110 protein-coding genes and 1 tRNA gene (2 of these 111 only partly in view) are annotated in these 111,455 nt (G+C 71.9%); 66 read left to right on the forward strand and 45 right to left on the reverse strand.

Annotated features, from left to right (window positions below):
• Positions 1-1,751: the 5' end (the start) of a multifunctional oxoglutarate decarboxylase/oxoglutarate dehydrogenase thiamine pyrophosphate-binding subunit/dihydrolipoyllysine-residue succinyltransferase subunit gene (locus H563_RS0105560; protein WP_027479141.1), read on the reverse strand. The gene continues 1,996 nt to the left of window position 1, outside the view; only the first 1,751 of its 3,747 coding nucleotides appear in the window; the start codon lies at positions 1,749-1,751; its stop codon lies beyond the left edge, outside the window.
• A 158-nt stretch (positions 1,752-1,909) separates the two neighbouring features.
• Between H563_RS0105560 and guaB1 the strand changes: the two genes are divergently transcribed.
• Entirely contained in the window at positions 1,910-3,349 is a 1,440-nt protein-coding gene (gene guaB1 / locus H563_RS0105565) for a GMP reductase (protein ID WP_022881616.1), read from the forward strand.
• Between the two features lie 71 nt (positions 3,350-3,420).
• Here the strand turns inward: guaB1 and H563_RS15235 are convergent, their stop codons facing one another.
• Positions 3,421-4,395, reverse strand: a complete 975-nt coding sequence (locus tag H563_RS15235; protein WP_022881617.1) for a type IV toxin-antitoxin system AbiEi family antitoxin domain-containing protein — start codon at positions 4,393-4,395, stop codon at positions 3,421-3,423.
• A 305-nt stretch (positions 4,396-4,700) separates the two neighbouring features.
• On the opposite strand from H563_RS15235, the gene H563_RS15240 reads away from it, so the two are divergent.
• A complete protein-coding gene (locus tag H563_RS15240; protein WP_022881618.1) occupies positions 4,701-6,065 on the forward strand; it encodes a hemolysin family protein in 1,365 nt (454 codons plus the stop codon).
• On the forward strand, positions 6,058-7,107 hold the full coding sequence (locus H563_RS0105580) for a hemolysin family protein (protein WP_027479142.1): 1,050 nt from the start codon (positions 6,058-6,060) through the stop codon (positions 7,105-7,107). Before H563_RS15240 ends, H563_RS0105580 begins: the two co-directional genes overlap by 8 nt.
• A 213-nt stretch (positions 7,108-7,320) precedes the next feature.
• On the opposite strand, the gene H563_RS0105585 is transcribed toward H563_RS0105580, so the two are convergent.
• Both H563_RS0105585 and H563_RS0105590 read right to left on the reverse strand, forming a co-directional pair.
• On the reverse strand, positions 7,321-8,406 hold the full coding sequence (locus H563_RS0105585) for an NADH:flavin oxidoreductase/NADH oxidase (protein WP_022881620.1): 1,086 nt from the start codon (positions 8,404-8,406) through the stop codon (positions 7,321-7,323).
• Between the two features lie 51 nt (positions 8,407-8,457).
• Positions 8,458-9,084, reverse strand: coding sequence for an HAD family hydrolase (locus H563_RS0105590; protein ID WP_022881621.1), 627 nt, complete (start codon positions 9,082-9,084; stop codon positions 8,458-8,460).
• Positions 9,085-9,107: 23 nt separating this feature from the next.
• Between H563_RS0105590 and H563_RS0105595 the strand changes: the two genes are divergently transcribed.
• The 4 genes from H563_RS0105595 (at position 9,108) to H563_RS0105610 (ending at position 12,961) form a co-directional block, all read left to right on the forward strand.
• On the forward strand, positions 9,108-9,956 hold the full coding sequence (locus H563_RS0105595; RefSeq protein WP_022881622.1) for an ADP-dependent NAD(P)H-hydrate dehydratase: 849 nt from the start codon (positions 9,108-9,110) through the stop codon (positions 9,954-9,956).
• 146 nt (positions 9,957-10,102) lie between these two features.
• The gene (locus tag H563_RS0105600; protein WP_022881623.1) at positions 10,103-11,308 is read left to right on the forward strand and encodes a glycosyltransferase 87 family protein; all 1,206 of its coding nucleotides are present in this window, start codon (positions 10,103-10,105) and stop codon (positions 11,306-11,308) included.
• Between the two features lie 2 nt (positions 11,309-11,310).
• Complete coding sequence (locus tag H563_RS0105605) at positions 11,311-11,646, forward strand: thiamine-binding protein (RefSeq protein ID WP_022881624.1); 336 nt, start codon at positions 11,311-11,313, stop codon at positions 11,644-11,646.
• A 52-nt stretch (positions 11,647-11,698) separates the two neighbouring features.
• The gene (locus tag H563_RS0105610) at positions 11,699-12,961 is read left to right on the forward strand and encodes an MFS transporter (protein WP_022881625.1); all 1,263 of its coding nucleotides are present in this window, start codon (positions 11,699-11,701) and stop codon (positions 12,959-12,961) included.
• Between the two features lie 340 nt (positions 12,962-13,301).
• Here H563_RS0105610 and H563_RS0105615 read toward each other — a convergent pair whose 3' ends face one another.
• The 6 genes from H563_RS0105615 to H563_RS0105640 all read right to left on the reverse strand — a co-directional run bounded on the left by H563_RS0105615 (position 13,302) and on the right by H563_RS0105640 (position 20,320).
• Complete coding sequence (locus tag H563_RS0105615) at positions 13,302-13,922, reverse strand: response regulator (protein WP_281169775.1); 621 nt, start codon at positions 13,920-13,922, stop codon at positions 13,302-13,304.
• Between the two features lie 112 nt (positions 13,923-14,034).
• Entirely contained in the window at positions 14,035-15,225 is a 1,191-nt protein-coding gene (locus H563_RS15245; protein ID WP_051142650.1) for a hypothetical protein, read from the reverse strand.
• The gene (locus H563_RS0105625; protein WP_022881628.1) at positions 15,222-16,388 is read right to left on the reverse strand and encodes a sensor histidine kinase; all 1,167 of its coding nucleotides are present in this window, start codon (positions 16,386-16,388) and stop codon (positions 15,222-15,224) included. The genes H563_RS15245 and H563_RS0105625 overlap by 4 nt, the downstream gene beginning before the upstream one ends.
• 45 nt (positions 16,389-16,433) lie before the next feature.
• Positions 16,434-17,639, reverse strand: a complete 1,206-nt coding sequence (gene metX, locus H563_RS0105630) for a homoserine O-acetyltransferase MetX (RefSeq protein WP_022881629.1) — start codon at positions 17,637-17,639, stop codon at positions 16,434-16,436.
• Between the two features lie 72 nt (positions 17,640-17,711).
• Complete coding sequence (locus tag H563_RS0105635) at positions 17,712-19,040, reverse strand: bifunctional o-acetylhomoserine/o-acetylserine sulfhydrylase (protein ID WP_022881630.1); 1,329 nt, start codon at positions 19,038-19,040, stop codon at positions 17,712-17,714.
• Between the two features lie 182 nt (positions 19,041-19,222).
• Positions 19,223-20,320 carry an acyltransferase family protein gene (locus H563_RS0105640; RefSeq protein ID WP_022881631.1) on the reverse strand — a complete coding sequence of 366 codons (1,098 nt, stop codon included), beginning with the start codon at positions 20,318-20,320 and terminating at the stop codon, positions 19,223-19,225.
• A gap of 24 nt (positions 20,321-20,344) precedes the next feature.
• On the opposite strand from H563_RS0105640, the gene H563_RS0105645 reads away from it, so the two are divergent.
• Positions 20,345-21,130: an SDR family oxidoreductase gene (locus tag H563_RS0105645; RefSeq protein ID WP_027479144.1), complete on the forward strand. Its 786-nt coding sequence runs from the start codon at positions 20,345-20,347 to the stop codon at positions 21,128-21,130.
• On the opposite strand, the gene trxA is transcribed toward H563_RS0105645, so the two are convergent.
• From trxA to H563_RS0105670, 5 genes are all read right to left on the reverse strand, one after another.
• Positions 21,127-21,564: a thioredoxin gene (gene trxA / locus H563_RS0105650; RefSeq protein ID WP_022881633.1), complete on the reverse strand. Its 438-nt coding sequence runs from the start codon at positions 21,562-21,564 to the stop codon at positions 21,127-21,129. The two genes, H563_RS0105645 and trxA, sit on opposite strands and share 4 nt — an antisense overlap.
• The gene (locus tag H563_RS0105655; protein ID WP_022881634.1) at positions 21,558-21,866 is read right to left on the reverse strand and encodes a glutaredoxin family protein; all 309 of its coding nucleotides are present in this window, start codon (positions 21,864-21,866) and stop codon (positions 21,558-21,560) included. The genes trxA and H563_RS0105655 overlap by 7 nt, the downstream gene beginning before the upstream one ends.
• On the reverse strand, positions 21,863-22,495 hold the full coding sequence (locus H563_RS15250; protein ID WP_211212369.1) for a redoxin domain-containing protein: 633 nt from the start codon (positions 22,493-22,495) through the stop codon (positions 21,863-21,865). The genes H563_RS0105655 and H563_RS15250 overlap by 4 nt, the downstream gene beginning before the upstream one ends.
• A 91-nt stretch (positions 22,496-22,586) precedes the next feature.
• Entirely contained in the window at positions 22,587-23,111 is a 525-nt protein-coding gene (locus tag H563_RS15255) for an Hsp20/alpha crystallin family protein (RefSeq protein ID WP_022881636.1), read from the reverse strand.
• Between the two features lie 100 nt (positions 23,112-23,211).
• On the reverse strand, positions 23,212-24,714 hold the full coding sequence (locus H563_RS0105670) for an MFS transporter (RefSeq protein WP_022881637.1): 1,503 nt from the start codon (positions 24,712-24,714) through the stop codon (positions 23,212-23,214).
• Positions 24,715-24,786: 72 nt separating this feature from the next.
• Here H563_RS0105670 and H563_RS0105675 point away from each other — a divergent pair, with 72 nt between their 5' ends.
• The 3 genes from H563_RS0105675 (at position 24,787) to H563_RS0105685 (ending at position 26,733) form a co-directional block, all read left to right on the forward strand.
• Entirely contained in the window at positions 24,787-25,323 is a 537-nt protein-coding gene (locus H563_RS0105675; RefSeq protein ID WP_022881638.1) for a phosphoribosyltransferase, read from the forward strand.
• 45 nt (positions 25,324-25,368) lie between these two features.
• Complete coding sequence (locus tag H563_RS0105680; protein WP_051142664.1) at positions 25,369-26,016, forward strand: uracil-DNA glycosylase; 648 nt, start codon at positions 25,369-25,371, stop codon at positions 26,014-26,016.
• Positions 26,017-26,145: 129 nt separating this feature from the next.
• Positions 26,146-26,733: a GNAT family N-acetyltransferase gene (locus H563_RS0105685; protein ID WP_027479147.1), complete on the forward strand. Its 588-nt coding sequence runs from the start codon at positions 26,146-26,148 to the stop codon at positions 26,731-26,733.
• 9 nt (positions 26,734-26,742) lie between these two features.
• Here H563_RS0105685 and H563_RS0105690 read toward each other — a convergent pair whose 3' ends face one another.
• Positions 26,743-27,549 (reverse strand): replication initiation protein, encoded by an 807-nt coding sequence (locus H563_RS0105690; protein WP_022881641.1) that lies wholly within the window; start codon positions 27,547-27,549, stop codon positions 26,743-26,745.
• Between the two features lie 289 nt (positions 27,550-27,838).
• On the opposite strand from H563_RS0105690, the gene H563_RS0105695 reads away from it, so the two are divergent.
• A complete protein-coding gene (locus tag H563_RS0105695) occupies positions 27,839-29,305 on the forward strand; it encodes an amidase (protein WP_022881642.1) in 1,467 nt (488 codons plus the stop codon).
• Here the strand turns inward: H563_RS0105695 and H563_RS15260 are convergent.
• The 6 genes from H563_RS15260 to H563_RS0105725 form a co-directional block, all read right to left on the reverse strand.
• Positions 29,247-30,164 carry an SDR family NAD(P)-dependent oxidoreductase gene (locus H563_RS15260; RefSeq protein WP_155865029.1) on the reverse strand — a complete coding sequence of 306 codons (918 nt, stop codon included), beginning with the start codon at positions 30,162-30,164 and terminating at the stop codon, positions 29,247-29,249. The genes H563_RS0105695 and H563_RS15260 overlap by 59 nt on opposite strands.
• Positions 30,161-30,499 (reverse strand): hypothetical protein, encoded by a 339-nt coding sequence (locus H563_RS0105705; RefSeq protein WP_022881644.1) that lies wholly within the window; start codon positions 30,497-30,499, stop codon positions 30,161-30,163. Before H563_RS0105705 ends, H563_RS15260 begins: the two co-directional genes overlap by 4 nt.
• Entirely contained in the window at positions 30,496-31,980 is a 1,485-nt protein-coding gene (locus H563_RS15265) for a dihydrolipoyl dehydrogenase family protein (protein WP_022881645.1), read from the reverse strand. Before H563_RS15265 ends, H563_RS0105705 begins: the two co-directional genes overlap by 4 nt.
• An 82-nt stretch (positions 31,981-32,062) precedes the next feature.
• Positions 32,063-32,959: an arginase family protein gene (locus H563_RS0105715; protein WP_022881646.1), complete on the reverse strand. Its 897-nt coding sequence runs from the start codon at positions 32,957-32,959 to the stop codon at positions 32,063-32,065.
• A 126-nt stretch (positions 32,960-33,085) separates the two neighbouring features.
• Positions 33,086-34,087: an SDR family oxidoreductase gene (locus H563_RS0105720; protein ID WP_027479148.1), complete on the reverse strand. Its 1,002-nt coding sequence runs from the start codon at positions 34,085-34,087 to the stop codon at positions 33,086-33,088.
• A gap of 10 nt (positions 34,088-34,097) precedes the next feature.
• A complete protein-coding gene (locus H563_RS0105725; RefSeq protein ID WP_022881648.1) occupies positions 34,098-34,727 on the reverse strand; it encodes a MerR family transcriptional regulator in 630 nt (209 codons plus the stop codon).
• A gap of 48 nt (positions 34,728-34,775) precedes the next feature.
• On the opposite strand from H563_RS0105725, the gene H563_RS0105730 reads away from it, so the two are divergent.
• From H563_RS0105730 to H563_RS0105755, 6 genes are all read left to right on the forward strand, one after another.
• Positions 34,776-35,198 carry a hypothetical protein gene (locus H563_RS0105730; RefSeq protein ID WP_245556821.1) on the forward strand — a complete coding sequence of 141 codons (423 nt, stop codon included), beginning with the start codon at positions 34,776-34,778 and terminating at the stop codon, positions 35,196-35,198.
• A 10-nt stretch (positions 35,199-35,208) separates the two neighbouring features.
• Positions 35,209-36,075, forward strand: a complete 867-nt coding sequence (locus H563_RS0105735) for a DUF3097 domain-containing protein (RefSeq protein ID WP_022881650.1) — start codon at positions 35,209-35,211, stop codon at positions 36,073-36,075.
• 164 nt (positions 36,076-36,239) lie between these two features.
• Positions 36,240-37,352, forward strand: coding sequence for an ROK family transcriptional regulator (locus H563_RS0105740; protein ID WP_245556822.1), 1,113 nt, complete (start codon positions 36,240-36,242; stop codon positions 37,350-37,352).
• 106 nt (positions 37,353-37,458) lie between these two features.
• Positions 37,459-38,583 carry a sugar ABC transporter substrate-binding protein gene (locus tag H563_RS0105745; protein WP_022881651.1) on the forward strand — a complete coding sequence of 375 codons (1,125 nt, stop codon included), beginning with the start codon at positions 37,459-37,461 and terminating at the stop codon, positions 38,581-38,583.
• Between the two features lie 94 nt (positions 38,584-38,677).
• Positions 38,678-39,493 carry an ATP-binding cassette domain-containing protein gene (locus H563_RS15270; protein ID WP_051142665.1) on the forward strand — a complete coding sequence of 272 codons (816 nt, stop codon included), beginning with the start codon at positions 38,678-38,680 and terminating at the stop codon, positions 39,491-39,493.
• Between the two features lie 3 nt (positions 39,494-39,496).
• Entirely contained in the window at positions 39,497-40,795 is a 1,299-nt protein-coding gene (locus H563_RS0105755; RefSeq protein ID WP_022881653.1) for a sugar ABC transporter permease, read from the forward strand.
• Between the two features lie 36 nt (positions 40,796-40,831).
• Here H563_RS0105755 and H563_RS15275 read toward each other — a convergent pair whose 3' ends face one another.
• Entirely contained in the window at positions 40,832-41,332 is a 501-nt protein-coding gene (locus H563_RS15275; protein WP_022881654.1) for a MarR family winged helix-turn-helix transcriptional regulator, read from the reverse strand.
• A gap of 150 nt (positions 41,333-41,482) precedes the next feature.
• On the opposite strand from H563_RS15275, the gene H563_RS0105765 reads away from it, so the two are divergent.
• The gene (locus tag H563_RS0105765; protein WP_022881655.1) at positions 41,483-42,142 is read left to right on the forward strand and encodes an FMN-dependent NADH-azoreductase; all 660 of its coding nucleotides are present in this window, start codon (positions 41,483-41,485) and stop codon (positions 42,140-42,142) included.
• A 128-nt stretch (positions 42,143-42,270) separates the two neighbouring features.
• On the opposite strand, the gene H563_RS0105770 is transcribed toward H563_RS0105765, so the two are convergent.
• Positions 42,271-42,849, reverse strand: coding sequence for an NADPH-dependent FMN reductase (locus H563_RS0105770; RefSeq protein ID WP_022881656.1), 579 nt, complete (start codon positions 42,847-42,849; stop codon positions 42,271-42,273).
• Positions 42,850-43,095: 246 nt separating this feature from the next.
• Here H563_RS0105770 and H563_RS0105775 point away from each other — a divergent pair.
• The 5 genes from H563_RS0105775 to H563_RS17860 all read left to right on the forward strand — a co-directional run bounded on the left by H563_RS0105775 (position 43,096) and on the right by H563_RS17860 (position 46,274).
• Positions 43,096-43,168: transfer RNA gene (locus H563_RS0105775), tRNA-Arg, on the forward strand.
• Between the two features lie 170 nt (positions 43,169-43,338).
• Positions 43,339-44,151, forward strand: a complete 813-nt coding sequence (locus tag H563_RS15280; protein WP_033209728.1) for an LLM class flavin-dependent oxidoreductase — start codon at positions 43,339-43,341, stop codon at positions 44,149-44,151.
• Between the two features lie 62 nt (positions 44,152-44,213).
• The gene (locus H563_RS18090) at positions 44,214-44,621 is read left to right on the forward strand and encodes a hypothetical protein (RefSeq protein ID WP_022881659.1); all 408 of its coding nucleotides are present in this window, start codon (positions 44,214-44,216) and stop codon (positions 44,619-44,621) included.
• 5 nt (positions 44,622-44,626) lie between these two features.
• Positions 44,627-45,832, forward strand: coding sequence for an amidohydrolase family protein (locus H563_RS0105795; RefSeq protein WP_162138923.1), 1,206 nt, complete (start codon positions 44,627-44,629; stop codon positions 45,830-45,832).
• A gap of 247 nt (positions 45,833-46,079) precedes the next feature.
• Positions 46,080-46,274 carry a hypothetical protein gene (locus H563_RS17860; protein WP_155865031.1) on the forward strand — a complete coding sequence of 65 codons (195 nt, stop codon included), beginning with the start codon at positions 46,080-46,082 and terminating at the stop codon, positions 46,272-46,274.
• A 65-nt stretch (positions 46,275-46,339) separates the two neighbouring features.
• Here H563_RS17860 and H563_RS0105805 read toward each other — a convergent pair whose 3' ends face one another.
• The 5 genes from H563_RS0105805 to H563_RS0105825 all read right to left on the reverse strand — a co-directional run bounded on the left by H563_RS0105805 (position 46,340) and on the right by H563_RS0105825 (position 50,402).
• The gene (locus H563_RS0105805; RefSeq protein WP_022881662.1) at positions 46,340-46,798 is read right to left on the reverse strand and encodes a Clp protease N-terminal domain-containing protein; all 459 of its coding nucleotides are present in this window, start codon (positions 46,796-46,798) and stop codon (positions 46,340-46,342) included.
• Positions 46,791-47,024, reverse strand: a complete 234-nt coding sequence (locus tag H563_RS0105810; protein ID WP_033209731.1) for a hypothetical protein — start codon at positions 47,022-47,024, stop codon at positions 46,791-46,793. The genes H563_RS0105805 and H563_RS0105810 overlap by 8 nt, the downstream gene beginning before the upstream one ends.
• A gap of 36 nt (positions 47,025-47,060) precedes the next feature.
• Positions 47,061-48,434 (reverse strand): LLM class flavin-dependent oxidoreductase, encoded by a 1,374-nt coding sequence (locus tag H563_RS0105815; RefSeq protein WP_022881664.1) that lies wholly within the window; start codon positions 48,432-48,434, stop codon positions 47,061-47,063.
• Positions 48,435-48,541: 107 nt separating this feature from the next.
• Entirely contained in the window at positions 48,542-49,111 is a 570-nt protein-coding gene (locus H563_RS0105820) for a CoA-binding protein (RefSeq protein ID WP_022881665.1), read from the reverse strand.
• A 1-nt stretch (position 49,112) separates the two neighbouring features.
• Entirely contained in the window at positions 49,113-50,402 is a 1,290-nt protein-coding gene (locus H563_RS0105825) for an O-acetylhomoserine aminocarboxypropyltransferase/cysteine synthase family protein (RefSeq protein WP_022881666.1), read from the reverse strand.
• Between the two features lie 115 nt (positions 50,403-50,517).
• Between H563_RS0105825 and H563_RS0105830 the strand changes: the two genes are divergently transcribed.
• The 3 genes from H563_RS0105830 (at position 50,518) to H563_RS0105840 (ending at position 52,809) form a co-directional block, all read left to right on the forward strand.
• Positions 50,518-50,904 (forward strand): hypothetical protein, encoded by a 387-nt coding sequence (locus tag H563_RS0105830; protein ID WP_022881667.1) that lies wholly within the window; start codon positions 50,518-50,520, stop codon positions 50,902-50,904.
• 63 nt (positions 50,905-50,967) lie between these two features.
• Positions 50,968-51,813: an NAD(P)-dependent oxidoreductase gene (locus tag H563_RS0105835; RefSeq protein WP_022881668.1), complete on the forward strand. Its 846-nt coding sequence runs from the start codon at positions 50,968-50,970 to the stop codon at positions 51,811-51,813.
• 99 nt (positions 51,814-51,912) lie between these two features.
• Positions 51,913-52,809, forward strand: coding sequence for a TIGR01777 family oxidoreductase (locus H563_RS0105840; protein ID WP_022881669.1), 897 nt, complete (start codon positions 51,913-51,915; stop codon positions 52,807-52,809).
• Between the two features lie 132 nt (positions 52,810-52,941).
• Here the strand turns inward: H563_RS0105840 and H563_RS0105845 are convergent, their stop codons facing one another.
• Positions 52,942-53,811 (reverse strand): T3SS effector HopA1 family protein, encoded by an 870-nt coding sequence (locus H563_RS0105845; protein ID WP_022881670.1) that lies wholly within the window; start codon positions 53,809-53,811, stop codon positions 52,942-52,944.
• Complete coding sequence (locus H563_RS0105850) at positions 53,808-54,893, reverse strand: phosphotransferase family protein (protein WP_022881671.1); 1,086 nt, start codon at positions 54,891-54,893, stop codon at positions 53,808-53,810. Before H563_RS0105850 ends, H563_RS0105845 begins: the two co-directional genes overlap by 4 nt.
• A 121-nt stretch (positions 54,894-55,014) precedes the next feature.
• On the opposite strand from H563_RS0105850, the gene H563_RS0105855 reads away from it, so the two are divergent.
• The 3 genes from H563_RS0105855 to H563_RS0105865 are packed head-to-tail and all read left to right on the forward strand — an operon-like array spanning position 55,015 to position 59,462.
• On the forward strand, positions 55,015-57,909 hold the full coding sequence (locus tag H563_RS0105855) for a helix-turn-helix transcriptional regulator (RefSeq protein WP_162138924.1): 2,895 nt from the start codon (positions 55,015-55,017) through the stop codon (positions 57,907-57,909).
• A gap of 10 nt (positions 57,910-57,919) precedes the next feature.
• A complete protein-coding gene (locus H563_RS0105860) occupies positions 57,920-58,216 on the forward strand; it encodes a hypothetical protein (RefSeq protein WP_022881673.1) in 297 nt (98 codons plus the stop codon).
• Between the two features lie 46 nt (positions 58,217-58,262).
• On the forward strand, positions 58,263-59,462 hold the full coding sequence (locus tag H563_RS0105865) for an acyl-CoA dehydrogenase family protein (protein ID WP_022881674.1): 1,200 nt from the start codon (positions 58,263-58,265) through the stop codon (positions 59,460-59,462).
• 324 nt (positions 59,463-59,786) lie between these two features.
• Here the strand turns inward: H563_RS0105865 and H563_RS15285 are convergent, their stop codons facing one another.
• Positions 59,787-60,365 carry a PadR family transcriptional regulator gene (locus H563_RS15285; protein ID WP_081416174.1) on the reverse strand — a complete coding sequence of 193 codons (579 nt, stop codon included), beginning with the start codon at positions 60,363-60,365 and terminating at the stop codon, positions 59,787-59,789.
• A gap of 141 nt (positions 60,366-60,506) precedes the next feature.
• Here H563_RS15285 and H563_RS0105875 point away from each other — a divergent pair, with 141 nt between their 5' ends.
• Entirely contained in the window at positions 60,507-61,286 is a 780-nt protein-coding gene (locus tag H563_RS0105875; RefSeq protein ID WP_022881676.1) for an SDR family NAD(P)-dependent oxidoreductase, read from the forward strand.
• A gap of 70 nt (positions 61,287-61,356) precedes the next feature.
• Here H563_RS0105875 and H563_RS0105880 read toward each other — a convergent pair whose 3' ends face one another.
• A complete protein-coding gene (locus tag H563_RS0105880; RefSeq protein ID WP_022881677.1) occupies positions 61,357-62,019 on the reverse strand; it encodes a hypothetical protein in 663 nt (220 codons plus the stop codon).
• A gap of 71 nt (positions 62,020-62,090) precedes the next feature.
• Between H563_RS0105880 and argS the strand changes: the two genes are divergently transcribed.
• The 8 genes from argS (at position 62,091) to prfA (ending at position 72,975) form a co-directional block, all read left to right on the forward strand.
• Positions 62,091-63,776, forward strand: coding sequence for an arginine--tRNA ligase (argS, locus tag H563_RS0105885; RefSeq protein WP_022881678.1), 1,686 nt, complete (start codon positions 62,091-62,093; stop codon positions 63,774-63,776).
• An 8-nt stretch (positions 63,777-63,784) separates the two neighbouring features.
• Positions 63,785-64,549 carry an LmeA family phospholipid-binding protein gene (locus H563_RS0105890; RefSeq protein WP_022881679.1) on the forward strand — a complete coding sequence of 255 codons (765 nt, stop codon included), beginning with the start codon at positions 63,785-63,787 and terminating at the stop codon, positions 64,547-64,549.
• Between the two features lie 203 nt (positions 64,550-64,752).
• On the forward strand, positions 64,753-66,159 hold the full coding sequence (gene lysA, locus H563_RS0105895; RefSeq protein ID WP_022881680.1) for a diaminopimelate decarboxylase: 1,407 nt from the start codon (positions 64,753-64,755) through the stop codon (positions 66,157-66,159).
• Positions 66,156-67,469: a homoserine dehydrogenase gene (locus H563_RS0105900; RefSeq protein ID WP_022881681.1), complete on the forward strand. Its 1,314-nt coding sequence runs from the start codon at positions 66,156-66,158 to the stop codon at positions 67,467-67,469. The genes lysA and H563_RS0105900 overlap by 4 nt, the downstream gene beginning before the upstream one ends.
• 32 nt (positions 67,470-67,501) lie before the next feature.
• Complete coding sequence (thrC, locus tag H563_RS0105905; protein WP_022881682.1) at positions 67,502-68,596, forward strand: threonine synthase; 1,095 nt, start codon at positions 67,502-67,504, stop codon at positions 68,594-68,596.
• Positions 68,593-69,567, forward strand: a complete 975-nt coding sequence (gene thrB, locus H563_RS0105910; protein ID WP_022881683.1) for a homoserine kinase — start codon at positions 68,593-68,595, stop codon at positions 69,565-69,567. The genes thrC and thrB overlap by 4 nt, the downstream gene beginning before the upstream one ends.
• 220 nt (positions 69,568-69,787) lie before the next feature.
• Positions 69,788-71,890 carry a transcription termination factor Rho gene (rho, locus tag H563_RS0105915; RefSeq protein ID WP_027479153.1) on the forward strand — a complete coding sequence of 701 codons (2,103 nt, stop codon included), beginning with the start codon at positions 69,788-69,790 and terminating at the stop codon, positions 71,888-71,890.
• Positions 71,890-72,975, forward strand: a complete 1,086-nt coding sequence (gene prfA, locus H563_RS0105920; protein WP_022881685.1) for a peptide chain release factor 1 — start codon at positions 71,890-71,892, stop codon at positions 72,973-72,975. Before rho ends, prfA begins: the two co-directional genes overlap by 1 nt.
• 340 nt (positions 72,976-73,315) lie before the next feature.
• Here prfA and cysE read toward each other — a convergent pair whose 3' ends face one another.
• Positions 73,316-73,852: a serine O-acetyltransferase gene (gene cysE, locus H563_RS15290; RefSeq protein ID WP_022881686.1), complete on the reverse strand. Its 537-nt coding sequence runs from the start codon at positions 73,850-73,852 to the stop codon at positions 73,316-73,318.
• Position 73,853: 1 nt separating this feature from the next.
• Positions 73,854-74,798 (reverse strand): cysteine synthase A, encoded by a 945-nt coding sequence (gene cysK / locus H563_RS0105930; RefSeq protein WP_022881687.1) that lies wholly within the window; start codon positions 74,796-74,798, stop codon positions 73,854-73,856.
• 25 nt (positions 74,799-74,823) lie between these two features.
• On the opposite strand from cysK, the gene prmC reads away from it, so the two are divergent.
• From prmC to H563_RS0105995, 13 genes are all read left to right on the forward strand, one after another.
• Complete coding sequence (prmC, locus tag H563_RS0105935) at positions 74,824-75,702, forward strand: peptide chain release factor N(5)-glutamine methyltransferase (protein WP_022881688.1); 879 nt, start codon at positions 74,824-74,826, stop codon at positions 75,700-75,702.
• 140 nt (positions 75,703-75,842) lie between these two features.
• The gene (locus H563_RS0105940) at positions 75,843-76,556 is read left to right on the forward strand and encodes an L-threonylcarbamoyladenylate synthase (RefSeq protein WP_027479154.1); all 714 of its coding nucleotides are present in this window, start codon (positions 75,843-75,845) and stop codon (positions 76,554-76,556) included.
• Complete coding sequence (locus tag H563_RS15295; protein ID WP_022881689.1) at positions 76,553-77,773, forward strand: MraY family glycosyltransferase; 1,221 nt, start codon at positions 76,553-76,555, stop codon at positions 77,771-77,773. Before H563_RS0105940 ends, H563_RS15295 begins: the two co-directional genes overlap by 4 nt.
• On the forward strand, positions 77,770-78,204 hold the full coding sequence (locus H563_RS0105950) for a hypothetical protein (RefSeq protein ID WP_027479155.1): 435 nt from the start codon (positions 77,770-77,772) through the stop codon (positions 78,202-78,204). The genes H563_RS15295 and H563_RS0105950 overlap by 4 nt, the downstream gene beginning before the upstream one ends.
• A gap of 209 nt (positions 78,205-78,413) precedes the next feature.
• Positions 78,414-79,214: a F0F1 ATP synthase subunit A gene (atpB, locus tag H563_RS0105955; protein WP_022881690.1), complete on the forward strand. Its 801-nt coding sequence runs from the start codon at positions 78,414-78,416 to the stop codon at positions 79,212-79,214.
• 48 nt (positions 79,215-79,262) lie between these two features.
• The gene (gene atpE / locus H563_RS0105960; RefSeq protein WP_022881691.1) at positions 79,263-79,487 is read left to right on the forward strand and encodes an ATP synthase F0 subunit C; all 225 of its coding nucleotides are present in this window, start codon (positions 79,263-79,265) and stop codon (positions 79,485-79,487) included.
• 28 nt (positions 79,488-79,515) lie between these two features.
• Positions 79,516-80,070 (forward strand): F0F1 ATP synthase subunit B, encoded by a 555-nt coding sequence (locus H563_RS0105965; RefSeq protein WP_022881692.1) that lies wholly within the window; start codon positions 79,516-79,518, stop codon positions 80,068-80,070.
• On the forward strand, positions 80,070-80,864 hold the full coding sequence (locus H563_RS0105970) for a F0F1 ATP synthase subunit delta (RefSeq protein ID WP_022881693.1): 795 nt from the start codon (positions 80,070-80,072) through the stop codon (positions 80,862-80,864). The genes H563_RS0105965 and H563_RS0105970 overlap by 1 nt, the downstream gene beginning before the upstream one ends.
• Before the next feature lie 51 nt (positions 80,865-80,915).
• Complete coding sequence (atpA, locus tag H563_RS0105975; RefSeq protein ID WP_022881694.1) at positions 80,916-82,550, forward strand: F0F1 ATP synthase subunit alpha; 1,635 nt, start codon at positions 80,916-80,918, stop codon at positions 82,548-82,550.
• Entirely contained in the window at positions 82,550-83,455 is a 906-nt protein-coding gene (locus H563_RS0105980; protein WP_022881695.1) for a F0F1 ATP synthase subunit gamma, read from the forward strand. Before atpA ends, H563_RS0105980 begins: the two co-directional genes overlap by 1 nt.
• A gap of 38 nt (positions 83,456-83,493) precedes the next feature.
• Positions 83,494-84,954 (forward strand): F0F1 ATP synthase subunit beta, encoded by a 1,461-nt coding sequence (gene atpD / locus H563_RS0105985; RefSeq protein ID WP_022881696.1) that lies wholly within the window; start codon positions 83,494-83,496, stop codon positions 84,952-84,954.
• A gap of 2 nt (positions 84,955-84,956) precedes the next feature.
• Entirely contained in the window at positions 84,957-85,220 is a 264-nt protein-coding gene (locus H563_RS0105990) for a F0F1 ATP synthase subunit epsilon (protein ID WP_022881697.1), read from the forward strand.
• Positions 85,221-85,313: 93 nt separating this feature from the next.
• The gene (locus H563_RS0105995; protein ID WP_022881698.1) at positions 85,314-86,090 is read left to right on the forward strand and encodes a YaaA family protein; all 777 of its coding nucleotides are present in this window, start codon (positions 85,314-85,316) and stop codon (positions 86,088-86,090) included.
• 192 nt (positions 86,091-86,282) lie between these two features.
• On the opposite strand, the gene H563_RS0106000 is transcribed toward H563_RS0105995, so the two are convergent.
• Complete coding sequence (locus tag H563_RS0106000; RefSeq protein WP_027479157.1) at positions 86,283-86,864, reverse strand: DNA-3-methyladenine glycosylase I; 582 nt, start codon at positions 86,862-86,864, stop codon at positions 86,283-86,285.
• Complete coding sequence (locus H563_RS0106005) at positions 86,861-87,361, reverse strand: methylated-DNA--[protein]-cysteine S-methyltransferase (RefSeq protein ID WP_027479158.1); 501 nt, start codon at positions 87,359-87,361, stop codon at positions 86,861-86,863. Before H563_RS0106005 ends, H563_RS0106000 begins: the two co-directional genes overlap by 4 nt.
• Before the next feature lie 140 nt (positions 87,362-87,501).
• Here H563_RS0106005 and H563_RS0106010 point away from each other — a divergent pair, with 140 nt between their 5' ends.
• From H563_RS0106010 to H563_RS0106035, 6 genes are all read left to right on the forward strand, one after another.
• Positions 87,502-88,557 (forward strand): dipeptidase, encoded by a 1,056-nt coding sequence (locus H563_RS0106010; protein ID WP_022881700.1) that lies wholly within the window; start codon positions 87,502-87,504, stop codon positions 88,555-88,557.
• Between the two features lie 34 nt (positions 88,558-88,591).
• Positions 88,592-89,563, forward strand: coding sequence for an aldo/keto reductase (locus H563_RS0106015; RefSeq protein ID WP_022881701.1), 972 nt, complete (start codon positions 88,592-88,594; stop codon positions 89,561-89,563).
• Between the two features lie 61 nt (positions 89,564-89,624).
• Complete coding sequence (locus tag H563_RS15300; protein ID WP_022881702.1) at positions 89,625-90,224, forward strand: TetR/AcrR family transcriptional regulator; 600 nt, start codon at positions 89,625-89,627, stop codon at positions 90,222-90,224.
• A complete protein-coding gene (locus H563_RS0106025; RefSeq protein ID WP_022881703.1) occupies positions 90,224-91,954 on the forward strand; it encodes an ABC transporter ATP-binding protein in 1,731 nt (576 codons plus the stop codon). Before H563_RS15300 ends, H563_RS0106025 begins: the two co-directional genes overlap by 1 nt.
• Positions 91,951-93,918 (forward strand): ABC transporter ATP-binding protein, encoded by a 1,968-nt coding sequence (locus H563_RS0106030; RefSeq protein ID WP_027479160.1) that lies wholly within the window; start codon positions 91,951-91,953, stop codon positions 93,916-93,918. Before H563_RS0106025 ends, H563_RS0106030 begins: the two co-directional genes overlap by 4 nt.
• Positions 93,919-94,016: 98 nt before the next feature.
• Positions 94,017-95,099 (forward strand): DUF4192 family protein, encoded by a 1,083-nt coding sequence (locus tag H563_RS0106035; protein ID WP_162138925.1) that lies wholly within the window; start codon positions 94,017-94,019, stop codon positions 95,097-95,099.
• On the opposite strand, the gene H563_RS0106040 is transcribed toward H563_RS0106035, so the two are convergent.
• A complete protein-coding gene (locus H563_RS0106040; RefSeq protein ID WP_022881706.1) occupies positions 95,096-95,698 on the reverse strand; it encodes a hypothetical protein in 603 nt (200 codons plus the stop codon). The two genes, H563_RS0106035 and H563_RS0106040, sit on opposite strands and share 4 nt — an antisense overlap.
• 112 nt (positions 95,699-95,810) lie before the next feature.
• Between H563_RS0106040 and H563_RS0106045 the strand changes: the two genes are divergently transcribed.
• Positions 95,811-96,566 (forward strand): HAD-IIB family hydrolase, encoded by a 756-nt coding sequence (locus tag H563_RS0106045; RefSeq protein WP_022881707.1) that lies wholly within the window; start codon positions 95,811-95,813, stop codon positions 96,564-96,566.
• A gap of 103 nt (positions 96,567-96,669) precedes the next feature.
• Here H563_RS0106045 and H563_RS0106050 read toward each other — a convergent pair whose 3' ends face one another.
• Both H563_RS0106050 and H563_RS0106055 read right to left on the reverse strand, forming a co-directional pair.
• Entirely contained in the window at positions 96,670-98,082 is a 1,413-nt protein-coding gene (locus tag H563_RS0106050) for an aspartate aminotransferase family protein (protein WP_022881708.1), read from the reverse strand.
• Positions 98,083-98,108: 26 nt separating this feature from the next.
• Positions 98,109-98,591: an Lrp/AsnC family transcriptional regulator gene (locus tag H563_RS0106055; RefSeq protein ID WP_022881709.1), complete on the reverse strand. Its 483-nt coding sequence runs from the start codon at positions 98,589-98,591 to the stop codon at positions 98,109-98,111.
• Between the two features lie 89 nt (positions 98,592-98,680).
• On the opposite strand from H563_RS0106055, the gene H563_RS0106060 reads away from it, so the two are divergent.
• The 4 genes from H563_RS0106060 to H563_RS0106075 all read left to right on the forward strand — a co-directional run bounded on the left by H563_RS0106060 (position 98,681) and on the right by H563_RS0106075 (position 104,547).
• Positions 98,681-100,120, forward strand: a complete 1,440-nt coding sequence (locus tag H563_RS0106060; RefSeq protein ID WP_022881710.1) for an aminobutyraldehyde dehydrogenase — start codon at positions 98,681-98,683, stop codon at positions 100,118-100,120.
• Positions 100,121-100,214: 94 nt separating this feature from the next.
• A complete protein-coding gene (locus H563_RS0106065; protein ID WP_022881711.1) occupies positions 100,215-101,066 on the forward strand; it encodes a PP2C family protein-serine/threonine phosphatase in 852 nt (283 codons plus the stop codon).
• 78 nt (positions 101,067-101,144) lie between these two features.
• The gene (locus H563_RS0106070) at positions 101,145-101,702 is read left to right on the forward strand and encodes an FHA domain-containing protein (protein ID WP_022881712.1); all 558 of its coding nucleotides are present in this window, start codon (positions 101,145-101,147) and stop codon (positions 101,700-101,702) included.
• A 61-nt stretch (positions 101,703-101,763) separates the two neighbouring features.
• Complete coding sequence (locus H563_RS0106075) at positions 101,764-104,547, forward strand: FtsK/SpoIIIE domain-containing protein (RefSeq protein WP_022881713.1); 2,784 nt, start codon at positions 101,764-101,766, stop codon at positions 104,545-104,547.
• 37 nt (positions 104,548-104,584) lie between these two features.
• Here the strand turns inward: H563_RS0106075 and ald are convergent, their stop codons facing one another.
• Positions 104,585-105,709 (reverse strand): alanine dehydrogenase, encoded by a 1,125-nt coding sequence (ald, locus tag H563_RS0106080; protein WP_022881714.1) that lies wholly within the window; start codon positions 105,707-105,709, stop codon positions 104,585-104,587.
• Positions 105,710-105,740: 31 nt separating this feature from the next.
• Entirely contained in the window at positions 105,741-106,760 is a 1,020-nt protein-coding gene (locus H563_RS0106085) for an asparaginase (RefSeq protein ID WP_081416176.1), read from the reverse strand.
• A 142-nt stretch (positions 106,761-106,902) separates the two neighbouring features.
• Between H563_RS0106085 and H563_RS0106090 the strand changes: the two genes are divergently transcribed.
• On the forward strand, positions 106,903-107,409 hold the full coding sequence (locus tag H563_RS0106090; protein ID WP_022881716.1) for an OsmC family protein: 507 nt from the start codon (positions 106,903-106,905) through the stop codon (positions 107,407-107,409).
• Here H563_RS0106090 and H563_RS0106095 read toward each other — a convergent pair.
• Together H563_RS0106095 and H563_RS15305 are read right to left on the reverse strand one after the other, a co-directional pair.
• The gene (locus H563_RS0106095; protein ID WP_022881717.1) at positions 107,378-108,181 is read right to left on the reverse strand and encodes a lysophospholipid acyltransferase family protein; all 804 of its coding nucleotides are present in this window, start codon (positions 108,179-108,181) and stop codon (positions 107,378-107,380) included. The genes H563_RS0106090 and H563_RS0106095 overlap by 32 nt on opposite strands.
• Positions 108,182-108,201: 20 nt before the next feature.
• Positions 108,202-109,110 carry a hypothetical protein gene (locus tag H563_RS15305; protein ID WP_022881718.1) on the reverse strand — a complete coding sequence of 303 codons (909 nt, stop codon included), beginning with the start codon at positions 109,108-109,110 and terminating at the stop codon, positions 108,202-108,204.
• A gap of 82 nt (positions 109,111-109,192) precedes the next feature.
• Between H563_RS15305 and H563_RS0106105 the strand changes: the two genes are divergently transcribed.
• Positions 109,193-110,221, forward strand: a complete 1,029-nt coding sequence (locus H563_RS0106105) for an FKBP-type peptidyl-prolyl cis-trans isomerase (protein ID WP_033209738.1) — start codon at positions 109,193-109,195, stop codon at positions 110,219-110,221.
• 10 nt (positions 110,222-110,231) lie between these two features.
• Positions 110,232-111,317 (forward strand): 1-deoxy-D-xylulose-5-phosphate reductoisomerase, encoded by a 1,086-nt coding sequence (gene dxr / locus H563_RS0106110; RefSeq protein ID WP_022881720.1) that lies wholly within the window; start codon positions 110,232-110,234, stop codon positions 111,315-111,317.
• A gap of 1 nt (position 111,318) precedes the next feature.
• Here the strand turns inward: dxr and H563_RS0106115 are convergent, their stop codons facing one another.
• Positions 111,319-111,455, reverse strand: the 3' end of a protein-coding gene (locus H563_RS0106115; protein WP_022881721.1) for an NAD-dependent epimerase/dehydratase family protein. It continues 802 nt past the right edge of the window; only the last 137 of its 939 coding nucleotides appear in the window; its start codon lies beyond the right edge, outside the window; its stop codon occupies positions 111,319-111,321.

Raw genomic sequence — 111,455 nt, forward strand, 5'->3', positions numbered from 1 at the left:
TTGAGGCGGCCGCGGTGCGCCATGCCGATCGCGACGCCGTCGAGACCCTCGTCGGCCGCGCCCTGCAGCAGCGTGTCGATGAGCGGGATGGTGGACTCGCCGCCCTCGAGGCTGAACCGCTTCTGCCCGACGTACTTGGTCTGCAGGAAGGTCTCGAACGCCTCGGCCTCGTTCAGCTTCGACAGGATGTGCAGCTGCTCGTCGTGCCCCGGCTTGACGTAGGGGCGCTCGAGCTTGCTCTGCATCCACGCCCGCTGCTCCGGGTCCTGGATGTGCATGTACTCGACGCCGACGGTGCGGCAGTACGAGTCGCGCAGCACGCCGAGGATGTCGCGCAGCTTCATCTCGCCGTAGTTGCCCGCGAAGCCGCCGGCGACGAAGGTGCGGTCCAGATCCCAGAAGGTCAGGCCGTGGCTCTTGATCTCCAGGTCAGGGTGGGTGCGCTGCTTGTACTCGAGCGGGTCGATGTCGGCCATCAGGTGGCCGCGCACCCGGTACGAGTTGATCAGCTCGTGCACGCGTGCCGTCTTGTTGACCTGGTGGGCGAGGTCGACGTTGATGTCCTGCGCCCACACGATCGGCTCGTAGGGGATGCGCAGCGCGGAGAAGATCTCGTGGTAGAAGTCCTGCTCGCCGATCAGCAGCTGGTGCACGATCTTGAGGAACTCGCCGCTGCCCGCGCCCTGGATGACCCGGTGGTCGTAGGTGCTGGTCAGGGTGATCGTCTTCGAGATGCCGAGGTCGACGAGCGTGTCGGGGCTCGCGCCCTGGAACTCGGCCGGGTACTCCAGCGCGCCGGCGCCGATGATGCAGCCCTGCCCCTTCATCAGGCGCGGCACCGAGTGGACGGTGCCGATGCCGCCGGGGTTGGTGAGCGAGACGGATGCCCCGGAGAAGTCGTCCGCGGTGAGCTTGTTGTTCCGCGCCCGCTTCACCAGGTCCTCGTAGGCGGCCAGGTAGTCGCTGAAGCTCAGCGTCTCCGCCCGCTTGATCGCGGGGACGAGCAGCGAGCGGCTGCCGTCGGGCTTCGGCAGGTCGATCGCGATGCCGAGGCCGATGTGCGCGGGCTTCACGACCGACGGCTTGCCGTCGACGACGTCGTAGTAGACGTTCTGGCTCGGGAACTGCTTCAGCGCCTTGATCAGCGCCCATCCGATGAGGTGGGTGAAGCTGACCTTGCCGCCGCGGGTGCGGGCCATGTGGTTGTTGATGACGATGCGGTTGTCGATCATCAGCTTGGCCGGGATCGTGCGCACGCTCGTCGCGGTCGGCACCGTGAGGCTCGTGTCCATGTTGGCGGCCAGCGACTTGGCCATGCCGCGCAGCGGGGTGACCTGTGCGGCCTCGGGCGCCTCGTCCTTCTTCGGGGCCGCCGCCGGCGCGTCCGCCGGGACCGGGGTCGGCCGGGGCGCGACCGACGTGGTGCGCGCGACCGGCTGGCCGGCCGGGCGGGGCGCGGATGCCGGGGCCTGGGGCTGCTCAGCAGCCTGGGTCTGCGCGGGGGTCTGTGCCGGGGCCGGGGACTGCGTCGTCTGCGCGGGCGCCGGAGCCGCCGCTGCGGGCTGCGGGGGTGCGGCCGGTGATGCCGAGGAGGCGCCGCCCGAGGCATCCGCCTTCTTCTGCTCCAGAATCGGCCACCACGACTGGTCGACCGAGTTCTTGTCGACGAGGTACTGCTCGTAGAGCTCTTCGACGAGCCAATCATTGGCGCCGAACTTGCCCTCTTCCGTTCCCGTCAACTGGCTTGCCACAGCCGATCGCCCACCTTCTCCATTGACGTGCAAATGATTCGACACCGGGCGCACGCCCGTGTGCATCAACGGGTCTCAAGCCTAGTCCTCCGCGGTACACCCTTGGCGACGAGGCCCCCGGGGTGGCGCAGCCCGCGGCACGGCATAGCCTCGTAACCATGAGGTTCTACGGCGAGGCGCCCCACCACGACCTGACGTACTCCGACGTGTTCCTGGTACCCAGCCGCTCGGGCGTCACGAGCCGGCTCGACGTGGATCTCGCGCCCGGCGACGGCACCGGCGCGACCATCCCGATCGTCGCGGCGAACATGAACTCGGTCACCGGACCGCGCCTCGCCGCCGCCCTCGCCCGCCGCGGCGGCATCGGGGTGCTGCCGCAGGACATGCACCCGGACGAGCTGGACGCGGCGATCCGCTGGGTGAAGGAGCAGCCGACCGCGTTCGACTCGCCGCTCGTGCTCTCGCCCGACGACACCGCCGCCGACGCCCTGCTGCGCATCCCGCCCGCCCCCGGCCACGGCATCGTGCTCGAGGACGCGGGCGGCGAGTACCTCGGCACCGTGCCGGCGCCGCGGCTCGCGCACGTGCCGCCGGACGCCCGCCTCGGCGACCTCGTGCACGGCGACCTGACGGCGCTCGAGGCGGCGCAGATCCCCGACGGGCGCGCCGCCTTCGAGCTGCTCGAGGCCTCGGGCCTCGACTTCGCCCCGGTGGTCTCCGGCGGCCGCGTCGTTGGCACCCTGTCGAAGACCTCGGCGCTGCGCTCCACCATCTATCGGCCCGCCGTCGACGACCAGGGGCGGCTGCGGCTGGCCGCGGCCATCGGCATCAACGGCGACGTGGTCGGCAAGGCCCGCGCGCTGAAGGAGGCCGGCGTCGACGTGCTCGTGCTCGACACGGCGCACGGCGATCAGGACGGCATGCGCCGCGCACTCTCCGCCGTCGCCGGGCTCGACCTCGGGCTGCCGCTGGCCGCCGGCAACATCGTCACCGCGGCCGCCGTGCAGGATCTCGTCGCCGAGGGCGCCGACATCCTCAAGGTCGGCGTCGGGCCCGGCGCGATGTGCACCACGCGCATGATGACGGCGGTGGGGCGGCCGCAGTTCTCCGCGGTGCTCGAGACCGCGGAGGCGGCGCGCGAGCTCGGCAAGCACGTGTGGGCCGACGGCGGGGTCAGGTACCCGAGGGACGTCGCGCTCGCGCTGGCCGCAGGTGCGGCATCCGTCATGATCGGGTCGTGGTTCGCGGGCACGATCGAGGCACCCGGCACGCTGCACACGGATGAGTCGGGCCGGCTGTACAAGGAGAGCTGGGGCATGGCCTCGACCAAGGCCGTGAAGGAGCGCTTCGAGCGGCTGTCGGCCTACGAGCGGGCGCGCAAGGAGCTGTTCGCCGAGGGCATCTCGTCGTCGAAGATCTACCTCGACCCGCTGCGCCCGTCGGTCGAGGACCTGCTCGACATGATCACGACGGGGGTGCGCTCGTCGTTCACCTACGCGGGGGCGCGCACGGTGGCGGAGTTCCACGAGCGCGCGCTCGTCGGGGTGCAGTCGGCCGCCGGCTACGAGGAGGGCAAGCCGCTGCCGGTGAGCTGGTAGGGCGGCTCCTGTCCTGTTTGCGCTACTCATACCGACACGCGCCACTTGCACGACAGGCGCGCCAGTCCGGGTCAGTAGCGCGAGCGGGGGCGCTGCGGCAGACCCGCGTCGCGCAGAAGCCGCGCGAAGCCGGGACGGTGGGCGAGCAACGCCGGCTCCCAGCGGGCGAAGTCGGCGCCGAGCGCACGGATGCGATCCTCGCGGCGCTTCTCGGCGATCACCGCCTGCGCCGTCGTCCTTCTGTGCAGCAGCTCGGGTTTGAGGTACTTCCCCAGACCGTCGCACTCGCCGGCGAGGCCGTGTTCCGGCCACCAGAAATCGGTGTCGCCGACGTGGCCCGATCGGTCGAACCACGGCTGCTGCAGCACCGGCTGCGGAAAACCCAATTCGTGGATGAGCACCCGGCTCTCCGACTCGCGCACCGAGTCCGAGAGCGTCGTCGAGAACTCCGCGACGCGGCGCATCTTGCCGAACGCGTAACGGCCTCGCTGCTCGTCAAGTTCGGCGGCGAGGTCCGCCATCGTGAGCAAGGGCGCGGGCTTCCGCTTGCGATGCAGCGCGGCGTCGGCCAGTGCAACCGCCGGGGCGAAGGGGGCCATGCGGGCGACGTCCATCACCGTGCGCGCGGGCGAGGTCACGAGGAATCCCGCGACCTCGACCACCTCGTCGTCACGTAACGCCGCGCCGTAGCGTTGCACGTTTCCGGTCGACCGGCCACCGCTAGCGGGCGGGATCGTCACCTGCACCCGGCGAGGCCACGCGTGCAGACTAGGGAGACCGAGAAGGGCCGCCGCTGAGAAGTGGGAGAACACGACGTCGGGCTCCATGGTCGTGGCCATGCCGACGACGAATGCGCGGAAGCGGTCGTCCGGGCCGAGACCCTCCCACCGCCCGCGGTCGAGGAACACGGATGGCGCCACCCTGACGTACTTGCCCTTGCCGGCGTCGCGACGGATCGCGGTCGACTCCGTCGCCCGGCCCCGCGCGTCGCTCGTCAGTTCCAGGCCGAGTTCCTGAGCGGCGGCGAATGCGTGTGAGCGGTCCATGGCGCACGATGATGCGGGATGCGGGTCTCCTCCGGGCGCGAGGGGTGCGGCATCCGTGAAGAACCCGTTGGTGGTCTCAGCTGTGCAGGGGAAGTCGCGCCTCTCGAGCGCGAGCGGTTGCGCTACTCCGGCAGACACCCGCTACTTCCACACCAGGCGCGCCAGTCGGTGCGAGTAGCGCAAGCGGTGCCGCGGCGGACGGCGCGAGCGGGGGTGCGGCGGATACACTGAGGCGACCATGGACGAACCCCCGTCTGAGCCGATCGGCCATAGTACGAAGCCCGTGACCTCGGGATCGGCGCCGCGTGTCTGAGTGGATCCTCCTCGCCATCGGCGTCGTGCTCACCGTGGGAACGGGCTTCTTCGTCGCCAGCGAGTTCGCGCTGGTCAACCTCGACCGCGCCGACCTCGAGGCGCGGCGCGATCGCGGCGAGACCCGCCTGTCGATGACGATCGCCGCGCTGCGGCACACCTCGACGCACCTCTCCAGCGCGCAGCTCGGCATCACGCTCACCACGCTGCTCACCGGCTTCACCCTCGAACCGTCGATCGGGGCCCTGCTCGCGCCGCTCTTCACGGCTGTGGGGCTCGCGGATGCCGCATCCGTCGGCATCTCGTCCGTGATCGCCGTCGTGATCGCGACCCTCGCCTCGATGATCATCGGCGAGCTGGTGCCCAAGAGCTTCGCGCTCGCCCTGCCGATCGCGACCGCCAAGCTCGTGATCCCGTTCCAGTCGGCGTTCACGACCGTGTTCCGGCCCGCGGTCGCGCTGCTGAACGGCTCGGCGTCGGCGGTGCTGCGGCTGTTCGGCGTCGAGGCCAAGGAGGAGCTCTCGGGCGCCCGCAGCGCCGAGGAGCTGAGCGCCCTGGTGCGCCGCTCTGCCGAGCAGGGCATGCTCGAGAAGGACACGGCGAGCCTGCTCGACCGCACGCTGATGTTCTCGGCCCGGGTCGCCAGCGACGTGATGACCCCGCGCCCCCGGCTCGAGACGGTGCGCCGCGACGACCACGCGGATCACGTCATCGAGCTGGCCCGCCAGACCGGGTTCTCCCGGTTCCCGGTCGTCGACGACGGCATCGACGACATCGCCGGCATCGTGCACGTCAAGCAGGCGGTGGCCGTGCCGCGCGAGCGCCGCGCCCGGGTGCCGGTGAGCGCGCTGCAGGCCGAGGCGCTGCGCGTGCCCGAGACGATGCGGCTCGACGCGCTGCTGTCCGAGTTGCGTGCCCGCAGCCTGCAGATGGCCGTCGTCGTCGACGAGTACGGCGGCACGGCGGGCGTCGCGACCCTCGAAGACCTCGTCGAGGAGCTCGTCGGCGAGGTGAGCGACGAGCACGACACCGGCCCGATCGACATCGTGCGCGGCACCGGCGACGCGGCCGGCGTGGTGCAGTTCAGCGGCATGCTGCGCCCCGACGAGCTGCTCGACCGCGCCGGCGTCGAGGTTCCGGAGGACGACCGGTACGAGACGGTGGCGGGCTTCGTGATGGCGACGCTCGGGCGGCTTCCCGAGCCGGGGGACGAAGTCGCGGTCGCCGGGGGGATGCTGCGCGTCGAGAGCCTGGACGGGCGCCGGATCGACCGGCTCTCGTTCACGCCGGGGCGAGCGGATGACGCATCCGTCGCCCCTGCCGACGCGGGCGGCCGGGGCGGTGATCGTCGTGCCTGACTGGGCCGGGATCGTCTGCCTGGTCGTGCTGCTTGCGGCCAACGCGTTCTTCGTCGGCGCCGAGTTCGCCGTCATCTCCGCCCGCCGCTCGCAGATCGAGCCCGCCGCCGAGCGCGGCAAGCGCAGCGCGGTCACCGCCCTGTGGGCGATGGAGCACGCCACCCTGATGCTCGCGACCACGCAGCTGGGCATCACGGTGTGCTCGCTGCTGATCCTGAACGTGTCGGAACCGGCGATCCACCACCTGCTGGAGGGCCCGCTCGCGCTGACCGGGCTGTCGGAGGACGGCATCGGCGTCGCCGCGTTCGTGATCACCCTGGTGCTCGTGTCGTTCCTGCACGTCGTGCTCGGCGAGATGGTGCCGAAGAACCTGTCCTTCTCCTTCCCGGACCGCGCCGTGGTGCTGCTCGCGCCGCCGCTCGTCGCGGTCGGACGCGTCGTGCGGCCGATCACCCGGGCGCTGAACGCCACCTCGAACGGAGTGGTGCGGCTGTTCGGGGTGACGCCGCGCGACGAGGCGGTCTCGGCGTTCACGCTCGAGGAGGTCGAGACGATCGTCGAGCAGTCGACCCGCGAGGGCGTGCTGCAGGATTCCACCGGCACGCTTTCGAACGCGTTCGAGTTCAGCATGAAGCGCGCCAGCGAGGTCAGCGTGCCGCTCGACAAGCTGGTGCGGCTGCCGGCGACCGCGACGCCCGCCGACGTCGAGCGGGCGGTCGCGAAGAACGGGTTCTCGCGCTACGTCATCGAGGACGACCAGGGGCAGCCGTCGGGCTACGTGCACCTGAAGGACGTGCTCGAACTCGAGGGGGAGGCGTTCGACCGGCCGATCCCCGCGGCGGCGATCCGGCCGCTCGTGGTGGTCGCCGACGACGCCGAGATCGAGGACGTGCTGGCCGTGCTGCGGCGCCGGGCGACGCACCTGGCCCGGGTCGTCGATGCGGCCGGTGCGACGGTCGGCGTGGTGTTCCTCGAGGACATCCTCGAGGAGCTCGTGGGCGAGGTGCACGACGCGACAGTTCGTTCTTCGCGCCGGTCCTAGCCCGGCGCGAGTCGCTGCGCTCAGCGGCGAGCAAGTCGCCGCTTCGCTATGGCGGGTTCGGTGCACACGTCGCGAGTGCAGGTTGGTCGCGCCGGTCCTAGCCCGGCGCGCGCGGTGTTGCGCTACTGAGATCCGCAGTGCGCTACTCGGATACGAGTCGCGGGGCGCGGATCCGAGTAGCGCAAGGCGGGGCGCCGTGCGGCGCGACGGATGCTAGAGCTTCGCGCGCTCGTATTGCGGCTGCCAGGCGGCGGCCGGCCCGTCGACGCCGAGGGTGCGCGCCCAGCGCAGCGGCGTGTGCGGGTCGCGCAGCGCCTCCCGGGCGATCAGCACCGCGTCGGCCTGGCCGCTCGCGACGATCTGCTCGGCCTGCTCGGCGGCGTTGATGATGCCGACCGCGCCGGTCGGCACCCCGGCCAGCGACTTCACGTAGTGGGCGAAGCGCACCTGGTAGCCCGCCCCGACCGGGATCTGCGCGGGAGCGTTCCCGCCGCTCGAGACGTCGAAGAAGACCGCCCCGGCGTCGCGCGCCCAGCCGGCGACGGTGGCGGTGTCGGACTCGGTCCAGCCGCCGGGCGTCCAGTCGGTGGCCGAGAAGCGGACGAAGACGGCGGCGCGGCCGGCCACGGCATCCGTCACCGCGTCGACGACGCGCACGAGCAGCCGCGCGCGGTTCTCGAGCGCCCCGCCGTACTCGTCGTCGCGCGCGTTCGACAGCGGGGAGAGGAACTGGTGCAGCAGGTAGCCGTGGGCGGCGTGCACCTCGAGCACGTCGAAGCCGGCACGGATGCTGCGCTCCGCCGCCGCCCGGAAGTCGGAGACGACCTTCTCGATGCCCGCGGCATCCAGCGCCTCGGGCGTGTCGTAGCCGGGGTAGGGCGCCGCCGAGGGCGCGACGGGCCGCCAGCCGCCCTCGTCGGCCGGCACCGTGCCGTGCCTGCCCTCCTGGCCCCACGGAGCGTACGTCGAGGCCTTGCGGCCGGCGTGCGCCAGCTGGATGCCGGCCTTCGCGCCGCGCTCGTGCAGGAACGCGACGATGTGCGCCCACGCGGCCTCCTGCTCGTCGTTCCACAGCCCCGTGTCCTGCGGGGAGATGCGACCCTCGGGGCTGACCGCCGTCGCCTCCGTGATGACGAGCGAGGCGCCGCCCGAGGCGAGCGAACCGAGGTGCACGAGGTGCCAGTCGGTCGGCACCCCGTCGCGCTCGTGCACCGAGTACTGGCACATCGGGGCGATGAAGACGCGGTTGCGGAACTCGACCGGGCCGAGGGTGAGCGGGGTGAACAGCTGGGAGGGCATCGGGTCCTTCGCGTGAGGTCGGAGGTCGGATGGTCGACGCGCGCGGTCGGGCTACGCGGCCAGAGACGCGAGGAACGCGCGCAGCGACTCGGGGTCGGTGAACACGTGGCCGGTGATGCCGAGCGCCTCGGCGCCCTGCACGTTGTCGGCCCTGTTGTCGGTGAACACGGCCTCGGCGGCGGTGATTCCGAGGTCGTCGAGCACGTGCCGGTAGATCGCCGCCTCGGGCTTGAGCAGCTTCAGCTCGCCGGAGACGTAGAACGCGTCGAAGAAGTCGGAGAGCGGGCCGTGCCGGAAGTAGCTGCCGAAGTCGGGGCCGGCGTTCGACAGCAGCGCCATGCGGGTGCCGCCCGCCCTGAGGTCGGCGAGCACCTCGATCGTGCCTGGGTTCACGGTCAGCCAGCTGCGGAAGTCGGCGGCCCACAGCTCGTGGATGCGCGCGTCGTCCCACCGGGCGCCGCAGTCGGCGGCGATCGCCTCCCAGTAGGCGCGCACCCCGGCGGTGCCCTGGTCGAGGCCGTCGCGGTGCGCGAAGTAGGCGGGCCAGAACACGTCGCTGTCGACGCCGGCGAGCGCGCGGATCGCCTCGCGGTCCTCCGGGCTCGGGGTGAGCGAGATGACCTCCCCGTAGTCGAACACGACGGTGCGGCCGGGCAGGGACAGGGGAGTGCGGGTCACGCATCCGAACCTATCGTGGAGGCATGACGGCCGAGCGCGAGTGGACCGAGGACGACCTGGCGCGGATCCTGCGCGCCCCCGGCCCCGACGACGACAAGTACACCCGGGGCGTGCTGGGGGTCGCGACCGGGTCGCAGCGCTACCCGGGGGCGGCGGTGCTCGGCGTCGAGGCCGCTGTGCGCACGGGCGTCGGCATGGTGCGCTACCTCGGGCCGGAGGCGCCGTCGCGGCTCGTGCTGCAGCGCCGACCCGAGATCGTCACCGGCGCCGGCCGGGTGCAGGCGTGGCTGGTCGGCTCCGGCATGCCCGCCGCGAGCGAGCGGGACCACGACGACGAGCTGCGCGTGCTCACCGCGATGCGCGCCGGCGTGCCGGTGGTCGCCGACGCCGGGGCCCTCGACCGGGTCGCCGACGCGAAGGGCCCCGTGGTCGTCACCCCGCACTACCGGGAGCTGGAGCGGGCGCTGGCCGACTCGCGCGCGCCGCTCTCGCTCGACGAGATCCGATCGGATGCGGCATCCGCCGCCGCCCGCGCCGCGGACGCGCTCGGCGTGACCGTGCTGCTCAAAGGCTCGCGCACCCACATCGCCTCCCCGGGCGGGGAGCCGATCGTCGTCTCGCTCGGCACCCCGTGGCTCGCCACGGCGGGCAGCGGCGATGTGCTGGGCGGCGTGCTCGGGGCGCTGGTCGCCGGGCACTCCTCGTGGGTGGAGGCGCGCGGGCACGCCGCGCTGGCCGAGCTGGCCGCCTCGGCGGCGGCGCTGCACGGGCTGGCCGGGCGCCGCGCCTCGGCCGGCGGGCCGATCGTCGCGCTCGACATCGCGGCGGCCCTGCCCGCGACGGTCGCCGAGCTGCTCGCCGCGCGCCGGTAGCGGCCCGGCCGGCGGCCCGCGGGTTTGCGCTACTCGCATCCGCCGTGCGCGCCTCGTTGCCGAGTAGCGCAGCGCGGATCCGAGTAGCGCACGGGGCGGGCCGAGGCGGGCCGGGGCGCGGCCCGGCCGGCCGATAGGCTGGCGGCATGCGCGCGCTGGCCCGACGTCGGACGCTGCTGTGGCCCGCGTTCCTGCTCGTGCACCTCGTCATCGCCGGGCTGTGCCTGAAGCCCGGCATCACGGGCGACTCCTTCAACGACGTGACCGGCTTCTACCGGGTCTGGGCCGAAGCGGCCCGCGACTACGGCCAGTGGCCGGGCATCACCCAGGCCTGGGTCTACCCCGTGCTCGCCCTGGTGCCGATGCTGCTGCCGCTGCTCGGCGGGCACGACGGCTACGGCGCCCTCTGGCTCGTGCTCGTGACCGCGCTCGACGCGGCGGCCTTCGCCCTGCTCACCGCCCAGCCGACCGTGCAGCGAGCGAAGGCCGCGTGGTACTGGCTGGCCTGCATCGCCGCCCTCGGCCCCGTCGCGCTCGGCCGGCTCGACATCATCTCGGTCGCGCTCGCCGTGATGGGGGTCGTGGCGCTCGCGACCCGGCCGGCCCTGGCCGGGGTGCTGCTCGCCCTCGGCGCCTGGGTCAAGTTCTGGCCCGCCGCGATCGTCGCCGCCCTCGTCATCGCCGTGAAGGAGCGCTGGCGGGTGCTGGTGGGCGCCCTCGCCGCGACCGCGGCGATCGTCGTGGCGGATGCCGCACTCGGCGGCGCGCACCAGGTCTTCAGCTTCATCGGGCAGCAGGCCGGCCGGGGCCTGCAGATCGAGTCGCCGTTCGCCACCTCGCTGCTCTGGGCGGTGCGCGCAGGTGTGCCGCACGCCCGCATCTACTACGACACCGGCATCTACACCTACCAGGTCGAGGGGCCCGGGGCGGCCGTGCTCGCGAAGGCCGCCGACTGGGGCATGGGGCTCGCCGTGGCCGCGACCGCGCTCCTCGGCCTGCGGGCGGCGCTGCGCAAGGCAGAGCCGCGGCTCGCGGCGGCCCTGCTGGCGCTCGGGTTCACGGCGGCGTTCTGCGCCTTCGACAAGGTCGGGTCGCCGCAGTACCAGAGCTGGTTCGCCGTGCCGGTGATGATGGGGCTGCTGGTCGCGGCGCGCCGCTTCCGCGCCCCGGCGGTCATGGTGCTCGTGATGACGGCGCTCAGCCAGGTGATCTATCCGTGGAACTACGGCGCCCTGACCGGCGCGCACACGTGGATGCTGCTGGTCATCGGGGTACGCAATCTGCTGGAGATCGCGCTGTTCGCCTGGGCGCTCGTGGCGCTCTGGAAGGCGGGCAGCCGGAGAGGAACCTGATCATGATCGTCGCATTCTCCGTCGCCCCCTCGGGCGGCCCGTCCGCGCACGAGGACGGCTCGGTGCACGACGCGGTCGCCGCCGCCGTGGCCGTCGTGCGCGCCTCGGGGCTGCCGAACCGCACCTCGTCGATGTTCACCGAGATCGAGGGCGAGTGGGACGAGGTCTTCGACGTCGTCAAGCGCGCGACCGAGGCCGTGCTGCCGTTCGGCAGCCGCGTCTCGCTCGTGCTGAAGGCCGACATCCGCCCCGGCCGCACCGGCGAGCTGGACGGCAAGATCGAGCGGCTCGAGCGGGCTCTGGGCGACGCGGATGCCTCGGCCGAGGCATCCGATTAACTCGATGTAAACCCGCTCGAATCGTTTCGAGGCGGCACGTACAATCGCAGGCATGTCCCTCCAGCCCGGCGGGCCGACGCAGTTGTCGCCGGCCCGCATTCGTTTTGCTCTGATCGCGCTCGCGATCGGCGGCTTCGCCATCGGGTCGACCGAGTTCGTGGCGATGGGCCTGCTGCCCGACATCGCGCACGCGATGCTGCCCGGGGTGTGGGCACGCAGCCACGAGGCGGCCAACGCGCAGGCCGGGCTGATGGTGAGCGCGTACGCGCTCGGCGTCGTGGTGGGCGCCCCGACGATCGCCGCGGCGGCCGCGAAGCTGCCGCGCAAGCAGCTGCTGCTGTGGCTGCTCGTCGCGTTCACGCTGGCGACCGCGGCGGCCGCCCTCGCGCCGAACTTCCCGACGCTGCTGATCTTCCGCTTCATCTGCGGGCTGCCGCACGGGGCGTACTTCGGCATCGCCTCGCTGGTCGCCGCGTCGCTGATGGGGCCCGGCAAGCGGGCGCGCGGCGTCGCCTTCGTGCTGACCGGGCTCACCGTCGCCAACATCGTCGGGGTGCCGGCGATCACCTGGGTAGGGGAGAGCTTCGGCTGGCGCGTCGCCTACGGGGTGGTGGCCGGGCTGTTCGCCGTGACCTTCCTGGCCGTCGCGATCGCCGTGCCGTGGAGCCCGGGCAACCGGCACCAGACGATCCGCCGCGAGCTGTCGGCGTTCCGGCACACGCAGGTGTGGCTCGCACTCGGCATGGGCGCGATCGGATTCGGCGGGTTCTTCGCCCTGTACACGTACATCGCGCCGCTGGTCACCGACGTCGCCGGCCTGCCGCAGCAGCCGTGGGTGCCGGTGTCGCTCGTCGTGTGCGGCGTCGGCATGTTCGTCGGCAACCTCGTCGCCGGGCACACCGCCGACCGCTCGGCGCCGAAGACGATCATCGGCGCCTTCCTCGCGGTGATCGTCACGCTGGCGTTCACCGGCATCGTGGCGCACATCCCGGCGCTGCTGATCGTCGGCATCTTCCTGGTCGGGGCGGCCTCGTCGGCGGTCTCGCCGGCGGTGCAGCTGCGGCTGATGGACGTCGCCCACGACGCCCAGTCGATCGCGTCGGCGCTGAACCACTCGGCGTTCAACATGGGCAACTCGCTCGGCGCCTACCTCGGCGGCGTGGTCGTCGGGCTCGGCCTCGGGTACCGGGCCCCGATCTGGATCGGCATCGGGCTGACGCTGCTCGGCATGGGCATCGCGATCGTGTCGTTCATCATCGAGAAGCGCCGCGGCGAGCTGCGCCACACCAAGCCCCTGGACCTCGCCCACGTGTAGCCCGGGGGCGGGCGGGCCGTCGATTCGTCGAAAATCGTCCCCGCCGACGGCCCGGGGCGCACAAGTCGACGAATCGCCGGCGGTGCAGGCATCCGCTCGTCGAAAAGCGTCGGCGAATGCGCCGGCGCGAGCACAATTCGACGAATCGTCGGTGGCCGGCATCGATTCGTCGAAAGTGGTCGACGCAGGCGTCTCAAAGAGCGAAAAGTGACGAATCGCTATGCGCAACCAGCGTCACCAAGTAGGACGCTCCACGAGGCGGCGGCTTGCTCGCCGCCGAACGCTGAGCCCGCCCGAGCCGACCGCGCCGCACCGGGCGGGGACCCGCGCGCGAACCAGCTCAGTCGTTGTGCAGCAGGATGCCGTCGGCGATGGCGCGCTTGCGCAGCGCGACCTTGGTGCCGACGTCGTACCCGGCGAGGCGGTACTTCTCGCGGATGCGCTTCAAGTAGCTCTTCGCCGTCTCGTCGCTGATGCCGAGCTTGTAGGCCACCGACTTGACCGGCTCGCCGGCGCCGTAGAGGGCCATCACCCGGCGCTCCTGCGCGCTCAGCTTCGGGCCGCCGCTGCCCTCGGTGGTGTTGAGCGCCAGGTCGAGCTCGGCGGAGATGAACGACTCGCCGGCGACGGCCGAGCGGATGGCCTCGGCGATCATCGCGGCGTCCTCGCTCTTGACCACGTAGCCGAGCGCGCCGGAGGCGAGCGCCTCGCGCACCACGTTCGGATCGGAGTAGGCGCTCATCAGCACGGTCTTGACGTTCGCCGACTTGAGCGTCGCGAGCTTCACGGAGATGGGGATGTTGTCTTTCAGGTCGAGGTCGAGCAGCACGACGTCGACGGGGAACTTGGCGCTGGTCATGAGCTCGGGCCAGCTCGCGACCGTCTCGACGACGTCGATGTCGTTGGCCACGTTGCGGATCCACTCGGTGAGCGCGCCGAGGATCATCCGGTGATCGTCCACGATGGCGATCCTGATGGGTTGGCCTGTCACGTTGTCTCCTCTTCGCTTCGCCGGGATCGAAGCTTGGTGCGACGGATGCTTGTGCTGAGCATATTCTGTTGCATTCGGCCCCTTAGCGGTCGGCCACCACGTCGAGCGCGCACTCGACGTCGATCCTCAGCGTAGGCGCATCCCACGTCTCGGAATAGCGCCCGACGCGCGCGATCGCCTGCCATGCCGCCTGGTCGACGCGGCGCCGGGGCACCCCGACGACCTCGATGGTGATGGCGAGCCGCGGGTTCTGCGCGCCGACCGCGCTGCGGCGGCGCACGGTGACGGTGAGCGACTGGGCGACGCGTTCCCCGTCGCCGGCGAACATCCAGATCGCGCTGAGCAGGCCGTCGCGCTGGTCGGGGGCGAGCTGGGCGGCGAGCCCGTCGGGGTCGTCGACGTGCGAGACCGGTCCGAGCACGCTGGACTCGGTGAGGGCGTGGTGCAGCCAGGTCTGGCTCTTGCCGGCGACGAGGCCGAGGCGCAATTGGGTGGCGATGGTGGAGGCGCGCTCGGCGAGCTCCTCGGTCAGCGGCAGCGCGGTGCGGCCGGTGGCGACCCCGTCGAGCAGCTCCTCGGCGTCGCGGTCGAGCTGCACGAGCTGCTCGGTGGCCGACAGGCCGAGGCCCGCCCCGGAGGCGCTCGTCGTGCCCTGCGCCTGCGACAGGTCGGCCTGGAACTGCAGCATCGCGTCGAACGCACGCGTGATGCCGAGGCCGACGAACGGGGGCACCATGGCGATGGCCAGGTTGACGATGGAGGGGGCGAAGTCGCTGACGCTGCCGCGCGCCGTGAACGCGAAGTCGGCGAGCAGCAGCACGCCGAGGGCGCCGGTGGCCATGGCGACGCTGTGCCGTTTCTGGTCGGTGGCGAAGGTGAGCAGCCCGGCGCCGACGGCGATCGCGGCCATCGGGTAGGGCCCGGTGACCTGGCTGCCGACGTTGCCGTAGACGCCAAAGATGTCGAGCACGATCACGACGGCGAAGGCGATGCGGGCGATGTGGTACCAGTGCCGCGGCAGGGTGATGCGGTGGCCGAGGCCGAGCTGGGTGATGAGGATCGTCGCGATGAGCAGCAGCCACGCGGCGAGATTGAGCGCCGGGACGGCGGAGGTGTGGAAGTGGAAGTCCCCGAGGGCGAAGAGCAGGCACAGCACGACGATCACGTCGGCGGTGAGGTTCAGGCCGAAGGCGAGCCGCTCGACGGTCGGGGTCTGCGCGCGGGTGCGCGGGGCCGCCGGCTCAGCGATGGCCTGATGGCTCACATGGCTCACTTGGGCACCTCCAGCACCACGGTCGTGCCCGATCCGGGCGCGGAGAACAGCCGCGCGTTCCCGCCGACGTCGCGCAGCCGGGCGACGATCGACTCGGTGAAGCCGAGCCGGCCCGGGGCGATGGACTCGATCGAGAAGCCGACGCCGTCGTCGGTGACCATGGCGCGCACGCTGGTGTCGTCGTCGGTGATGGTCACGTGCGCCTCGCCGACGCCGGAGTGGCGGCGCACGTTCTCGAGGCTCTCGGAGAGTGCGAGCAGGAACGCGTCGAGCGTCTCGCTGGGCAGCAGCACCTGGCCCTTGCCGTGCCAGGAGACCTCGAGGCCCATGCGGCGGAAGCGCTGCTTGACCGACTCGAGCGTGTTGCCCAGCGTGGACTCCTCGACGGGGCGCAGCTTGTACTCGCCGCTGGCCGCCGGGTTGGGGGTCAGCCCCATGCGCAGCTGGCGCAGCAGGGCGGCGTCCTGCGCGGCCTGCTCGCGCAGCGCGTTCTCGCTCACCCCGACGCCGGAGTGGGCGAGCAGGGTGAGCGTGGCGAGCACCGTGTCGTGCAGCAGGCGGGCGCCCTGGCGCCGGCGCGCCTCGGTCTCGGTCGCGACGCGCTCGGCGCGGTACGCCTCGCTCATGTTGGCGATGCGGCGCATGGTCTGCGGCACCACGCGGCCGAGCCACACGGCGAGGATCATGCCGAAGATCCAGCAGGCGACGGCGACCGCCTCGGCCCGGCCCTCCCGGAAGTTCGCGTCGCTGACCGCGTAGACGAGAGCGGCGACGGATGCGACGAAGCTGAGCGCGCACAGCACCATCCGGGGCCCGGTGGTGCCGAGCAGCACGCCGACCGACGCGGTGCTGCCGCCGGCGACGAAGGCCAGCCCGTAGACGACGGCGATGGTCGGCTCCTTCTCGGCGGCGCCGACCAGCACGACCGTGCCGATCGCGAGCACGTCCAGGCAGGCGAGCCACGCCATGGGCGTGTTCACCCGCAGGCGCACGAAGCCGAGGAACACCACCAGCAGCGCGACGATCGCGGCGACCTGCACCCAGATGTGCTCGAACGACTGCGGCAGCACGAGGCACAGCAGCGCGGTGAGGGTCGTGAGCGCCCCCATGTTGCGCGCGGTCGCGGCCAGCAGCCGGTCTCGCTCCTTCTGTATGCGTTCCATGCGGCCTCGTCCAGCGGTGTCGGCGGTGTCGGCGGTGTGGCCGCGCTAGTCGGCGAGCAGCCGCGACAGCTGCGCCCCGATCAGCTCGGACTCGATCAGGAACCCGTCGTGACCGTACGGCGAGCGCACCACGACGGCGTCCCTGCCATCGATATTCCCACGGATGCCCGCGGCGATCCGCTGCTGACCCTCGATGGGGAACAACCGGTCCGTGTCGATGCCCACCACCAGCGTGCGCGCCGACACCGTCGCGAGCGCCTCCTCGACCGATCCGCGCCCCCGGCCGACGTCGTGCGAGTTCATGGCGCCGACCAGCGTGATGTAGCTGTTCGCGTCGAAGCGCCGGGTGAACTTGTTGCCGTGGAAGTCGAGGTAGGACTCGACCGCGAAGCGCCCGCCCGCCCCGAGCGGGCTGAGGCCGCTCTGCCAGGCCCGGGCGAAGCGGTCGTTGAGCTCGTTCGGGCTGCGGTAGTTCAGCAGCGCCATGCGCCGGGCGAGCGCGAGGCCGCGGTGCGGGCCCTCGCCGGGCGCGGCCTCATAATACGAGCCGCCGCGGAACAGCGGGTCGGCTCGGATCGCCTCGATCTGCACCGAGTTGAGGGCGACCTGGTCGGCCGTCGTCACCGGGGGAGCGGCGATCACGGCCAGCCGCTCGACCCGCTCGGGGTATCCGATCGCCCACTCGAGCGCCTGCATGCCGCCCATCGATCCGCCGATCACCGCGGCCCAGCGGCGGATGCCGAGCCGGTCGGCGAACGCCGCCTGCGCCCGCACCTGGTCGCGGATCGTGGTGAACGGGAAGCGCGGCCCCCAGGCCTCGCTGTCCGGGGCGGCGGAGGCGGGGCCGGTGCTGCCCTGGCATCCGCCCAGCATGTTGGAGGCGACGACGAACCAGCGGTCGGTGTCGATGGCCTTGCCAGGGCCGACCACGCCGCTCCACCAGCCCGCGGTGGGATGGCCCGGGCCGGCGTCGCCCAGCACATGGCTGTCGCCCGTCAGGGCGTGCTCGACGAGCACGGCGTTGGAGGCATCCGCGTTCAACTCGCCCCAGGTCTCGTACGCGATGCGCACGAACGGCAGGCGCTGCCCGCTCTCGAACTCGAACGGCCCGATGCCCACGAAGCGCCGGTCGCCGGGCGGGTCGGTCTCGCGCCACGCCCCGGTCGCCGGCGGCTTGCCCAGCAGGGAGCGCACCTGCGCGTCGGTGATGAAGCTCGACGGCTCGCTGTCCTCCGCGGTCTGCCATTCCATTAGCGACGATTCTGCCCTGCCGCGGCCCGGCCCCCGCGTCGTGTTACGCGGGGGCCGGGCCGGTTGCGGCGATCAGGCGGTGACGGATGCCTGGGCGACGCCGCGCGCCGCCGCGAGGCCCGCCTCGAGGTCTGCCTTCAGGTCGTCGACGTTCTCGAGCCCGACCGACAGGCGCACCAGGCCCGGGGTGACCCCGGTGGTGAGCTGCTGCTCGGGGGTCAGCTGGGAGTGCGTCGTCGACGCGGGGTGGATGACGAGCGAGCGCACGTCGCCGATGTTCGCCAGGTGGCTGAACAGCTCGAGGCTCTCGACGAAGCGCTTGCCGGCGTCCACGCCGCCCTTCAGCTCGAACGACAGCACGGCGCCGACGCCCTTGGGGGCGTACTTGTTCGCGGCGGCGTACCAGGGGCTCGTGGGCAGGCCGGCGTAGTTGACGGATGCCACATCCGGGTGCTGCTCGAGGAACTCGGCGATCTGCTGCGCGTTGTGCACGTGCCGCTCGATGCGCAGCGAGAGGGTCTCCAGGCCCTGGATCAGCAGCCAGGCCGAGATCGGCGCGATGGCGCTGCCGAGGTCGCGCAGCAGCTGCACGCGGGCCTTGATGATGTAGGCGAGGCCGTCGCCGACCGCCTGGGTGTACTGCACGCCGTGGTACGACTCGTCGGGCTCGTTGAGACCCGGGAACCGGTCGGCGTGCTCGGACCAGGGGAACGTGCCGCCGTCGACGATGATGCCGCCGATCGTGGTGCCGTGGCCGCCGATGAACTTGGTCGCCGAGTGGATGACGATGTCCGCGCCGTGCTCGAAGGGGCGGATCAGGTACGGGGTGGCGATGGTGTTGTCGACGATCAGCGGCACGCCGTTCTCGTGGGCGATGCCGGCGACGGTCTCGATGTCGAGCACGTTGATCTTGGGGTTGCCGATCGTCTCCGCGAAGAACAGCTTCGTGTTCGGGCGCACCGCGCGGCGCCACTCGTCGGCGTCGTCCTGGTTCTCGACGAAGGTGACCTCGATGCCGAGCTTGCCGAGCGTGTACTTGAACAGGTTGTAGGTGCCGCCGTAGATCGACGTGGAGGAGACGATGTGGTCGCCCGCCTGCGCGATGTTCAGCACCGCGAAGGTCTCCGCTGCCTGGCCGCTCGAGACGAGCAGCGCGCCGGTGCCGCCCTCGAGCGCGGCGAGGCGCTCCTCCACGACCGCCTGCGTCGGGTTCTGGATGCGGGTGTAGATGTTGCCGAACTCGGCGAGGGCGAAGAGGTTCTTCGCGTGGTCGGCGTCGTTGAAGACGTAGGAGGTGGTCTGGTAGATCGGCGTCGCGCGCGCGTTGGTCACCGGGTCGGGGCCCGCGCCGGAGTGGATCTGCTTGGTCTCGAACTGCCAGGTCGACGGATCGGCGGTCATGGGTGCTCCTTGAGTGCTCGTGCGTTCGGGTCGCGTGGGATCACCTGAACGCTAGGAGCGCCGCCCGTGGGCGGCAATGACCCCGGACACACGACGTCACATTCCCCGCCCCCGCTGGTCGACTCACGGCGCAGCCGCCCCCGCTGGTCGACTCGCGCGCGGCGCGAATGGAGACCGCGCCGTTACGCGGGCGCCCGACGCTTGTGGAACAGCCACGCCGCCTTCGGCTCGACGAGCGGATGCAGCGCCTTCTTCACGAACGGCTGCGAGAGCAGCACCGAGATCGCGATCGACAGCAGCACCACGCCGATCAGCACGAGCGGCGTGTTGTGCGCCTCGAGCCAGCCCGACTCGCGCAGCGGGTAGAGGAAGAACGAGTGCAGCAGGTAGATGTACATCGTCGCGCCGCCCCACGGCGTGAACACGGTGCCCCGCCGGGGCACGAGCACCAGCACGGCCGCGGTCATGATCAGCGCGAGCGCGATCACCAGCAGGCGCACGAATCCGGCCCACCACTGGTCGTAGCCGAAGCTCGAGTACTCCTCGTCGAAGAGCAGGAAGCGGCGGATCAGCAGGTCGCGCCACGCGTCGATGCCGAGGTACATCGTCACCGCGGCGGTGAGCAGCACCGCGATCGCGGCCGACCGCACCCACCAGACCGCCTTCGTTCCCGCCGCGAGCCACGCCTCCGAGAGGTGCGAGCGGCGCCGCAGCTCCCAGCCGAGCACGAAGAACGGCAGCAGCGCCGCCACGCGAGACAGCGACAGCGTCGCATCCGTGTTGCTCGCGTAGCCGGAGACGAACGAGATGGCGACGCTGATCAGGAAGGGGAACTTCAGCATCGCCAGGTACGGCAGCACGAGCCGCCAGATGGCGAGGGCGATCAGGAACCACAGCGTCCACTTGGCGGCCGAGTAGTCGAGCGAGAATGGATGCGTGGGCAGGGTGACCCACTGGATCACGATCCAGATCGACTGGAAGACCACGTAGGGGATGACGACGTCGGTGATCAGCCGCTTCAGCTGCCGCCCGCTCGGCGGGTCCGCTTTGGCGAAGTATCCGCTCACCAGCACCAGCACCGGCACCTGGAAGGTGTAGACGAACAGGTAGAACGCGTAGGCCAGGTCGCTGCCCGCGATCAGCTTCAGCACCGCGTGGCCGATCACGACCATGGTGACGGCGATCCAGCGCGCGTTGTCCCAGAACGGAACGCGCTTCTTCGGCTTCGGCTCCGGCCGCTGCGGCGCCGCCGGGCTCGTCGGTGTCGTCGGAGAACTCATCCTGCTTCACCCTAGAGTTGCCGCATGGGAGAAGCACGCAGGGTCGTCGTGACGGGGGCGAGTTCGGGCATCGGAGAGGCGACGGTACGCCGCTTCCGCGAGCACGGGTGGCAGGTGGTCGGGGTGGCCCGCCGCGCCGACCGGCTGGAGGCGCTCGCGGCCGCCACCGGCGCCGAGACCTTCGTCGCCGACGTCACCTCCGACGACGACGTGGCCGCGCTGCGCGCCCACCTCGAGGCCACCGGGCCCGTGCACGCGCTCGTGAACAACGCGGGCGGCGCGCGCGGCTCGGACACCGTCGAGGCGGGCTCGATCGCGGACTGGCAGTGGATGTTCGACGTCAACGTGCTCGGCGTCAAGCGGGTGGTCTCGGCGCTGCTGCCGCTGCTGCGCCGCGGGGCGCAGCAGGCGGGGTCGGCCGACGTCCTGACCGTCACCTCGACCGCGGGTCTGCAGGCGTACGCGGGCGGCGGCGGCTACAACGCGGCGAAGTTCGCCGCCCACGCCCTGGTCGGCGCGCTGCGGCTCGAGCTGAAGGGCGAGCCGATCCGGGTCATGGAGGTCGCGCCGGGCATGGTGCACACGCCCGAGTTCTCGCTCAAGCGCCTCGGTTCCAGCGAGCAGGCGGAGGCGGTGTACGAGGGCGTCGACCATCCGCTGACCGCCGACGACGTCGCATCCGTCATCGTCCAGGCCCTCGAGCAGCCCTGGCACGTGAATCAGGACCTGATCGTGCTGCGCCCGGTCGCCCAGGCCGCGCAGTACGCGCTGCACCGGGGCCCGCTCGAGGTGAACTCCGAACTGCTCTAGAGCTTCTGGGAAACCCAGGAGCGCAGTTCGGCGGCGGGTCTCGCCCCGACGATGCGGTCGGCCTCGGCGCCGTCGCGGTAGAGCAGCAGCGTGGGGATGCTCGAGATGTTGTGCCGCGCCGAGACGCCCGGCGACGTGTCGGAGTTCACCTTGGCGACCTTGAGCCGGCCGGCGAACTCGCGCGCGAGCGACTCGACGACCGGGGCGACCATGCGGCACGGGCCGCACCACGGCGCCCACACATCGACGAGCACCGGCAGGCTGGCGCCCGCGACCGCCTCGTCGAAGCTCGCGTCGTCGACGTCGACGAGCCAGGGCAGAGCCTCGTGGCACTTCGCGCAGCGCACCTTGCCGCGCCGGGACTGCGGCACCCGGTTGCGCGCACCGCAGGCCGGGCAGGCGACGATCGCGGCGGCGGGCGCCGTCGTCACCATCGCGGCACCGCCCCGTGCCGGGCGAGCGCGGCCTCGACCTGCCGCAGGCTCGGCTCCATCAGCCACTCGCCGTCGACGTAGACGACAGGGGTGCGCAGGCCGCCCGCGGCGAGCATCCGCAGCTTGTGGTCGATCTCGGGGTGGGCGTCGAGGTCGACGTACTCGTAGTCGACGCCGGCGCGGTCGAGCGCGCGCCGGATCATCTGGGTGATGCCGCACCAGCGGTTGCCGTAGATCGCGACCGGCACCGTGCGCACGCTGCGGCGCACGTAGCCGGGCGTGACGTCCTGGATCATCGTCATGAGGTGGTCACCTCCGCAGGGGAAGAGGGAGCCGTCGCACGCACCGTGTCGAGCGCGGCGACGAGCTCGTCGAAGTCGGGGAGCTGCCTGAGGCGCGGCGAGACGTGCACCCAGCGGATCACGCCGTCGGCATCGACCAGGTAGACGGCGCGCTCGCTGTGCCCGTCCGCCTCGCGCCATACCCGGTAGCGCTTGGCGGTCTCGCCGTGCGGGTGGAAGTCGGACAACAGCGGGTAGCGGATGCCGCGCACCGCGGCCCACGCCCCGTGACTGTAGATCGAGTCCACGGAGACGCCGATCAGCTGCACGCCGCGGGAGGCGAATTCGTCGTACTCCTGCTGGTAGAGCTCGAGCTGCACGCTGCAGCCGGGGCTCCAGTCGAGGGGGTAGAACACCAGCGCGAGCGGCGCGCCGCGGAAGTCGGAGAGCCGCACGATGCGCCCGTCCTTGTCGGGGAGGGCGAAGTCGGGCGCCTGCGTGCCCACCGGCAGGCCGTCGGCGACCCGCTCACCGTCCATCGGAGGCGCCGACAGGTGCAGGTCGCGCACGTCGCGCGTGTCCTCCGGCGCGGCGGGCTCGATGCGGTCGACGGTGTCGAGCAGCTCGGCCGCGTTCAGATCTGCGCTCATCATGCCGCCCGGGCTCGGTGGACGTGGACCGGAATGTTCCCGCGCATCCGTGCCCGGGGGCCGCCGGAGCGGCCCCACGGGATCCATCGCGTCAGGACGCGAACGAATGCGCGGGCTGGGCTTTTCCCTCGGCGCTCGCCTCCTCGGGCTGCGCCGCGTGCGTCGCCTCGACCTGCTGGGCGGTGCCGGTCGTGATCGACTGCTGGGTCGGCGAGGAGCCCACCGCGATCTTGCGCGGCCGCGCCTCGGCGAGCACCGGCAGCACGACCTTCAGCACGCCGTCCTGGTAGTCCGCGGTGATCGCGTCGACGTCGACATCCTGGCCCAGAGCGAACTGCCGGACCGTGCTCTCGGCGCTGCGCTCGCGCACGAGCCACTGCGCCTTCTCGGTCTCGGACTGTGCCGAGCGTTCGGCTCGGATCGTCAGCCACTGCCCGTCGACGGAAACGTCGATCGACTGCGGGTCATACCCCGGCAGGTCGGCCTCCAGCACGTAGCGGTCGCTCTCGCGCCGCAGGTTCACGGGGGCGCCCGTCGACCCCGTGCCCGCGAGGGCGGAGAAGAACGCGTCACTGAGGCGATCGAGTTCACGGAACGTGTTGTCGTACAGCATCATCACTCTCCTCCTTCCTGAGTCGTGTCGGCTCAAGTCGACATGAGTGACGCGGGGCCGAGCTGAGTTATTCCCGGCTTTCGGGGCGTTTTCCGTACCCGCGTCAGGGGCGCTCGGCGCTGTCGGCGAGAGTGCCGAGGGGGTCTGCGGGCGCCTCTGCCGCGGCATCGGAGAACGCGCTGCGGGGCACGACGAGCAGCAGCAGCACGGCGGCCACGGCCCCGCCGCCGCAGATCGCCCACACGGTGAGATAGCCGGCGAGGCTCGCCGCACCCGAGGCGACGGCGCCCGAGGCGCCCGCCAGCAGGGCGACGCCGAAGACGGCCGACGCCACCGACCCGCCGATCGTCTTCGTCGTGTTCGTCATGGCCGTGGCCACCCCGGTCTGGCCGCGCGGCGACATCGCGGCCGCCGCCGCGGGCAGCGCCCCGACCAGGCCGCCCGCGCCGAAGCCCGCGATGATCATGTTGACCAGCACCTGCAGCGTCGAGGCGTGGAACGGCAGGAAGAGCAGGTACCCGACGGCGACGAGAGCGGATGCCGCGATGAGTCCCGTGCGCGGCGAGAGCGCGCTGGACACCACGGGCAGCAGCAGCGCCCCGACGATGAGCGAGATCAGGTACACGCCGATCACGAGCGAGCGCTGCGACGCCGACAGCCCCAGCCCGTACCCGTTCGCCGGGTCGGTGCCGGCGAAGGTCGACAGCGGCGCCTGCGCCCCGAGCAGGCTGATGCCGATCAGGCCGGCAGTGGCGATGACCGGCCACATCGCCGGCTGCCGCATCACCCGCAGGTCGATCGCCGGGTCGGGCCGGCGCAGTTCGAGCAGGCCGAACGGCACGAGCACCGCCAGGCCCAGGGCGATCAGCAGCCACACCCACAGCTCGCCCGGGCCCTCCTGCCGCATCAGCGTCAGGCCTCCGGTGACGAGCAGCAGCGCGAGCGCGAGCAGGGCGAAACCGCCCGAGTCGAGCCGGCGGCCGGGCAGCGGCTCCGACTCGGGCACCCCGAACAGCACGGCGAAGAACACCAGGGTGGCGCAGACCGCCGGCACGATCAGCGTGCCGGGCACGCTACCGGTCGCGGAGAAGATCATGCCCGACACCAGCGCCCCGGCGATGGCTCCGGTCTCGAGCGCCACCACGAGCAGGCCGGCGGCGCGGCGGGTCGCCGAGACGGCGTGCTCGCCGCGGCGGCCGCGGTCGAAGATCAGCGCCACCTCGAGCGGCAGCCAGACCACGTAGAAGCCCTGCAGCGCGAAGGCGACGAGGTAGCTGCCGAATCCGCCGGCGAAGGCCAGCCACCAGCTCGCCGCCGCCGTCAGTGCGATCGACACGAGCAGCACGCGCTTGTGCCCGAACATGTCGCCGAGCTTCGCGAGCACGGGCACCACGATCGCCGACAGCAGCAGCTGAGCGGCGTCGAACCAGTTGTAGTCGGCGTCGTTCACGCCGAGGTGCTTCACGATGTCGGAGGCGAGCGGAACGTAGTAGCCCTGGAGGACCCCGCTCGTGAGCTCGACCAGGAAGAGCCATCCGATCAAGGAGGCCGAGATGCGCGCCGCGCTCGCCGCCCCGCCTGCGCCCGCCCGCCCGGTCGTCGTCATGCCCGGATGCTAGCGGACCGCGCGCGGCAGGCGGCGCAGCCCGCGCACCCGGCCTGCCGGTAGCCTTGCTGCATGCGCAGCTCGGACCCCGTCGCACCGGATGTCGTCTTCGACGAGCAGGGGCGCGAAGTGCTCGGCTGGCCCGAGTTCGGCGAGGTCTCGCGGTGGCTCGGCAAGCAGGTGCTCGACAGCGGTTTCACCCCGGAGGTCGTCATCGCGATCGCGCGCGGAGGACTGCTGCTGGCGGGGTCGATCTCCTACGCGATGGGCGTCAAGGCGTGCGGCGCGCTCAACGTCGAGTTCTACACCGAGATGGAGAAGACGCTGCCCGAGCCGGTGGTGCTGCCGCCGATGCTCGACGGCGGGGCGCTGGCCGGCAAGCGGGTGCTGCTCGTCGACGACGTGAGCGACTCGGGCCGCACCCTGCACCTGGTGCGCGAGCTGCTCGCCGAGATGGGCGCCGAGGTGCGCACGGTCTGCCTGTACGTCAAGCCGCGCACGATCCTGCGCCCCGATTTCGTGTGGCGTGAGACGGATGCGTGGATCGCATTCCCCTGGTCGGCGCTGCCGCCCGTGAACGCCGGGGCCGACACCGCGGTGGACGGCTGAGCGGTGCCCGGCAAGTCCCTCCAGCAGCTCGCCGCCGAGGGCGCGATGGACGCGGGCTGGGCCGAGGCCCTCGCGCCGGTCGCGCCGCAGATCGCGGCGATGGGCGACTGGCTGCGCGCCGAGGTGGCGGCGGGCCGCGGCTACCTGCCGGCCGGGCCGAACGTGCTGCGCGCCTTCTCCTACCCGCTGGCCGCGGTGCGGGTGCTGATCGTCGGGCAGGACCCGTACCCGACCCCGGGGCATCCGATCGGGCTGTCCTTCGCGGTCGAGCGGCACGTGCGGCCGGTGCCGCGCTCGCTGCAGAACATCTACAAGGAGCTGCGCGACGACCTCGGCGTGCCCACGCCCGAGCACGGCGATCTGACCGCGTGGGCCGAGCACGGGGTGATGCTGCTGAACCGGGTGCTCACCGTGCGCCCCGGCGCCCCCGCCTCGCACCGCGGCAAGGGCTGGGAGGCGGTGACCGAGCACGCCATCCGGGCGCTGGTGGCCCGCGGCGGCCCGCTGGTCGCGATCCTGTGGGGGAGGGACGCGGGCACCCTGCGCCCGCTGCTCGGGTCGACGCCGATCATCGCGTCGGCGCATCCGTCGCCCCTGTCGGCCTCGAACGGGTTCTTCGGGTCGCGCCCGTTCAGCCGCGCTAACGCACTGCTCGAGCAGCAGGGCGCCGCGCCCGTCGACTGGTCGCTCTGAGCCCCCGCTGGTCGACGCCCCGCTGGTCGACTCACGCCGGAGGCGTGAATGGAGACCGAGGGGCCGCAGGTCTCCATTCGCCGGCTGCGCCGTCGAGTCGACCAGCGGCAGGGGCTCTACGCTGAAGGGGTGCTGGAGGAGGAGTACGAGACGGGGCGCCGGGTGCTGCCGCGGCGGTTGCGCAAGCCCGCGCCGGAGGAGACCCCGTTCTCGTACACGATCCGCGATGCGACGCCGGCCGACCTGCCGCACGTGCGCGAGATCTACAACTACTACGTCACCAACTCGACGGTGACCTTCGACGACAAGCCGATGACGCTGCGGCAGTGGCGCTCGAAGTACGAGCACATCCGCAAGGCCGGCATGCCGTTCCTCGTCGCCGAGAGCCCGAGCGGGCAGATCCTCGGCTACACGCTGGTCTCGCCGTGGTCGTCGAAGGCCGGGTTCAAGTACACGGTCGAGAACTCGATCTACTTAGGCCCCGCGGCCACCGGCAAGGGCCTCGGCGCCCCGCTGCTTTCGGCGCTGCTCGACAAGGCCAAGGCCGCGGGCATCCGCGAGGTGATCGCCGTGATCGCCGACCAGGGGGCGGATGCGTCGATCGCGGTGCACCGCAAGCTCGGCTTCACCGAGGTCGGGCGGATGGGCAAGGTCGGCTTCAAGTTCGGCCGCTGGCTCGGCACCGTCACGATGCAGAAGTCGCTGCGCCGCAAGTAGCGCCCCCGCTCAGGCGGGGCCGACGGTCAGGCCACGGTCGGTCAGCCCGACCTCGGCCTGCGGCACGAGCGGCCCGACCTGGGCCACCGCCGCCTCCAGCTCGGTGCGGAACTGCGCCGGCTCGAGCTGGTGGCCGAACAGCTCCTCGAGCCGCGCCCAGGAGAGCTGCTGCGGTTCGTCGAGGTCCATCACGGCCAGCAGGTTGAGCCACGCGTAGAAGTCCATCGCGATTGCCGAGAGCCCGCAGTCGCGCACCTTCTCCCAGTCGACGGGGGAGGGGTGCTCGCTGATCGAGCGCCACAGCAACTCGGCGAGCGTCACGCTGCCGCGGTGCGAGTTCCAGAGCCGGAACTCCTCGGCCACCCGCAGGGTCACGGTCTTCGGAGTGCCCGGCTTGATCGTGCCGTCGCCGAGGGTGAGCTGCGCGCCGAACAGCCGCTGCGTCTGCCACACCACCTCGCGCGCCATATGCGGGGCGAGGCCGAGCTGCGCGGTGAACTCCTCGGGCGTGGCGCCCAGGTCGACGGTGCGGCTGCCGGTCTCGCGGGCGCGCCCGGCGAGCCAGAGCAGGATCTTGCGGGGGATGGTGCCGTAGGGGTAGCCGAACTCGTCGGGCCGCAGGGTGACGATGCGCTGCCAGTTGCCGCGCACGATCATGCGCGGCGGCGGCCCGTCGCCCTCGGCCGGGTCGGTGACCGGGATGCCGAACATGATCATGAGCTTGACGAAGCCGGTCTCGTAGCGCGTCGGCTCGCTCTGCTGCACGGTGGACGCCTCCGCGCTGCGCCCCCGTTTGAACCACGACATGAACGACATCGTCTGCACTCCTCGCGCTCGTCCTTCAGAGTAACGATTCCCGGATCGGCCGGTCACGGATGCAACGCCGGTCGACGAGGCGCGATCGGGCGCGCGCATCCGATGCGCGTTCGCCCGGTGCCGGCCCGCCCGTCGTCGTCGGGGGAACATCGAGAAGAGCCCCGAGGCGGCCCGAACTGTGGTTATCGCGCGCGAAAAGCCCATCGCGCGTCGCCTCGGGCTCGGGCGCCGGCTCGTTGTGCCCGCCGGGCAAACGGATGCTTCGCCCGGCAGCACCTAGCCTGGGGCGGTGACCGATCCCGGCGACCTCCACGAGCTCACGGCGCTGCAGCAGTGGCAGCTGCTGCAGAACGGAGAGGTCACGCCGACCGAGCTCACCCGGCACTACCTGGAACGCATCGCCCGGATCAACCCCCGGATCGGCGCCTTCGCGACCGTCACCGCCGAGCAGGCCCTCGACCGGGCGCGGCGGGTGGAGGCAGAGCTGCCGAAGACCGCGCCGCTGTGGGGCCTGCCGCTCGGCGACAAGGACCTCTGGAACCGCGCCGGCGTGCCGACGGGCTTCGGCTCGCGCGCGATGGCGGGCTTCGTGCCCGAGCAGTCCGACGAGATCGTCGCGCAGCTCGACGCGGCCGGCGCGATCAGCCTGGGCAAGACCGCCGCGCCCGAGTTCGGCATGCCGAGCTACACCGAGACCCTGGTCGGCCCGCCGGCCGCCACCCCGTGGGATCTCACCCGCAACGCCGGCGGCTCGAGCGGCGGCGCGGCGGCGGCCGTCGCGGCCGGCCTGCTGCCCTTCGCGCCCGGCTCCGACGGCGGCGGATCGATCCGCATCCCCGCCGCCGCGTGCGGCCTCGTGGGCCTCAAGCCGAGCCGCGGCCTGGTGCCGGCCGGCAGCGGCGTCGCCTCGCTCGGCGGACTCGTCGTGAACGGCCCCATCGCCCGCACCACGGCCGACGCGGCGCTGCTGCTCGACGGCATGATCGCCCGCACGCCGGACGGCCGCATCGACCACCACTACGCCCTGCGCGCCCCCGACGGCGGCCCGTTCCTCGCCGCCGCCGTGCGCGGCGAGCTGTTCGACGGCACCCGGCGCTTCCAGCTCGCCGTGATGACGAGCTCGGCGTGGGACGCCGCCTACGACATCGAGGTCTCGCCGGAGGCATCCGTCGCCCTCGAGGCCGCGGTGAGCGCGCTCGCCGAGCTCGGCCACGGGGTCGAGACGACCTCGCTCGAACCCGACGAGACGTACGCGCCCGCGTTCCGTACCGTGTGGCAGGCGGGGGCGGCGGCGATCCCGCTCGACGACGAACGGATGGCCCTCACCGAGCCGCTGACGCAGTGGCTGGTGGCCGAGGGGCGGCGCCGGACCGCGCGCGAGCTGGCGGAGGCGCTGGCCCGCCTCGCCGCCTTCGAGCGCGCCATGATCACCCGGCTCGCGCCCTTCGACGCCGTGATCACCCCGGGGATGGCGATGACGCCGCGCCCCCACGGCTGGTACGACTCGGCCGACCCCGACCGCAACTTCGAGCAGCAGTGCCGCTACACGCCGTTCACGTCGATGGTGAACGTGTCGGGTCTGCCGGCGATCACCGTGCCCGTGCACTGGACCGAGCCGACGGATGCCGCGCCCGCCGGCCTGCCGATGGGGGTGCAGCTCATCGGCCGCCCCGGCGGCGAGGCCACCCTGCTGGCGCTCAGCGCGCAGCTGGAGCGGCGGTTCCGGTGGAGTCGCCGTCGGCCTCCGGTGTGGTGAGGTCCGGTGTGGTGACGTCGGCGAGGCGCTGGAGTTCGTCGAAGAGCTGCCGGCGCAGCCGCGGGTCGAGCGCCTGAGCTCCGACGGCGCCGGCGGCGCGGAAGCGGGAGAAGTAGCTGCCGCTCACGGCGGCGACCCGCTCGGCGCCGGCGAGCGCGACGAGGGGCGCCGCGCCGCTCGCGGCCGAGCGCCCGACGTGGTGGAACAGCACGGCGTTGCCGAGCTTCAGCAGCCAGGAGGTGTCGCCGAAGTTGGTGGCGACCACGCCGGGGTGCACCGAGAACGCCTCGACGCCGGTGCCGGTGAGCCGCTCGGCGAGCTCGCGGATCCACATCACGACGGCGAGCTTCGCCGCCGCGTAGGCGGGCCAGCCGCCCTGGTACGGCCGCTGCGCCCAGTCGAGGTCGTCGAGCCGCAGCCGGCCCCAGCGGTTCGCCATGCTGGCGGTGGCGAGCACCCGCACGCCGCCCTCGGGCACGTCGTCGCGCGCGGCCGTCTCGGCGAGCCGGGGCAGCAGCAGCTCGGTGAGCAGGAACGGGGCGAGCACGTTGGACTGGAAGGTGCGCTCGTGGCCGTCCGCGGTCAGCGCCCGCTGCGCGACGAGCCCGCCCGCGTTGTTGGCGAGCACGTCGATGCGGTCGTAGCGCGCCAGCAGCGCGTCGGCGAGGGCGCGCACGTCGTCGAGCCGGTCGAAGTCGGCGACGAACGGCTCGGCCCCGGCCTCGTGCGCGGCGGCCCGGGTGCGCTCGGGGTTGCGGCCCACCACGGCGACCCGGGCGCCGCGCGCCGCGAGGGCGATCGCGGCGGCGCGGCCGATGCCGGAGCTGGCTCCGGTGATGACGACGACGCGCTGGTTCACAGGTATCCGCCCTTCTCGAGTCCCGCCTCGATCTCGAATCGGTTGCGCCGCGGGTCGCGCCCCGCGAGCCCGTACAGCAGCGGGAACAGCATGCCGTACCGTTGCCACTGCTGCTTGTGCACGGCCTCGTGCTCGAGCACCGTGTCGCCTGCGTTGTCGGCGGTGAGGTAGCAGCCGCCGACGCAGGATCCGCCGCGGCCGAACGCCCAGCGCGGCAGGCCGGTGAAGACGAACAGCCCCGCCCGCCGCTCGACGGGGCCGGTGCTGAGCAGGAAGCCCCAGGCCAGGCCGACCGCGGTCGCGAACAGGTAGCCCGGCCAGGCGAGCAGCCTCACGCGTCCGACCCGGCGGCGGAGGAGGCGGGATCGTCGGGCTCGGGGGCCACGACCCGCGGCCGGCCGTAGGTCTCGAGCAGCCGCAGCCACACCTCGCTGAGCGTCGGATACGACGGCACCGCGTGCCACAGCCGCTCGAGCGGCACCTCGCCGGCCACGGCGATCGTCGCGGCGTGCAGCAGCTCGCCCACGTCCGGGCCGACGAAGGTCACCCCGACGAGCACGCGCCGGTCCTCGTCGACGACGGCCCGCGCCGTGCCCCGGTAGCCGTTCGAGTGGATCGAGGCGCCCGCCACCTGGCCGAGCTCGTAGTCGACGACGCGGGTACGGATGCCTCGCCGCTCGGCCTCCGCCGCCGTCAGCCCCACCGCCGCAACCTCGGGATTCGTGAAGACCACCTGCGGCACGGCCGCGTGGTCGGCCGTCGCCGCGTGCACGCCCCACGGCGCGGTGTCGACGGGGGCGCCCGAGGCACGCGCGGCCATGGCGTCGCCGGCGATGCGCGCCTGGTACTTGCCCTGGTGGGTGAGCAGCGCCCGGCCGGTGACGTCGCCGGCGGCGTACAGCCCGTCGAGCGGCTGCCCGTCCGGGCCGAGGACGCGCATCGAGTCGTCGGTGGCGAGCCACCCGCCCGGTGTGATGCCGAGCACGTCCAGGCCGAGGTCGCCGGTGCGCGGCGCGCGGCCGGTGGCGACGAGGATCTTCTCCGCGACGACCGTGGAGCCGCCTGCGAGGTGCAGGGTGTGGCGCGAGCCATCCGTCTCGACCCGCTCGACCTGCGTGCCGAGGCGCACGTCGGCGCCCGCCCCGGTGAGCGCGTCGGCGACCGCCTCGCCGGCGAACGGCTCCTGCTTCGCCAGCAGCCGGCCGCGGGCGATCACGGTGACCCGGCTGCCCAGCGCGGTGAACGCGGTGGCCAGCTCGGCGGCGACGACTCCGCCGCCGATGACGGCGAGCGAGGCGGGCACGGATGCCGCGCTCGTCGCCTCCCGGCTGGTCCAGGGTTCCGCCTCTTTCAGCCCCGGGATGTCGGGCAGCACGGCGACCGAGCCGGTCGCCACGGCGACGGCGTGCGCAGCGGTCAGCTCCGTCACGGTGCCGTCGGCGGCGGTGACCTCGAGCGTCTTCGGCCCGGTGAACACGGCGTGGCCGCGGATCAACTCGATGCCCGCGCTCTCGAGCCATTCGACCTGCGAGTCGTCGTCCCAGTCGTGGGTGAACTCGGTGCGGCGGCGCAGCACGGCCGCGGCGTCAAGGGCGCCCGTGATCGCCTCCCGGGCGCCGGGCACGGTGCGGGCGGTGGCGAGCACGGCGCCGCTGCGCAGCAGCACCTTCGAGGGCATGCACGCCCAGTACGAGCACTCGCCGCCGACGAGCTCCGCCTCCACGATCGCCGTCTTCAGGCCGCCTTGCACCGCGCGGTCGGCGACGTTCTCGCCGACGGCGCCCGCGCCGATCACGATCGCGTCGAAGTCCGTCATGGCTCTCCTCCCGATTCGGATGCGATTCGGTTGCGATATGGATGCCGGCGCCGACCCGCCCCGGCCGGGGCAGCCGCGCCCCTCAGTGCGCCGACGACGGCTGCTGCGCGCCCGAGGCGTTCGCCGCGTCGCCGGGCGCGGGCCGGGTGAGGGCGCCGAGCACGCGCAGGATCGGCGCGAGGTCCCCGGCGGCCGCCTCCGGGGAGGCGGGGGCGAAGCCCGTGACGGCCGCGCCCGCGAGCTCGAACCTCGCGCGCAGCGCCCGGATCGCCGAGGTCAACTCGTCGACGCTGAGGCCGAACGGCTCAGGGTATCCGACGCCCTCGATCACGGCCGGGTCGAGCACGTCGAGGTCGACGTGCAGGTAGATGTGCGTGGCTCCGGTGGCCGCGACGGCCTCGACCAGGGCGTCGGGGGTGCCGAGCTCGTCGACCGCGAGGGCGCGCATGCCGCTGGAGGCGAGGTAGTCGACCTCGGCGTCGTCGAGGGCGCGGGCGCCGGCGTGCACGACGTGGTCGGGGGAGAGCCGCGGCGCGGAGGGCACCAGCCCTTCGGCGCCGTCGCCGAGCAGCGTGCGCAGCACCATGCCGCTGAAGGTGCCCGACGGCGAGGTCTCCGGCGTGTTCAGGTCGCCGTGCGCGTCGAACCAGACCAGCGCGAGGTCGTCCGGGCCGATGTCGGCGACGGCCCGCTCCACGCCCGCGAGGTCGGCGCCGCAGTCGCCGCCGATCACGATCACGGTCTCGTCGGGGCCGAAGGTGTCGAGCACCGCGTCGACCTGCCGCTTCACCGCCTGGATCGAGGAGTAGCGGTTGACGCCCGTGCCGAGGGATTCACCGGCTTCGATGCGCACTTCGACCGGGGTCGTCGCCGACGCCGGCAGGTCGCCGGCGATGGCGTTGGCGCCGTCGGCGAGCCGCATCGCGCGCGACGAACCCGAGCCCTGCCATTGGGGGACGACGAGGAATCGCGCTGCCATGCACAAACACTACCCACGCCTGCGCCGGGCGCGCAGGGATCGCCGGGCACGGATGTCACGATCGGGCAGTGCTTCCGCGCAGAACTCGTGCCCGATCGCACCGTCTGTGCCCGGGTCGCCGGGCACCTACCCGCCGAACGAGCGCGCGTGCGCGACGAGCGCGTCGAACGCGGCGTCGACGGATGCGTCCACCTGCTGCCGCTCCGGGTGCGCGTCGTACCAGGCGATCTGCTCCACGGCGCCCTCCCAGTACGGGATCGTCGTGGCGAACTCCGGCACGAGCGCCTTCACCTTGCTGTTGTCGAAGACCATCGAGTGCGCCTTGTCCCCGATGAGCCCGGGAAGCGCCTCGGGCAGCGCCCGGCCGATCGTCTCGCTCGCCACGTGCACCAGCTCGGGCGCCTCGACCCCGGCCGCCTGCCCGAGCCAGGTGTAGATCTGGTTCCAGGTCGGCACGTGGTCGCCGGTGATGTGGAAGGTGTCGCCGATCGCGAGCGGGTTGCCGAGCAGCCCGACGAACGCGACGGCGAAGTCGCGGGAGTGCGTGATCGCCCACTGCGTCGTGCCGTCGCCGTGCACGACCACCGGCTTGCCGGCGCGCATCCGTGCCACGTCGGTCCAGCCGCCCGTGGTGGGCAGGTTGGTCGCGTCGTAGGTGTGCGAGGGCCGCACGATCGTGGCGGGCAGGGCGCGCTCGCGCACCGCCTCGACGATCAGGTCTTCGCACGCGATCTTGTCGCGGGAGTACTGCCAGAACGGGTTCACGAGCGGCGTCGACTCGGTGATCGGCACCCGGGCGGGCGGCTTCTGGTAGGCGGAGGCGGAGCTGATGAACACGTACTGGCCCGTCGCCCCCTCGAACAGCTCGAGGGCGGTGCCGACGTGCTCGGGCGTGAAGGAGAGGAAGTCGGCGACGACGTCGAATTCGCGGCCGCCAAGCGCGGCGCGAGCGGATGCGACGTCCCTGACGTCGCCCGTGAGCGCCTCGGCCCCTTCCGGCAGCGGCCGCGGGCTGGTGCCGCGGTTGAGCACGGTCACCTCGTGCCCTTTCTCGAGGGCGAGCGCCACGCAGCTCGTCGAAATGGTGCCGGTGCCGCCCAGGAACAGGATCTTCTTCGATGCCGTCATGCCGTTCACGCTACTCGGCGCCGGTGATCCCCAGTCGCTGCGCGGCGAGATCCTGATGCGCGAGCCGGCGCAGCGCGGCCAGCACCGGTCCGTGCACGGCCGTGCCGACGACGGCGTACTCGACCGCGGCGGCCGGCTCCTCCGGGATCTCCTCCAGGTCGAACTGCGCGACCTGCCGCATCGCCGCACCGTAGACGTCGATGCGCTCGGGGGTCGCCGGCACCCCGGCGGCCTCGGCCGCCGCCAGGGCCCGCTCGAGCTGCGCCACCGCCGCGTAGCGCGGGTCGTAGAGCTGACCGAGCCGCTCGAGGGCGGCGCGGGCGCGCGGGTAGTCCTCGGCAGGCGCCGGCTGCGAGGCATCCGTCAGCGTGCCCACCGCCCGGCCGAGCACGTCGAACAGTTCGGCGGGGGAGCGCGGCGCGGTCTCGATGAGGGCGAGGATCGTGCGCACCTGCTGCACCGACAGGCCCACGACCTCGATCAGGGCACGGATGACGGCGAGCCGGTGCACGTGCTCGTCGCCGTACTCCGCCCGGGTGCGGCCCGTCGAGCGACCGGGCGGCAGCAGCCCCTCGCGCAGGTAGTACTTCACAGTCGGCAGCGGCACTCCGCTGGTTTCGACGAGCTCCGAGATCTTCACGCGTTCCTCCCTTGCGCTGGATAGTACCGCTATCCAATACTGGATACCGTGACTATCCAACCGGAGACGATGCTGCTCGGCGGCATCCTGCTGCTCTCGCTCGTCGGCGTCGAGTCCGGCGGGTGGTTCCTCACCCGCGTCGCCCGGCGCCGGGTGCCCGCCAACGCGCTGCAGACCGCCTTCTTCCGCGCCGGCCACGCGCACGCCGCCGTGCTGCTCGTGCTCGGTCTCGTCGTCGGGCTGTTCGTCGACCTGGCCGCCGTGCCCGAGCCGTGGGCCGAGATCGCACGCTGGGGCGCGCCGGCCGCCGCGATCCTGATGCCCTCGGGCTTCTTCCTCTCCGTGCTCGGGCGCGACCCGCAGCGACCGGGGCCCCTCTTCGTGCTGCTCTGGGCGGGCGCGGGATGCCTCACCGCCGGGCTGGTCACGGCAGGCGTGGCGCTCATCGTGGCCTTCGCCGCGTCCCGGTAGCGTCGATCGGGTGACCTGGGAAGACCCGTACGGCACCGACGTGCTGGCCGACAAGAACTGGCGGCGGCGCGGGGTGGTGCAGCCGCAGACCGTTCCGGCCGAGCGCGACCTCGTGGTCGAGGTGCTCGACGAGGCCGGGGGAGAAGCGTTCGTCGGGGCGGTGGTCGGCATCGCCGAGGGCGGCCTGGTGCAGTTGGAGGACCGCTTCGGCAAGGTGCGCGTCTTCCCGCTCGGGCACGGCTTCCTCGTCGACGGCAAGCCGGCCGTGCTGGTGAAGCCGACGGCGCAGCGGCCGCAGGGGAAGGCGCGCAGCGCCTCCGGATCGATGCATGCCGGCGAGGTGAAGGCGCGGGTGGCGCGCGGCAGCCGCATCTTCGTCGAGGGCCGGCACGACGCCGAGCTGGTCGAGAAGGTGTGGGGGCACGACCTGCGCGTCGAGGGCGTCGTGGTGGAGTACCTCGAGGGCGTCGACAACCTCGAGCAGCTGCTCGCCGAGTTCCAGCCGGCGCCCGGCCGCCGCGCCGGGGTGCTCGTCGACCATCTCGTGCCCGGCTCGAAGGAGAGCCGCATCGCCGAGGCGGTGGCGCGGGGGCCGTACGGCCGCGATGTGCTGATCGTGGGGCATCCGTTCGTCGACGTGTGGCAGGCGGTCAAGCCCGAGCGGATCGGGCTGAAGAAGTGGCCCGAGATCCCGCGGCACCTCGAGTGGAAGAAGGGGGTGGCCGCCGCGCTGCGGCAGCCGCACGAGAACCAGGAGGACATCGCCCGGCTGTGGCAGCGCATCCTGTCGCGGGTGCGCAGCTACGCCGACTTGGAGCCGGCGCTGCTGGGGCGGGTCGAGCAGCTGATCGACTTCGTGACCGAGCCGGCCGGCTAAGCCGGGCCGGCGCTCGGCCGTGTCTCGAGATGGTCACGGTCGTCGCCGCGGGACGGCCCCGTGGCCGGGCGCCCTTGTACATTTGTCGCGTGGTGAGCAGGCGTCGCACTCCCGGGTCGCAGTCTTCACTTCGTGAAGCCAACAGGGCTCGGATCGTCGACGCCGTGAAGCGGTACGGGGGGCTCAGCCAGATCGAGCTTGCGGGCGCGACCGGACTGAGCCCGGCCACGGTATCGAACATCGTCAAGGAGCTGACGCAGTCCGGGGTGCTGCACACGAGCCCCAGCACCCGCAGCGGGCGCCGCTCGCAGCACGTCACCCTCGCGCGCAAGCTCGGCCTCGTCGCGGGCGTGCACGTCGCGCCCCGCCACCTGCGCGTGGCCGTCTCCGACGTCGCCGGCACCGTCGTGGCCGAGCACCACATGCCGTTGGCGAAGGATCATCGTGCGGATGCCGAGCTCGACCGGGTCGCGCTGATGCTGGCGGACATGGTGGATTCGGTGGAGGCCACCCCTCCGGAGCTGCTCGCCGTCGGGCTCGCGCTACCGGCGCCGTACGACCGGCGCAGCGGCCTCATCGCCCGGCCGGGGATCATGCGGGGGTGGGACGGCGTGGCCGTCGCCGAGGTGCTGGAACGGCGCGTCGGCTGCCCGGTGGTCGTCGACAACGCGTCGAATCTGGCGGCGCTCGCCGAGCAGCGCTCGGGCGCGGCGCGGGGCAGGCAGCACGCCATCGTGCTCGACATCGGCGACGGAATCGGGGTGGGCCTCATCGTCCACGGAGTCGTGCTGAGGGGGCACAGCGGGGTCGCGGGGGAGTTCGGGCACACCGTCGTGCAGCAGGACGGCCCGCCGTGCCGGTGCGGCAAGCGCGGATGCCTCGAGGCCGTCGCCGGGGGCCCGGCGCTGCTCGACGCGCTCGCCGGCACGTACCGCGGGCTCAAGCTCGGCGACGTCGTGCTGCGGGCGATGGCGGGGGATGCCGCGTGCATGCGGGTCCTCGCCGACGCCGGGCGGACGATCGGCGCGGCGACCGCCAACCTGTGCAACATCCTCGATCCGGAGCGCGTGGTCGTCGACGGGGAACTCGCCCGCGCCGGCGAGTTGCTGCTGGGTCCGTTGCGGCACGCCGTCGAGGCATCCGTCATCGTGGGCCATGACCAGGTCCCCGACATCGTGCAGGGGCAGCTCGGGGTGCGGGCTCCCACGCTCGGCGCCGCGGCGCTCGCCATCGACTCGCTGACCCTCGAATCACATCGGCGCCAGCCCGCCAATTGATGCCAAGCCGTTATGACGGGCTTGCGTTCAAGAGTTGACGACAATCGGGGTCACTGCAAGGCTTTTGTCGCCGCCAACGGGGGCGGCTGCAACTCGGAGGTTTTCAATGAAGATTGCCACGCTGAGCAAGGCCGCGGTCGCTGCGGCGGCCGTCGTGCTCACTGCCGGTGCGCTCACCGCGTGTTCCAACGGCGCCGGCTCGACCGGTTCCGGCAGCGGCTCGTCCAGTGACGCCGCGCACGCCAAGATCGGCCTGCTTCTGCCCGACGCGGTCACGGCTCGATACGCATCCGCCGACAAGCCGTTCTTCACCGCCGAGGTGAAAAAGCTGTGCTCCGGATGCACCGTGCTGTACGCCAACGCCACCGGCGACGCCAGCAAGCAACAGCAGCAGGCCGAGTCGATGCTGACCCAGGGGGTGAGCGTGCTCGTCCTGGATCCCTTCGACGGGGAGGCCGCCGCATCCGTCGTCAGTGAGGCGAAGGCCAAGAACGTTCCGGTCATCGCCTACGACCGCCTCATCGACAGCCCGGATCTCGACTACTACATCTCCTTCGACAACGAGAAGGTCGGGCAGCTTCAGGCCCAGGCGCTCGTGAAGCGTCTCAAGGACACCGGGGTGCCCTCCGGAAGCGGCATCCTGCAGGTGGACGGCTCTCCGACCGACAACAACGCGACGCAGTTCAAGGAGGGCGCCGACAGCGTGCTGAAGACCAGCGGCTACAAGATCCTCGCCGAGTACCAGGTGCCGGGTTGGGACCCGGCGAAGGCGCAGGACTGGGTCTCCGGCCAGATCACGAAGTTCGGCGACAAGATCAAGGGCATCTACGACGCGAACGACTCGACGGCCAGCGGTGCGATCGCCGCCGAGCAGGCCGCCGGGTTCGGACCGGTGCCGATCACCGGGCAGGACGCCGAGCTCACCGGCATCCAGAACATCCTGGCGGGCAAGCAGTACATGACCGTCTACAAGGCGATCAAGCCGGAAGCGCAGCAGGCGGCGCAGCTCGCCGTGGACCTCGCCAAGGGGAAGAAGGACAAGGCCTCGACGACGGTCAAGACGCAGAACGGCAACGCCTCCATCCCGTCGTTCCTGCTGAAGCCGGTCGCCGTGACCGCGGAGAACGTCGAGTCGACGGTCGTGAAGGACGAGTTCTACGGAGCGGATTCGGCCTCGAAGATCTGCACCGCGCAGTTCAAGGCCGCGTGCCAGAAGTACGGCATCAAGTAGTCCGGCCGGGCCCGGTGGGGGTGCGGACGAGCGCCGCCCCCGCCGGGCCGGCATGTCACGGGCCCCGAGCCCGAGGAGGAGCATTCACGTGACGATGCAAGAGACCCTGCCCGCCCCGGCGGCCCCAGCGCGTGAACCGGTGCTGTCGCTGCGCGGCATCGGCAAGAGCTTCGGTGCCGTGCAGGCGCTGAGCGGAGTGGATCTCGACGTCTACCCCGGCGAGGTCGTGGCCGTCGTCGGCGACAACGGCGCGGGGAAGTCGACGCTGGTCAAGATCCTCGCCGGCGTCCATCCCCATGACACCGGCACGATCACCTTCGCCGGGCGCCCCGTGACGATCGCCAGCCCGACCGCCTCGCGCCAGCTCGGCATCGCCACGGTCTTCCAGGATCTCGCCCTGTGCGACAACCTCGACGTCGTCTCGAACCTCTTCCTCGGGCGGGAGGTCGGCGGACTGACGCTGAATGACGAGGAGATGGAGAAGCGCTCCTGGGAGCTGCTGCGTCAGCTCTCGGCGCGCATCCCCTCGGTGCGCATCCCCGTGGCCTCCCTCTCAGGCGGCCAGCGGCAGACGGTCGCGATCGCCCGTTCGCTCATCGGCGAGCCGAAGATCGTCATCCTCGACGAGCCGACCGCGGCGCTCGGCGTCGCCCAGACCGCCGAGGTGCTCAACCTCGTCGAGCGGCTGCGGGAACGGGGTCTCGGCGTGATCCTCATCAGCCACAACATGGCCGATGTCCAGGCGGTCGCCGACCGCGTGGCCGTGCTGAGGCTGGGTCGCAACAACGGCACGTTCGACGTCGCCGAGGTGAGCTACGAAGACATCATCGCCGCCATCACCGGCGCAACCGACAACCCCGTCACGCGGCGCGGCGCAGCGGCCTCCAGCGACGAACCGAAGGAGAACTAGCGGATGTCCGCACACGAGAGCAACGAGTCGGAGCGCCCGGTCGGCATTGCGCCCGGGCCGGCTACGCGCGCGCAGCAACTCGCGGTCGACCTGCAGGACGAGCGTCTCATCCGAGAGGAGGGACTGGGCGGCGCGATCCGTGGATTCGGCCGCCGGGTGCGCGCCGGCGACCTCGGATCCCTTCCCGTCATCGTCGGCCTCGTCGTGATCTGGGCGATCTTCGAGATCCTCAACCCCAAGTTCCTCTCGGCGAGCAATCTCGTCGACCTGGCGCTGCAGTGCGCGCCGGTCGGCGTCATCGCGCTCGGCGTGGTGCTCGTGCTGCTGCTCGGCGAGATCGACCTCTCCGTCGGATCCGTCAGCGGCCTCGCGGCGGCCATCCTCGGGGTGGGGATGACCAAGCTCGGCTGGCCGATCCTGCTCGCCGTCATCGTCGCGATCGCCGCGGGTGTGGCGATCGGGGCGCTCTACGGCATGCTGTTCACCCGTTTCGGCGTGCCGAGCTTCGTCATCACGCTCGCCGGGCTGCTCGGCTTCCTCGGCGTGCAGTTGTGGGTCCTGGGCCCGCTCGGCTCGATCAACCTCAGTTTCTCGAGCTGGATCGTCCAGTTCGCCAACGGATGGTTCCTGCCGCCGTGGCTCGGATACCTGCTGGCCCTCGTCGCGGCGCTCGCCGTGCTGTTCTCGGACCTGCGCCGTGCCCGCCGCCGCCGGGCGGCGGGGCTGTCGGTGCCGGCCCTGTCGATCACGGTGATCAAGGTCGTGGCGCTCGCGGTCGTGCTGTCGCTCATCGAACTGGTGCTCGCGCGCGACCGGGGCACCGGGGTGATGTTCGTGTTCTTCATCGCGCTCGTGGTGCTGATGAACTTCCTGCTCACCCGCACCCGGTGGGGCCGCTCCATCTACGCGGTCGGCGGCAACGTCGAGGCCGCGCGCCGAGCGGGCATCAACACGCGTTTCGTGTACCTGTCGGTGTTCGTGCTGTGCTCCGTGTTCGCGATCGTCGGGGGCCTGCTCTCGGCCGCCCGGCTCTCTGCGGCGACGCAGAGCGCGGGATCGGGCGACGTCAACCTCAACGCGATCGCCGCGGCCGTCATCGGCGGCACCTCCCTCTTCGGCGGGCGCGGGTCGGCGTGGTCGGCGTTGCTCGGCATCGTCGTCATCCAGTCGATCTCGAGCGGCCTGACCCTGCTGAACCTCGACGCGTCGGTGCGCTACGTCATCACCGGGGCCGTGCTGCTCATCGCGGTCATCGTCGACTCCGTGTCGCGCCGCAGCCGCGCGAGCCACGGCCAGGCCTGAGCATCCGCCTGAGAGCCGTGACCGGCGGGCGGCCGTCTATCGGCCGCCCGCCGCTCCGTTTTCGCTGCTCACCGAGTCGACGAGCTGGCAGACCTCTTCCGGCTGCTCGTCGAGGGACTGCGCGGCGCGGGCGACGATGCTGCGCAGCGTGTCGGCCTCGGCGTCGGACAGGCCGGAGAGCAGCTGCTCCTCGACCTCGCGCATGCGGGTCGTCAGGGTGCGTAGACGTTTGGTGCCGGCATCCGTCAGACTCACGCGGCGCGCGCGCCGGTCGCGCGGGTCGGGGGTGCGCACCACGAGACCGGCCTTCTCGAGGTCGTCGATGAGGTAGGTGAGCACGGTGCGGTCGAGGCCCGTCGTCTCGGCGATCTCGGCCTGGTTGCTGCACGAGCCGGAGCCGGCGATCGACAGCACCTGGTAGCCGCGCTGGCCGCCCGGCAGCTCGCCGAGCGCGTCGGCGGAGAGCTTCAGGTAGCCGCGCAGCAGCGTGCCGAGGGACCAGCCGAGGTCCGCCGTTCGCTCCGTGGTGCTCGCCATGCCGCTCACCCTATCCGCTGCCTGTGCCGCCCGGTCGGGCATGCATGAGATTTTTCAGATCGTCTATGCCTATTATCGTCTGCACGGCAGATGATCTGCTGTGAACAACGCTGACTTCAGCACCTCACCGACTTCAAGGAGAGCTTTCCGATGAGCACCGTCTTCCGCCTCGACTCCAGCATCCGCGTCGAGGGCTCGGTCACCCGCGCCGTCGCCGACACCCTCGAGAAGGCGATCGTCGCCGAGCTCGGCGACGACACCGCCGTCATCCGCCGCGAGATCGGCACCACCCCGCTGCCCTCCGACGCGTGGGCGACCGCCGCCTTCGCCGGCTTCGTCGCGCCCGAGCAGCGCAGCGAGGAGCAGAACCAGGCCGTCGCGCTGGCCGAGGAGCTCGCCGCCGAGGTCGCGGGCGCCGACGCGCTGATCCTGGGCGTGCCGTTCTACAACTGGGGCGTCTCGCAGCACTTCAAGACCTGGGCCGACCTGATGCTGACCACCGCCGACTTCAACGCCGGCAACGTGCCGCCGAAGCATGCCGGCAAGCCCGCCTACCTGATCATCGCCCGCGGCGGCGGCTACAGCGAGGGCACGCCGAAGTTCGGCTGGGACCACGCCACCGACTGGATCAAGCGCGTGCTCGTCGACGTGTGGGGCTTCGAGCTCGAGATCATCGAGACCGAGCTGACGCTCGCCGAGGTCACCCCGGCCATGGCCGGCCTCGTCGAGAAGGCCCGCGAGAACCTGGCCGCCTCGCACGCGGCCGCCGAGGCGCACGCGAAGGCGCTCGCCGGCAAGATCGCGGCGTAACCGGCGGCGCACTGGCTCGCGCTACTCGTACGCACTGGCGCGACTGCCGTGACGGGCGCGCGTGTCTGCGCGAGTGGCGCAAGGTAAGGGCTCCTCGGGAACGAGGAGCCCTCCCTTGCGTCCGGGGCCTAGACGGATGCGCTCGCCGTCTCGGCGTGCAGCGGCTTCAGCGCCGTGCTCCAGGCCACGAGCTGGTCGAGCAGCACGTCAAGCGCCTGCAGGTTGTAGTCGCCGGGCTTGAAGACGCTGAAGTTCTCGAACTCGGTCGCGAACGGCAGCACCACCTGCTGGCGCACGGTCGCGACCTGCAGCTCGGCGAGGATCAGGCGCAGGTGCTCGGCCGCCCTGGCGCCGCCCGCCGAGCCGTAGCTGACGATGCCGGCGGCCTTGTTGTTCCACTCGGCGTACACGTAGTCGAGGGCGTTCTTGAGCACCCCCGAGGTGGAGTGGTTGTACTCGGGCGTCACGAAGACGTATCCGTCGAACTCGGCGACCTTCTTGGCCCACGCCTTCGTGTGCTCGCCCTGGTACTGGCCCATCGACGGCGGAATCGGCTCGTCGAGGTGGGGCAGCGGGTGATCCTTGAGGTCGACGAGCTCGAACTCGGCGTCGGTGCGCTGCGAGGCGTGCTCGAGCACCCATTTGGCGACGGCTTCGCCGTTGCGGCCGGGCCGGGTGCTGCCGAGGATGATGCCGATCTTGGTCATGAACGTGCCTCCTTCTGCGGGTCGGTACACCTTCTTCGTCACCAGCCGGGCCGTGCGGCAAAAGTCCTCGAGCGCCCGGCGAGGCGCGCTTGCGCTACTCCGGTGCACTGGCGCGCCTGCCGTGACGGGCGCGCGATTCGGTGCGAGTGGCGCGAGCGTGACGACGGGCGCGCTCGAGGCTGACGGATGCCTCGCGCCGACGACGCGGGGAACCCGGCCGGCCTCTGATAGCCTGGGGAAGCCCTGGCCCCATTAGCTCAGGGGATAGAGCGTCTGCCTCCGGAGCAGAAGGCCGAAGGTTCGAATCCTTCATGGGGCACCGAATTTTCCACGCTGTTGCCCGAGGCGGCGTTACTTCGGCCTGCTTCCTCCGTTCCGTTCTAGCCGTGACGCAGGCAGCGCCGCGATCCGGGCCGGCCCCGTGCGCATCCGCTCGTCGGGGGGTGTAGGAAGTCGGCAGAGGGTGCGCCCGCGCCGAAGGAGGATGCGATGGGGGAGACGACCGACGGGCCGCGGCCGTTCCGGTTCGGGGTGGTCGCCCCGGTCAGGAGCGACCTGGCGACCTGGCGGGAGCAGGTGCGGCGGATCGCCGACAGCGGCTACTCGGCCCTGCTGATGCCCGACGTGCCCGGGTTCCAGCCGGCGCCCGGTCCGACGCTCGCCACCGCGGCGGCGCTCGCCCCGCTGCGGGTCGGCACCTGGGTGTATGCCTCCGCGCTGCGCCAGCCGTGGAGCACCGCGTGGGAGGCGCACTCGCTCTCCGTGCTCACCGAGGGGCGCTTCGAGATGGGGGTCGGCTTGGGCCGCCCGGGCATCGAGACCGAGCAGGGGTTGCCGCGGGTCTCCGGCGCCGAACGGCTCGCGCGGATGCGCGAGACCGTGGCCGCTCTGCGCGAGCTCGACGGCGCCGAGGCGCACACGCCCGTCACGATGGCCGTGGGCGGACCGCGATCGCGGAAGCTCGCGGCCGAGGTCGCGGATGCGGCGACCTTCGTGTTGGGGCCGGAGGACGGCCGGGGCGAGATCACGGCGCGGGTCGGCGAGTTGCGCGGCAGCGGCCTCGAGCTGGCGCAGCACGTCGCCGTCGTCGGCGACATCACCGCCCCGTTCATGGCGCAGCCCGGGCTCGACACCGCCGCGCTGCACGCGGCGGGCTCGCTCATGGCGCTGCCCGACGATCCGGCGGCGGCGATCGACGAGCTGCAGCGGCGCCGCGAGGAGATCGGCTTCTCCTACTTCGTCTTCGGGTCGGTGGCGGCTGACGCCATGGCCCCGGTCGTCGCAGAGCTCGCCGGGCGTTAGCTGACGGCGGCGACTCGTGTCTGAGCTACATCGACGACGGCGGCGCCGCTAGGTTCTGACACATGACCGCATCGCGCCGCGCCGCACTCGCCGCGCTCGCCGCGTCGGCGTTGGCGCTCGCGGGATGCGCGCAGCAGCCTCAGCCACGTCTGGCCGACCTCACCGCGCATGTCCAAAGCCAGACGATTCTCCCGGTGACCGTCGGGCACGGCGACCGTCACCTGTCTCAGGTGAAGATCGCGGCCGGAGAGCACATCGGAATCGAGGCGAGCTGCTCCGGCAAGGGCTCGGTGACGGTCAGCGTTCCGTCGGGTCACAAGTTGATCGCCGACTGCTCGACGTCCAGCGGCAGCCAGAAGGCGACCGTCGAGTATCAAAACCCGGCGGCGGCAACAGGCGCGATCGCCGTGACCACCTCGTCACCGAAGATCGAATGGAACACCACCGTGTACGACCTCGGGCAGGAGTGAAGGCCATGACGGAACCCGACGCGACGCGAGCGAACTCGCGGCTCGAGGCATCCGATGTGCTGATCAGCGATGTCGCCATGCTCGACGGGCGCGGTCCGCTGCGCACGGGGATGTGGGCCACAGTGCGCGACGGGGCGATCACCGCACTGGGCGAGGGCGAGCCGCCGGCCGGCGACGAGTCGCGGGTGCGGATCGATGGGTCGGGGGCGACGCTCATCCCGGGCCTGGTCGACTGCCACGCGCACGTCACCCTGCCGGGAGGGGCGCGGTGGGTGCAGCGGGTCACCGATCCGACCGATCAGCTGCTCGCCGTGGCCGAGGAGAACGGCGCGCGGCTCGCCGCGGCGGGCGTGTGGTGGGTGCGCGACGCGGGGTCGCCGTGGCGGCTCGACGCGGGGCGCGAGGAGGGCGTGCCGCTCAACGTCGTCGTGCGCGACGGATGGCGCGGCCGATCCGACCGGCCGCACGTGGTCGCCGGCGGCACCTGGCTGACCCGCGCTGGCACCTACCCGCCCGGCATCGCGATCGACCTCGAGCCGACCGACTCGCTGGCCGACGCCGTGCTGCGGCAGCTCGACGTCGGCGCCGACCTGGTGAAGATCTACCTCGACGGCCCGGAGCCCGGCGTCTCGCCGTTCAGCCTCACCGAGCTCACCGCGGCGGTCGCCGCCGCGCACGACCGGGGAGCCAAGGTGGCCGCACACGCCACCAACTCCGACGGCCTGCTCACCGGCGCGCGCGCCGGCGTGGACAGCATCGAGCACGGCATGGGCCTGACCCCCGAGAGCGCCGAGGCGATGCGGCAGGCGGGCACGGCGCTGGTCAGCACGCTGGCGATCTTCCGCTCCTGGGAGTCGTTCCGGACGACCGCGCCCGACGTCGCGGCCCCGGCCGACCGGGTGGCGGCGCGTCGCCGCCAGGGCGAGGAGGCCGTGCGGCTCGCGCACGAGTCGGGCGTGCGCGTCGTGGCGGGCACGGATGCCGGGGGCGGGTCGTTGCGGGCCGACCAGCTCGGCTGGGAGTACGAGGCGATGATCGACGCGGGCATCCCCGCGACGGATGCGTTCGCCGCCGTCACCTGGAAGGCCGGGGAGCTGCTCGGGGTGCCGGGCGCCGGTGTGCTCGGCGTGGGGTCGACGCATTTCAGCCTGGTGCACGGCGATCCGCTCAGCGACCCGCGGGCGCTGACCCGGGTCTGGCTGACCCGCTGACCGCGCGCCCATGCTGCTGTGCACGGCCGCGCTGGGCGTCTTGTCAGTTCTAGGCGACGGTGCCTGGTGACGGTTTGTTTTGACCCTCGTCGGGACCGCAATCTTCGGAGCCGTCGCACGTCCGCTCGCCATCCGCATCAGGCGTAGCCGCTAGCGCTCGACCGAGCACGCCCGGTCGCCGCTCGGTTGCTCGCGCGATGTGACGGGTACTCGATGAGCGACTGGACATCGGCAGAGAGGGCGACGCATGCGCTCTAAGAACCCGGATCTCACGCGATCTTTCGGGTGGATGGCCCTTGTACTTTCTCCGATCGTGGCGGCAATGTTTCTCATCGGCGCCATTGGCAACCCGCATGCCGTGGTGTTCGTCACACTCGGGTTGGTCACGCTGGCTTTGGGTGGTCTTGCGGCGTGGCTGGTCGCTTCGACAAGGAAGCAATAGCCCCAGTCGTTTGTAGACAGCGTGGGGAGAGCCAGGAAGGGTCACCCGATGACCGGCCTGCGCGTTCACACGGCGGCGAGCCGCTCGCGGGTGCGGTCGGGGTCGGTGCCGAGGGCGGCCAGCAGGTCGGCGGCGGGGTCGGGGGCGGGGCGCTCGAGCAGCGCGAGCATCATGTGCCGCGGAGTGAGGCTCCGTGACTTCTCGCTCGCGGCGATCGCGAGCGTGCGCTGCAGCACCGACTTCGCTCCGGCGGTGAGCGGCACGTGCCTGCCCAGGGAAGCGCGCCCGGGGGCGCGGTAGTCGCCCAGGTCGACGCCGACCGCTTTGAGCGCGCCCCGGTCGAGCGCCTCGGCGGCGCGGCGGGCGGCCTCGGCGTCGGCGCCGACCGCCGTCGCGATGGCCGGCTCGTTCAGCAGGCTGATGAGCAGGTGATCCGTGCCCACCCGCCGGTCGCCACGCCGGGCGGCCTCGTACTTGGCGTCGTCGAACGCGACGCGGGTCGACTTCGCGAACGTCTCAAACATCGGTCCCCTTCTTCCCGTATTTGGTGTGCACGGACTGCCGGGTGACGCCGAGCGCGTCGCCGATCTGCTCCCACGACCAGCCGGCGCGGCGGGCCTCGGCCACGTGCGTCGCCTCGACGAGCTCGGCGATGCGGCGCAGGGCGCCGGCGGCCCGCAGCCCTGTGGCGGGGTCCGCAGTACGCAGCTGCACACCCAGGTCGGCTGCCGTGTCAGTTTCTTTTGACATGGCTACAGTGTGCGCCGACGGGGGCCACCTGTCAACTCAAACTGACAGATTCTTTCCGCCGCGATAGCGGGCGGCCGGGTGCCGCTCGGGCAGGCGCGGCGTGCCGAAGAACCGCTCGCGCAGCGTCTCGCCGGCCTCGTGCTCGCGGATGCGCCCGCGGCGGCGCAGCTCGGGCACCACCAGCTCGACGAAGTCCTGCACCGTGCCGAAGGAGTGGTACTGCCGCAGGTTGATGCCGTCGATGCCGTCGTCGTCGAGCCAGCGCTCGATCTCGTCGGCGACGACGCCCGGGGTGCCGGCGACGAAGAACCTGTCATGCCGCGTCTTGACGAGCTGATCGAGCGCCTGACCGACGGTGGTGCCCTCGGGGAAGCGCGCCACGGCCGGGTGGCCTGCGGCCCCGGCATCCGTCACGGCGTCGGAAAGCGGGCTCTCGCGCGGATACGCGGTGATGTCGAACGGGAAGCCCGCGTGGGCGAGGATGCCGTCGACGCTCGTGTTCTCGCGGTAGATGCGCAGCTTGTCGGCGACCTCGGAATCGGTGCGGCCCACGACGACGCCGGCCTGCACGACGAACTTCACGTCGCCGCGCTCGCGGCCCTGCCGCTCGGCCGCGTCGCGCATCGCCTCGGCGTTGCGGCGGAAGTCGTCGGCGGTGCGCCCGCCGGTGAAGACGACCTCGGCGTGCTTGCCGGCGAAGGCGATGCCCGCCGGCGACCCGGTCGCCTGGAAGAGCAGGGGAGTGCGCTGCGGCGACGGTGCCCCGAGCGCGGGCCCGGCGACGCGGAAGTGCTCGCCGCGATGCTCGATCGCGTGCACCTTCGCCGGGTCGGCGTAGACGCCGGAGGCGGGGTCAGCGACGATCGCGTCGTCGTCCCACGAGCCCTCCCACAGCTTGTACAGCACGTCGACGTACTCGTCGGCGATGCGGTACCGCTCGTCGTGCGGGATCTGGTCCTCCAGCCCGAAGTTGCGCGCCGCGTTCGGCAGGTAGGAGGTGACGATGTTCCAACCGACGCGGCCCTTGGTCAGCAGGTCGAGCGTCGACATGCGGCGGGCGAACGCGAACGGCGGCTCGTAGGTGGTCGAGAACGTGGCGCCGAAGCCGATGCGGTCGGTGACCGCCGCCATCGCCGGGATCAGCAGCAGCGGGTCGAGGTTGGGGATCTGCAGGCCTTCACGGATGGCCGTGTCGGCGGACCCTCGGAACGTGTCGTACGCCCCCACCACGTCGGCGAGGAAGATGCCGTCGAGGCCGCCGTGCTCGACGAGCCGGGCGAGCTCGGTCCAGTAGTCGAGCTCACCGTAGCGCAGCCGGTTGTTGCCGGGCAGGCGCCACAGGCCGTGCGTGATGTGGCTCACGCACGCCATCTCGAACACGTTCACGATCAGTTGCTTGGGGTCAGGCATATCTGCCGAGGTCCTCCGTCTGGGATGGGGTGTCGGCCGGGGTGCCGGCCGGTTACGAAGCGTTGCCACCTGTTACCGCGCGTGACCTGATGTGTCGCACGACGACGCTAACGAGCGAGTCTCTTCGCCGAGATCACGCCCGTGTCGAACCCCAGTAGGTGCAGTCCGCCGTGGAAGCGCGCGTGCTCGACTTTGATGCAGCGGTCCATGACGACGGTGAGCCCCTTCGACTCCCCGTAGCGGGCCGCCTCCTCGTTCCAGATCCCGAGCTGCACCCAGATCGTCGGCGCGCCGACGGCGACCACCTCGTCGATGACCGCCGGGATGTCGGAGGGTTTGCGGAACACGTCGACGATGTCGGGCACCTCGGGCAGCGAGGCGAGGTCGGGGTACGCCTTGCGGCCGAGGATCTCGGCGGCGTTCGGGTTGACGAAGTAGACGCGGAAGTCGCTGGACTGCAGCAGGTAGGTGCCGACGAAGTACGAGGCGCGCGCCGGGTTGGGGCTCGCCCCGACGATCGCGACGGAGTGCGCCGAGCGCAGGATGCGCTGCCGCGTGCGCGCATCCGGCCCGCTCCAGGTGCGCTGCGACTTCAACAGCTTTGCGAGCGGCGAATCGGGCGGCAGCTCACAGCTCAGTCCGTTCGTGAGCCGCGTCTCGACGAGTGCGTCGGCCATGTCACACCTCCACAGCGGCCGCGAGGGCCTGGTCCAGGTCGTAGATGATGTCGTCGGGGTCCTCCACCCCGACCGAGAGGCGCACGACGCCGGGAAGCACGCCGGCATCGATCAGCTGCTGCTCGGACAGCTGCGCGTGCGTCGTCGATGCGGGGTGGATGATGAGGGTCTTCGCGTCGCCGATGTTGGCCAGGTGCGACGCGAGCTGCACGGATTCGATGAGCTTCTGCCCCGCCGCGCGCCCGCCCTTCACCTCGAACGAGAACACCGAGCCGGGGCCCAGGGGCAGGTACTTCTGGGCGCGCTCGTGATGCGGGTGCGAGTCGAGACCGGCCCACGCGACGCGCTCGACCCGCGGGTCGGCCTCGAGCCATTCGGCCACCGCACGCGCGTTGTCGACGTGCGCCCGCATGCGCAGCGGCAGCGTCTCGACGCCCTGCGCAAGAAGGAACGCCGAGTGCGGGGCCAGTGCGGGCCCGATGTCACGCAACTGCTCGGCGCGCAGCCGGGTGAGGAAGGCGTACTCGCCGAAGTTGCCGGACCACTGCAGGCCGCCGTAGCTCGGAACAGGCTGACCGAACAGCGGGAACTTCTCGGTGTTCCAGTCGAAGAGCCCGCTCTCGACGACCACCCCGCCGAGCGTGGTGCCGTGGCCGCCGAGGAACTTCGTGGCCGAGTGGGTCACCACATCGGCGCCCCACTCGATGGGCCGGTTGAGGTACGGCGTCGAGACGGTCGAGTCGACGATGAGCGGGATGCCGTGGCTGTGCGCCACCTCCGCGAGCGCCTCGAGGTCGGCGATCTCGCCCGACGGGTTCGCGATGGTCTCGACGAAGATCGCCTTGGTCTTCTCCGTGACCTCCGCGTCATACGCGGGGGCATCGGATGACTTCACGAAGGTCGTCTCGACCCCGAATCTGCGCAGGGTGACGTCGAGCTGGGTGATCGAGCCGCCGTACAGATTGGCCGAGGCGACGATGTGGTCGCCGACGCCGGCGAGGGCTGCGAAGACGATGTACTGCGCCGACAGCCCGCTCGCCGTCGCCACGGCGCCGAGCCCGCCCTCCAGGCTCGCGACACGCTCCTCGAAGCTCGCGACCGTCGGGTTCGCCAGGCGGGAGTAGATGTTGCCGTACTTCTGCAGCGCGAAGCGCGCCGCCGCGTCGGCCGTATCGTCGAAGACGAACGAACTGGACTGGTAGATGGGAAGGGCCCGCGCTCCGGTCGCGGCGTCGGGGATGTTGCCGGCGTGCACCGCTCGGGTGCGGAAGCCGTATTCGCGGTCTGCCATGGCGCCACGCTAATCGGCCGCGCACCGGCGGCATCGGCGGCGACGTAACGCTGGTCAATGTTCCCGCCCGGCCGATTCAGGAGCACAATGGCGACCGACACCTGAGGAGGCCGTCATGGCGAACGTGGTCTCGGCGTCGGCCCCGCCGGTGCTGCAGGAGTACTACCGCATCCTCACCGGCGGGCCGGAGGCCTTCGGCGCGGGTGAAGGGCTTCGTCCCCTGCTGTCCGACCACCTCGACTTCACCGGCTCGCTCGCCGGGCACCGGCCGGATGCGCCGGACGCGTTCCTGCGCGGCGTCTCGGGGTTCATCCAGGCGGTGCAGCGCATCGACCCGGTGCAGGAGGTGCACGACGGCGCAGGCTCCGCCGTGCTGTACGACGCGGTCATGCCGGGCGGGGTGGTGCGCTTCGCCGAGTTCTTCGCGATCCGCGACGGCGTCATCGAGGTGCTCGACCTCGTGTACGACGGCAAGGACTACCTCGCCAAGGGCGGGCGCTGAGCCGCTGCGACCAACGCGGCCGCCGCACGTGTCACCCGGCGCCCGGACGGGGACAATCGAGTCATGAAGATCGCCTTCCTGGGGCTCGGCCGCATGGGCCGCGAGCTCGTGATGCATCTGATCGACGCAGGCCACGACGTGACCGTCTGGAACCGCAGCCCCGAACCGCGCCAGGAGGTCGCGGAGAGGGGCGCCACGGCCGCCGACTCGCCGGCCGCCGCGGTGGAGGGGGCCGATGCCGTCATCACCGTGCTGTTCGGCCCCGACTCGGTGCGCGAGGTGGTGGTCGACCAGGGCCTGCTCGGCCAGGGCGCCGCCTGGATCGACGTGACGACGGTGTCGCCCGCCGACGCCGCCGAGTTCGCCGCCTGGGCCGCCGAGCGGGGCGTCACCTACGTCTACTCGCCCGTCATCGGCACGGTCGTCCCGGCCCGCGAGGGCACGCTCGGGGTGCTGATCGGGGGGTCGCCGGCGGCGGTCGAGACCGCCCGGCCGCTCGTCACCCGGTGGGCCGACCCCGAGCGGGTGCACGTGTACGGAACGCCGCAGGCCGCGGCATCCGCCAAGCTCGTCGCCAACCTCGCCGTCGCCACCACGATGCAGGCGCTCGCCGACGCGCTCGTGCTGGGCCACAGCGGCGGACTGACCACCGACCAGGTGCTCGAGCTGCTCGGCGACAAGACGCCGCTGGCCGCGATGGCCGGCCTCAAGGGCGACTTCGTGCGCTCGGGCGTCTTCGAGCCGGCGCAGTTCACGCTCGACGCGCTCGCGAAGGACCTGGGCCTCATGATCTCCACGGCCGACCGGCCGCTGCGCGCGGTCGAGGTCGTGTACGAGACGGCGCGTGCGGCGCAGCAGGCCGGGTTCGGGTCGAGCGACTTCTCGGTGATGGCGCGCGACGCGCTCTGAGCGGATGCCGCCCGCCGAGCGGCCTGAAATCACCTTTGAAGCCCGGCTTGAAGGCACATTCCGCACCTCTCGGCGCGGGTCCCGGGAGAGGATGAGCGCGTGCGCGTCGTGATCTCGGGAGCCAGCGGCATGATCGGCCGGGCGCTCACACGCCGCCTCGCAGCCGACGGCGACGAGGTCGTGCGGCTGGTGCGCCGCGCGCCGCAGGCGCCCGGCGAGGTGGCGTGGGATCCGGCCGCCGGCCGCCTCGACCCCGCCGCGCTCGCCGGCGCCGACGCCGTCGTGAACCTGTCCGGCGCGTCGCTCAGCCGCCTGCCGTGGACCCCGGCCTACCGCCGCGAGATCCTGAGCTCGCGCCTCGACGCGACCACCACGATCACCGCCGCGCTGCGGCAGGCCGCGGCCGCCGGGCCCGCACCGGCCACGCTGATCAACGCCTCCGCCGTCGGCTTCTACGGCTCCCGGCCGGGTGAGGTGCTCGACGAAACCTCGGCGCCGGGCGACGGATTCCTCGCCCGCGTGGTGCGCGAGTGGGAGGAGGCCGCCTCCGCCGCCCCCGACGGCGTGCGCACCGTGTTGGCCCGCACCGGCGTGGTGGTCGGCCCCGGCGGGGCGATGCGCCCGCTGATGCTGCTCACCCGCGCGGGCCTCGCCGGGCCGCTGGGCTCCGGCCGCCAGCACTGGCCGTGGATCAGCCTGCGCGACGAGGTCGGCGCCCTCGTTCACCTGTTGCGCTCGCCGGTGTCGGGGCCCGTCGACCTGGTCGGGCCGACCCCGGCGACGGCCGCCGAGCTGGGCCGCGCGCTGGCAGAACGGATGCGTCGCCCGTACCGGCTGCCCGCGCCATCCGCTCTCATCGGCCTGCTCGGCGAGGCCGGCCGCGAACTGCTGCTCGCCGACCAGCAGGTCGCGCCGGCGGTGCTGCTCCGCGACGGGTACCGGTTCGCCGACGAGACGGTCGGCCAGGCGGTCGATGCGCTGCTCGCCGGGGCCTAGCCCCGCTCGTACGCCGGCGCACCGGACCCCCAGCCGCTTCGGGTGGGGCTGGGGGTCCGATGCCGGTCTGACCCGGCGGAAGAGGGGATGAGGGGGCGCCGGGCCCGGCCGAGCGGAGGAGAGCCGTTCGGGTCAGCCCTCCCCGCCGTCGAGGTCGAACTCGGGCAGCCCCGGTCCGAGGTGGGGGCGCGCCGGGTCGACCCCGGCGGCGAGCATCGTGGTGATGATCGCGCCGAGCCGCTCGTGCGGGTCGCCGTCGCCGGCGGCGATGAGCGCCTCGGCCACCAGCCGGCACCGGTGCAGCCCGAAGCTGACGCCGGCGCCCGGGTCGTCGGCGATCGCGACGCCGGGCGCGAACTCGCGGGTGAAGCCGGGCACCTCGGCACCGAACGCCTCCGGCGCATCCGCCCGCATCGCGAGCATCGTACGGGCGAGCGCGGCGGCGTCGCGCCGACCGGCGTAGAACACGGCCGCGTCGGGGCGCCCGAAGTTGCGCGGGTTGTCGAGCAGCTTGCCGGCGAACACGAGAGCGGATGCCTCGAGCGCCGCCGTCGCCGCCGCGAACACGCGCGGGGCCGCCTCGGGCAGGAGGTTCAGGTAGCAGCGCACCGTCGGCTCGGGCGGCCGGGTGGCGCGCGCCGCGCCGTGCACGGTGAAGTAGCCGACGATGCGGCTCCACTGCGGGTGGCGCGGCCCGGCGGAGGCGGCCAGGCGCGCGGCGAACGCGCCGTCGACGCCGGGCACGGGCCGCAGCACGCCGGCGTCGGTGCGCGGCGGCCACGCCTGCGGGTTCCCGTGCGCGTGGAAGTAGGCGGCGTACAGGCGCCGGGCCAGCTCCTCGGCGTCGGGCCCCGGCTGCGGCCCGACCTCGCGGGCGATGCGGCGCAGCAGCGGGTACCAGCGCATCGACGCCCGCGGCGGGCGGGCCTCGCCCGGGCCCGCGTCGGGGAACGACGAGGTGCGCGGTGACGACCAGGGGGAGGCGTGCGCGACGGCGGTCATGATCCGACCAGCTCCAATGCGGCGTCGGGCCGCAGCGCGAGCTGTTCGGCGGCCTGCAGGTAGGCGAGGGCGTGCGGGGGCAGCGCGTCGACGGATGCGGCGGAGGAGGCGAGCCGCTCGAGCAGGCTGAACGCGGCGAACCGCGCCCACTGCCGGCGGTCGTGCCGCGAGGCGGCGACGAGCGACTCGTAGCCGGCCAGCGCCGCGCGCAGCTCGGCGAGCACGTCGATGAAGGGGATGGCGGAGTCGGAGATCCATTCCGCGAGGGTCGTGCCGTCGCGGAAGTCGAGGCCGGCGAGCCACGTCGAGAGCACGTCGCCGACGAGGCATCCCACGTCCCACCGGGGGTCGCCGTAGCCGGCCGACTCCCAGTCGACGAAGACGACGGGCTCGCGCGCCGCCACCGTCTCGGCGCACAGCATGTTGTCGTCGCTGACGTCGCCGTGGATGATGCAGGCCGGCGACCAGTGCGACACGGCGGTCTCGAGCCCGCGCAGGATGCCGGCGTGCCGCACCAGCGCGAGCATCTCGACCCACCCGTCGGAGCAGGCGGCGTTGGCGCTCGGGGCGACGACGCTGAGCGCGGCGAGCAGCCGTTCGGGCAGCCGCACCCGGTCGAGCTCGGGGTCGAGCTCGCCCTCGTCGTCGCCGTCTCCGAACGTGGAGGCGGTGGCGACGTGCAGCATCGCGAGCCGCCGGCCGACCTCGTACGCCCACTCCTCGCTCGCGCCGCCCGCCTCGGCGCGGCGCTCGCCGAGCGGGGCGTAGCCGACCAGGTCTTCCGTGACGAGGATCTCGTCGTCGTCGGCGGCGATCGCGAGGAACTCCGCGGGGATGCGGATGCGGCGGGCGGAGAGCGCGTCGGTCAGCCGGCGCTCATAGGCGAAGCTCGCCGCCAGCGACTCGGCGGTGGCGCGGCTGCGGCGCTTCACGAACAGCGAGCGGCCGTCGGCGAGCCGCAGCCGGTAGCAGAGGCTGCGCCGGTGCAGCGGCTCGACCGCCGTGACGCGGGAGCCGCCGAAGAACCCTCGGGCTTCCAGGCGCGAGACGGTGTCGATCGCCTGCGGGTCGGTGATGAGCATGCCTCGAGCCTTGCCGAACGGGTGCCCCGGGCGAATCCGTCACATGACGTATTCGCGTGGCGGCCGGCTACGTACGCCGGGTGTATCGCGCGAGCCCGCCGCCCGCTACGCTGTGCTCACCATGGCCCGTCCCGCTCCCCGGATGGTCGGCCGCGAACCCGAATTCGCGCGGCTCATCGCCTACCTCGACGCATCCGAGGCGGGCGTTCCGACAGCGGTGCTGGTCTCGGCCGAGGCGGGCACCGGCAAGACCCGCCTGGTCGACGAGGTGGCCCGCACCGCCGCCGCCCGCGGCCACACGGTCGTGCGCGGGAACTGCACGCCGTCGAGCGCGACGCGTCTCGCCTTCGGCCCGCTCGCCGATCTGGTGCGCGACCTGCAGCAGCAGCATCCCGAGCTGCGCGGCGCGGTCACCGACGAGGTGTGGGCCGGGCTCGCCCCGATTCTGGCGGGCACGACGGATGCCCCGGCCGGCGCTCCGCCCGACCCCGCCATGTCGCACGCCCGCCTGTTCGCGGCGGTCATCGCGACGCTGACCGCCGTCGCGAGCGAGCACCCGCTCGTGCTGATCGTGGAGGACCTGCACTGGGCCGACCCGGCGAGCCTCGACCTGCTCGGGTTCATCGCCCGCAAGCTCGCCGACCAGGACATGCTGCTCATTGTCACGAGCCGCCCCGTGCACGCCTCCGAAGAGGTGATGGAGTTCCTCGGCGAATTCACCCGGCTCGAGGCGGCCGAGACGATCGAGCTGGCGCCGTTGCCGGACGCGGCGATCGCCGAGCTGATCCGCGGCGCCGCCCCCGAGTTCGAGGAGCGGGTCGTGGCGCGGCTGACCGCCCGGGCCGCCGGCAGCCCGTTCTTCGCGAGCCGGCTGGCCCGGCACGGCGGCCGCCCGGGGCTGCCGAGCGACCTGGAGAAGCTGCTGCAGTTCGAGTTGCGCGGCGTGTCGGACACCGCGCGCCGGCTGGCGTCGGTGGTGGCGGCCCTCGGCGGCTCGGTGGGCGCCGACGAGCTCGCCGCGATCGGGTGCGCCGAGGCGATCGGCGAGCTGCTGGAGCGCGACATCGTCACCGCGGTCGGCGACAGCGTGCGCATCCGTCACGCCCTGATCGGCGAGGTGCTCGAGGCGACCAGCACGCACGCAGCCCGGCGCGAGGTGCACGAGTTGGCGGCGAAGCTGCTGATCGGCCGCTACGGGGAGGACGACGACGAGCACGCCCTCGAACTCGGCCGGCACCGGCTCGCCGCCGGCGAGGAGGAGGCGGCGCGCGCCGATCTGCTGCGCGGGGCGCGCTCGGCCCTGGCCGCGCGCGCCTTTGCGGCGGCGCGCGACGGCTATGGCGAGCTGCTCGCGCTGCCGGCGCCCGACCAGGCGGCCCGCACCGCGCTGCTGCTCGAGGCGGTGCCCGCGTACCACTGGGCCGGCGACGTGACCCGCGCGCTGCAGCTGCTCGACGAGGCCGAGACCGCGCCCGGCGTCGACGCGGCGCGGATCGCGTTCGAGCGGGGCCGGCTGCTGTCGGCCGACGGGCGGGTGGCCGAGTCCGCGGACAGCTTCCGCACGGCGCTCGCGCTGCTCGACGGGGCTTCGGGCGAGCGGCTGGCGCTGCGCGCCCGCGCCCGCGCGGCCCTCGCCCTCGACCTGATGAACCAGGGCGACATGGCGGCGAGCGTCGCCGAGGCCGAGACGGCGATGACGGATGCCGCGGCCGCCGGCGCATGCCACGCACAGCTCGACGCGCGGATCACCCGGGCCGTCGCCGGCACGATGGTGCCCGAGCCGGCCCCGGGGGCCGGCGAGTTCGCCGAGGCCGAGCTGCGGGAGTGCGCCCGCCTGGCGCTCGCCGCCGACGACCTCGAGGCGGTCGTGCGCGCGTACGGCAACTTGATTTTCGTCGTCGGAATCGCCGAGCGCCACCGCGAAGCGCTGGACGTCGCCAGGGAAGCGCTAGCGAACTGCTCCAAATACGGGCCGGTCCTCTCGATCTCTTCGTCGATCACGAGCAACTACGTCTCAGAACTGGCGACGGTCGGCGAGTGGGACGAGGCTCTCGCAGTGGCCCGCGCCGCGCTCAGCGAGCAGTCTTCCGCGAGCATGGGGCTCTACCTGCACAGCGAAATCGTCGAGATCCTCACTCTGCGCGGCGAGCGCGGCGATGCCGAGGCGCACCTCGCCGAGGCCAGGCGACAGTTCGGTGACGGCGTGTACGCGCTGCAACTCGTGTTCGTCGAGGCTGGATTCGCACTGTGGGGTGGCCGTCCCCTCGAAGCGGCCGAAAAGATCGACGGGATTCTCGACGATCTGATCGAGCAGGACGACCCCGTGATGCTGCTCGACGCCGCCCGTCTGGCGTTGCGCGCCCATGCAGACGCCTACGAGCGGACCTTCCCTCGCAATCCACTTGCATCCTCCAGCGCCGCAGTGCGACGTCTCATGGCGGCGATCGAGATCTTCGGCGAAGAAGAGCTGTCGTCGTTCGAGCAGAACCTGCGGCGATTCTGTGTGGCCGAACGGGCGCGGCTCGACGATGCGGACACCGTCGAGCAGTGGGTCGAGATCGCCGAGGCGGCACGTGGTCGTGAGGCCGCCTTCGACGAGGCGTACGCCCTCTATCGAGCAGGTATGCGCGCGCTGACATCACGCGCGCTCGGGAGTGCCGGCGCCCTGCTGGCGCGGAGTCATGAGATCGCGACGGCGCTCGGTGCGCGGCCGCTCTCGGAGCGGGTGGAGGCCGGTGCTCGCGCGGGCGGCGTGCGCATCGCCGACGGGAGTGGCAGCGCCGAGCCCGCCGCCTCTCCGCGCGTAGCAGGGCTCAGCGAACGCGAGTGGCAGGTGCTGGAACTCGTCGCGCAAGGAAGGTCGAATCGCGACATTGCACGGGAGCTCTACATCAGCGAGCGAACGGTGGGCGTGCATGTGAGCCGAATCCTCGGAAAGCTCGGCGTCCGGAACCGGACGGAGGCCGCGCGCGCCGTCTCCGAACTGGGGGTAGACGCGTTAACGTCGGCAGAGTAGAGAAATCCTCATGCCAATCGTGCCCAATTTTGCTCCGTGGCCGACGTTCGTCGACAACCTCTATGCCAAGTTCGTGCCCACGCGTCTCAGGCCTTGCGGGGCCAATCCCGACGACACGGAAGCCCTGCACATCGTGCAACTCGACGGGAGCGGCCAGCCCTCGCCGACCACCGCGTGCGGCAAATCGGTCAGCGATGTGGGGGCGAGCGAGAACTATGCGGGGATGTGCCTGACCTGCCACGCGAAAGTCGTCACGTACTACCTCTCGAAGGGCCTCTCGCAGACCTCGATCCCGCCCGTCATCTGAACGATGCCGGCTGGGCGCCAGGGTGCTCGAGGGGCACACTGGGCGCATGGCCGACGACGTCCCCCTCGATGAGCCGCTCGATCCCGACCTGGCGGGCGTGCTGCGCGGTCTCGCCGCTGACGAGCTCGCGTGGCGCGACCGGGCCTGCGGGTTCGTGCAGGCCGAGGTGCTGCCGCACATCGCCGGCTGGTGGGAGCGCGCCGAGTACCCCGCGCACCTCGTGCCGCGGCTGGGTGCGCTCGACCTGTTGCGTGACGGCGTCGACGTCGACGGATGCCCCCACCAGTCGCGCCTCGCTGCTGGTCTCGCGACCGCTGAGCTGAACCGCGGCGACGGCTCCGTCGCCGCGATCGCCGGCGTGCAGGGCGGGCTCGTGCTGCGGGCGATCGCCCTGCTCGGCTCGCCGGCCCAGCAGGAGCAGTGGCTGGGGCCGCTCGCCCGCGGCGAGAAGGTCGGCGCCTTCGCACTGACCGAGCCCGCGCACGGCTCCGACTCGGTCACCCTCGAGGCCCGCGCCCGGCCGGTGACCGGCGGCGGCTGGGTGCTCGACGGAGAGAAGAAGTGGATCGGCAACGGCGCCGGCGGCGACCTCACCGTCGTCTGGGCGCGGGTCACCGCAGGGGAGGAGGAGGGCCGCGTACGCGGCTTCCTCGTGCCGCAGTCCTCACCCGGCTACTCGGCCGAGCCGATCCGCGGCAAGCTCTCGCTGCGGGCGATCCACCAGGCGCACGTGCGCCTCGACGGCGTCGAGCTGGCGGCCGACGCCGTGCTGCCCGGCGCGCACGCCTTCCGCGACGCGGGCGCGGTGCTGATCGCGACCCGGCTCACGGTGGCGTGGTCGGCGCTCGGGCAGGCGACCGCCTGCTACGAGACCGCCGTGCACTACGCGCAGGCCCGCGAGCAGTTCGGCCGGCCGCTCGCGGCGACGCAGCTCGTGCAGGCCCGGCTGGCGAGGATGCTCGCGGCCATCACCCAGCTGCAGACGCTGCTCGTGCAGCTCAGTCGGGAGGCCGACGCGGGGCGGCTGAGCGAGGCCGCGGCATCCGTCGCCAAATACAGCGGAACCCGCACCGCACGGGCGGTCGCGGCGGATGCGCGCGACCTGCTCGGCGGCAACGGGATCCTGATCGGGAACCGGGTGGCCCGGCACTTCGCCGATGTCGAGGCGCTGCACACCTTCGAGGGCACCGAGTCGGTCCAGGAGCTGCTGATCGGCCGGCACATCACCGGCCGCAGCGCCTTCTGAGCCGGGCCTGGGTCCCGCGTGTCGGCTACGGCCCCCACCCGGCACGCCGATTCGTCACTTCTGGCGCGGGCCCGCGCCATCCTGAGCCCTTTCCGGCGAACCGCCGGGAGCGCCTCGGGCGATTCGTCGATTTGTGCTCCCGAGCCGCCGACGAGGAGCGCTTTCTGACGAACCGCCGAGCGTGGATCGCCGTTCGTCGGTTATCGCGCTCCGGGCGGCAGCGGCGAACACTTTCTGACGAACGGATGCGTGGGCCGCCGCCGACTCGTCGAAAAGTGCTCCCCGGGGACAGCCGGAGAGCACTTTCCGACGAATCGCGTGTGATCACTCGGCGAGGAGCTGGTAGAGCTCCTTGCGCAGGGCGTCGATCTTCTCCGCGGCGGCCTTGCGCTGGGCGGGGTCGGCGACGAAGCGCAGCTGGTGGATGACGCCCATCAGCTTGCCGACGGCCGCGAACAGGTCGGCGTCGCCCTCGGGGCGGCTCGGCGCGGCCTGCCAGGCGGCCTCGAGCTCGTCGGCGTGCTCCTCGACGTAGGCGCGGCCGGTGTCGGAGAGCGCGTACTCGGTGCGGCGGCCGTCGCCCGAGGGGACGACGAGTTCCTCGTCGACGAGCTGCTGCAGAGTCGGATACACCGAGCCGGGGCTCGGCACCCACAGGCCGTCGGTCTTCTCGCCGATGGCCTTGATCAGGGCGTAGCCGCTGGCCGGGCCCTCGGCGAGCAGGGACAGGATGGCGGCACGGATGTCGCCGCGCGAGGCGCGCCGGCGCCCGCGGCCGCCGCGGGCGAAGTCGGCCGGATCGAAGGACGGGCCGAAGCCCGGGCCGAAGCCGCCGCCGAAGCGGCCGCGGCCGAGGCGCGGGTCGTGGTGGAAACGGGGGCTGAATTCGTGGTGCGAGTGCATGAGCACTCCTTTCTGTAGTGAGGTCCCTGAGGAGCGCGAGGCGCGTCTCGAAGGGCGGTCCCTGAGGAGCGCGGAGCGCGTCTCGAAGGGTCGAAGACACGTTAACGATATATCGCTGATCCGATTTGTCAAGATGGTCTCATGCCCCTGACCCGATCCCTCGGAACGCGTGCCCTGATCACCGGCGCCTCGGCCGGCATCGGCCGCGAGTTCGCCTGGCAGCTGGCCGAAGCCGGCCTCGACCTCGTGCTCGTCGCCCGCGACAAGCAGCGCCTCGACGCGCTGGCCGAGGAGCTGCACGAGGCGCACGACGTCGCCGTCGAGGTGCTGCCGGCCGACCTGCTCACCACGCCGGGCATCAAGGCGGTGGAGGCCCGGGTCGCGGCATCCGTGAACCGCATCGACGTGCTCGTCAACAACGCCGGATTCGGCCTGCGGAAGCCGTTCGACGAGAACGACGTCGACGACGAGCTCGGCATGCTGCGGATCCTCGTCGAGGTGCCGCTGCGCCTGACGCACGCGGCCCTGTCGCACCTGCTGCCCGCGGGGGAGGGCGTGATCATCAACATCGCCTCGGTCGCCGGCTTCACGCCGCGTGGCACCTACTCGGCGGCGAAGGCGTGGCTGCTCTCCTTCAGCCGCTGGGCGAACCTCGTCTACAAGCCGCGCGGGGTCACCGTCACGGCGGTCGCCCCGGGCTTCGTGCGCACCGAGTTCCACCAGCGCCTCGGCGGGCCGCTGGAGCACCGCATCCCCGACCCGCTCTGGCTGGCCGCGCCCGACGTGGTGCGGGTGGCGCTGCGCGACGCGCGCCGCGGCAAGGCGGTCACGATCCCGTCGCTGCGCTACAAGGCGATCGTCGTCGCGGCGAAGCTCGTGCCCGACGCGCTCGCCGAGCGGCTCGGCCGCATCGGGCGCTGACGTCCCGGGCGCTGACGTCCCGGGCGCCGACGCTCCGGCGCGCTACCTCCGGCGCGCTACCTCAGACGCACTACTTCAGGTTCCCCATGACGTCGTCGGCGATCTGGTACGCGTCGCCGGGCTCGATGAACTCCTTCGAGTCGATGACGATCCAGTAGCCGTTGTTCGTGAACACCTGCAGCGTGCCCACATCGCCCGAGGTGCTGAAGTAGCCGACCGTGCCGGCCGGCGCGTTGTCGATGGGAACGACCTGCGCCGACTGCGCGACCTGGCCGCTGTACTGGTCGAAGGTCTCCGCGGCCGGCTTCGCGACGGCGATCTCGATGATGTTGCCGCTGGACTCGTTCACCCAGCCGTAGCTGACGCCGGAGAGCTTGACGAGCTTGTCCGCGGCGCTGCCCGAGGAGACCTGGTAGCTCGGGGAGGGGGAGAAGTTGGGGTTGAAGTCGTACACCTGCTGAGAGGTCCACACCTGCTCTTGCGTGAGCGTGACCGGGGTCGGCGTGGGCGTCGGGGTGGGCGAGGCCGACGCGGTCGCCGAGGCCGACGCGGAGGAGTCGCCGGAGCCGTCCGACCCGCCCGCCGCATCGCCCGAGCTCGTGGCCGACGACGTCGACGACGGATGCGTCGCGCTGCTGCCCCCGAACATGCTGCACCCCGCAAGCGCGGTGACCGCGAGGGCACCGACCGCGAGAGCGCTGAACAGACGGGCGGAGGGGCGGTCGGTGCTCATGGCCGCGACTCTATCAAGCGGCCGAGGGCGTCCAGGCCGCGCCCCGGGGGCCTCCCATAGAATCGTTACCTGTGACCCCCGCCGAACTCTCCGCCCACCTTTTCGCCCTCGTCGCCCCCATCGTCGAGCGGCGCCGGGCCGAGGGCGACGGCGGGCAGAACGGCCCCGAGCTCACCGCCGAGCAGGTCGTCCTCGAGCGGCCGAAGAACCGCGATCACGGCGACTGGGCGTCCAACGTCGCGCTGCGCCTGGCCAAGCCGCTGGGCGTGAACCCCCGCGAACTGGCGACCGAGATCGCGGATGCCGCGGCGAATATTCCCGGAGTGGCATCCGTCGAGGTCGCCGGGCCCGGCTTCCTGAACTTCCGCCTCGACGCGGCCGCCGCGGGCCTGCTTGCGAAGACCATCGTCGACGCCGGCGACTCCTACGGCCACAACGACACCCAGGCCGGCCGCACGATCAACCTCGAGTTCGTCAGCGCCAACCCGACCGGCCCGCTGCACATCGGCCACACCCGGTGGGCGGCCCTCGGCGATTCGATCGCGCGGGTGCTCAAGGCCTCCGGCGCCGACCTCGTCAGCGAGTACTACATCAACGACGCCGGCGCGCAGATGGACAAGTTCGGGGCCAGCGTGCTCGCCGCCGCGAAGGGCGAGCCGACGCCCGAGGGCGGCTACCCCGGCCAGTACATCGCCGACCTCGCGGCGCACGTGCTCGCCGAGGTGCCCGACCTGCTGCAGCGGCCCGAAGACGAGCAGCTGATCACCGCCCGCGAGCTTGCCTACGCCCGCCAGCTCGAGGAGATCAAGCGGTCGCTCGAGAACTTCAACGTGCACTTCGACGTGTTCTTCAGCGAGCGCACCCTGCACGCCAAGTCCGAGGAGACCGGCACGAGCCTGATCGACGACGCCATCGAGCGGCTGCGCGCCCAGGGCCACGTCTTCGACGCCGACGGCGCGGTGTGGGTGCGCACCACCGACTTCGGCGACGACAAGGATCGCGTCGTGCGGCGCTCCGACAGCGAGATCTACACCTACTTCGCCGCCGACGCCGCCTACTACCTGAGCAAGTCGGATCGCGGCTACGCGCACAAGATCTACCTCCTCGGCGCCGACCACCACGGCTACGTGCACCGGCTCAAGGCCCTCGCCGGCGCGGCGGGCGACGACCCCGAGCGGGACATCGAGGTGCTGATCGGCCAGCTCGTGTCGGTCAACGGCGCCCGGCTGTCGAAGCGCGCGGGCAACATCATCGAGATGGATGACCTGATCGAGTGGCTGGGCACGGATGCGCTGCGCTACTCCCTCGCGCGCTACCCGGCAGATTCCCCCCTGCAGCTCGACCCCGAGCTGCTGCGCAAGCGCAGCAACGACAACCCGGTCTTCTACGTGCAGTACGCGCACGCCCGCACCGCCTCGGTCGGGCGCAACGCCGCGGCCGCGGGCGTCGACCGCAGCGAATTCGCCCCCGAGCTGCTCACCCACGAGACCGAGTCGGCGCTGCTCGGCGGCCTGCAGGAGTTCCCGCGCATCGTCGCCCAGGCCGCCGAGCTGCGCGAGCCGCACCGCGTCGCGCGCTACGTGGAGGAGATCGCCGGCCTCTACCACCGCTGGTACGACAACTGCCGCGTCATCCCGCTGGGGGAGGACCCGGTGGAGCCGGTGCACCGCACCCGGCTATGGCTCAACGATGCGACCGGGCAGGTGATCCGCAACGGTCTCGCCCTGCTCGGCGTGAGCGCACCGGAGAAGATGTAGCGATCGCCATGGCAGCGACCCGAAAGGCCCGCGTGCTCGCCTGGTGGCTCGTGGGCGTGCTCGCCTTCGTCGCCCTCGCCTTCGCCGCCGACTCCGGCTTGCGGTCATATGCCGAATACCGCATGCAGTCGGAGATCGAGAAGGCGCTGCCCGAAGGGCTGGCCACACCCGACCTCCGGGTGACGGTCCGCGGATTCTCCTTCATCTACCAGTACCTGCGCGGCAGCTTCGACCAGGTGGACGTCGAAGCTCCCGACATCGCCACCAGCCGAGGCTCGGTATCGGCGACGCTCGAGGCCTACGACGTGCGCATCGACCGGTCGTTCGCGAAGCCGCCGGTGCTCGGGCGGGTGCAGGGTGCGCTGCACGCCTCCGAGGCATCCGTCAACAGCCTCGTCGCCCTGCCCGACCCCTCGGCGGCGATCCGCCTCGGCTCGAAGTCGGTGACCTACGTGGCCACCACGCAGGTGCTCGGCGTGCCGATCACGTACTCCGCCGCCGTGCGGCCGGTCGCCGACGGCGACGTCGTGCGGCTCTACCCGATCAGCGTCAACGTCGTCTCGGGCCCCGTGCACTTCGACGTGAAGTCGATCCTCGGCGGACTGTTCGACGGCAAGCCGGTGGACGTGTGCATCGCCCCGTACCTGCCCGAGGGGCTCGACGTCGGCACGATCTCGATCAGCCGCAGCCGCGTCGACGTGACCTTCGGCGCCGAGGACTTCTCCCTCGACGAGAAGACCTTCAACCGGCACGCCACCTGCCCCTCCTCGTGACCGCCGCCCCGCCGGTGCGCTACTCGGATCCGCGCCGCGCCACTCGGGTCTGTGGCGCGCACTGCGGATGCGAGTAGCGCAAGCAACCCGCGCATCGCGATTTCGGCGCCGCGCGCCGCGCTCGGTAGGCTGAGCGCGCCCCACCGGGGCAGCAGCGCCCCTGCGCATCAGCTTCACCATCAGCTTCAACCCCGAGGTCGCCCGTGGTCGCCAACCCCCTCGCACCGAGCCGGCTGGCCGAGCCGTCCGATGCCAACGCGCTCCCCGCGGCCGTCTGGCCCGCGAGCGCCGAGCGCGGCGCCGACGGCGTCGTGCACCTCGGGGGAGTGCCGCTCACGGCGCTCGCCCGCGAGTTCGGCACCCCCCTCTACGTCGTCGACGAGCAGGACGTGCGCGACCGCGCCGCGCGCACCCTCGCCGCGTTCCGGTCGGCGGCCGCCCGCATCGGCACCACGGCGACCGTGTATTACGCGGGCAAGGCGTTCCTCAGCACGGAGATCGCCCGCTGGGTGGCCGAGGCGGGGCTGAACGTCGACACCTGCAGCGGCGGGGAGCTCGCCGTCGCCCTCGCCGCCGGCGTCGACCCGGCCCGGCTCGGCCTGCACGGCAACAACAAGTCCGCCGCCGAACTCGACCGTGCCGCCGAGGTCGGCCTCGGCACGATCGTGATCGACGGCTCCCAGGAGATCGGCCGCGTCGCCGAGGTCGCCGCCCGCCACGGCCGCCGCCAGCGGGTGCGGCTGCGGGTGAGCTCGGGCGTGCACGCCCACACCCACGACTTCCTCGCCACGGCGCACGAGGACCAGAAGTTCGGGGTGCCGCTCGCCGACGTCGAGCCGCTGGTGCGCAGCATCCGCTCGCACGACGAACTCGACTTCGTCGGCCTGCACTGCCACATCGGCTCGCAGATCTTCGGCTCCGACGGCTTCGCCGAGTCGGCCCGCCGCCTGCTCGAGGTGCACGCGCGGCTGCTCGAAGGCGGCCCTGTGCCCGAGCTGAACCTCGGCGGCGGCTTCGGCATCGCCTACACCGCCGCCGACGACCCCACCCCGATCGAGCAGCTCGCCGACCGCATCGCCGACGCCGTCGCGGCGCAGTGCGCGGCGCTCGGCATCCCCGTGCCGCACCTCGCCTTCGAACCGGGGCGGGCGATCGTCGGCACCGGCGGCGTCACCCTGTACGAGGTCGGCACCACCAAAGCCGTCGAGGTGTCCCTGCCCACCGGCGGCACCGCGACCCGGCTGTACGCGAGCGTCGACGGCGGCATGAGCGACAACGCGCGCTACGCGCTCTACCAGGCCGAGTACAGCGTGCGCATCGTGAGCCGGGCATCGGATGCCTCACCCGCACTCGTCCGCATCGCGGGCAAGCACTGCGAGTCGGGCGACATCGTCGTCGACGCCGACTACCTGCCCGGCGACGTCGCCCCCGGCGACCTGGTCGCCGTGCCGGCGACCGGCGCATACTGCTGGTCGCTGTCGAGCAACTACAACCATCTGCCCCGTCCCGCGGTCGTCGCCGTGCGCGACGGCGAGGCGCGGGTGATCGTGCGCGGCGAGACCGAGCACGACGTGCTGGCCCGCGCGATGGCGCCCGGAGAGACCGCATGATCGAATACCGCACTCTGAAGATCGCCCTGCTCGGCGCCGGCACCGTCGGCCAGCAGGTGGCGAAGCTGCTGCTCGAGCGCACCGACGAGCTGGCCGGCCGCATCGGCGCCGGCCTCGAACTCGCGGGCATCGCCGTGCGCGACCCCGACAAGCCGCGCGAGGTCGAGCTGCCGCGCGAGCTGTTCACGACCGACGCGGCGCAACTCATCCACGGCTCCGACATCGTCATCGAGCTGATGGGCGGCATCGAGCCGGCCCGCACGCTCATCCTCGAGGCGCTGAACTCGGGCGCCGACGTGATCACGGGCAACAAGGCGCTGCTGGCCACGCACGGCGCCGAGCTGTTCGACGCCGCCGAGCAGGTCGGCGCGCAGCTGTACTACGAGGCCGCCGTCGGGGGAGCGATCCCGATCATCCGCCCGCTCCGCGAGAGCCTCGCCGGCGACCGGGTGACCCGCATCCTCGGCATCGTCAACGGCACCACCAACTTCATGCTCGACCGCATGGACACGCTCGGCGAGGGCTTCACCGAGGCGCTGGCCACCGCGACCGAGCTCGGCTACGCCGAGGCCGACCCGACCGCCGACGTCGGCGGCTGGGACGCCGCGGCGAAGGCCGCTCTGCTCGCCAGCCTCGCCTTTCACACCAACGTGCCGCTCGACGCCGTCTACCGCGAGGGCATCGAGGACCTGACCCGCGAGCAGGTCGACCGGGCGCACGCCATGGGCTACGTCGTCAAGCTGCTCGCCATCTGCGAGCGCATCCCGGCGCCGGACGGGGGCGAGGGCGTGTCGGCACGGGTGTATCCCGCGCTCATCCCGCGCACGCATCCGCTCGCCGCCGTGCACGGCGTGTTCAACGCCGTGTTCGTCGAGGCCGAGGCGGCCGGCGGCCTGATGTTCTACGGCGCGGGCGCCGGGGGAGTGCAGACCGCCTCCGCCGTGCTCGGCGACGTCGTCTCCGCCGCCCGGCGGCACGTGGCCGGCGGCCCGGGCGTCGCCGAGTCGACCCACGCGAACCTGCCCGTGCTGCCCATCTCGGCGGCGATCACCCGCTACCACGTCACCCTGCACGTCACCGACCAGCCGGGCGTGCTCGCCGAGATCGCCCGCATCTTCGCCGAGAACGGCACCTCGATCGAGACGATGCAGCAGTCGACCACGAGCGACGGCGGCGACGGCCCCACGGCTACCCTGGTGATCGGCACGCACGCCGCGCCCGAGGCGTCGCTGGCCGCCACCGTGGCCGCCCTGCGGCGCAGCCGGGTCGTGAAGTCCATCGCGCACGTGCTGCGCATCGAAGGCGCCTGACGCGGCCGGGAAACCAAAGGAGCGAAATAGCCATGGCCCACCAGTGGCAGGGAGTCCTGCGCGAGTACCGCGACCGTCTCGACGTGACGGATGCGACGCCGATCGTCACCCTCGGCGAGGGCGGCACCCCGCTGATCCCCGCACCCGCGCTCTCGCGGCGCACCGGCGCCGACGTGCACATCAAGTTCGAGGGCATGAACCCGACCGGGTCGTTCAAGGACCGCGGCATGACCATGGCCATCTCCAAGGCGCTCGAGCACGGCGCGAAGGCCGTCATCTGCGCCTCCACGGGCAACACCTCGGCCTCGGCAGCCGCCTATGCGGCGCACGCCGGCATCAAGGCCGTCGTGCTCATCCCCGAGGGCAAGATCGCGCTCGGCAAGCTCAGCCAGGCGATCGTGCACGACGCCGAGATCGTGCAGCTGAAGGGCAACTTCGACGACTGCCTGAACGTGGCCCGCGAGCTCGCCGCGCAGTATCCGGTGCACCTGGTCAACTCGGTCAACAACGACCGCATCGAGGGGCAGAAGACCGCCGCGTTCGAGATCGTCGAGGCGCTCGGCGACGCCCCCGACTTCCACTTCATCCCGATCGGCAACGCCGGCAACTACACCGCCTACACCCGCGGTTTCGTCGAGGAGGCCGAGTCGGGCGCGACCACGAAGCTGCCGCGCATGTTCGGATTCCAGGCGGCAGGCGCCGCGCCCATCGTGCTCGGCCACCCGGTGACCGAGCCCGACACCATCGCGACCGCGATCCGCATCGGCAACCCCGCCTCGTGGGACCTCGCGCTCGCCGCCCGCGACACCACCTCCGGCTACTTCGGCATGATCGACGACGACACGATCCTCGCCGCGCAGAAGCTGCTGGCCGCCGAGGTGGGCGTCTTCGTCGAGCCCGCGAGCGCGATCAGCGTCGCCGGCCTGCTCGAGCGGGCCGAGGCGGGCGAGATCCCGGCCGGGTCGACCGTCACCGTGACCGTCACGGGTCACGGCTTGAAGGACCCGCAGTGGGCCCTGCGCACCGCCGACGGCAGCGAGGTTCAGCCGACCGTCGTCGCGGTCGACGCGGCGGCCGTCGCGGCGACGATCGGGCTCGAGAAAGCGCCGGCCGAGGCATCCGTATGACCCCGCTCGCGCCGGGCACCGCGGTGCACGTGCGCGTGCCGGCCACGACCGCCAACCTCGGCCCCGGCTTCGACACGCTCGGCCTCGCCCTCTCGCTCTACGACGAGGTCGACGTGGCCGTGCGCGCCGAGCCGGGCGCACACGTCGAGGTGCACGGCGTGGGCGCAGACGGCACGGTCGCGACGGATGCCTCGAACCTGGTCGTCGCCACGATCGCCGAGGTGTTCGCCCGCCGCGGCGCCCCGCTGCCGGGCCTCGAGCTGGTGGCGCACAACGCGATCCCGCACGGGCGGGGCCTCGGCTCCTCCGGCGCGGCGATCGTCGCGGGCGTCATGGCGGCCAAGGGGCTGCTGGAGCTCGCCGGCGAGCGCCCCTTCGACTCCGCCGAGCTGCTCGCGATCGCGACCGAGCTCGAGGGCCACCCCGACAACGTGGCGCCGGCGCTGTTCGGCGGGCTGACCATCGCGTGGCTCACCCCCGGCGGCCCGCAGCACAAGAAGCTCAACGTGCACCGCGGCGTCTCGCCCGTGGTCTTCGTGCCCGCGCAGGAGGTGCCGACCAAGCTCGCCCGCACCATGCAGCCGGCTCAGGTGCCGCACGAGGACGCCGTGTTCAACGTCTCCCGCTCGGCGCTGCTCATCGCCGCGCTGATCCAGAGCCCCGAGCTGCTGCTCGCCGCGACCGAGGACAAGCTGCACCAGAGCTACCGGGCGCAGGCGATGCCCGACAGCGACGCGCTGATCCGGCTGCTGCGCGGCCGCGGCTTCCCTGCCGTCGTCTCGGGCGCCGGGCCCTCGGTGCTGGTGCTGTGCCCCGAGCCTGCGCAGCGCCTCGCCGCCGCCGAGCTGGTCGCCGCCGAGAGCACCGTGCCGTGGGACGCGCTGATGCTCGCCGTCGACTTCAAAGGCGCCACGGTGACCCCCGCCGATGCCGACGCCACGACACCCGTAGGGGGTGGCACGAGCGGCTGAAGCCCGGTGTTAGAATCGCAGCATCACCCGCCAGAGCCCCAAGCCATTGGTGTGCTCGGCTCAAGGGTGGATCAGATACACGTACTGCTGTCGCATCCGAGCTGAGACTCGACCCGAGAACCGACGTGCGTGACGCGGAACGATCCGCAGCGCACCTCGCATGCGACGTGCTTCCCGATGTGGCCCTCATGCGCCCTTCGGAGATAGGAATCCCTGACAAGTGACTGATGTGATCAGCGAGACCACCGCTGACCTCGACCTCACCGGGCTGCGCGTGCCGCAGCTGCAGGCCCTCGCCACCGAACTCGGCATCGCCGGCGCAGCCAAGCTGCGCAAGGGCGAGCTGATCGCCGCCATCGAGGCGGCGCGGGGCGAGCAGGCGGCCGACGTCGTCGACGCGATCGAGACGGATGCGTCCCCCGAGACCCCCACGACCCCCGAGGCGCCGGCCGAGTCGGCCGAGACGCCCGCCGACGAGGTGAGCCCCGCCGAGGAGCTGCCCCTCGAGCTCCCCACCCCGCCGGTCGACTCGGCCACGACGCCGGTCGACTCGGCTGCGCAGCAGCCGAATGGAGACCAGGCCCCCGAGACGCCGGTCGACTCGGCTGCGCAGCAGCCGAATGGAGACCAGGCCCCCGAGCAGGCCCCCCGCGGCCGCCGCGGCCGCCGCGTCACCACCGGCGGCAACGTGACCGCCACCGGGCACGTGAACGCCGGTCTCACCGGTGTCGAGGCACTCCTTCCCGCCCTCGACGCCGTGGCCGAGCAGCGCCAGGCCGCGCGCGGGCAGAAGCCCGCCGAGGCCGACACGGCGCAGGAGCAGGCTCCCGAGGCATCCGTGCCCGCCGAAGGCGACCAGGCCGAGAAGCCGCAGGACCAGAACGGCGAACAGCAGGAGGGCGGCCGTCGCCGCCGCAACCGGCGCGGCCGCGGCCGTGGCGGCGAGCGCGGCGACAACCAGGACCTGCAGGGCGGCGAGAAGGAACAGCCCAAGCAGGACCAGCCCCAGAAGGAGCAGGCCCAGAACGGCCAGAACGGACCGCAGCAGAACGGCGAGCAGGCCGAAGGCGGCCGTCGCGGCCGCTACCGCGACCGCAAGCGCAGCCGCGGAACCGCGGGCGACGAGGGCGAGATCGAGCTGACCGAGGACGACGTGCTGATCCCGGTCGCCGGCATCCTCGACGTGCTCGACAACTACGCGTTCGTGCGCACCACCGGCTACCTGCCGGGCGCCAGCGACGTGTACGTCTCGCTCGGCCAGGTCAAGAAGTACGGCCTGCGCAAGGGCGACGCCGTAGTCGGCGCCATCCGTCAGCCCCGCGAGGGCGACGGCAACGGCCGGCAGAAGTACAACGCCCTGGTCAAGGTCGACTCGATCAACGGCCAGAGCGTCGACGAGGCGGCCACCCGCGTCGAGTTCGGCAAGCTCACCCCGCTCTACCCGCAGGAGCGCCTGCGGCTGGAGACGGTGCCGGAGAAGCTGACCCAGCGCATCATCGACCTGATCGCCCCCATCGGGAAGGGCCAGCGCGGCCTGATCGTCGCCCCGCCGAAGGCCGGCAAGACGATCGTGCTGCAGCAGATCGCCAACGCCATCACGACCAACAACCCCGAGGTGCACCTCATGGTCGTGCTCGTCGACGAGCGCCCCGAAGAGGTCACCGATATGCAGCGCACGGTGAAGGGCGAGGTCATCGCCTCGACCTTCGACCGCCCCGCCGAGGACCACACCACGGTCGCCGAGCTCGCCATCGAGCGCGCCAAGCGCCTCGTCGAGCTCGGCCACGACGTGGTCGTGCTGCTCGACTCGATCACCCGCCTCGGCCGCGCCTACAACGTGTCGGCGCCGGCGTCCGGGCGCATCCTCTCCGGCGGCGTCGACGCCTCCGCGCTCTACCCGCCCAAGCGCTTCTTCGGCGCCGCGCGGAACATCGAGCACGGCGGTTCGCTGACGATCCTCGCCACGGCGCTGGTGGAGACCGGCTCCAAGATGGACGAGGTGATCTTCGAGGAGTTCAAGGGCACCGGCAACAGCGAGCTGCGCCTGTCGCGCCAGCTGGCCGACAAGCGCATCTTCCCGGCGGTCGACGTGAACGCGTCCTCCACCCGCCGCGAGGAGATGCTGCTGAGCCCCGACGAGGTGAAGATCACCTGGAAGCTGCGCCGCGCCCTCGCCGGGCTCGACCCGCAGCAGGCGCTCGAAGTGGTGCTCGGCAAGCTGAAGGAGACGACGTCCAACGTCGAGTTCCTCGTGCAGATGCAGAAGTCGATGCCCGCCGCGGGCAACGGCCACTCGCACGGGCACGAGAACAACCACCGCTGATGTTCGAGTCTGTTTCCGGACTGCTCGACGAATTCCACGACCTCGAGAAGCAGCTCGCCGACCCGGCGCTGCACGCCGATCCGGCGCGTGCCAAGAAGGTCAACCGGCGCTACGCCGAGCTCTCGCAGATCAAGAAGGCCTACGAGGACTGGCAGCAATCGGGCGACGACCTCGAGGCCGCGCGCGAGCTGGCCAAGGAGGACGAGGCGTTCGCCGCCGAGGTGCCCGAGCTCGAGCAGCGGCGGGATGCGACGCAGGAGAAGCTGCGCCGTCTGCTGATCCCGCGCGACCCCGACGACGGCCGCGACGTGATCCTCGAGATCAAGGGCGGCGCCGGCGGCGAGGAGGCGGCCCTGTTCGCCGCCGACCTGCTGCGCATGTACATGCACTACGCCGACTCGAAGGGCTGGAAGTCGGAGATCCTCGAGCAGGACCAGACCGACCTCGGCGGCTTCACCAACGTGCAGGTGGCGATCAAGTCGAACGCGACCGACCCCGCCGACGGCGTGTGGGCGCACCTCAAGTACGAGGGCGGCGTGCACCGCGTGCAGCGAGTTCCGGTCACCGAATCGCAGGGGCGCATCCAGACCTCGACCGCCGGCGTGCTCGTCTTCCCCGAGGTCGACGAGCCCGAGGAGATCGAGATCGCGCCGAACGACATCCGCGTCGACGTGTTCCGCTCCTCCGGCCCCGGCGGCCAGAGCGTGAACACGACCGACTCGGCCGTGCGCATCACCCACCTGCCGACCGGCATCGTGGTCTCGATGCAGAACGAGAAGTCGCAGATCCAGAACCGCGAGGCGGCGATGCGCGTGCTCCGGGCCCGGCTGCTGGCCCGGCAGCAGGAGGAGCTGGAGGCCGCGGCATCCGATGCCCGCAAGTCGCAGGTGCGCTCGATGGACCGCTCCGAGCGGATCCGCACCTACAACTTCCCCGAGAACCGGATCGCCGACCACCGCACCGGCTACAAGGCCTACAACCTCGACCAGGTGATGAACGGCGCCCTCGACCCCGTCATCGACTCGGCCATCCAGGCCGACGAAGAGGCGCGCCTCGCCGCCCTCGGCGACTCCGACGCGGCGTAACGCGCCCACGGCGCGCTCCCCGGTTCCGCTCGTTGAGGAGCGCCGCAGGCGCGTCTCGAAACGGCACCCCGAGTCGACCCGAACCGGCGTTATCCTGCGCGAGACCGCCATCGCGCGTCGTCTCGACGCGTGCCGCCGCCACCATGCAGTGCCGCCATCGGCGCGCCTGCCGCGAGTCGTCACTTTCGGCGCGTGACTGCCCGGAGGCGAGCCAATCGTGACGAACGACGCCCGGCCGGAAACGCCGTTCGTCACGAATGGCGCTCGCGCCCCGAATGAGCGCGATTTGTGACGAACGATAGGGCGCCGCCACCGCCATGGGCGACGGATGCCGCGGCCATCAGCCGCGCCGCGCCCGATTCTCCGCCGGCACGCCGGTCAGCACCGAGTGCTCCGGAAAGTCCTTGGTCACCACGGCGTTCGCCCCGACCACCGAGTGCGCGCCGATCGAGATGTCGCCGATGAGCTTCGCCCCCGCGCCGATCACCACGTCGTCGCCCACGGTCGGGTGGCGCTTCGCGTCGCCGCGGCGCTCCTTCCCGCCGAGGGTGACGCCGTGGTAGATCAGCACGTCGTTGCCGATGACGGCCGTCTCGCCGATGACGACCGACATGCCGTGGTCGATGACGAGCCGGCGACCGATGCGCGCGCCCGGGTGGATCTCCACCCCGGTGCGGGCCCGAGCGAACTGCGAGAGCAGTCGGGCGGGAAGCTTCAGCCCGGGGGAGAGCCACCACCGGTGCGCCACCCGGTACGCCCACACGGCGTGCATTCCCGAGTACGCGAGCAGGATCTCGGCCGTGCTGCGCGCGGCGGGGTCGCGGCGCTTGACCGCGGCCACGTCTTCCCGCAGCGCGCGGAGGGGATGCGCCGGCACGTCAGGAGTCGGCGTCGGCCAGGTGCCGGAACAGGGCCGTCGAGAAGTAGCGCTCGCCCGTGTCGGGCACGACGGCCACGATCGTCTTGCCCGCGAACTCGGGCCGCTTGGCCAGCTCGATCGCCGCGTACACGGATGCTCCGGCCGAGATGCCGGCGAAGATCCCCTCCTCGGTGGCCAGTCGCCGCGAGGTGGCGATCGCCTCGTCGCTCGGCACGGGGAACACCTCGTCGTACACCTCGCGGTCGAGCACCTCGGGCACGAAGCCCGCGCCGATGCCCTGGATCTTGTGCGTGCCGTGCGCTCCGCCGCGCAGCACCTCGGTCTCGGCGGGCTCGATCGCGACGACGTGCACCGAGGGGTTCTGCTCCTTCAGATACCGGCCGGCGCCCGTGATCGTGCCGCCGGTGCCGACGCCGGCGACGAACACGTCGACCGCGCCATCCGTCGCGTCCCAGATCTCCGGGCCGGTGGTCGCGTAGTGGATCGCGGGGTTCGCCTCGTTCTCGAACTGGCGGGCCCAGATCGAGCCGGGCGTCTCGGCGACGATGTCCTGCACCTTCGCGATCGAGGCCTTCATGCCGTCGGCGCCGGGGGTGAGCACGAGTTCGGCGCCGAACGCGCGCAGGATCATCCGCCGCTCGGTGCTCATCGTGTCAGGCATGACGAGGATCGTCTTGTAGCCGCGGGCGGCGCCCACCATGGCGAGGCCGATGCCCGTGTTGCCGCTGGTGGCCTCCACGATCGTGCCGCCGGGCTGCAGGGCGCCCGCCTTCTCGGCGGCGTCGACGATGGCGACGGCGATGCGGTCCTTGACGCTGGAGGCGGGGTTGAAGAACTCGAGCTTCGCGAGCACGGTGGCGGGCACGTCGCCGACGACGCGGTTGAGCTTGACGAGCGGGGTGCCGCCCACCGCCTGGGTGATGTCAGAAAGGATTCGGGCCATGCCGCCAGCCTATTCTGGAGGGCGTATGAGCGACCACGCCGAATCCGTCCGCACCCTGCTCGGCGAGATCACCGAACAGCTGACGGAGGCGGGGGTGCCGTCGCCCGAGGTCGACGCGCTGCTCATCGTCGGGCACGTGCTGGGCGTCTCGCGCGGGCGCGTGCAGGCGATGGCGATCACGGATGCCGCGGCCGACGCCGCCCAGACCGCGTCGGTGCGCACCCTCGCCGCCCGCCGGGCGGCGCGCGAGCCCCTGCAGCACCTCACCGGCTCCGCCGCGTTCCGCGCACTCGAGCTCGCGGTCGGCCCGGGCGTGTTCGTGCCTCGGCCCGAGACCGAGCAGGTCGCCCAGCTCGCGATCGACGCCCTGCGCGCGGCGGCCGTGCCCGAGCCGATCGCGGTCGACCTCGGCACCGGCAGCGGCGCGATCGCCCTCGCGCTGGCCACCGAGGTGCCGACCGCGCGGGTGTGGGCCGTGGAGAAGTCGGCCGAGGCGTATCCGTGGACGCAGCGCAACTTCGAGGCGGTCGGCGCGCCCAACGCGACGCTCCTGGCGGGCGACCTCGCCGACCCCGGGCTGCTGCCGGAGCTCGCCGGCCGGGTCGACGTCGTGATCTCCAACCCGCCGTACGTGCCCGACGGCGCGGTGCCCCGCGACCCCGAGGTGCGGCTGTTCGACCCGGCGATGGCGCTCTACGGCGGCCCCGACGGGCTGGATCTCGTGCGCGCCCTGTCGCGCACGGCGCTGCGGCTCGCGCACCCCGGCGGGCTGCTCGTGATCGAACACGGGGAGCTGCAGGGACGGGCCATCCGTGACCTGCTCGCCGCCGACGGCTGGCGCGCCCCCGCCACGCACCCCGACCTCGCCGGCCGCGACCGCGCCACGACCGCTCTGCGGCCGTGAGGGGCCGCGCCCGGAAGGAAGGGATCGTGCGAGCGTGCCGGCGCGTCGAGCCCGCCACGCCGCGCCGCGTGCCGGAACTCTTCCGCCCGCGCCGCGCCGCCCGGCCCGGTCGCAGGGCGCGCGGCTAGACTTCAGCCGTCATGCCCTCGATCTACGACTGCTCCGACCCGGACCAGCTGCTCACTGGAACCCGCCTCGCCCGCCAGGCCCTCGGCCGCGGCGACCTCGCGGTGATCCCCACCGACACCGTCTACGGCGTCGCCGCGGATGCCTTCAACGCGGCGGCCGTCGCCAAGTTGCTCGCAGCCAAGGGGCGTGGCCGCCAGGCGCCGCCGCCCGTGCTCATCCCCGACCTCAAGACGCTCGACGCGCTGGCGCAATCGGTGCCCGACGAGGTGCGGCAGCTGGCCGAGGCGTTCTGGCCGGGCGGCCTGACCGTCGTGCTGCACGCCCAGCCCTCGCTCGTGTGGGACCTCGGCGAGACGCACGGCACCGTCGCCCTGCGCATGCCCAACCACAAGATCGCCCTCGAACTGCTCGGCGAGACCGGGCCGCTGGCCGTCTCCAGCGCCAACAAGACGGGTCTGCCCGCCGCCCGCACCGCCGCGGAGGCCGCCGAGATGCTCGGCGACTCGATTGCCGTCTACCTCGACGCCGGCCGCGCCGGCACGGACTACGAGGGAGCCGGCGACGCCGGCGCCAGCGAGGCGTCCACGATCGTCGACGCCACCGGTCTCGCCTCCGGCCGCGGCACGCGCATCCTGCGCTCCGGGGTGATCTCCACCGATCAGCTGCGGGCCGTCATCGGCGACAAGCTCGAGCTGGAGCCCGCTCAGGAGACCGGCCCCGCATGACCCTCCTCGTCCTGCTCGGCCTGTTCACAGCGGCGGTGACCTTCGGGCTGTCGGTCGCGGTCTACAAAGTGGCCCTGCGGTTCAAGCTCTACCCGGCGATCCGCGAGCGGGACGTGCACACTCGGCCCACGCCGCGTCTGGGCGGCGTCGCGATGTTCCTCGGCGTGCTCATCGCCTTCGGGGCGGCGTTCGTCGTCGCCAGTCACTTCCCGCTGCTGCAGGTCGTGTTCGCCGACCCGAAGCCCGTGCTCGGCATCCTCGGCGGCAGCCTGCTCATCGTCGTCATCGGGGTGATCGACGACGTCATCGACCTCGACTGGATGACGAAGCTCGCCGGGCAGTTCGTCGCCGCGGGCATCGTCGCCTGGTTCGGTGTGCAGATCCTCTCCTTCCCGGTCGGCGGGCTCACCGTGTGGTCGCCGGTGACGAGCGTCGTGATCACGGTGTTCGCGATCGTGCTCGTGATGAACGCGATCAACTTCATCGACGGGCTGGACGGGCTCGTGGCGGGCATCGCCCTGATCGCCAACTGCGTCTTCCTCATCTACACCTACTCGATCACCGTGAAGACGAGCCCGCTGAACTACTTCAGCCTCGCCTCCGTCATCACCGTCATCGTCATCGGCGCGTGCGCCGGCTTCCTGCCGCTGAACTGGCACCCGGCGCGCATGTTCATGGGCGACGCCGGCGCCCTGCTGATCGGCATGCTGATGGCCGCGAGCGCCATCGCGGTGACCGGCCAGTTCCCGCCCGACCAGCTCAGCTCGCAGGTGGGCCGCACCCAGCTGCTGTCGGCGTTCCTGCCGATCGTGCTGCCGCTGGCGGTGCTGATCGTGCCGTTCCTCGACTTCGGCCTCGCCGTGGTGCGCCGCGTCGCGGCCGGCAAGTCGCCGTTCGCGGCCGACCGCAAGCACCTGCATCACCGCCTGCTCGACATGGGCCACTCCCACTTCCACGCCGTGCTGATCTTCTACGCGTGGACGGCGGTCGTGGCCGTCGGCATGCTGCTGTTCTCCTTCTCGCCTGCGCTGCCGTCGTGGGTCGCGCTCACCTTCCTCGTGGTCGGGCTCGTCGTGTGTGCGGCCATCACCTTCTCGCCGCTCGGGCGCAAGCGCGTCACCGCGGCCGACACGGGCGTGCTCGCCCCGGTGCCGCATCCGTCGTCTCAGAACGCGAAGCAGGCGTCGGCGCGCGCCGTCGACAAGGAAGCCTCATGAGCCACGACACCCCCGCCATCACCGGCGTGCTCAAGCGCGCCCTGCTCTGGGACGCGATCATCACCGGCGGCATCGCCGTCGTCGCCGTCGTGCTCGGCGCGATCTTCTCCGGCGGGATCGGGGTGGTCAGCGCGCTGATCGGCGCCGTGATCGCCCTGGTGTTCCTCGGCATCACCGCCGCGAGCATCATCTTCGCCAACCGCTACGCGGGCGGCGAACTGTTCGCCGGCATCTTCTTCGCCATCGTGCTCGGCGGCTGGCTGCTGAAGTTCCTCGTGTTCATCCTGCTCGCCGTCGTGCTGAAGGGGCAGCCGTGGATCGACCCCCTGGTGCTCTTCCTCAGCCTCATCGCCGCCGTGATCGGATCGCTCGTCGTCGACGTCGCGGTCGTGATCCGTTCCCGCATCCCGATCGGGGCGAGCGGGTCGTGAGGATAGTCCCGAGGCGCCCGGATGCCCGGTATTGCGCGCCGACGCCCGGCCATCCGTTTCGAAGCGAGTTCAAATGTCTAGTAGAGTGAGGGAGATCCCCCTGTCTTGCTCCGCGGGCTTCCGCGCAGGGCTCGGCAGCACAATTCCATCGTCGCCTCGAGCAGGTGCACGGTGCTCGGAATCAGGAGATAGCGCTGTTCAGTAACGCTGTGAACCTGTTGGTACCAGCCGCGGCCAACGACGGTCAGACATTCCAAGGCCCGACGATCGAGGAGTTCTTCCCGCAGGCGGTGCTGTTCGAGGGGACCCCGTTCGAGCTGAACCGCGTGATGCTCATCCGCATCCTCGCGACGATCGCGCTCATCGTGCTCATGTGGATCGGCACCCGTGCCATGAAGGTCGTGCCGGGCCGCTTCCAGTCCGTGGTCGAGATGGGCCTCGACTTCATCCGCGTCGGCGTCGTCGAAGACCTGCTCGGCAAGAAGGACGGCCGCCGCTTCCTGCCCCTGATCGCCGCGATCTTCTTCTTCGTGCTGTTCATGAACATCACGGGCGTGGTTCCGCTGCTGAACCTCGCCGGCTCCTCCGTCATCGGCGTGCCGCTCGTGCTCGCGGTCATCGCCTACATCGCCTTCATCTACGCGGGTGTGCGCAAGAGCCCCAAGCTGTTCTTCAAGAACGCGCTCCTTCCGGCGGGCGTGCCCCCGGTGCTGTACATCATCGTGACGCCGATCGAGTTCATCTCGACGTTCATCATCCGCCCCGTCACGCTGACGCTGCGACTGCTGATGAACATGATCGTCGGCCACCTGCTGCTGGTGCTCTTCTTCAGCGCGACGACCTTCTTCTTCCTCTACGCCCCCGCGGCCTTCAAGGCCTTCGGCCTGGGCACCCTCGCCTTCGGCTTCGCGTTCCAGCTCTTCGAGGTGCTGGTCGCCCTGCTGCAGGCCTACGTCTTCGCGATCCTCACCACTGTCTACATCCAGTTGGCAGTGGCGGAAGAGCACTAACCGGGCCGGCATCCGCCGCCCATCCCTCACGGAAGGAAAACACACACAGTGGACATCGCTGCTATCTCCGGCAACATCGCCACCGTCGGTTACGGCCTCGCGGCCATCGGCCCGGCCATCGGCGTCGGCATCGTCGTCGGCAAGACCATCGAGGGCGTGGCACGTCAGCCCGAGCTCTCCTCGCGTCTCCAGACTCTGATGTGGATCGGTATCGCGTTCACCGAGGCGCTCGCGTTCATCGGCATCGCGACGTACTACATCTTCACTTCGTAATCCCGTCAGCATCGAGTAAGGAGGCGTGATGACCCACGCAGTCGTTGCCGCCGAGGAGAGCATCAACCCGCTCATTCCGGCGCCGTCCGACCTCGTCTGGGCGACGCTGTGCTTCCTCGTCGTGTTGGCGTTCTTCGTCTGGAAGTTCATCCCGAGCTTCCTGAAGATGCTCGACGATCGCGCCGCCGCGATCGAGGGCAACATCGCCAAGGCCGACGAAGCGCAGAACAAGGCGGAGGCGCTGCTCGAGCAGTACACCGCTCAGCTGGCGGATGCCCGCAGCGAGGCCGCTCGCATCAAGGAGCAGGCCCGTGAGGAGGGCAAGCGCATCATCGCCGAGCAGCGCGAGCAGGCGGCGGCCGAGGCCGCCCGCGTCACCGCGGCCGCCCAGGCGCAGATCGAGATGGAGCGCAAGCAGGCCGCCGCGCAACTGCGCAGCGAGGTCGGCTCGCTCGCGATCGACCTCGCCTCCGGCGTGATCGGCGAGTCTCTGAAGGACGACGCGAAGGCCGCTGGCGTCGTGGACCGCTTCCTGGCGGACCTCGAGGCCAGCGAGACCGGTAAGGCAGGGGCGCAGGCCTGATGGGGAGTGCCACCAGAGAAGCGACGACCGCGCTGCGCGACACCCTCGCGCAGCAGGGCGGCGCCGTCGACCTGGCCGTCGGCGAGGAGCTGCTCCAGGTCGCGCGCCTGCTCGGCTCGTCGGCGCAGCTGCGGTCGGTCCTGGCCGACCCGACAGCGGATGCCGCGGGCAAGGCCGCGCTCGTCGAGCGAGCCTTCTCGGGCAAGGTCGCACCGGGCACCCTCGCCGTGCTGAAGGCCGCCGCCCAGCAGCGCTGGTCGCGCCCGGCCGACATCATCGACGGTCTCGAAGAGGCCGGGGTGCGGGCCCTGGCCCAGAGCGCCCCCGACTCGGTGTCGATCACGGACGAGCTGTTCGCCTTCGGAGGGGCCGTGACCTCCGACCCGCAGCTCGAGCTCGCGCTGCGCAGCAAGCTGGCCGAGCCCGCCGCGAAGGCCGGGGTCGTCGAGCGCCTGCTCGGCGGGAAGGTCTCGCCGGCGACGCTCGCGATCGCACGCCAGCTGGTGATGGAGCCCCGGGGACGGGGCATCCGTGAGTCGCTGCGCTGGGCCGCCCAGGTCGCCGCCGACCAGAGCGACGCGGTGCTCGCGACCGTCACCACCGCCCGCCCGCTGACGACGGAACAGCGGGACCGCCTGCGCGGTGCGCTGCAGGCGCGCTACGGTCGGGCGATCGCCATCAACACCGTCATCGATCCGACGATCATCGGCGGCCTGCGCGTGCAGGTCGGCGACGACGTCATCGACTCGAGCATCGCCACGCGCCTCAACGACGTGCGGCTCCAGCTCGCCTAACGCACGACTTCACACTGAGGCCAGCCGCCTCGCAGAGCAAAAGGAAACAAGATGGCAGACATCTCCATCAGCCCCGATGACATCCGGGACGCGCTGAAGGACTTCGTCACGTCGTACGAGCCCGGCAAGGCGACCACCACCGAGGTCGGCCACGTGCTCGACGCCGCTGACGGCATCGCCCACGTCGAGGGTCTCCCCGGCGTGATGGCGAACGAGCTGGTGCGCTTCGCAGACGGCACCGAGGGCCTCGCGCTGAACCTCGACGAGAACGAGATTGGTGTGGTCGTGCTCGGCGAGTTCGACGGCGTCGAGGAGGGCCAGGAGGTCACCCGCACCGGCGAGGTGCTCTCGGTCGCCGTCGGCGACGGCTACCTCGGCCGCGTCGTCGACCCGCTCGGCAACCCGATCGACGGCCTCGGCGAGATCGCGACCGAGGGCCGCCGCGCCCTCGAGCTGCAGGCGCCGGGCGTCATGCAGCGCAAGAGCGTGCACGAGCCGCTGCAGACCGGCATCAAGGCGATCGACGCGATGATCCCGATCGGCCGCGGCCAGCGCCAGCTGATCATCGGCGACCGCCAGACCGGCAAGACCGCGATCGCGATCGACACGATCATCAACCAGAAGGCGAACTGGGAGTCCGGCGACCCCGACAAGCAGGTGCGCTGCATCTACGTCGCCATCGGCCAGAAGGGCTCGACCATCGCCTCGGTGAAGGGCGCCCTCGAGGATGCCGGCGCGATGGAGTACACCACCATCGTCGCCGCCCCGGCCTCCGACCCGGCCGGCTTCAAGTACCTCGCCCCCTACACCGGCTCGGCCATCGGCCAGCACTGGATGTACGGCGGCAAGCACGTGCTCATCGTCTTCGACGACCTGACCAAGCAGGCCGAGGCCTACCGCGCCGTGTCGCTGCTGCTGCGCCGCCCGCCGGGGCGCGAGGCCTACCCGGGCGACGTGTTCTACCTGCACTCGCGCCTGCTCGAGCGTTGCGCCAAGCTCTCCGACGACCTCGGCCACGGCTCGATGACCGGCCTGCCGATCATCGAGACCAAGGCGAACGACGTCTCGGCGTACATCCCGACCAACGTGATCTCGATCACCGACGGCCAGATCTTCCTGCAGTCCGACCTGTTCAACGCCAACCAGCGCCCCGCGGTCGACGTCGGCATCTCGGTCTCCCGCGTCGGCGGCGACGCGCAGCTGAAGCACATCAAGAAGGTCTCCGGCACGCTGAAGCTCGAGCTGGCGCAGTACCGCTCGCTCGAGGCGTTCGCGATGTTCGCCTCCGACCTCGACGCCGCCTCCCGCCGCCAGCTGGCGCGCGGCGCGCGCCTGACGGAGCTGCTGCGCCAGCCGCAGTACTCGCCGTTCCCCGTCGAGGAGCAGGTCGTCTCGATCTGGGCCGGCACCAACGGCAAGCTCGACGACGTCGCGGTCTCCGACATCCTGCGGTTCGAGCGCGAGTTCCTCGACCACCTGCGCCGCAACTCGACCGTGCTCGACACCCTGCGCGAGACCGGCCAGCTCTCCGACGAGACCGTGGCCGCGCTCACCACCGAGATCGACAAGTTCAAGCTCGAGTTCCAGACCGGTGAGGGCCAGCCCCTGGTCGCCCCCGGCACGGAGCAGTACGAGGCCCTCGAGGCCGAGTCGGTCGAGCAGGAGAAGATCGCCAAGGGGAAGTAGTGGCAGCCCAACTCCGCGCCTACCGAGCGAGAATCCGCTCGGCCCAGACGACCAAGAAGATCACGCGCGCGATGGAGCTCATCAGCGCGAGCCGCATCATGAAGGCGCAGGCCCGAGTGAACGAGGCCGGCCCGTACACCACCGAGCTCTCCCGCGCCGTGGGCCTCGTGGCCGCCCGCTCGAACGTGCAGCACATCCTGACCACCGAGCCCGCGTCGATCACGCGCGCGGCCGTGGTGCTCATGACGAGCGACCGCGGCCTCGCCGGCGCGTTCAACTCGCAGGTGATCCGGCAGGCGCTCGAGCTCGAGCAGCTGCTGAAGAGCCAGGGCAAGGAGGTCGTCTTCTACCTGGTCGGGCGCAAATCGGTGGGCTACTTCGCGTTCCGCCGCCGCGAGTACGCGAAGAGCTGGGTCGGTGCCACCGACCAGCCCGAGTTCGAGCTGGCGAAGGAGATCAGCGACGAGCTGATCGACGTCTTCACCCGCGAGGAGGCCGACGGCGGCGTCAACGAGATCCACCTCGTGTTCAACCGCTTCGTGAGCATGATGACGCAGACCCCGGTCGTGCGCCGCCTGCTGCCGCTCGAACTGACCGAGGACTTCTCCGCCGACGAGCTGCCCGAGGGCGACGGGGGAGTACTGCCGCTGTACGAGTTCGAGCCCGACGCCGCGACCGTGCTCGACCGGCTGCTGCCGGCGTACATCGAGTCGCGCGTGTTCTACGCGCTGCTCCAGTCCGCCGCGGCGAAGCACGCGGCGACGCAGAAGGCGATGAAGTCGGCATCCGATAACGCGGACAAGCTGATCACCAACTACACGCGCCTCGCCAACAACGCCCGCCAGGCCGAGATCACGCAGCAGATCTCCGAGATCGTCGGCGGCGCCGACGCGCTGGCGTCCTGACCCGAACATCTGTGACAGAGACTAAAGAGAGACAGATAATGACCATCACCGCCGAGACCAGCGGTGCCGCAGCCGCAGCCACTCCCGGCGTCGGCCGCGTCGCCCGTGTCACGGGTCCCGTCGTCGACATCGAGTTCCCGCACGACGCGATCCCCGACATCTACAACGCGCTGACCACCACGATCACCCTCGGCGACCAGACGCACGAGATCACCCTCGAGGTCGCCCAGCACCTCGGCGACGACCTGGTGCGCGCCATCTCGCTGAAGCCGACCGACGGTCTCGTGCGCGGCCAGGAGGTGCGCGACACGGGCGCCGCGATCTCGGTGCCCGTCGGCGACGTCACGAAGGGCCACGTCTTCAACGTGATCGGCGAGCCGCTCGACGTGCCCGTCGAGTCGCTCGAGATCACCGAGCGCTGGCCGATCCACCGCAAGGCGCCGAACTTCGACCAGCTCGAGTCGAAGACCCAGATGTTCGAGACGGGCATCAAGGTCATCGACCTGCTCACCCCGTACGTGCAGGGCGGCAAGATCGGCCTGTTCGGCGGTGCGGGCGTCGGCAAGACGGTGCTCATCCAAGAGATGATCTACCGCGTCGCCGCCGACCACGGCGGTGTGTCGGTGTTCGCCGGCGTCGGCGAGCGCACCCGTGAGGGCAACGACCTGATCCACGAGATGGAGGAGGCCGGCGTCTTCGACAAGACTGCCCTGGTCTTCGGCCAGATGGACGAGCCGCCGGGGACGCGTCTGCGCGTCGCCCTCTCGGCGCTGACCATGGCCGAGTACTTCCGCGACGTGCAGAAGCAGGACGTGCTGCTCTTCATCGACAACATCTTCCGCTTCACCCAGGCGGGCTCCGAGGTGTCGACGCTGCTCGGCCGCATGCCGTCGGCCGTGGGCTACCAGCCCAACCTGGCCGACGAGATGGGTGTGCTGCAGGAGCGCATCACCTCGACCCGCGGCCACTCCATCACCTCGCTGCAGGCGATCTACGTGCCCGCCGACGACTACACCGATCCGGCGCCGGCCACCACCTTCGCGCACCTCGACGCGACGACCGAGCTGTCGCGTGAGATCGCGTCGCAGGGCCTCTACCCGGCCGTCGACCCGCTGGCGTCGACCAGCCGCATCCTCGACCCGCGCTACATCGGCGAGGACCACTACCGCGTGGCCACGACCGTGAAGCAGATCCTGCAGAAGAACAAGGAGCTGCAGGAGATCATCGCGATCCTCGGCGTCGACGAGCTGTCGGAAGAGGACAAGATCACGGTCGAGCGTGCGCGCCGCATCCAGCAGTTCCTCTCGCAGAACACCTACATGGCGAAGAAGTTCACCGGCGTCGAGGGCTCCACGGTGCCGATCAAGGAGACGATCGAGTCCTTCGACGCGATCGCCCGCGGCGACTTCGACCACGTGGCCGTGCAGGCGTTCTTCAACGTCGGCGCCATCTCCGACGTCGAGGAGAAGTGGGCGCAGATCCAGAAGGAGAACGCCTAAGCATGGCGGGCCTGCTGAAGGTCAGCGTCGTCGCCGCCGACCACAAGGTGTGGTCGGGCGAGGCGGCGATGGTCGTCGCGAAGACCACCGACGGCGAGATCGGCGTGCTGCCCGGCCATGAGCCGCTGCTCGCCCTGCTCGCCCACGGTCAGGTGCGGCTGACGCTGCCGGGCGGCGAGCGCATCACGGCGAACGCCGAGGGCGGCTACTTCTCCGTCTCGGCCGACATCGTCACGATCGTCGCCAGCGAGGCCGAACTGGTCTAGCTCCTCGCACTCGCTGTCAGGGAAGTCCCGTCCTCGCTCAGCGGGGACGGGACTTCCTGTCTGCGCTCCGTTCGCACCGTTCGAAGGGTTCCCGTGCTCCTGCTGCTTCCCCCGTCCGAGACGAAACGGCCGGGCGGCGTGCCCGGCTCGCGCCTCGATCTCGCCTCCCTGCGATTCCCGACGCTGACGGATGCGCGCCGCCGCACCCTCGACGCCGTGTCGGCCCTGGCCCAGGACCACGACGCGGCGGTCGCGGCGCTGAAGCTCGGACCGAGGCAGCACGGCGAGGTCGCGAAGAACCGGGTGCTCGAGGCATCCCCCGTCATGCCCGCCGTCGACCGCTACACGGGGGTGCTCTACGACGCGCTCGACGCCGGCGGCCTGCCGGAGCCGGCCCGCGAGAGGCTCGGCCGCGCCGCCGTCGTGCACTCGGCGGTGCTGGGGCCGATCGGCGCGCTCGATCCGATCCCCGACTACCGGCTCTCGCACGACGCGCGGCTGCCGGGGGCGCGGCTCAAGCAGCTGTGGGCCGAGGCGGCGGCCGCCGCGCTCGCGCGCGAGGACGGGCTCATCGTCGACGCCCGGTCTCAGGGCTACTCGGCGCTCGGCCCGCTGCCGCGCCGGCACGGCGCTGTGCGACTCGAGGTCGTCGCCGAGGACGGCGCCGGCCGCCGCCGGGCGCTGAACCACTTCAACAAGCACGCCAAGGGGCGCCTTGCGCGCGCCGTCGCCCTGGCGAGCGCACTTCCCGGCACGGTGGGCGAGCTGATCGAGTGGAGCCGCGAGCAGGGCCTGCGGCTGGAGGCCGGCGAGCCGGCCGCCGACGGCATCGTCGACACCGTCACGCTCGTGACCGCCGGCCCATCCTAACGATCTCGTCGACCACATGGCGCGCATCTCATTAGTGAGATATGCTCAGTGGAAGTCGGGCCGAAGGGCACACGTCATCCGGTAGCCGCAACGCGCACCCCCGAAGTCACCACCTGCGGTCGGGCAGTCGTGGTGGCACGCGTTGCGATGGGAACGGATGCGTCTAGGGGTGCCCTTCGGCCCGACGGCAGCTCAGCCCGCGCGCCAGCAGCCCGCCACATGGTCGTCGACGAGGCCGGCCGACTGCATCAGGGCGTACATGGTGGTCGGCCCGACGAAGCGGAAGCCGCGACGGCGCAGCTCCCTGCTGAGCGCCGTGCTCTCGGGCGTGACGGCGGGGATGTCGCCGTCACCGGTCGGCCGCGGACGCGCCGACGCGTCGGGCGCGAACGACCACACCAGCTCGGCGAGCGGCACGTCGAGCTCGAGCATCGCCCGCGCATTCTGGATCGTCGCCTCGATCTTGCCGCGGTGGCGGATGATCCGCTCGTCGGCGAGCAGCCGCGCGACGTCGGCCTCGTCGAACGCCGCGACGCGAGCCGGGTCGAAACCGGCGAACGCCGCCCGGAACCCCTCCCGCCGCCGCAGGATCGTGATCCAGGAGAGCCCCGCCTGGAAGCCCTCGAGGCAGATCTTCTCGAACAGGCGCCGGTCGTCGGTGAGCGGAACGCCCCACTCGTCGTCGTGGTAGGCGATGTAGTCGGGGCTCGAGACCGACCAGGCGCAGCGGAACCGGCCGTCGGCGCCCTGCACCGCGCTCAGGTAGGCGCTCATGCGGCCAGCACGATGCCCTCGTGCGCCAGCAGCCAGAGCTTGGTCGGGATGCCCTCGCCGCCGCTGTAGCCGGTCACCCGACCGGTGGAGGAGAGCACGCGGTGGCAGCCGATGATGAGCGGCACCGGGTTGGCGCCGACGGCGCCGCCCACGGCGCGCCCGCCGGTGAGCCGCCCGAGCCGCTGGCCGATCTCGCCGTAGGAGGTGCACTCGCCGAACGGCAGCTCGGCGAGGATCTGCCACACCGCCTTCTGGAAGTCGGTGCCGGCCAGGTGCAGCGGCAGCTCGAAGGCCGTGCGGGTGCCCGCGAAGTACTCGCCGAGCTGCCGCACCGCCTCGTCGAGCACCGCGTTCGGATTCTCGGGCAGCGTCTCGAGCGGCAGTCGGCCGCCGCGCTCGATCGACAGCGAGGTGATCGCGTCGCCGTCGCTCGTGAGCTCGAGCCGCCCGATGGGCGAGCTCGTGCGCACCAGGAAGAGGGGGATCGGGGTGGTCATGGCTTCGACCATAGGCCGGGGCGCCGACACCAGCTGGCGGGAATCGGACATCGGTCACAAACTCCGCACACCCGGCGCCTGTGCGGGGGAAGTCGCGGCACGCGTCGACCAGCCGCCCGCGGGTGCGGAAGGATGAGGGCATGAGCGAGAGCGCCGACATCGTCCGCGAAGCCCTGGCGAAGCATCCGATCATCGACGGCCACAACGACTGGGCCTGGGAGAGCCGCCTGACGCGCGACTACTCCGTCGAGGGACTCGACGGGCACCTCGAGGGCTTCGACACCGACCTGCCGCGCCTCAAGGCCGGGGGAGTGGGCGCCCAGTTCTGGTCGGTCTACGTCGCCGACGAGGGCCAGGGCGCCGAGGCGGTCGTGCAGACCCTCGAGCAGATCGACTGGGTGCACCGCGCCGCGGCCCGCTACCCGGGCGACCTCGAGCTCGCCCGCAGCGCCGCCGACGTCGCCCGGGCCCGCCAAGGCGGCCGCATCGCCTGCCTGCTCGGCGCCGAGGGCAGCCACCAGCTCGCTGGCTCGCTCGCCGTGCTGCGCGAGTACGCCCGCCTGGGCGTGCGCTACCTCACCCTCACCCACAACAGCACGACCGAGTGGGCGGATGCGGCGACCGACGAGCCCCGGCACGGCGGCCTCTCCGACCGCGGCCTCGAACTCGTGCACGAGCTGAACCGCCTCGGCGTGCTGGTCGACCTCTCGCACGTGGCGCCGGCGACCATGCACGACGCCCTCGACGCGTCATCCGCCCCCGTGATCTTCAGCCACAGCTCGTGCCGGGCGCTCAACGACCACCCGCGGAACGTGCCCGACGACGTGCTCGAGCGACTGCCCGGCAACGGCGGGGTGATCATGATCACCTTCGTGCCGCAGTTCGTCTCGGCCGAGTACCGCGCCTGGCGCGACGGCGGACGCACCGGCGCGAAGCCGCTGGTCGACGTGGCGACCGTGGCCGACCACGTCGAGCACGCGCGAGACGTCGCAGGCATCTACCACGTGGGCCTCGGCGGCGACTTCGACGGCACCGACGACATGCCCGTCGGCCTCGAGGGCGTCGACGGCTACCCCCGGCTGCTCGCCGAACTCGCCCGGCGCGGCTGGTCGGCCGACGAGCTCGCCGCGCTCGCCGGCGGCAACATCCTGCGCGTCCTCGAGCGCACGGATGCCGCGTTCGCACGCAATCCCTAACCCGTCCGAGCGCGCGGCCAATAGGCTCGGAGACATGCCCGACATCGAATACCGCCCCCTCGGCCGCTCCGGCCTGATCGTCTCCACCGTCGGCCTCGGCTGCAACAACTTCGGCCGCGCCGGCACCGCGACGGAAACCCAGGAGGGCACGACCGCCGTCGTGCACGCCGCCATCGACGCCGGCGTCACGCTCTTCGACACCGCCGACATCTACGGCAAAGAGCGCGGCCTGTCGGAGACGCTGATGGGCGCCGCCCTGGAAGGCAAGCGCGACCGCATCGTGCTGGCCACCAAGTTCGGCAGCGACATGCAGGGCGCCAACGGCCCCGACTGGGGCGCCCGCGGCTCCCGCCGCTACGTGCGCCGCGCCGTCGAGGCGTCGCTCACCCGGCTGCGCACCGACTGGATCGACCTCTACCAGCTGCACACGCCCGACCCCGTCACACCCATCGAGGAGACGCTCGAGGTGCTCGACGACCTGATCACCGAGGGCAAGGTGCGCTACATCGGCCACTCCAACCTGACCGGCTGGCAGATCGCCGACGCCGAGTACCGCGCCCAGCTCGCCGGCCACCCCAAGTTCATCAGCGCGCAGAACGAGTACAACCTCTTGAAGCGCGCCGCCGAGCGCGAGGTGCTGCCCGCGGTGCGCGCGTACGGCCTCGGCTTCCTGCCCTACTTCCCCCTGCAGAACGGCCTGCTCACCGGCAAGTTCACCCGCGAGGGCGGCCCCGCCGACACCCGCATCATGCAGCAGCGGCGCAACCTCGTCGACGAGGCGCCGTGGGAGCTGCTCGAGCGCTACCAGGTGTTCTGCGAGGAGCGCGGCATCACCATGCTGCAGGCGACCTTCGGCTGGCTGCTGGCCCAGCCGGGGCTCAGCTCGGTGATCGCGGGCGCGACCAAGCCTGAGCAGGTGCACGCCAACGCGCAGGCCGCCAGCGCGTGGCATCCGTCGCCGGACGACGTGCGGGAGATCTCGACGCTGTTCGCCGCGTACGTGTGACGTTCGCCGCGTTCGTCTGACCGCCCTTGCGGAGTGAGTGCTCACTCACTACAGTCGCGGTGTGAGTTCGACGGATGCATCGGCCGAGGCCCCGGCGTCCCGGCGTGCCCCGGCGATGAGCCCCGACGACCGTCGCGCCCACATCGTCGAGGCGACCGTGCCGCTGCTGCTCGCCCACGGCGCGGGCGTGACGACCAAGCAGATCGCCGAGGCGGCGGGTGTCGCCGAGGGCACGGTGTTCCGCGTCTTCGACGACAAGCAGGCCCTCGTCGACGCCGCCATCGCGAAGTACCTCGACCCGCAGCCGCTGCGCGACCAGCTGGCGGGAATCGACCGCAGCCTGCCGCTCGAGTTCAAGGTCCGGCAGGTGATCTCCATGCTTCAGCAGCGATTCGCGGGCGTCTTCGCGATGATGGCCGCCGTCGGCATGCGGGAGCGGCCCCCGGTCACCGCCGACGCGGGCCGCGGCTACGGCGAGGTGCTCGCCGAGCTGTTCGCCCCCGACGTGGCCCGGCTCGGCGTGCCGGTCGAGCGGATCGCGCCGCTGCTGCGCCTGCTCGCCTTCGTCACCTCCATCGAGCCGTTCCACGCCTCGAACCCGGTCGAACTCGACGAGCTCGTCGAGTTCGCCCTCTACGGCATCGCCGGAAAGAAGGACTGATGCTCCGCTCCATCCTGACGAGGTTCCTCAGGCCGCACTCTCGCCTGCTGGTCGGCGTGCTCGTGTTCCAGCTCGGGCAGTCCATCGCGAACCTGTACCTGCCGACCCTCAACGCCGACATCATCGACAACGGCGTCGCCAAGGGCGACACGGCCTACATCATCACCACGGGCGGCTGGATGCTGCTGATCACCCTGGGGCAGATCGCGTGCGCGATCACCGCGGTGTACTTCGGCGCCCGGGCCGCGATGAGCCTCGGCCGGGACATCCGTCTCGCCGTGTTCACGCGGGTCGGCGCGTTCAGCGAGCGCGAGGTGCAGCTGTTCGGCGCGCCCAGCCTGATCACCCGCACCACCAACGACGTGCAGCAGGTGCAGATGCTCGTGCTGATGAGCTGCACCATGATGGTGAGCGCGCCGATCACGGCGGTCGGCGGCGTCATCCTCGCCCTGCAGCAGGACCTGCAGCTGTCCTGGATCATCGCGGTCGCGGTGCCCCTGCTGCTCATCTGCGTCGGCGCGATCGTGAGCCGCATGGTGCCCTGGTTCCGGAAGATGCAGGGCCGCATCGACGCCGTCAACCGCGTGCTGCGTGAGCAGCTGACCGGCATCCGCGTCGTGCGCGCATTCGTGCGCGAGCCGGTCGAGACCGCGCGCTTCGCGGCGGTCAACGCCGACGTGGCCGAGGCGGCGCTCAAGGCCGGGCGCTGGATGATGACGATGTTCCCGATCGTCATGCTGATCCTCAACCTTTCCTCGGTCGCGGTGATCTGGTTCGGGGCGTTCCGGGTCGAGGACGGCATGCAGGTCGGCGCGCTGACCGCGTTCCTCTCCTACCTCGTGCAGATCCTGATGTCGGTCATGATGGCCACCTTCATGTTCGTGATGGTGCCGCGCGCCGCGGTCGCCGCCAGCCGCATCCGCGAGGTGCTCGACACCGAGCCGAGCGTGGTGCCGCCGGCCCGGCCGGTGACTGAGCTGCGTGAGACCGGCACGCTCGAGCTGTTCGAGGTGGGGTTCCACTACCCGGGCGCCGAGCAGCCCGTGCTCAGCGACATCTCCTTCCGCGCCGAGCGCGGGCAGACCGTCGCCGTGATCGGGTCGACCGGCGCCGGGAAGACCACCCTCGTCAACCTGCTGCCGCGTCTGTTCGACGCGACCGCCGGCACCGTCTACGTCGACGGGGTCGACGTCGCCGAGCTCGACCCCGACCTGCTCTGGAGCCGCATCGGACTCGTGCCGCAGCGGCCGTACCTGTTCTCGGGCACCGTGGCCTCCAACCTGCGCTACGGCAAGCCCGACGCGAGCGACGAGGAGCTGTGGCGCGCGCTCGAGATCGCCCAGGCCGCCGACTTCGTGCGCGAGATGGAGGGGGGCCTCGAGGCGCAGATCGCGCAGGGCGGCACGAGCGTCTCCGGCGGGCAGCGGCAGCGGCTCGCGATCGCCCGCGCGCTCGTGAAACGGCCGGAGATCTACATCTTCGACGACTCCTTCTCCGCGCTCGACCTCGCGACGGATGCGCGGCTGCGGGCGGCGCTGAAACGCGAGGAGCGCGACGCGACGTTCCTGATCGTCGCCCAGCGGGTCTCGACCATCATCGACGCCGACCTCATCCTCGTGCTCGACGACGGCCGCATCGTCGGCCGCGGCAGCCACGAGGAGCTGCTGGCCGGCAATCCCACCTACGCCGAGATCGTCGGCTCCCAGCTGACCGCCGAGGAGGCACGATGAGCCAGCAGCGACCCGTACCCGTGCGGCGCGGCCCGGGCGGCGGCGGCCCGTTCGGCATGGCCATGCCGGTGGAGAAGTCGATGAACTTCTGGCCGAGCGCGCGGCGCCTGCTGGGGCGGCTGCGGGGGGAGCGGCTGCTGGTGTCCGTCGTGGTGCTCTTCGGCGCGGCATCCGTCGTCTTCACCGTGGTCGGCCCGAAGCTGCTCGGCGACGCGACCAACCTCGTGTTCTCGGGCTTCATCGGCGAGACGGTCGGCAAGCAGGCTCCGGCGGGCACCTCGAAGGCGCAGATCATCGCCGGGCTCGAGCGCAGCGGCGACCAGCAGCAGGCGGAGCTGCTGCGGCACATCGACTTCACGCCGGGCAAGGGCATCGACTTCGCCGCGCTCAGCCACGTGCTCGCCTGGGTGCTCGTGCTCTACGCCATCGCCGGCGTGTTCGGCTGGCTGCAGGGCTGGATCATGAACGGCGTCGTCGCCCGGTTCGCGTTCCGGCTGCGGCAGGACGTCGAGGCCAAGATCCACCGCCTCCCGCTCTCCTATTTCGATCGGATGCAGCGGGGAGAACTGCTCAGCCGCGTGACGAACGACATCGACAACGTGCAGCAGAGCCTGCAGCAGACGCTGAGCCAGCTGCTGCAGTCGCTGCTGACCGTGATCGGCGTGCTGTTCATGATGTTCTTCACCAGCTGGGTGCTCGCGATCATCTCGCTCATCACGATCCCGCTGACCATGGTGGTCACCCAGCAGATCGCGAAGCGCTCGCAGAAGCAGTTCGTGGCGCAGTGGCAGCGCACCGGCGTGCTCAACGCGCAGATCGAGGAGGCCTTCAGCGGCCACGCGCTGGTGAAGGTGTTCGGCCGGCACCGCGAGGTGGAGGAGCGCTTCGCGAAGCAGAACGACGAGCTGTTCGCCGCGAGCTTCGGCGCCCAGTTCATCTCGGGCATCATCATGCCGGCGATGATGTTCGTCGGGAACCTCGTGTACGTCGTCATCGCCGTCGTCGGCGGCCTGATGATCACCAGCGGCGCCCTGTCTTTGGGCAGCGTGCAGGCGTTCATCCAGTACTCCCGGCAGTTCACCCAGCCGCTCACCCAGCTGGGTTCCATGGCCAACCTGCTGCAGTCGGGGGTCGCGAGCGCCGAGCGGGTGTTCGAGCTTCTCGACGCGGAGGAGCAGACGCCCGACCCGGAGGACGCCGAGCCGATGCCCGAGGTGCGCGGCCGGGTGCGCTTCGAGGACGTGGTGTTCTCCTACAGCGAGGACGCGCCTCTGATCACGGGGCTCGACATGGAGGCGCAGCCGGGGCAGACCGTCGCCATCGTCGGGCCGACCGGCGCCGGCAAGACGACGCTCGTGAATCTGATGATGCGCTTCTACGATCCCGTCTCCGGCCGCATCACCCTCGACGGCGTGGACACGCGGCGGCTGCGCCGCGCCGAGCTGCGCGGGGCGATCGGGATGGTGCTGCAGGACACCTGGCTGTTCGCCGGCACCATCCGCGACAACATCGCGTACGGCCGGCCGGATGCGACCGAGGAGGAGATCCTCGAAGCCGCCCGCGCCTCCTACGTCGACCGTTTCGTGCACTCGCTTCCCGACGGCTATGACACCGTGCTGGAGGACGAGGGGGCGAACGTGTCCGCCGGGGAGAAGCAGCTGCTCACCATCGCCCGCGCGTTCCTCTCCCGCCCGTCGATCCTCATCCTCGACGAGGCCACCAGCTCGGTCGACACCCGCACCGAGGTGCTCGTGCAGCGGGCGATGAGCGCCCTGCGCGCCGGGCGCACCTCGTTCGTCATCGCGCATCGGCTCTCCACGATCCGCGACGCGGACCTCATCCTCGTGATGGAGCACGGCGACATCGTGGAGCAGGGCACCCACGCCTCCCTGCTCGAGGCGGGCGGCGCGTACGCGCGGCTCTACCAGTCGCAGTTCGCGGGCGCGGCGGTCGACGAGGTGTAGCGCCACTTCCCCCGCACAGGCGGCCGGGCGGGCGGGTTGCTGACAGTTCGGACATCCGGGCGCACGCGGCGACGGATGCCTCGCCCATGCTGTCGCGCATGACTACCGCCGACCCCGCCCCGCTCATCCGCCTCCGCTCGCCTCGCGATGTGCTCGCGACCGTGCCGCGCCTGCTCGGCTATCGCCCGCGGCGCAGCATCGTGTTCCTCAACCTGCACGACCGTGCGGGCGTCTCCACCATGCGCATCGACCTGCCCGAGCCGTCCGCCGAGCTCGTCGAGCGGCGCTTCATCACCTCGATCGTGGGCATGCTGTGCAAGGTCCCCGACATCCGGCAGCTGATCGTCGTGGTCTACGCCGACGGATGCTTCGCGGCCGGCGGCGACGTGCCGCGCGCGTCCTTCGTGCGGCCGCTCATCCAGCGGCTGCTGCGCGCCGGGTTCGAAGTGCACGACGCCCTCTGCGTCGCCGACGACGGCTGGGGCGCCTACGATGGCCATGATGCGGGCGAGGTGCACCCCCTCGACGAGCTCGAGCAGCCCGCTCCCGGCGACGACGGCACCGCCCCGGTCGCCGACGGCGTCGACGACCTCACCCGGCTGCCGCCGGTCGGTGAGCTCGCCCGCCGCGGCTTCGTGACGAGCCTCGAGCGGGCGATGCGCGAGCGCGAGGTGTTCCGCCCCGTCGAGGAGGCGGAAGAGGCGCTCGCCTTCGACCCGTCCCGCGCGTCCAGCGACGAGCTGGCGGGGCTGCTCACCCTGCTGCTGTGGCCCGAGTTCCGCGACGCCGTGCTGTACACCTGGGCGTGGGGCAGCGAGCGGGGGTTCGAGCTGCTCGACGTCGCCGACCGCATCGCCGAGGGCGAGATCGGGCCCGGCGACGACACGATCGCGCTCGACCTGATGGGGCTGCGGCCGACCGACCGCCCCGACGAGCAGCGCATCGGCCGCGCCATCCGCCTCGTGTCGCGCCTGGCCGCGCTCGCCCCCGCCGCGGTCGCGCACGTGCCGCTCACCGTGCTCGCCTGGCTGCACTGGTCGCAGGGGCGCGGGTCGGTCGCGGGCCGCTTCGTCGACGCGGCGCGCGAGCACGACCCCTCCTACGGGCTCGCCGAGCTGCTGCAGACCGTGCTCGCGCAGGGCATGCTGCCCGAGTGGGCCTACCTGCGGCCGGGGCGCTAGCCGGTCAACTCGACCGTCACCGGGTCGGCGACGGCGACCGACACCCGCGCGACGCCGGGCATTGCGGCCGTCCGGTACGTTCCGGCCGGCAGCGCGGGGATGCTGCCGTCGGGGGAGCAGCGCGGGGGAGGAGGCGACTCGAGCGAGGTGCCGCTCGGCTCGAGGCACTCCGTGTAGCGCGTGCTGATCGTCGCCCGATAACTGAATCCTGCGGCGGGGAGCCGCCAGGCCGTGCATCCGATGGCGGCGATCGCCGGTTGGAACGGAATCCGCTCGTTCTCGAGCCCGATCGGAACTTTGCCGTTGCACAGGGCCGTAGAGAAGTCGAGTTCCTTCCCCGTGCGGTTCTCGATGCGCACGGTGGCGGGCAGATCGTCTCCGCGGTGCACGTCGGTGCGGTCGGGGATCACCCGGATGACGACGTCGGCGTCCGCGGGCGCCGTGGTGGCAGCCGGCGAGGTCGGCGCCGTAGGGGTCGCGGTCGGAAGACCGGACGGCGGAACCTCGACGGAGCCCGCGTCGCCCGGACCGGCGCACGCGCCCAACAGCAGGGCGCCGCCGAGAGCGGGGATGAGCACGAGTGCCCTGATGGGCCTCATCGGTACCTCCCCTCACGCACATCCTGGCGGTGGTGCACCCCCGCGGCAATGGTTCGCCGTGGTGGTCAAGTAGCATCCAGGTGACCCGACCCCCGTCTCGCTGAGGACCCGCATGCCCATCGACGCCCGCCTTTTCGCTTTCGACCTCGACGACACGCTCGCCCCGTCGAAGGCGCCGCTGCCCGGGCCGGTGGCCTCTGTGCTCGCACGGCTGCTCGACCGCGCGGCCGTCGCGATCATCTCCGGCGGCCAGATCGCGCAGTTCCGGCAGCAGGTGATCGCCCGGCTGGCCGATGCCTCGCCCGACGGCCTCTCGCGCCTGCATCTCATGCCGGTCACCGGCACCCAGTACTGGCGGTACGACGACGGCGAGTGGGCTCTGCGCTATGAGGACGGGCTCACCGCCGAGGAGAAGACGGCCGCGCTCGCCGCGGTCGAGACCACGGCGAAGGAGTTCGGCTACTGGGAGTCCGAAACCTGGGGGCCGATCCTCGAGGACCGCGGTTCGCAGATCACCTTCTCGGCCCTCGGCCAGCAGGCGCCGGTCGAGGCGAAGAAGGCGTGGGATCCGACCGGCGAGAAGAAGAACCGACTCGCCGCCGCGGTGCAGCTGCAGCTGCCCGAGCTGTCGGTGCGCTCAGGCGGCTCGACCTCGATCGACATCACCCGCAAGGGCGTCGACAAGGGCTACGCGATGGAGAAGCTGGCCGCGGCGAGCGGCATCCCGGTCGCCGACATGATCTTCGTCGGCGACCGGCTGGACCCCGAGGGCAACGACTACCCCGTCGTGCGCACGGGCGTGCGCACGCACGCCGTCACAGGCTGGGAGGACACGGTCGCCTACCTCGAAGCCCAGCTGGCCGACTGACGGCGTAAGACGCTCCGCGAGGCGGCGACTCGCTCGCCGCCGGACGCAATGACTCGAGAAGCCGACCGCGGTGAGCCGGGCGGGGACCGGCGCACCAAACAACTCAGATCTTCGTCCAGGCCTCGGTCAGCACGCCCTCGAGGATCTGCCGCATCTCGGCGAACTCGGCCGGCCCGACGGTCAGCGGCGGCGAGAGCTGGATGACGGGGTCGCCCCGGTCGTCGGCCCGACAGTAGAGCCCGTTCTCGAAGAGCCGGTGCGAGATGAAGCCCTTGAGCAGCCGCTCGGACTCCTCGTGGGTGAAGGACTCCTTCGTCGTCTTGTCCTTGACCAGCTCGATGCCGAAGAAATAGCCCGCGCCGCGCACGTCGCCGACGATGGGCAGCGCGAGCAGCTTCTCGAGTTCGGCGCGGAACAGCGGCGAGTTGTCGTGCACGCGCTGGTTGAGCCCCTCCTCCTCGAAGATGTCGAGGTTCTCGAGCGCGACCGCGGCCGACACCGGGTGCCCGCCGAAGGTGTAGCCGTGGTAGAAGTTGTTCTCCCCGGTGCGGAACGGCTCGTAGATGCGGTCGCTGACGATCGTCGCGCCGATGGGGGAGTAGCCGCTGGTGAGCGCCTTCGCGCAGGTGATCATGTCGGGCTGGTAGCCGAAGTCGACCGAGGCGAACATCGAGCCGATGCGGCCGAAGGCACAGATCACCTCGTCGGAGACCAGCAGCACGTCGTACTCGTCGCAGATCTCGCGCACGCGCTGGAAGTAGCCGGGCGGCGGCGGGAAGCATCCGCCCGAGTTCTGCACCGGTTCGAGGAAGACCGCGGCGACCGTGTCGGGGCCCTCGAACTCGATCATCTCGCGGATCCGCTCGGCCGCCCAGATGCCGAACTCCTCCTCGGTGCCGCCCGGGAACCCGGCCTCCGCGGCCCGGTAGTAGTTGGTGTTCGGCACGCGAAACCCGCCCGGCGTGACCGGCTCGAACTGCGCCTTGATGCCCGGCAGGCCGGTGATCGCGAGGGCGCCCTGTGGGGTGCCGTGGTAGGCGATGGCGCGCGAGATGACCTTGTGCTTCAGCGGCTTGCCCACGAGCTTCCAGTAGTTCTTCGCGAGCTTGAACGCCGTCTCGACCGCCTCCCCGCCGCCGGTGGCGAAGAAGACCCGGTTCAGGTCGCCCGGGGCGTAGTCGGCCAGCCGGTCGGCGAGCTCGATCGCGGCCGGATGCGCGTACGACCAGAGCGGGAAGAACGCCAGCTCGCTGGCCTGCTTCGCGGCCGCCTCGGCCAGCCGGCGGCGGCCGTGCCCGGCGTTCACCACGAACAGCCCGGCGAGCCCGTCGAGGTACGACTTGCCGCTCGCGTCCCAGATGGTGTGGCCCTCGCCGCGCACGATGATCGGCGTCTCGCCCGCCTCGAGCGGCCCCTGCGAGGCCATGTGCATCCACAGGTGGTCCTTCGCCTTGGTCTTCAGGGCGGCCTCTTCGGCGGCCGAGTACACGGATGGCGCGTTGACGGTGTCGGTCATGGTTATCAGTTCCTTCCGGGGCCGGCCTAGCGGGTGCCCCAGTTGTAGTGCTGCTTGTGCAGCTTGAGGTAGACGAAGGTCTCGGTCGAGACGACGTGCTCGATGGCGCGGATCTCGGAGTTCAGCAGTGCGATCAGCTCGTCGTCGTCCTCACACACCACCTCGACGAGGATGTCGAACGCGCCGGCGGTGAGCACGACGTAGTCGACCGCCTCCAGCGCGGCCAGCCGGTCGGCCACGAGGCGGGTGTCGCCGCTGACCCGCACGCCGATCATCGCCTGGCGGTAGAAGCCGAGCTGCAGCGGGTCGGTGACGGCGACGATCTGCATGACGCCCGCCTCGGTGAGCCGCTGCACGCGCTGGCGCACCGCCGCCTCGGAGAGCCCGACCGCCTTGCCGATCTCGGCGTAGGAGCGCCGCCCGTCCTCCTGCAGCTGCTCGATGATGGCCTTCGACACGTCGTCGAGCTGCGCGGGTCGCAGCGCACTATGCCGGGTCGCGGTCGTCATGCGTGCGATTCTGTCAGCGCGAATCATGTGCTGCAAGGGAATCCGCAGAAGGGCAGCCGTTTGGCGACGGAATCGGTAGACTCCCGCGCATGTCGACGACGCGTACTCTGCAGAATTTCATCAACGGCGAGTTCACGGATGCGCGTGCCGAGCGCACCCTCGACCTGATCGATCCCGCGACCGAGGAGGTCTACGCCGAGGCCCCGGTCTCGACGGCCGCCGATGTCGACGCCGCCTTCGCCGCGGCATCCGCCGCCTTCGAGACGTGGCGGGAGACCACGCCGGCCGAGCGCCAGCTCGCCCTGTTCCGCATCGCCGACGCGATGGAGCAGCGGGCCGAGGAGTTCGCCGACCTGGAGAGCCAGGACACCGGCAAGCCGCGCGCGAGCCTCGTCGAGGACGAGATCCTGGTCTCCGTCGACCAGATCCGCTTCTTCGCCGGAGCGGCGCGCAACCTCGAGGGCCGGGCGGCCGCCGAGTACATGGCCGACCACACGAGCTTCATCCGGCGCGAGCCGATCGGCGTCGTCGGGCAGGTCACGCCCTGGAACTACCCGCTGAACATGGCGGTGTGGAAGTTCGCCCCTGCGCTCGCCGCCGGCAACACCACCGTGCTCAAGCCTTCGGACACCACGCCGCTGTCCACCCTGCTGCTGGCCGAGGTCGCCGCAGAGTTCCTGCCCGCCGGCGTGCTGAACGTGATCGTCGGCGACCGGGGCACCGGCGCCGCCATGGTCGAGCATCCGACCCCGCAGCTGGTCTCGATCACCGGGTCGGTGCGCGCGGGCATGGAGGTGGCCCGGGCCGCGGCATCCGATCTCAAGCGCGTGCACCTGGAGCTCGGCGGCAAGGCGCCCGTCGTGGTGTTCGCCGACGCCGACCTGGAGAAGGCGGTGGAGGGCATCGTCGCCGCCGGGTACTTCAACGCCGGCCAGGACTGCACCGCCGCCACCCGGCTGCTCGTGCAGGAGGAGATCCACGACGAGTTCGTCGCGGCGCTCGCGGCGTACGCCCGCGACAACGCGAAGACGGGCGCGCCGCACGAGGAGGGGATCCTGTTCGGCCCGGTGAACAACGCCGCCCAGTTCGAGCGGGTCACCGGCTTCCTCGACCGGCTGCCGGGCCACGCCTCGGTGGCGCTGGGCGGCACGCGGCACGGCGAGAAGGGCTACTTCCTCGACGCGACGATCCTCGACGGGCTGCGGCAGGACGACGAGCACATCCAGAACGAGATCTTCGGGCCGGTGATGACGGTGCAGACCTTCCGCGACGAGGCCGAGGCGCTGCGCTGGGCGAACGGCGTGCAGTACGGCCTCGCCTCGAGCGTGTGGACGCAGAACCACGGGCGGGCGATGCGCTTCGCCAAGGGGCTCGACTTCGGCTGCGTGTGGATCAACACGCACATCCCGATCGTGGCCGAGATGCCGCACGGCGGCTTCAAGCACTCCGGCTACGGCAAGGACCTGTCGCAGTACGGCTTCGAGGACTACACGCGAGTGAAGCACGTGATGTCGTTCATCGGCGAGTGAGCGGGTGCCGGCCCCGGCGCACGGCGGAATGCGCGGTGCCGCTAAGGTACAGGGAAGAACATCCCCTCGACGCCCCTCCACGCAGGAGACCTCTGTGACTCAGATCGGTCGCAGCAGCCGCCGGCACGACATCGTGCTGCCCGACCGCGACGGCGCACGCGTGAGCCTGGCCTGGGCGGCGGTCAGCGACAAGGGCCACCGGCGGGCCGTGAACGAGGACAGCCTGCTCGCGCGCTCGCCGATCTTCGCCGTCGCCGACGGCATGGGCGGCCACACGGCCGGCGACTTCGCCTCGGCGGCGGTCGTCACGCGACTGGCCGAGCAGCTCGGCAGCGGCTTCGTGGCGCAGGACGCGGTGAGCGACGCGCTGCGCGCGGCCGTCGACGACATGAGCCGCGGGGTGGGCCTCACCGATCTCGGCACGGGCACGACGGTCTCCGGCATCGCCCTCACGCTGCACGACGGAGAGGCGTACTGGCTGGTGTTCAACATCGGCGACTCCCGCGTGTACCAGCTGCTCGACGGCACCCTCGACCAGCTCACCGTCGACCACAGCATCGTGCAGCAGCTGCTCGACGCGGGCATGATCACCCCCGCCGAGGCGGAGGTGCACCCGCACTCCAACGTGATCACCCGCGCGGTCGGCTTCAACGAGGATCCGGTTCCCGACTTCTGGCTCATCCCGATCAGCGCCGGCGCCCGCCTGCTGGTGTGCTCCGACGGTCTGACCAAGGAGCTCACCGAGCACGGCGTGCGGCACTTCCTCTCCATCGGGGACTCGCCCGCAGACGCCGCGAACCGGCTGATGGAGGCGGCGCTGGGCAACGGCGGGCGCGACAACGTCAGCGTGATCGTCGTCGACGTGCTCGAGACGCCCGAGTCGTCCGCCGGCCGCCCCCGCACTGGGGGTCGGCGCCGGGCGCGCAGCGGGCCCGTCACGGCGTGACGGGTCTTCGCGCCGCCGGCCGCGGGTTATCGTGAGGTCGGCACCACCCGAAAGGACCCGACACCCATGAGATGCCGCGTGTGCGGAAGCGAGCTGTACGAGGGGGCGATCTTCTGCGGCGAGTGCGGCAGCGCCGTCGAGGCGACGCCGTACCTGCGGGCTCCCGTCGACGACCGGCGCGCGTCGGACACCTCCATCGTCTCCGGGGCCGTGGTCGACGGGCCGACCGCCCGCCCCGTCGCGCCGAGCATGCCGGCGCCGGTGATCGAGGCATCCGCTCTGCCCGACCAGGGCAACCTCGCCGAGCCGGTGCCGACCTGGGTGATCGCCGCCTCGACGGGCGAGCGCGTCATCGTCGCCGGCAGCGGCCTGCTCGGCCGCAAGCCGGTCACGCCCGCCGGCGAGCAGTTCGACCAGCTCATCACCATCGCCGACCCGACCCGGTCGGTGTCGAAGACGCACCTCGAGTTCGGGGTCGAGGCCGGCGAGCTGTGGGTGCTCGACCGCTACTCCGCCAACGGCACGGCGGTGGTCTCGCCGGACGGGCAGCGGCGGGTGTGCGAACCCGGCCGCCGCTACCGGGTCGCCCGCGGCTCCCGCGTCGAGATCGGCGACCAGCACCTCACCATCGGGTAGTTCTCCACAGCCCGCCGGCAGGGCGGGCGACGGATGCGCGCACCGTGGTTCCCTGGACCGCGTGACCAGCCCGCTCAGCCTGCCGCCGCGACCTCCGCAGCCGCGCCCCGCGCGCATGTCGTGGGCGGCCTTCCTCACGCCCGTCGTCATGGCGGCCGTCATGTGGCTCATCACCCGCTCGCCGTACGCGCTCGCCTTCGCGGCGCTCGGGCCGATCGGCGCGGTGATCTCGCTCGTCGAGGCGCGCCGGGGCGGCGGCCGCGAGTCGAAGGCGGCGCGGGCCGAGCGCGCCGCCGAGTTGGACCTGCTGCGGGAGCGCATCGACGCCGCCCACGACGACGAGCGGCGGATGCTCGAGCGCCGCGCCCCCGGAACCGCTGCCGCCCTCGCCTCGGTCGCCGGCGCCGCCCTGTGGAAAGCATCCGGAGACCCGGTCGTGCGCCTCGGCACCGGGGTGGTGCGCAGCGCCCTCGCGCTCAGCGGCGACGCGCGCGAGGTCGACGAGCAGGAGCTGCAGCGCCGGGCGGGCAGGCTCGAGGCCGCACCGGTGCTCGCTTCGCCCGGGGAGGGCGTCGCCGTGTGCGGGCATCCCGTGCTCGCGCGCGCCTACGCCCGCGCGCTGCTCGTGCAGCTGTACGCCGCCCACCCGCCCGGCGCGCTCGGCGCACCCGACGTCGCCGACCCCGCCGGGTACGCGCTGGGGGAGTGGGACTGGCTGGCCGGCCTGCCGCACGCCGACGCCCCTGCGACGGCCGCGGCGGCGGTGCGCATCGGCCTGTTCCCGGAGGCGAGGGCCGTGCCGCCCGGCTACCGGGCGCTCGTGACCGTCACGGCCCCCGGAACCGCGCGGGTGGAGCAGTACGGGGCCGAGGCGCCGCTCGAGGCGTCCGTGGTGCCCGAGCTCGTCTCGCGCGAGCAGGCCGAGCGCTTCGCCGCCGAGCTGGGTCGCCGCGCGGCCGGTCTGGGGCTCGGCGCGGCCGCGCGCTCCCTGCCGACCGAGGTGTCCTTCGCCGACCTGCCGCCGGCCGGCGGACGCGGCCTCGCCGCCAACCTCGGGCGCACCCTGCGCGGGGTGCACGGTGTCGACCTCGTCACCGACGGTCCTCACGCCGTCGTTGCCGGCGTGACCGGCAGCGGCAAGAGCGAGCTGCTGGTGACCTGGGTGGCCGGCATGGTGGCCGGCCGCGGCGTCGACGAGGTCGTCGTGCTGCTCGTCGACTTCAAGGGCGGCACGGCCTTCCGGCCGCTGGAGCGGCTGCCGCACTGCGTCGGCGTGATCACCGACCTCGCCCACGGCGAGGCGGCCCGGGCGCTCTCGAGCCTCGCCGCCGAGCTGCGGCACCGCGAGGCCGAGCTGGCGCGCCTCGGCGTGCGCGACGTCGCCGAGGCGCGCGGCGCACTGCCGCGCCTCGTCATCGTCGTCGACGAGTTCGCGGCGATGATCGACGCCTTCCCCGACTTCGGCCCCCTGTTCATCGACATCGCGGCCCGCGGCCGCGCCCTGGGGGTGCACCTGATCCTCGCCACGCAGCGGCCGGCCGGCGTCATGCGCGACGCCCTGGTGGCCAACTGCCCGCTGCGGCTCAGCCTGCGCGTGCAGTCGGCCGCCGACAGCCGCTGGGTGGTCGGCTCGGATTCTGCCAGCCTCATCTCGGCGTCGACGCCCGGGCGCTGCGTCATCGCGATCGACGGCGCCGAGACCGCCGTGCAGATCGCCCGCACGGATGACGCGGACATCGCCGCGCTCGTCGATGCGGCCGCCGCGGGGCCCGCGCCGCGCCGGCCGTGGCTCGACCCGCTGCCGCCGGTGCTCACCCGCGCCCAGCTGCCCGCGGCCGGGCCCGAGGTGATCGGCCTCGTCGACCTGCCCGACGAGCAGCGGCAGGACGCCGTGCGCTTCGCCCTGTCCGAGACCCCGCTCGTCGTCTCCGGCGCCGCCCGCAGCGGCAAGAGCTCGCTGCTGCGGCTGATCGCCCGGGCGAGCGGGCTCGAGACGGTGCAGGTGGGCGCCGAGCGCGAGTCGGCGTGGGATGCGGTGGAGGCGGCGGCCGAGCGCTGCGACGCCCCGTTCGGCGCAGAGGCGCGGGTGCTGCTCGCGATCGACGACGCCGACGCGGTCGTCGCCAGGCTCGGCGACGACTACGCGGCGGTGTGGTGCGAGCGGCTCGCCCGCGTGCTGCGCGACGGCCCCGCGGCCGGGGTGCACGCCGTCGTCTCCGTGCAGCGTGCGAGCGGCGCGCTGCGCTCCGTGCTCGAGCTGGCCCGCGAGACCGTGCTGCTGCGCCAGGCCACCCGCCAGGACCACCTCCTGGCCGGGGCGCCGGCCGAGCTGTTCGACGAGGCCATGCCCGCAGGCGGCGGAGTGTGGCGCGGACGGCGCGTGCAGTTCCTCGCACCCGAGCTGCGCCTCGAGAGCGCCCCGCCCGCGGCCGAGCCCCCGCACGAGGTGCCGCTCGTGCCCGGCCCGGGGGAGATGAGCGTCGTGGTGACCCGCAGCCCGGCGCGCGTGATCTCCCGCGCCCGGGCCCTCGGCCTTCCCGCCGAGCGCATCGTCGACCTGTGCCGGCCGCCGCTGCCGGGCGAGCCGGTGCCCGAGTCGCTCCTCGCCGACACGGTGCAGGGGCTGCTGCTGGTCGGCGACCCGGACGCGTGGCTGGGGCGCTGGGGCTTGCTCGCCGCGCTGCGGCCGCGGCATCCGCTCGTGTTCGTCGGCTGCGACGCCTCCGACGTGCGCGCCGTCGCGCGCAGCCGCGTGCTGCCGCCGCCACTGGCACCCGGCTCGGGCGCGTGCTGGCTCGTCGCCCCCGACGGACGCACCCGCCGCTGCACCCTGCAGGCCGCGTGATCTGCAGCCCGCGTGATCAGCCCGGCGGCAGGGCCGCTCAGGCCGCGATCGCCAGCGCCTCGGCCAGGTTGCCGCTGGGCAGGCCGTGCGCCTCGGCCACCGGGGCGTTCACGACGCTGCCGGCGTGCACATTCAGCCCGAGCGCGAGCGCCGGGTCGGCGGCCAGGGCGCGCTGCCAGCCGACCCCGGCGATCGCCCGGATGTACGGCAGGGTGGCGTTGGTCAGCGCATAGGTGGAGGTCTGGGCGACCGCACCCGGCATGTTGGCGACGCAGTAGAAGATCGAGCCGTGCACCGGGAAGGTGGGCGCGGTGTGCGTCGTCGGGTGGCTGTCGGCGAAGCATCCGCCCTGGTCGATCGCGATGTCGACGAGCACGCTGCCCGGGCGCATGCGCGAGACGAGCTCGTTGCCGACGAGCTTGGGCGCCTTCGCGCCGGGGATCAGCACGGCGCCGACGACGAGGTCGGCCTCGGTGACGGTCCGGTCGATCTCGAACGGGTTGGAGGCGATGGTGCGGATGCGCCCCTGGTAGAGGTCGTCGAGTTCGCGCAGCCGGTTGATGTTCGTGTCGAGCACGGTGACCGTCGCGCCGAGCCCGACGGCGGTCGTGATCGCGTTCGATCCGGCGACGCCGCCGCCGATGATGACGACGTCGGCGGGGCGCGTGCCGGGCACGCCGGGGACGAGCAGGCCCGGCCCTCCGGCCGGCTTCATCATCGTCGCGGCGCCGACGATCGGCGCCAGGCGGCCGGCCACCTCGCTCATCGGCGCGAGCAGCGGCAGCTGGCGGTTCGGCAGCTGCACGGTCTCGTACGCGATGGCGGTGACGCCCGAGTCGACGAGCGCGCGGGTGAGCTCGGGGTCGGCGGCAAGGTGCAGGTAGGTGAAGATGACGAGGCCCGGGCGGAAGTAGCCGTACTCGGGGAGAATCGGCTCCTTCACCTTGAGGATCAGCTCGGCGTCGCCCCACACCCGGGCGGGATCGGCGACCAGTTCGGCGCCGGCCGCCGCGTACTCCTCGTCGGAGATCGACGAGCCGAGGCCGGCCCCGCTCTCCACGACGACGGTGTGGCCCGCACCCACCAGGGCGTCCACGCCCGACGGGGTGATGGCCACCCGGAACTCGTTGTCCTTGATCTCCCGGGGGACGGCGATACGCATGCCACCCAGAGTAGTGCGGCCTCTGTTTCGGCTAGATGACGGGCCGGATCTCGCCCACCGGCACGCCGCCGCCGAGCACCGGCTCGACCACCTCGGGCAGCACGGCCGCGACGGATGCCGCAGGCAGTGCTCCGGCTTTGACCAGCAGGGTCAGCGCGGTGATGGCCGCCGCCCGGTGCGACCCGTCGAGCACTTTCAGCGCGACGGTGGTGCCGTCCGGCGCCGCGACCACCAGCACGCCCTCCGCGCCGCGCTTGGAGAACACGCCGAGCGACGCGGCCAGCACCGAGTCCGGCCGGCCCGGCCCGGCGATCGCCCACGGCTCGGCGCGCACCGCGCCGGTGATGGCCGCCGCCTTCTTGTACAGCGGGAACGGGGAGCTCGCCTGCGCGGTCGCGATGCGCTGGACGCCCCGCGCGAGGCCCGTCAGCGTGATGGCGTGCGTCGGCGCCCCGCATCCGTCGGTCGCCGTGGCGACGACCTTCTCGCCCGTGAGCCGCTCGATCGTGTCGACCACGTGCTTCTGCACGGGGTGGTCGGCCGCGAGGTAGTCGGCCGGGTCCCAGCCGTTCACGACGCAGGCGAGCAGCATCGCCGCGTGCTTGCCCGAGCACTCCATGAAGACCGGGGCGGGCGCGGCGCCGGCGGCGCTGACGGATGCCCGCGCCTCGGGGTCGCCCGGAAGCGCCGGCGGGCACTGTAGCGCCGTCTCCGGCAGCCGGGCCCTCGCGAGGATGCCGCGCACCGCCTCGACGTGCTCCGCAGTTCCGGAGTGGCTGGCGGTCGCCACCGCGAGCTCGGCGCCGTCGAGTTCGGCGCCGGCGGAGAGCGCGGCGAGCGCCTGGAAGGGCTTCAGCGCGGAGCGGGGGAAGACCGGGGCGGACGGGTCGCCGAGCTCGCGCAGCACGGTCGCGTCCTGCCCCAGCACGACGGCGCTTCCGGCGTGCCGGGACTCGATGAAGTCGCCGCGCGCGACCACGGCCAGTTCGGCCGAGTCGGCGACGGTCGCCGTGCCCGCGGCGCGGGAGCGCACCGAGGTCAGATCCGAGATTCCAGGGGTTCGCGCCGTGTCGCTCACCGTGCCGCCCGCGCCTCGTCGTTCACGTCCGCGGACTGGGGCGAGAGGGTGTCGGTCATGCTGTGCAGTGTAGCCGCGGGCCCGGCGCCCCCTGCCGCGGTGCGAGACTGGCGGCGTGGATCTGACGCATCGCTACGCCGTGTCGCTCGAGTGGACCGGCAACCGCGGCACCGGCACGAGCGGCTACCGCGACTACGGGCGCGACCATGTCGTGCGCGCCGAGGGCAAGGCCGAGCTGGGCGGCAGCGCCGACCCGGCGTTCCGCGGCGACGCCGACCGGTGGAACCCGGAGGAACTGCTGCTGACCGCGCTCTCCCAGTGCCACCTGCTCAGCTACCTGCACGTGGCGGCGAGCCACGGGCTGACGGTGCTCGCCTACGCCGACGAGCCGGTCGGCGAGATGCAGCAGACCGCCGACGGCGGCGGGCACTTCACGCAGGTCACCCTCAGGCCGCGCGTGACGGTGGCGGATGCCTCGCAGCTGCAGCTGGCCAACGAGCTGCACCACGAGGCGGCGCGCAAGTGCTTCATCGCCGCATCGGTGAACTTCCCCGTGCGGCACGAGCCGACCGCCGTGGCCGCGGATGCGGCTAGCGGCGCTCCGGGTGCAGCATCCGCTTGACCCGCTCGACGGTGTTCGCCGGCGGCGACTCGTTGTACACGCCGGCCTCTTCCTGCCCCGAGAGCCGCCGGATCGCGGCCATGATCTCGTCGGTGGCCTGGCGCCTGGCCTTGCCCGACGTCGCGGGCCCGTAGTGGCTCAGGTCGATCGGCTCGCCGAACTCGATGGTGATCCGCTTGAACCGCGGGATCTTCGCCCCCACCGGCAGGAACTCGTCGGTGCCCTTGAGCCCGACCGGGACCACCGGGGCGCCGGTCGTGAGCGCGAGCCAGGCGGCGCCGGTGCGGCCCTTGTAGAGCCGGCCGTCGAGCGAGCGGGTGCCCTCGGGGTAGAGCGCGAACGCACTGCCCGACTCGATGATCCGCCGCGACTGCTCCAGCGCCTCCTGCGCGGCGCTGCCCGCTCCGCGCACCACGGGCACGGCGCCCACGGCGGTGAAGAACAGCCGCTGCAGGCGGCCCGACAGGCCGGTGCCCTCGAAGTACGCGGACTTGGCGAGGAACTGCACGCGCCTGGGCGCGACCATCGGGATCGCGACCGAGTCGATGAACGACAGGTGGTTGCTCGCGATGATGACCGGCCCGGTCTTCGGCACGTTCCCCCGCCCGATCACCCGCGGCCAGTAGATGAGCCGGGCCAGCGGTGCGATCGTCCACTGCGCGAGGCGGTACAGCCGGTCGTTCGCGCGGGAGACGCGCCCGGCCTCGGCCGGCTCGTCGGCGTCCTCCGCGACCCGGCCCGCGTCGTCGCCGGGCCCTGCGTTCTCAGCCATCCCCCTGAGAGTAGTCCACGTCAATTCCCCGAGCGGCATGTACTGCCGCCGAGGTGCGAGAGGCATTCTCCCCACCACAGCGGCACGTGCGTGGCGCGCGAGTCGCCGAACCAGGCGTTGTAGAGCCGGAAGAAGTTCAGGTTGCCGTAGGCGGAGCAGCGCGTGCCGGGCCCCGACGGGTTTTCCCGGGTCTGCGCGTCCGGCTGGTAGGGCGTGTAGTTGTACAGGTTCGCCGTGGCCTGGTTCTCGATGTCGACGACGGATGCCCCGCACGAGGCGTCCGGGGAATACGCGATGCGCACCCGGCCCACGTGGTACCGCCAGCCGTCGCTCGCGTCGCCGTACTCGCGGAACTGCCACGCCGCCTTGTAGAGCTGGTTGAAGAAGCCGAAGTACTTCGCATCGCACGGCGCCGTGTCGGGGCACGCGTAGCCGGTGGCCCGCTGGTAGCCGTACGCGCTCGGGCGGGTGATGAGCGACTGCTCCTTCTGCACCAGCACGAGCAGCACGCGCGGGCTGATGCCGCAGGCGTGGGCCACCTTGTACACGATCTGCGCCGCCGTCTCGTCGGCCTCGCCCTGGTAGGCGCTGCAGTTGCCGTCCGCGGCGACGGTGCGCGTGGCCTGGTGGTAGAAGGCGAGGCACGGGGAGAGATCGGTCGGCGCGCACGGCATGGCCAGCAGCCAGTCCTGGATGCCCTGCTCGGTCATCGCGTCGGCGTCGTAGAAGGCGTCGTCGCTGATGATGTCACCGGCCTCGAACCGGGGCAGCTCGTGCGCCCGCGTGGGCGAGACGGCGCCGGCCGCGGCATCCGCCCTCGACGCGTGCACGGTGGAGGAGGTGAGGATGCTGAGCGCGACCACGATCACGACCAGCACGGCGGCGGCCGCGGCGCGGGCCGCCCACAGGGCACGGTCGCGGGAGCTCACGCCGACACCCTACGTGGAGGCGGGACAAAGGCGGGTGGGGCAGACTGGGGGTTCGCCCCCGATCCCAACGAGAGTGTCTTCCGTGCGTCGAATCGCCCCCCTCCTGTCCATCGCGGCCGTCGCCGCCCTGCTGCTGACCGCGTGCTCCGGATCCGGTGGGTCGTCCGACTCGTCGAGTTCGACGTCGATGCCGTCCGCGTCCTCCGCCGCCCTGAGCGGCTGCTCGGTGAAGAGCGGCGCCCAGTCCGAGGCCGTCACCGTCTCCGGCGACGTGGGCAGCGCGCCCAAGGCCACCGTTCCCGCGAAGCTGGCGGCGAAGACGCCGCAGCGCACCGTCGTGACCACCGGTGACGGCGCGAAGGCCCAGACCGGCCGCACCCTGTTCGGCGCCTTCAGCTTCTACGACGGCACCACCGGCAAGGAGATCGACGCCGAAGGCTACTCGGGTCAGGCCGCGTTCTCGTTCACCGCGGGCAGCGGCGAGGCCGTTCCGGTCTTCGACGACCTGTTCGGCTGCGTCACCGAGGGCTCGCGCGTCGTGCTGGCCGAGACCGCCAAGACCGCGTTCGGCTCCAGCGTCGACTCGACGCAGTTCGGCGTCGCCGAGACCGACACCGTGGTGTTCATCGGCGACCTGCTCTACGTCGCCCCCGACCTGCCGTCCACCGCGAAGGCGAATGGCAAGGCGCAGGCGGCCAAGAGCGGCTTCCCCGCCGTCAAGACCGCGTCCTCGGGCAAGCCCACGGTGACGATCCCGAAGAGCGCCAAGGCGCCGACGAAGACGCAGGTCGAGGTGCTGAAGAAGGGCACCGGCGCGACCGTGAAGTCCGGCGACTTCGTCACCGTGCAGTACCAGGGCGTGAACTGGCGCACCGGCAAGGTCTTCGATGAGAGCTGGGGCCGCGCGGTCGCCACCTTCCAGACCAACGCCGTGGTCGCGGGCTTCACCAAGGGCCTGGTCGGCCAGACGGTCGGCTCGCAGGTCGTGACGATGATGCCGCCCGCCGACGGCTACGGCTCCAGCGGCAACTCCGACGCCGGCATCAAGGCCACCGACAGCCTCGTCTTCGTGATCGACATCCTCGTCACCTCGCACGGCGCGGCTGGCTAGGCTGGGGCGCGTGCGTCGCGTCGTCATCCTCGGCTCCACCGGATCGATCGGCACGCAGGCCCTCGACGTGGTGCGCGCCAACCGCGACCGCTTCGAGGTGGTCGGGCTGAGCGCGGGCACGGATGCCGCGGGCCTGGCCGCCCAGGCGGCGGAGTTCGGCGTCCGGGCCACCGCACTCGGAGCCGCCGAGTCCGAAGCGCTCGTGCGTGAGGTCGACGCCGACGTGGTGCTCAACGGCATCACCGGCTCAGTCGGCCTGGGGCCGACGCTGGCCGCCCTCGAGTGCGGCCGCACCCTGGCGCTGGCCAACAAGGAGAGCCTGATCGTCGGCGGCGAGCTGGTCACCCGGGCGGCCGCGCCCGGCCAGATCGTGCCGGTCGACAGCGAGCACTCGGCGCTGGCCCAGGCATTGCGCTCCGGCGCGCACGCCGAGGTGCGCCGACTGGTCGTGACCGCGTCCGGCGGCCCGTTCCGCGGCCGCAGCCGCGAGCAGATGCGCGAGGTCACCCCGCGGGAGGCCCTCGCCCACCCGACCTGGGACATGGGGCTCGTGGTCACCACCAACTCCGCGACCCTCGTCAACAAGGGCCTGGAGGTGATCGAGGCGCACCTGCTGTTCGACGTGCCCTTCGACCGCATCGAGGTCACGGTGCACCCGCAGTCCGTGATCCACTCGATGGTCGAGTTCGTCGACGGGTCCACGATCGCGCAGGCGAGCCCTCCCGACATGCGCCTGCCCATCTCCCTGGGCCTCGACTGGCCGCACCGGGTGCCGGGAGTCGGCGCGCCGATCGACTGGAGCGCCGCGCACTCCTGGACCTTCGAGCCCCTCGACGAGGCGGCGTTCCCGGCCGTCGCGCTCGCGAAGCGCGTCGGCGAGGCGGGCGGCACCTATCCGGCCGTGTTCAACGCCGCCAACGAGCAGGCGGTCGCGGCCTTCCACGCGGGATCGATCGGATTCCTCGACATCGTCGACACGGTGCAGCGGGTCGTCGACGCCCACCAGCCCGAGGCGCCGCTCAGCCGCGAGAGCCTCGCGGCCGCCGAGGAGTGGGCCCGGCGCGAGGCCGACCGGCTGATCGCCGCCGTCGGCTGAGTCAGCTGAGCGGCCGGTAGCTCTGGGCCGTCTCGCGCAGGGCGGCCGGCCACGGGGTGGCCTGCACCCCGAGCATCCGCTCGGTCTCGGTCGCCTCGAGCACGAAGGGTGCCGTGAACTGGTAGCTCGACTCGTAGA

Origin of the sequence: Gryllotalpicola ginsengisoli DSM 22003, assembly GCF_000419445.1 — a bacterium.
Taxonomy (GTDB): domain Bacteria; phylum Actinomycetota; class Actinomycetes; order Actinomycetales; family Microbacteriaceae; genus Gryllotalpicola; species Gryllotalpicola ginsengisoli.

Excerpts from the sequence above, each read along its gene's own strand:
- guaB1 (WP_022881616.1), top strand. The coding sequence starts at position 1,910 with ATGAGGTTCTACGGCGAGGCGCCCCACCACGACCTGACGTACTCCGAC.
- H563_RS15235 (WP_022881617.1), bottom strand. The coding sequence starts at position 4,395 with ATGGACCGCTCACACGCATTCGCCGCCGCTCAGGAACTCGGCCTGGAA.
- H563_RS0105585 (WP_022881620.1), bottom strand. The coding sequence starts at position 8,406 with ATGCCCTCCCAGCTGTTCACCCCGCTCACCCTCGGCCCGGTCGAGTTC.
- H563_RS0105595 (WP_022881622.1), top strand. The coding sequence starts at position 9,108 with ATGACGGCCGAGCGCGAGTGGACCGAGGACGACCTGGCGCGGATCCTG.
- H563_RS0105600 (WP_022881623.1), top strand. The coding sequence starts at position 10,103 with ATGCGCGCGCTGGCCCGACGTCGGACGCTGCTGTGGCCCGCGTTCCTG.
- H563_RS0105605 (WP_022881624.1), top strand. The coding sequence starts at position 11,311 with ATGATCGTCGCATTCTCCGTCGCCCCCTCGGGCGGCCCGTCCGCGCAC.
- H563_RS0105610 (WP_022881625.1), top strand. The coding sequence starts at position 11,699 with ATGTCCCTCCAGCCCGGCGGGCCGACGCAGTTGTCGCCGGCCCGCATT.
- H563_RS0105625 (WP_022881628.1), bottom strand. The coding sequence starts at position 16,388 with ATGGAACGCATACAGAAGGAGCGAGACCGGCTGCTGGCCGCGACCGCG.
- metX (WP_022881629.1), bottom strand. The coding sequence starts at position 17,639 with ATGGAATGGCAGACCGCGGAGGACAGCGAGCCGTCGAGCTTCATCACC.
- H563_RS0105635 (WP_022881630.1), bottom strand. The coding sequence starts at position 19,040 with ATGACCGCCGATCCGTCGACCTGGCAGTTCGAGACCAAGCAGATCCAC.
- H563_RS0105640 (WP_022881631.1), bottom strand. The coding sequence starts at position 20,320 with ATGAGTTCTCCGACGACACCGACGAGCCCGGCGGCGCCGCAGCGGCCG.
- H563_RS0105645 (WP_027479144.1), top strand. The coding sequence starts at position 20,345 with ATGGGAGAAGCACGCAGGGTCGTCGTGACGGGGGCGAGTTCGGGCATC.
- trxA (WP_022881633.1), bottom strand. The coding sequence starts at position 21,564 with ATGGTGACGACGGCGCCCGCCGCCGCGATCGTCGCCTGCCCGGCCTGC.
- H563_RS0105655 (WP_022881634.1), bottom strand. The coding sequence starts at position 21,866 with ATGACGATGATCCAGGACGTCACGCCCGGCTACGTGCGCCGCAGCGTG.
- H563_RS15250 (WP_211212369.1), bottom strand. The coding sequence starts at position 22,495 with ATGAGCGCAGATCTGAACGCGGCCGAGCTGCTCGACACCGTCGACCGC.
- H563_RS15255 (WP_022881636.1), bottom strand. The coding sequence starts at position 23,111 with ATGATGCTGTACGACAACACGTTCCGTGAACTCGATCGCCTCAGTGAC.
- H563_RS0105670 (WP_022881637.1), bottom strand. The coding sequence starts at position 24,714 with ATGACGACGACCGGGCGGGCGGGCGCAGGCGGGGCGGCGAGCGCGGCG.
- H563_RS0105675 (WP_022881638.1), top strand. The coding sequence starts at position 24,787 with ATGCGCAGCTCGGACCCCGTCGCACCGGATGTCGTCTTCGACGAGCAG.
- H563_RS0105680 (WP_051142664.1), top strand. The coding sequence starts at position 25,369 with ATGGACGCGGGCTGGGCCGAGGCCCTCGCGCCGGTCGCGCCGCAGATC.
- H563_RS0105690 (WP_022881641.1), bottom strand. The coding sequence starts at position 27,549 with ATGTCGTTCATGTCGTGGTTCAAACGGGGGCGCAGCGCGGAGGCGTCC.
- H563_RS15265 (WP_022881645.1), bottom strand. The coding sequence starts at position 31,980 with ATGACGGACTTCGACGCGATCGTGATCGGCGCGGGCGCCGTCGGCGAG.
- H563_RS0105715 (WP_022881646.1), bottom strand. The coding sequence starts at position 32,959 with ATGGCAGCGCGATTCCTCGTCGTCCCCCAATGGCAGGGCTCGGGTTCG.
- H563_RS0105720 (WP_027479148.1), bottom strand. The coding sequence starts at position 34,087 with ATGACGGCATCGAAGAAGATCCTGTTCCTGGGCGGCACCGGCACCATT.
- H563_RS0105745 (WP_022881651.1), top strand. The coding sequence starts at position 37,459 with ATGAAGATTGCCACGCTGAGCAAGGCCGCGGTCGCTGCGGCGGCCGTC.
- H563_RS15270 (WP_051142665.1), top strand. The coding sequence starts at position 38,678 with ATGCAAGAGACCCTGCCCGCCCCGGCGGCCCCAGCGCGTGAACCGGTG.
- H563_RS0105755 (WP_022881653.1), top strand. The coding sequence starts at position 39,497 with ATGTCCGCACACGAGAGCAACGAGTCGGAGCGCCCGGTCGGCATTGCG.
- H563_RS15275 (WP_022881654.1), bottom strand. The coding sequence starts at position 41,332 with ATGGCGAGCACCACGGAGCGAACGGCGGACCTCGGCTGGTCCCTCGGC.
- H563_RS0105765 (WP_022881655.1), top strand. The coding sequence starts at position 41,483 with ATGAGCACCGTCTTCCGCCTCGACTCCAGCATCCGCGTCGAGGGCTCG.
- H563_RS0105770 (WP_022881656.1), bottom strand. The coding sequence starts at position 42,849 with ATGACCAAGATCGGCATCATCCTCGGCAGCACCCGGCCCGGCCGCAAC.
- H563_RS15280 (WP_033209728.1), top strand. The coding sequence starts at position 43,339 with ATGGGGGAGACGACCGACGGGCCGCGGCCGTTCCGGTTCGGGGTGGTC.
- H563_RS18090 (WP_022881659.1), top strand. The coding sequence starts at position 44,214 with ATGACCGCATCGCGCCGCGCCGCACTCGCCGCGCTCGCCGCGTCGGCG.
- H563_RS0105795 (WP_162138923.1), top strand. The coding sequence starts at position 44,627 with ATGACGGAACCCGACGCGACGCGAGCGAACTCGCGGCTCGAGGCATCC.
- H563_RS17860 (WP_155865031.1), top strand. The coding sequence starts at position 46,080 with ATGCGCTCTAAGAACCCGGATCTCACGCGATCTTTCGGGTGGATGGCC.
- H563_RS0105805 (WP_022881662.1), bottom strand. The coding sequence starts at position 46,798 with ATGTTTGAGACGTTCGCGAAGTCGACCCGCGTCGCGTTCGACGACGCC.
- H563_RS0105810 (WP_033209731.1), bottom strand. The coding sequence starts at position 47,024 with ATGTCAAAAGAAACTGACACGGCAGCCGACCTGGGTGTGCAGCTGCGT.
- H563_RS0105815 (WP_022881664.1), bottom strand. The coding sequence starts at position 48,434 with ATGCCTGACCCCAAGCAACTGATCGTGAACGTGTTCGAGATGGCGTGC.
- H563_RS0105820 (WP_022881665.1), bottom strand. The coding sequence starts at position 49,111 with ATGGCCGACGCACTCGTCGAGACGCGGCTCACGAACGGACTGAGCTGT.
- H563_RS0105825 (WP_022881666.1), bottom strand. The coding sequence starts at position 50,402 with ATGGCAGACCGCGAATACGGCTTCCGCACCCGAGCGGTGCACGCCGGC.
- H563_RS0105830 (WP_022881667.1), top strand. The coding sequence starts at position 50,518 with ATGGCGAACGTGGTCTCGGCGTCGGCCCCGCCGGTGCTGCAGGAGTAC.
- H563_RS0105835 (WP_022881668.1), top strand. The coding sequence starts at position 50,968 with ATGAAGATCGCCTTCCTGGGGCTCGGCCGCATGGGCCGCGAGCTCGTG.
- H563_RS0105845 (WP_022881670.1), bottom strand. The coding sequence starts at position 53,811 with ATGACCGCCGTCGCGCACGCCTCCCCCTGGTCGTCACCGCGCACCTCG.
- H563_RS0105850 (WP_022881671.1), bottom strand. The coding sequence starts at position 54,893 with ATGCTCATCACCGACCCGCAGGCGATCGACACCGTCTCGCGCCTGGAA.
- H563_RS0105855 (WP_162138924.1), top strand. The coding sequence starts at position 55,015 with ATGGCCCGTCCCGCTCCCCGGATGGTCGGCCGCGAACCCGAATTCGCG.
- H563_RS0105860 (WP_022881673.1), top strand. The coding sequence starts at position 57,920 with ATGCCAATCGTGCCCAATTTTGCTCCGTGGCCGACGTTCGTCGACAAC.
- H563_RS0105865 (WP_022881674.1), top strand. The coding sequence starts at position 58,263 with ATGGCCGACGACGTCCCCCTCGATGAGCCGCTCGATCCCGACCTGGCG.
- H563_RS15285 (WP_081416174.1), bottom strand. The coding sequence starts at position 60,365 with ATGCACTCGCACCACGAATTCAGCCCCCGTTTCCACCACGACCCGCGC.
- H563_RS0105875 (WP_022881676.1), top strand. The coding sequence starts at position 60,507 with ATGCCCCTGACCCGATCCCTCGGAACGCGTGCCCTGATCACCGGCGCC.
- H563_RS0105880 (WP_022881677.1), bottom strand. The coding sequence starts at position 62,019 with ATGAGCACCGACCGCCCCTCCGCCCGTCTGTTCAGCGCTCTCGCGGTC.
- H563_RS0105890 (WP_022881679.1), top strand. The coding sequence starts at position 63,785 with ATGGCAGCGACCCGAAAGGCCCGCGTGCTCGCCTGGTGGCTCGTGGGC.
- H563_RS0105900 (WP_022881681.1), top strand. The coding sequence starts at position 66,156 with ATGATCGAATACCGCACTCTGAAGATCGCCCTGCTCGGCGCCGGCACC.
- thrC (WP_022881682.1), top strand. The coding sequence starts at position 67,502 with ATGGCCCACCAGTGGCAGGGAGTCCTGCGCGAGTACCGCGACCGTCTC.
- thrB (WP_022881683.1), top strand. The coding sequence starts at position 68,593 with ATGACCCCGCTCGCGCCGGGCACCGCGGTGCACGTGCGCGTGCCGGCC.
- prfA (WP_022881685.1), top strand. The coding sequence starts at position 71,890 with ATGTTCGAGTCTGTTTCCGGACTGCTCGACGAATTCCACGACCTCGAG.
- cysK (WP_022881687.1), bottom strand. The coding sequence starts at position 74,798 with ATGGCCCGAATCCTTTCTGACATCACCCAGGCGGTGGGCGGCACCCCG.
- prmC (WP_022881688.1), top strand. The coding sequence starts at position 74,824 with ATGAGCGACCACGCCGAATCCGTCCGCACCCTGCTCGGCGAGATCACC.
- H563_RS0105940 (WP_027479154.1), top strand. The coding sequence starts at position 75,843 with ATGCCCTCGATCTACGACTGCTCCGACCCGGACCAGCTGCTCACTGGA.
- H563_RS15295 (WP_022881689.1), top strand. The coding sequence starts at position 76,553 with ATGACCCTCCTCGTCCTGCTCGGCCTGTTCACAGCGGCGGTGACCTTC.
- H563_RS0105950 (WP_027479155.1), top strand. The coding sequence starts at position 77,770 with ATGAGCCACGACACCCCCGCCATCACCGGCGTGCTCAAGCGCGCCCTG.
- H563_RS0105965 (WP_022881692.1), top strand. The coding sequence starts at position 79,516 with ATGACCCACGCAGTCGTTGCCGCCGAGGAGAGCATCAACCCGCTCATT.
- H563_RS0105970 (WP_022881693.1), top strand. The coding sequence starts at position 80,070 with ATGGGGAGTGCCACCAGAGAAGCGACGACCGCGCTGCGCGACACCCTC.
- atpA (WP_022881694.1), top strand. The coding sequence starts at position 80,916 with ATGGCAGACATCTCCATCAGCCCCGATGACATCCGGGACGCGCTGAAG.
- atpD (WP_022881696.1), top strand. The coding sequence starts at position 83,494 with ATGACCATCACCGCCGAGACCAGCGGTGCCGCAGCCGCAGCCACTCCC.
- H563_RS0105990 (WP_022881697.1), top strand. The coding sequence starts at position 84,957 with ATGGCGGGCCTGCTGAAGGTCAGCGTCGTCGCCGCCGACCACAAGGTG.
- H563_RS0106000 (WP_027479157.1), bottom strand. The coding sequence starts at position 86,864 with ATGAGCGCCTACCTGAGCGCGGTGCAGGGCGCCGACGGCCGGTTCCGC.
- H563_RS0106005 (WP_027479158.1), bottom strand. The coding sequence starts at position 87,361 with ATGACCACCCCGATCCCCCTCTTCCTGGTGCGCACGAGCTCGCCCATC.
- H563_RS0106010 (WP_022881700.1), top strand. The coding sequence starts at position 87,502 with ATGAGCGAGAGCGCCGACATCGTCCGCGAAGCCCTGGCGAAGCATCCG.
- H563_RS0106015 (WP_022881701.1), top strand. The coding sequence starts at position 88,592 with ATGCCCGACATCGAATACCGCCCCCTCGGCCGCTCCGGCCTGATCGTC.
- H563_RS0106025 (WP_022881703.1), top strand. The coding sequence starts at position 90,224 with ATGCTCCGCTCCATCCTGACGAGGTTCCTCAGGCCGCACTCTCGCCTG.
- H563_RS0106030 (WP_027479160.1), top strand. The coding sequence starts at position 91,951 with ATGAGCCAGCAGCGACCCGTACCCGTGCGGCGCGGCCCGGGCGGCGGC.
- H563_RS0106035 (WP_162138925.1), top strand. The coding sequence starts at position 94,017 with ATGACTACCGCCGACCCCGCCCCGCTCATCCGCCTCCGCTCGCCTCGC.
- H563_RS0106040 (WP_022881706.1), bottom strand. The coding sequence starts at position 95,698 with ATGAGGCCCATCAGGGCACTCGTGCTCATCCCCGCTCTCGGCGGCGCC.
- H563_RS0106045 (WP_022881707.1), top strand. The coding sequence starts at position 95,811 with ATGCCCATCGACGCCCGCCTTTTCGCTTTCGACCTCGACGACACGCTC.
- H563_RS0106050 (WP_022881708.1), bottom strand. The coding sequence starts at position 98,082 with ATGACCGACACCGTCAACGCGCCATCCGTGTACTCGGCCGCCGAAGAG.
- H563_RS0106055 (WP_022881709.1), bottom strand. The coding sequence starts at position 98,591 with ATGACGACCGCGACCCGGCATAGTGCGCTGCGACCCGCGCAGCTCGAC.
- H563_RS0106060 (WP_022881710.1), top strand. The coding sequence starts at position 98,681 with ATGTCGACGACGCGTACTCTGCAGAATTTCATCAACGGCGAGTTCACG.
- ald (WP_022881714.1), bottom strand. The coding sequence starts at position 105,709 with ATGCGTATCGCCGTCCCCCGGGAGATCAAGGACAACGAGTTCCGGGTG.
- H563_RS0106095 (WP_022881717.1), bottom strand. The coding sequence starts at position 108,181 with ATGGCTGAGAACGCAGGGCCCGGCGACGACGCGGGCCGGGTCGCGGAG.